At 67.0% G+C, this 99,615-nt stretch carries 103 protein-coding genes and 3 tRNA genes (1 of these 106 only partly in view); 53 read left to right on the forward strand and 53 right to left on the reverse strand.

The window, feature by feature from the left end:
- From asd to LPA46_RS12960, 10 genes are all read right to left on the reverse strand, one after another.
- Positions 1 to 1,030, reverse strand: partial view of an aspartate-semialdehyde dehydrogenase gene (asd, locus tag LPA46_RS12915; protein WP_230892827.1) — the 5' portion only. Its footprint begins 2 nt before the window's first position; only the first 1,030 of its 1,032 coding nucleotides appear in the window; the start codon lies at positions 1,028 to 1,030; only part of the stop codon is in view: it crosses the left edge, with 1 base visible at position 1.
- Positions 1,031 to 1,112: 82 nt separating this feature from the next.
- The gene (locus tag LPA46_RS12920) at positions 1,113 to 1,292 is read right to left on the reverse strand and encodes a 30S ribosomal protein S17e (protein WP_059057270.1); all 180 of its coding nucleotides are present in this window, start codon (positions 1,290 to 1,292) and stop codon (positions 1,113 to 1,115) included.
- A 309-nt stretch (positions 1,293 to 1,601) separates the two neighbouring features.
- Positions 1,602 to 2,585, reverse strand: coding sequence for a deoxyhypusine synthase (locus LPA46_RS12925; protein ID WP_230892828.1), 984 nt, complete (start codon positions 2,583 to 2,585; stop codon positions 1,602 to 1,604).
- A 79-nt stretch (positions 2,586 to 2,664) separates the two neighbouring features.
- Entirely contained in the window at positions 2,665 to 2,916 is a 252-nt protein-coding gene (locus LPA46_RS12930) for a type II toxin-antitoxin system HicA family toxin (RefSeq protein ID WP_230892829.1), read from the reverse strand.
- Position 2,917: 1 nt separating this feature from the next.
- The gene (locus LPA46_RS12935) at positions 2,918 to 3,187 is read right to left on the reverse strand and encodes a type II toxin-antitoxin system HicB family antitoxin (protein ID WP_230892830.1); all 270 of its coding nucleotides are present in this window, start codon (positions 3,185 to 3,187) and stop codon (positions 2,918 to 2,920) included.
- 73 nt (positions 3,188 to 3,260) lie between these two features.
- Complete coding sequence (locus tag LPA46_RS12940; RefSeq protein WP_230892831.1) at positions 3,261 to 3,839, reverse strand: DUF447 domain-containing protein; 579 nt, start codon at positions 3,837 to 3,839, stop codon at positions 3,261 to 3,263.
- The gene (locus LPA46_RS12945) at positions 3,832 to 4,668 is read right to left on the reverse strand and encodes a triphosphoribosyl-dephospho-CoA synthase (protein WP_230892832.1); all 837 of its coding nucleotides are present in this window, start codon (positions 4,666 to 4,668) and stop codon (positions 3,832 to 3,834) included. The genes LPA46_RS12940 and LPA46_RS12945 overlap by 8 nt, the downstream gene beginning before the upstream one ends.
- Complete coding sequence (locus LPA46_RS12950) at positions 4,665 to 5,396, reverse strand: tRNA-dihydrouridine synthase (protein ID WP_230892833.1); 732 nt, start codon at positions 5,394 to 5,396, stop codon at positions 4,665 to 4,667. Before LPA46_RS12950 ends, LPA46_RS12945 begins: the two co-directional genes overlap by 4 nt.
- Positions 5,396 to 6,403 (reverse strand): 2-phospho-L-lactate transferase, encoded by a 1,008-nt coding sequence (gene cofD / locus LPA46_RS12955; RefSeq protein ID WP_230892834.1) that lies wholly within the window; start codon positions 6,401 to 6,403, stop codon positions 5,396 to 5,398. The genes LPA46_RS12950 and cofD overlap by 1 nt, the downstream gene beginning before the upstream one ends.
- A 74-nt stretch (positions 6,404 to 6,477) precedes the next feature.
- Positions 6,478 to 7,248: a DUF7537 family lipoprotein gene (locus tag LPA46_RS12960; protein WP_230892835.1), complete on the reverse strand. Its 771-nt coding sequence runs from the start codon at positions 7,246 to 7,248 to the stop codon at positions 6,478 to 6,480.
- Between the two features lie 123 nt (positions 7,249 to 7,371).
- Here LPA46_RS12960 and LPA46_RS12965 point away from each other — a divergent pair, with 123 nt between their 5' ends.
- The 3 genes from LPA46_RS12965 to LPA46_RS12975 all read left to right on the forward strand — a co-directional run bounded on the left by LPA46_RS12965 (position 7,372) and on the right by LPA46_RS12975 (position 10,310).
- Positions 7,372 to 8,598: an HD domain-containing protein gene (locus tag LPA46_RS12965; protein WP_230892836.1), complete on the forward strand. Its 1,227-nt coding sequence runs from the start codon at positions 7,372 to 7,374 to the stop codon at positions 8,596 to 8,598.
- A 175-nt stretch (positions 8,599 to 8,773) separates the two neighbouring features.
- A complete protein-coding gene (locus LPA46_RS12970; RefSeq protein ID WP_230892837.1) occupies positions 8,774 to 9,805 on the forward strand; it encodes an amidohydrolase family protein in 1,032 nt (343 codons plus the stop codon).
- 58 nt (positions 9,806 to 9,863) lie between these two features.
- Positions 9,864 to 10,310 (forward strand): universal stress protein, encoded by a 447-nt coding sequence (locus LPA46_RS12975; protein ID WP_230892838.1) that lies wholly within the window; start codon positions 9,864 to 9,866, stop codon positions 10,308 to 10,310.
- On the opposite strand, the gene LPA46_RS12980 is transcribed toward LPA46_RS12975, so the two are convergent.
- Entirely contained in the window at positions 10,307 to 11,257 is a 951-nt protein-coding gene (locus LPA46_RS12980; RefSeq protein WP_230892839.1) for a biotin--[acetyl-CoA-carboxylase] ligase, read from the reverse strand. The genes LPA46_RS12975 and LPA46_RS12980 overlap by 4 nt on opposite strands.
- Positions 11,258 to 11,457: 200 nt before the next feature.
- On the opposite strand from LPA46_RS12980, the gene LPA46_RS18860 reads away from it, so the two are divergent.
- Complete coding sequence (locus tag LPA46_RS18860) at positions 11,458 to 11,592, forward strand: DUF7503 family protein (RefSeq protein WP_269073682.1); 135 nt, start codon at positions 11,458 to 11,460, stop codon at positions 11,590 to 11,592.
- Here the strand turns inward: LPA46_RS18860 and LPA46_RS12985 are convergent.
- From LPA46_RS12985 to LPA46_RS13015, 7 genes are all read right to left on the reverse strand, one after another.
- Entirely contained in the window at positions 11,589 to 13,670 is a 2,082-nt protein-coding gene (locus LPA46_RS12985; RefSeq protein ID WP_230892840.1) for a hypothetical protein, read from the reverse strand. The two genes, LPA46_RS18860 and LPA46_RS12985, sit on opposite strands and share 4 nt — an antisense overlap.
- Positions 13,671 to 14,014: 344 nt before the next feature.
- On the reverse strand, positions 14,015 to 15,844 hold the full coding sequence (locus tag LPA46_RS12990) for an acetyl-CoA carboxylase biotin carboxylase subunit (RefSeq protein ID WP_230892841.1): 1,830 nt from the start codon (positions 15,842 to 15,844) through the stop codon (positions 14,015 to 14,017).
- 112 nt (positions 15,845 to 15,956) lie between these two features.
- Positions 15,957 to 16,214 carry an acc operon protein gene (locus tag LPA46_RS12995; protein ID WP_230892842.1) on the reverse strand — a complete coding sequence of 86 codons (258 nt, stop codon included), beginning with the start codon at positions 16,212 to 16,214 and terminating at the stop codon, positions 15,957 to 15,959.
- Positions 16,214 to 17,758, reverse strand: coding sequence for an acyl-CoA carboxylase subunit beta (locus tag LPA46_RS13000; RefSeq protein ID WP_442908254.1), 1,545 nt, complete (start codon positions 17,756 to 17,758; stop codon positions 16,214 to 16,216). The genes LPA46_RS12995 and LPA46_RS13000 overlap by 1 nt, the downstream gene beginning before the upstream one ends.
- 81 nt (positions 17,759 to 17,839) lie before the next feature.
- The gene (locus tag LPA46_RS13005) at positions 17,840 to 19,273 is read right to left on the reverse strand and encodes a sodium-dependent transporter (RefSeq protein ID WP_230889115.1); all 1,434 of its coding nucleotides are present in this window, start codon (positions 19,271 to 19,273) and stop codon (positions 17,840 to 17,842) included.
- A 140-nt stretch (positions 19,274 to 19,413) separates the two neighbouring features.
- Positions 19,414 to 20,757, reverse strand: coding sequence for a sodium-dependent transporter (locus LPA46_RS13010; protein ID WP_230889116.1), 1,344 nt, complete (start codon positions 20,755 to 20,757; stop codon positions 19,414 to 19,416).
- Between the two features lie 84 nt (positions 20,758 to 20,841).
- Positions 20,842 to 21,219: a hypothetical protein gene (locus tag LPA46_RS13015; protein ID WP_230889117.1), complete on the reverse strand. Its 378-nt coding sequence runs from the start codon at positions 21,217 to 21,219 to the stop codon at positions 20,842 to 20,844.
- A 115-nt stretch (positions 21,220 to 21,334) separates the two neighbouring features.
- Here LPA46_RS13015 and LPA46_RS13020 point away from each other — a divergent pair, with 115 nt between their 5' ends.
- The 5 genes from LPA46_RS13020 (at position 21,335) to LPA46_RS13040 (ending at position 25,682) form a co-directional block, all read left to right on the forward strand.
- A complete protein-coding gene (locus LPA46_RS13020) occupies positions 21,335 to 21,973 on the forward strand; it encodes an SdpI family protein (RefSeq protein WP_230892844.1) in 639 nt (212 codons plus the stop codon).
- Between the two features lie 128 nt (positions 21,974 to 22,101).
- The gene (gene sucC, locus LPA46_RS13025; RefSeq protein WP_230892845.1) at positions 22,102 to 23,250 is read left to right on the forward strand and encodes an ADP-forming succinate--CoA ligase subunit beta; all 1,149 of its coding nucleotides are present in this window, start codon (positions 22,102 to 22,104) and stop codon (positions 23,248 to 23,250) included.
- Positions 23,247 to 24,116 carry a succinate--CoA ligase subunit alpha gene (sucD, locus tag LPA46_RS13030; RefSeq protein WP_230889120.1) on the forward strand — a complete coding sequence of 290 codons (870 nt, stop codon included), beginning with the start codon at positions 23,247 to 23,249 and terminating at the stop codon, positions 24,114 to 24,116. Before sucC ends, sucD begins: the two co-directional genes overlap by 4 nt.
- Positions 24,117 to 24,414: 298 nt before the next feature.
- The gene (locus LPA46_RS13035) at positions 24,415 to 24,612 is read left to right on the forward strand and encodes a DUF7835 family putative zinc beta-ribbon protein (RefSeq protein WP_230889121.1); all 198 of its coding nucleotides are present in this window, start codon (positions 24,415 to 24,417) and stop codon (positions 24,610 to 24,612) included.
- Positions 24,613 to 24,656: 44 nt separating this feature from the next.
- Positions 24,657 to 25,682 carry a DNA-methyltransferase gene (locus tag LPA46_RS13040; protein WP_230892846.1) on the forward strand — a complete coding sequence of 342 codons (1,026 nt, stop codon included), beginning with the start codon at positions 24,657 to 24,659 and terminating at the stop codon, positions 25,680 to 25,682.
- A gap of 196 nt (positions 25,683 to 25,878) precedes the next feature.
- Here LPA46_RS13040 and LPA46_RS13045 read toward each other — a convergent pair.
- The 3 genes from LPA46_RS13045 to LPA46_RS13055 all read right to left on the reverse strand — a co-directional run bounded on the left by LPA46_RS13045 (position 25,879) and on the right by LPA46_RS13055 (position 26,962).
- A tRNA-Val gene (locus tag LPA46_RS13045) sits at positions 25,879 to 25,953 on the reverse strand.
- 236 nt (positions 25,954 to 26,189) lie between these two features.
- On the reverse strand, positions 26,190 to 26,726 hold the full coding sequence (locus tag LPA46_RS13050; protein WP_230892847.1) for a cob(I)yrinic acid a,c-diamide adenosyltransferase: 537 nt from the start codon (positions 26,724 to 26,726) through the stop codon (positions 26,190 to 26,192).
- Positions 26,723 to 26,962 (reverse strand): glutaredoxin family protein, encoded by a 240-nt coding sequence (locus LPA46_RS13055; protein ID WP_230892848.1) that lies wholly within the window; start codon positions 26,960 to 26,962, stop codon positions 26,723 to 26,725. Before LPA46_RS13055 ends, LPA46_RS13050 begins: the two co-directional genes overlap by 4 nt.
- A gap of 74 nt (positions 26,963 to 27,036) precedes the next feature.
- On the opposite strand from LPA46_RS13055, the gene LPA46_RS13060 reads away from it, so the two are divergent.
- Entirely contained in the window at positions 27,037 to 27,360 is a 324-nt protein-coding gene (locus tag LPA46_RS13060) for a tRNA-binding protein (protein WP_230892849.1), read from the forward strand.
- A 3-nt stretch (positions 27,361 to 27,363) separates the two neighbouring features.
- Here LPA46_RS13060 and LPA46_RS13065 read toward each other — a convergent pair whose 3' ends face one another.
- Positions 27,364 to 28,173 carry a DUF7839 domain-containing protein gene (locus LPA46_RS13065; RefSeq protein ID WP_230889126.1) on the reverse strand — a complete coding sequence of 270 codons (810 nt, stop codon included), beginning with the start codon at positions 28,171 to 28,173 and terminating at the stop codon, positions 27,364 to 27,366.
- Positions 28,174 to 28,324: 151 nt separating this feature from the next.
- Here LPA46_RS13065 and cbiT point away from each other — a divergent pair, with 151 nt between their 5' ends.
- From cbiT to LPA46_RS13120, 11 genes are read left to right on the forward strand one after another with little or no spacing between them, the layout of a single operon-like run.
- Complete coding sequence (gene cbiT, locus LPA46_RS13070; RefSeq protein ID WP_230892850.1) at positions 28,325 to 28,891, forward strand: precorrin-6Y C5,15-methyltransferase (decarboxylating) subunit CbiT; 567 nt, start codon at positions 28,325 to 28,327, stop codon at positions 28,889 to 28,891.
- On the forward strand, positions 28,888 to 29,616 hold the full coding sequence (locus LPA46_RS13075) for a cobalt-factor II C(20)-methyltransferase (protein WP_230892851.1): 729 nt from the start codon (positions 28,888 to 28,890) through the stop codon (positions 29,614 to 29,616). Before cbiT ends, LPA46_RS13075 begins: the two co-directional genes overlap by 4 nt.
- Entirely contained in the window at positions 29,594 to 30,484 is an 891-nt protein-coding gene (locus LPA46_RS13080) for a cobalt-precorrin-4/precorrin-4 C(11)-methyltransferase (protein WP_230892909.1), read from the forward strand. The genes LPA46_RS13075 and LPA46_RS13080 overlap by 23 nt, the downstream gene beginning before the upstream one ends.
- A gap of 2 nt (positions 30,485 to 30,486) precedes the next feature.
- A complete protein-coding gene (gene cbiG, locus LPA46_RS13085; protein ID WP_230889129.1) occupies positions 30,487 to 31,461 on the forward strand; it encodes a cobalt-precorrin 5A hydrolase in 975 nt (324 codons plus the stop codon).
- Positions 31,458 to 32,318 (forward strand): precorrin-3B C(17)-methyltransferase, encoded by an 861-nt coding sequence (locus LPA46_RS13090; RefSeq protein ID WP_230892852.1) that lies wholly within the window; start codon positions 31,458 to 31,460, stop codon positions 32,316 to 32,318. Before cbiG ends, LPA46_RS13090 begins: the two co-directional genes overlap by 4 nt.
- Positions 32,318 to 33,280, forward strand: a complete 963-nt coding sequence (gene cobJ / locus LPA46_RS13095; RefSeq protein ID WP_230892853.1) for a precorrin-3B C(17)-methyltransferase — start codon at positions 32,318 to 32,320, stop codon at positions 33,278 to 33,280. The genes LPA46_RS13090 and cobJ overlap by 1 nt, the downstream gene beginning before the upstream one ends.
- Complete coding sequence (locus tag LPA46_RS13100) at positions 33,280 to 33,555, forward strand: ferredoxin (protein WP_230892854.1); 276 nt, start codon at positions 33,280 to 33,282, stop codon at positions 33,553 to 33,555. The genes cobJ and LPA46_RS13100 overlap by 1 nt, the downstream gene beginning before the upstream one ends.
- The gene (locus LPA46_RS13105; RefSeq protein WP_230892855.1) at positions 33,552 to 34,250 is read left to right on the forward strand and encodes a cobalamin biosynthesis protein; all 699 of its coding nucleotides are present in this window, start codon (positions 33,552 to 33,554) and stop codon (positions 34,248 to 34,250) included. The genes LPA46_RS13100 and LPA46_RS13105 overlap by 4 nt, the downstream gene beginning before the upstream one ends.
- A complete protein-coding gene (locus LPA46_RS13110) occupies positions 34,247 to 35,470 on the forward strand; it encodes a CbiX/SirB N-terminal domain-containing protein (protein ID WP_230892856.1) in 1,224 nt (407 codons plus the stop codon). The genes LPA46_RS13105 and LPA46_RS13110 overlap by 4 nt, the downstream gene beginning before the upstream one ends.
- Positions 35,467 to 35,838, forward strand: a complete 372-nt coding sequence (locus tag LPA46_RS13115) for a DUF3209 family protein (protein ID WP_230892857.1) — start codon at positions 35,467 to 35,469, stop codon at positions 35,836 to 35,838. Before LPA46_RS13110 ends, LPA46_RS13115 begins: the two co-directional genes overlap by 4 nt.
- Positions 35,816 to 37,042: an outer membrane protein assembly factor BamB family protein gene (locus LPA46_RS13120; RefSeq protein WP_230892858.1), complete on the forward strand. Its 1,227-nt coding sequence runs from the start codon at positions 35,816 to 35,818 to the stop codon at positions 37,040 to 37,042. Before LPA46_RS13115 ends, LPA46_RS13120 begins: the two co-directional genes overlap by 23 nt.
- Before the next feature lie 8 nt (positions 37,043 to 37,050).
- Here LPA46_RS13120 and LPA46_RS13125 read toward each other — a convergent pair whose 3' ends face one another.
- Both LPA46_RS13125 and LPA46_RS13130 read right to left on the reverse strand, forming a co-directional pair.
- Entirely contained in the window at positions 37,051 to 37,767 is a 717-nt protein-coding gene (locus LPA46_RS13125) for a HoxN/HupN/NixA family nickel/cobalt transporter (RefSeq protein WP_230892859.1), read from the reverse strand.
- Positions 37,767 to 39,836: a VWA domain-containing protein gene (locus LPA46_RS13130; protein ID WP_230892860.1), complete on the reverse strand. Its 2,070-nt coding sequence runs from the start codon at positions 39,834 to 39,836 to the stop codon at positions 37,767 to 37,769. The genes LPA46_RS13125 and LPA46_RS13130 overlap by 1 nt, the downstream gene beginning before the upstream one ends.
- Before the next feature lie 34 nt (positions 39,837 to 39,870).
- Here LPA46_RS13130 and cobN point away from each other — a divergent pair, with 34 nt between their 5' ends.
- The 3 genes from cobN to LPA46_RS13145 are packed head-to-tail and all read left to right on the forward strand — an operon-like array spanning position 39,871 to position 45,186.
- Positions 39,871 to 43,755: a cobaltochelatase subunit CobN gene (gene cobN, locus LPA46_RS13135; protein WP_230892861.1), complete on the forward strand. Its 3,885-nt coding sequence runs from the start codon at positions 39,871 to 39,873 to the stop codon at positions 43,753 to 43,755.
- Complete coding sequence (locus LPA46_RS13140; protein ID WP_230892862.1) at positions 43,745 to 44,440, forward strand: precorrin-8X methylmutase; 696 nt, start codon at positions 43,745 to 43,747, stop codon at positions 44,438 to 44,440. The genes cobN and LPA46_RS13140 overlap by 11 nt, the downstream gene beginning before the upstream one ends.
- A complete protein-coding gene (locus LPA46_RS13145; protein ID WP_230892863.1) occupies positions 44,437 to 45,186 on the forward strand; it encodes a cobalt-precorrin-7 (C(5))-methyltransferase in 750 nt (249 codons plus the stop codon). The genes LPA46_RS13140 and LPA46_RS13145 overlap by 4 nt, the downstream gene beginning before the upstream one ends.
- Before the next feature lie 3 nt (positions 45,187 to 45,189).
- Here LPA46_RS13145 and LPA46_RS13150 read toward each other — a convergent pair whose 3' ends face one another.
- Positions 45,190 to 45,387 (reverse strand): hypothetical protein, encoded by a 198-nt coding sequence (locus LPA46_RS13150; protein WP_230892864.1) that lies wholly within the window; start codon positions 45,385 to 45,387, stop codon positions 45,190 to 45,192.
- A 90-nt stretch (positions 45,388 to 45,477) separates the two neighbouring features.
- Positions 45,478 to 46,251: a sirohydrochlorin chelatase gene (locus tag LPA46_RS13155; RefSeq protein ID WP_230892865.1), complete on the reverse strand. Its 774-nt coding sequence runs from the start codon at positions 46,249 to 46,251 to the stop codon at positions 45,478 to 45,480.
- Between the two features lie 150 nt (positions 46,252 to 46,401).
- Between LPA46_RS13155 and LPA46_RS13160 the strand changes: the two genes are divergently transcribed.
- The 14 genes from LPA46_RS13160 to LPA46_RS13225 all read left to right on the forward strand — a co-directional run bounded on the left by LPA46_RS13160 (position 46,402) and on the right by LPA46_RS13225 (position 58,316).
- Positions 46,402 to 47,424, forward strand: a complete 1,023-nt coding sequence (locus LPA46_RS13160) for a nicotinate-nucleotide--dimethylbenzimidazole phosphoribosyltransferase (protein WP_230892866.1) — start codon at positions 46,402 to 46,404, stop codon at positions 47,422 to 47,424.
- Complete coding sequence (locus tag LPA46_RS13165) at positions 47,421 to 48,719, forward strand: cobyrinic acid a,c-diamide synthase (protein ID WP_230892867.1); 1,299 nt, start codon at positions 47,421 to 47,423, stop codon at positions 48,717 to 48,719. The genes LPA46_RS13160 and LPA46_RS13165 overlap by 4 nt, the downstream gene beginning before the upstream one ends.
- Complete coding sequence (locus LPA46_RS13170; protein WP_230892868.1) at positions 48,716 to 49,411, forward strand: cob(I)yrinic acid a,c-diamide adenosyltransferase; 696 nt, start codon at positions 48,716 to 48,718, stop codon at positions 49,409 to 49,411. Before LPA46_RS13165 ends, LPA46_RS13170 begins: the two co-directional genes overlap by 4 nt.
- The gene (locus LPA46_RS13175) at positions 49,411 to 50,913 is read left to right on the forward strand and encodes a cobyric acid synthase (protein ID WP_230892869.1); all 1,503 of its coding nucleotides are present in this window, start codon (positions 49,411 to 49,413) and stop codon (positions 50,911 to 50,913) included. Before LPA46_RS13170 ends, LPA46_RS13175 begins: the two co-directional genes overlap by 1 nt.
- 44 nt (positions 50,914 to 50,957) lie before the next feature.
- Complete coding sequence (locus tag LPA46_RS13180; protein WP_230892870.1) at positions 50,958 to 51,578, forward strand: HAD family hydrolase; 621 nt, start codon at positions 50,958 to 50,960, stop codon at positions 51,576 to 51,578.
- On the forward strand, positions 51,569 to 52,474 hold the full coding sequence (gene cbiB, locus LPA46_RS13185) for an adenosylcobinamide-phosphate synthase CbiB (protein ID WP_230892871.1): 906 nt from the start codon (positions 51,569 to 51,571) through the stop codon (positions 52,472 to 52,474). Before LPA46_RS13180 ends, cbiB begins: the two co-directional genes overlap by 10 nt.
- Entirely contained in the window at positions 52,465 to 53,214 is a 750-nt protein-coding gene (cobS, locus tag LPA46_RS13190; protein ID WP_230892872.1) for an adenosylcobinamide-GDP ribazoletransferase, read from the forward strand. The genes cbiB and cobS overlap by 10 nt, the downstream gene beginning before the upstream one ends.
- Entirely contained in the window at positions 53,214 to 53,792 is a 579-nt protein-coding gene (locus LPA46_RS13195; RefSeq protein WP_230892910.1) for an NTP transferase domain-containing protein, read from the forward strand. The genes cobS and LPA46_RS13195 overlap by 1 nt, the downstream gene beginning before the upstream one ends.
- On the forward strand, positions 53,782 to 54,792 hold the full coding sequence (cobD, locus tag LPA46_RS13200) for a threonine-phosphate decarboxylase CobD (RefSeq protein ID WP_230892873.1): 1,011 nt from the start codon (positions 53,782 to 53,784) through the stop codon (positions 54,790 to 54,792). Before LPA46_RS13195 ends, cobD begins: the two co-directional genes overlap by 11 nt.
- Positions 54,785 to 55,492: an adenosylcobinamide amidohydrolase gene (locus LPA46_RS13205; protein WP_230892874.1), complete on the forward strand. Its 708-nt coding sequence runs from the start codon at positions 54,785 to 54,787 to the stop codon at positions 55,490 to 55,492. Before cobD ends, LPA46_RS13205 begins: the two co-directional genes overlap by 8 nt.
- A gap of 95 nt (positions 55,493 to 55,587) precedes the next feature.
- A complete protein-coding gene (locus tag LPA46_RS13210) occupies positions 55,588 to 55,758 on the forward strand; it encodes a DUF7838 family putative zinc beta-ribbon protein (RefSeq protein ID WP_230889153.1) in 171 nt (56 codons plus the stop codon).
- 753 nt (positions 55,759 to 56,511) lie between these two features.
- Positions 56,512 to 56,886 carry a DUF5805 domain-containing protein gene (locus LPA46_RS13215; protein ID WP_230892875.1) on the forward strand — a complete coding sequence of 125 codons (375 nt, stop codon included), beginning with the start codon at positions 56,512 to 56,514 and terminating at the stop codon, positions 56,884 to 56,886.
- A gap of 2 nt (positions 56,887 to 56,888) precedes the next feature.
- Positions 56,889 to 57,947, forward strand: a complete 1,059-nt coding sequence (locus LPA46_RS13220) for a tyrosine-type recombinase/integrase (RefSeq protein WP_230892876.1) — start codon at positions 56,889 to 56,891, stop codon at positions 57,945 to 57,947.
- A gap of 105 nt (positions 57,948 to 58,052) precedes the next feature.
- Positions 58,053 to 58,316 (forward strand): ArsR family transcriptional regulator, encoded by a 264-nt coding sequence (locus tag LPA46_RS13225; protein ID WP_230892877.1) that lies wholly within the window; start codon positions 58,053 to 58,055, stop codon positions 58,314 to 58,316.
- Here the strand turns inward: LPA46_RS13225 and LPA46_RS13230 are convergent.
- The 6 genes from LPA46_RS13230 to gcvT all read right to left on the reverse strand — a co-directional run bounded on the left by LPA46_RS13230 (position 58,313) and on the right by gcvT (position 63,748).
- Positions 58,313 to 58,738 (reverse strand): CopG family ribbon-helix-helix protein, encoded by a 426-nt coding sequence (locus LPA46_RS13230; RefSeq protein ID WP_230889157.1) that lies wholly within the window; start codon positions 58,736 to 58,738, stop codon positions 58,313 to 58,315. The two genes, LPA46_RS13225 and LPA46_RS13230, sit on opposite strands and share 4 nt — an antisense overlap.
- Positions 58,739 to 58,802: 64 nt before the next feature.
- Positions 58,803 to 60,224: an aminomethyl-transferring glycine dehydrogenase subunit GcvPB gene (gcvPB, locus tag LPA46_RS13235; protein WP_230892878.1), complete on the reverse strand. Its 1,422-nt coding sequence runs from the start codon at positions 60,222 to 60,224 to the stop codon at positions 58,803 to 58,805.
- On the reverse strand, positions 60,224 to 61,558 hold the full coding sequence (gcvPA, locus tag LPA46_RS13240; RefSeq protein ID WP_230892879.1) for an aminomethyl-transferring glycine dehydrogenase subunit GcvPA: 1,335 nt from the start codon (positions 61,556 to 61,558) through the stop codon (positions 60,224 to 60,226). The genes gcvPB and gcvPA overlap by 1 nt, the downstream gene beginning before the upstream one ends.
- A gap of 189 nt (positions 61,559 to 61,747) precedes the next feature.
- Positions 61,748 to 62,026 (reverse strand): hypothetical protein, encoded by a 279-nt coding sequence (locus LPA46_RS13245; protein ID WP_230892880.1) that lies wholly within the window; start codon positions 62,024 to 62,026, stop codon positions 61,748 to 61,750.
- Positions 62,027 to 62,282: 256 nt separating this feature from the next.
- Positions 62,283 to 62,657 (reverse strand): glycine cleavage system protein GcvH, encoded by a 375-nt coding sequence (gene gcvH / locus LPA46_RS13250; RefSeq protein WP_230892881.1) that lies wholly within the window; start codon positions 62,655 to 62,657, stop codon positions 62,283 to 62,285.
- Positions 62,654 to 63,748 carry a glycine cleavage system aminomethyltransferase GcvT gene (gene gcvT, locus LPA46_RS13255; protein ID WP_230892882.1) on the reverse strand — a complete coding sequence of 365 codons (1,095 nt, stop codon included), beginning with the start codon at positions 63,746 to 63,748 and terminating at the stop codon, positions 62,654 to 62,656. Before gcvT ends, gcvH begins: the two co-directional genes overlap by 4 nt.
- Before the next feature lie 104 nt (positions 63,749 to 63,852).
- Between gcvT and LPA46_RS13260 the strand changes: the two genes are divergently transcribed.
- From LPA46_RS13260 to hmgB, 5 genes are all read left to right on the forward strand, one after another.
- Entirely contained in the window at positions 63,853 to 64,302 is a 450-nt protein-coding gene (locus tag LPA46_RS13260) for an NYN domain-containing protein (protein WP_230892883.1), read from the forward strand.
- Positions 64,303 to 64,341: 39 nt separating this feature from the next.
- Positions 64,342 to 65,187, forward strand: coding sequence for a TatD family hydrolase (locus LPA46_RS13265; protein WP_230892884.1), 846 nt, complete (start codon positions 64,342 to 64,344; stop codon positions 65,185 to 65,187).
- 101 nt (positions 65,188 to 65,288) lie between these two features.
- Positions 65,289 to 65,867 (forward strand): DUF2150 family protein, encoded by a 579-nt coding sequence (locus tag LPA46_RS13270; RefSeq protein ID WP_230892885.1) that lies wholly within the window; start codon positions 65,289 to 65,291, stop codon positions 65,865 to 65,867.
- A gap of 90 nt (positions 65,868 to 65,957) precedes the next feature.
- Positions 65,958 to 67,436: a hypothetical protein gene (locus LPA46_RS13275; protein WP_230892886.1), complete on the forward strand. Its 1,479-nt coding sequence runs from the start codon at positions 65,958 to 65,960 to the stop codon at positions 67,434 to 67,436.
- A 90-nt stretch (positions 67,437 to 67,526) separates the two neighbouring features.
- Positions 67,527 to 68,864 (forward strand): hydroxymethylglutaryl-CoA synthase, encoded by a 1,338-nt coding sequence (gene hmgB, locus LPA46_RS13280; protein WP_230892887.1) that lies wholly within the window; start codon positions 67,527 to 67,529, stop codon positions 68,862 to 68,864.
- A 29-nt stretch (positions 68,865 to 68,893) separates the two neighbouring features.
- Here hmgB and LPA46_RS13285 read toward each other — a convergent pair whose 3' ends face one another.
- On the reverse strand, positions 68,894 to 69,601 hold the full coding sequence (locus LPA46_RS13285; protein WP_230889169.1) for a helix-turn-helix domain-containing protein: 708 nt from the start codon (positions 69,599 to 69,601) through the stop codon (positions 68,894 to 68,896).
- Positions 69,602 to 69,698: 97 nt separating this feature from the next.
- Between LPA46_RS13285 and LPA46_RS13290 the strand changes: the two genes are divergently transcribed.
- Positions 69,699 to 70,331, forward strand: coding sequence for a metal-dependent hydrolase (locus LPA46_RS13290; RefSeq protein WP_230892888.1), 633 nt, complete (start codon positions 69,699 to 69,701; stop codon positions 70,329 to 70,331).
- Between the two features lie 24 nt (positions 70,332 to 70,355).
- Positions 70,356 to 70,838, forward strand: coding sequence for a GNAT family N-acetyltransferase (locus LPA46_RS13295; protein ID WP_230892889.1), 483 nt, complete (start codon positions 70,356 to 70,358; stop codon positions 70,836 to 70,838).
- Here LPA46_RS13295 and LPA46_RS13300 read toward each other — a convergent pair.
- The 3 genes from LPA46_RS13300 to LPA46_RS13310 all read right to left on the reverse strand — a co-directional run bounded on the left by LPA46_RS13300 (position 70,835) and on the right by LPA46_RS13310 (position 73,880).
- Entirely contained in the window at positions 70,835 to 71,410 is a 576-nt protein-coding gene (locus LPA46_RS13300) for a transporter (protein ID WP_230892890.1), read from the reverse strand. The genes LPA46_RS13295 and LPA46_RS13300 overlap by 4 nt on opposite strands.
- A gap of 90 nt (positions 71,411 to 71,500) precedes the next feature.
- Positions 71,501 to 73,195 (reverse strand): potassium transporter TrkG, encoded by a 1,695-nt coding sequence (locus LPA46_RS13305; protein WP_230892891.1) that lies wholly within the window; start codon positions 73,193 to 73,195, stop codon positions 71,501 to 71,503.
- 1 nt (position 73,196) lies between these two features.
- Positions 73,197 to 73,880: a potassium channel family protein gene (locus LPA46_RS13310; RefSeq protein ID WP_230892892.1), complete on the reverse strand. Its 684-nt coding sequence runs from the start codon at positions 73,878 to 73,880 to the stop codon at positions 73,197 to 73,199.
- Between the two features lie 279 nt (positions 73,881 to 74,159).
- On the opposite strand from LPA46_RS13310, the gene LPA46_RS13315 reads away from it, so the two are divergent.
- Positions 74,160 to 75,590, forward strand: a complete 1,431-nt coding sequence (locus LPA46_RS13315; protein ID WP_230892893.1) for a replication factor C large subunit — start codon at positions 74,160 to 74,162, stop codon at positions 75,588 to 75,590.
- Here the strand turns inward: LPA46_RS13315 and LPA46_RS13320 are convergent, their stop codons facing one another.
- Genes LPA46_RS13320 through LPA46_RS13340 form a run of 5 tightly spaced genes read right to left on the reverse strand, consistent with a single transcriptional unit; the run spans position 75,591 to position 79,706 of the window.
- Positions 75,591 to 76,535, reverse strand: coding sequence for an amino acid ABC transporter permease (locus LPA46_RS13320; protein ID WP_230892894.1), 945 nt, complete (start codon positions 76,533 to 76,535; stop codon positions 75,591 to 75,593). It abuts the gene before it with no gap.
- Complete coding sequence (locus tag LPA46_RS13325; RefSeq protein ID WP_230892895.1) at positions 76,532 to 77,278, reverse strand: amino acid ABC transporter ATP-binding protein; 747 nt, start codon at positions 77,276 to 77,278, stop codon at positions 76,532 to 76,534. Before LPA46_RS13325 ends, LPA46_RS13320 begins: the two co-directional genes overlap by 4 nt.
- Positions 77,278 to 77,964, reverse strand: a complete 687-nt coding sequence (locus LPA46_RS13330; RefSeq protein WP_230889481.1) for an amino acid ABC transporter permease — start codon at positions 77,962 to 77,964, stop codon at positions 77,278 to 77,280. The genes LPA46_RS13325 and LPA46_RS13330 overlap by 1 nt, the downstream gene beginning before the upstream one ends.
- A 5-nt stretch (positions 77,965 to 77,969) precedes the next feature.
- Positions 77,970 to 78,821 (reverse strand): transporter substrate-binding domain-containing protein, encoded by an 852-nt coding sequence (locus tag LPA46_RS13335; RefSeq protein WP_230889482.1) that lies wholly within the window; start codon positions 78,819 to 78,821, stop codon positions 77,970 to 77,972.
- 57 nt (positions 78,822 to 78,878) lie between these two features.
- Positions 78,879 to 79,706, reverse strand: coding sequence for a COX15/CtaA family protein (locus LPA46_RS13340; protein ID WP_230889483.1), 828 nt, complete (start codon positions 79,704 to 79,706; stop codon positions 78,879 to 78,881).
- Positions 79,707 to 79,977: 271 nt separating this feature from the next.
- Here LPA46_RS13340 and LPA46_RS13345 point away from each other — a divergent pair, with 271 nt between their 5' ends.
- Positions 79,978 to 82,227 carry an NADP-dependent malic enzyme gene (locus LPA46_RS13345; RefSeq protein WP_230892896.1) on the forward strand — a complete coding sequence of 750 codons (2,250 nt, stop codon included), beginning with the start codon at positions 79,978 to 79,980 and terminating at the stop codon, positions 82,225 to 82,227.
- Between the two features lie 26 nt (positions 82,228 to 82,253).
- Here LPA46_RS13345 and LPA46_RS13350 read toward each other — a convergent pair whose 3' ends face one another.
- Together LPA46_RS13350 and LPA46_RS13355 are read right to left on the reverse strand one after the other, a co-directional pair.
- Positions 82,254 to 83,507, reverse strand: coding sequence for a hypothetical protein (locus tag LPA46_RS13350; protein WP_230892897.1), 1,254 nt, complete (start codon positions 83,505 to 83,507; stop codon positions 82,254 to 82,256).
- 112 nt (positions 83,508 to 83,619) lie between these two features.
- A complete protein-coding gene (locus LPA46_RS13355; protein ID WP_230892898.1) occupies positions 83,620 to 84,240 on the reverse strand; it encodes a ribonuclease H in 621 nt (206 codons plus the stop codon).
- A 90-nt stretch (positions 84,241 to 84,330) separates the two neighbouring features.
- On the opposite strand from LPA46_RS13355, the gene LPA46_RS13360 reads away from it, so the two are divergent.
- Both LPA46_RS13360 and LPA46_RS13365 read left to right on the forward strand, forming a co-directional pair.
- Positions 84,331 to 84,822 (forward strand): CBS domain-containing protein, encoded by a 492-nt coding sequence (locus LPA46_RS13360; protein WP_230889487.1) that lies wholly within the window; start codon positions 84,331 to 84,333, stop codon positions 84,820 to 84,822.
- A gap of 63 nt (positions 84,823 to 84,885) precedes the next feature.
- The gene (locus LPA46_RS13365) at positions 84,886 to 85,803 is read left to right on the forward strand and encodes a DMT family transporter (protein WP_230892899.1); all 918 of its coding nucleotides are present in this window, start codon (positions 84,886 to 84,888) and stop codon (positions 85,801 to 85,803) included.
- Here the strand turns inward: LPA46_RS13365 and LPA46_RS13370 are convergent, their stop codons facing one another.
- The 3 genes from LPA46_RS13370 to LPA46_RS13380 form a co-directional block, all read right to left on the reverse strand.
- A complete protein-coding gene (locus tag LPA46_RS13370) occupies positions 85,804 to 86,772 on the reverse strand; it encodes an aldo/keto reductase (protein ID WP_230892900.1) in 969 nt (322 codons plus the stop codon).
- A 48-nt stretch (positions 86,773 to 86,820) separates the two neighbouring features.
- Positions 86,821 to 87,066 carry a hypothetical protein gene (locus tag LPA46_RS13375; protein ID WP_230889490.1) on the reverse strand — a complete coding sequence of 82 codons (246 nt, stop codon included), beginning with the start codon at positions 87,064 to 87,066 and terminating at the stop codon, positions 86,821 to 86,823.
- A 316-nt stretch (positions 87,067 to 87,382) separates the two neighbouring features.
- Positions 87,383 to 87,541 (reverse strand) — tRNA-Met (locus LPA46_RS13380).
- Positions 87,542 to 87,634: 93 nt separating this feature from the next.
- Between LPA46_RS13380 and LPA46_RS13385 the strand changes: the two genes are divergently transcribed.
- Entirely contained in the window at positions 87,635 to 88,717 is a 1,083-nt protein-coding gene (locus tag LPA46_RS13385; RefSeq protein WP_230892901.1) for a DUF7115 domain-containing protein, read from the forward strand.
- On the opposite strand, the gene LPA46_RS13390 is transcribed toward LPA46_RS13385, so the two are convergent.
- On the reverse strand, positions 88,718 to 89,095 hold the full coding sequence (locus LPA46_RS13390; protein ID WP_230889492.1) for a DUF5830 family protein: 378 nt from the start codon (positions 89,093 to 89,095) through the stop codon (positions 88,718 to 88,720). It abuts the gene before it with no gap.
- An 86-nt stretch (positions 89,096 to 89,181) separates the two neighbouring features.
- Here LPA46_RS13390 and LPA46_RS13395 point away from each other — a divergent pair, with 86 nt between their 5' ends.
- The gene (locus tag LPA46_RS13395) at positions 89,182 to 89,808 is read left to right on the forward strand and encodes a TVP38/TMEM64 family protein (protein WP_230892902.1); all 627 of its coding nucleotides are present in this window, start codon (positions 89,182 to 89,184) and stop codon (positions 89,806 to 89,808) included.
- On the opposite strand, the gene LPA46_RS13400 is transcribed toward LPA46_RS13395, so the two are convergent.
- Positions 89,809 to 89,949, reverse strand: a complete 141-nt coding sequence (locus tag LPA46_RS13400; RefSeq protein ID WP_230889601.1) for an HVO_2523 family zinc finger protein — start codon at positions 89,947 to 89,949, stop codon at positions 89,809 to 89,811.
- Positions 89,950 to 90,039: 90 nt separating this feature from the next.
- Positions 90,040 to 93,180, reverse strand: a complete 3,141-nt coding sequence (locus LPA46_RS13405) for an adenosylcobalamin-dependent ribonucleoside-diphosphate reductase (protein WP_230892903.1) — start codon at positions 93,178 to 93,180, stop codon at positions 90,040 to 90,042.
- Positions 93,181 to 93,531: 351 nt separating this feature from the next.
- On the opposite strand from LPA46_RS13405, the gene LPA46_RS13410 reads away from it, so the two are divergent.
- Positions 93,532 to 93,723, forward strand: a complete 192-nt coding sequence (locus tag LPA46_RS13410) for a hypothetical protein (RefSeq protein ID WP_230892904.1) — start codon at positions 93,532 to 93,534, stop codon at positions 93,721 to 93,723.
- On the opposite strand, the gene trpG is transcribed toward LPA46_RS13410, so the two are convergent.
- The 4 genes from trpG to trpD are packed head-to-tail and all read right to left on the reverse strand — an operon-like array spanning position 93,720 to position 97,565.
- Complete coding sequence (trpG, locus tag LPA46_RS13415; protein ID WP_230892905.1) at positions 93,720 to 94,313, reverse strand: anthranilate synthase component II; 594 nt, start codon at positions 94,311 to 94,313, stop codon at positions 93,720 to 93,722. The genes LPA46_RS13410 and trpG overlap by 4 nt on opposite strands.
- A complete protein-coding gene (trpE, locus tag LPA46_RS13420; protein ID WP_230892911.1) occupies positions 94,310 to 95,887 on the reverse strand; it encodes an anthranilate synthase component I in 1,578 nt (525 codons plus the stop codon). Before trpE ends, trpG begins: the two co-directional genes overlap by 4 nt.
- Before the next feature lie 26 nt (positions 95,888 to 95,913).
- Complete coding sequence (locus tag LPA46_RS13425; protein WP_230892906.1) at positions 95,914 to 96,558, reverse strand: phosphoribosylanthranilate isomerase; 645 nt, start codon at positions 96,556 to 96,558, stop codon at positions 95,914 to 95,916.
- On the reverse strand, positions 96,555 to 97,565 hold the full coding sequence (gene trpD, locus LPA46_RS13430; protein WP_230892907.1) for an anthranilate phosphoribosyltransferase: 1,011 nt from the start codon (positions 97,563 to 97,565) through the stop codon (positions 96,555 to 96,557). The genes LPA46_RS13425 and trpD overlap by 4 nt, the downstream gene beginning before the upstream one ends.
- A 149-nt stretch (positions 97,566 to 97,714) precedes the next feature.
- On the opposite strand from trpD, the gene LPA46_RS13435 reads away from it, so the two are divergent.
- A tRNA-Val gene (locus LPA46_RS13435) sits at positions 97,715 to 97,789 on the forward strand.
- The last annotated feature ends 1,826 nt before the right edge of the window (positions 97,790 to 99,615 follow it).

A 99,615-nucleotide genomic window follows, 5' to 3' on the forward strand; every position in this document is an offset into this window, starting at 1 on the left:
AGACCCAGCCTTCGCTGGCGAGCAGTTCGCCGTTGAGGAGGCTGGCGCCCGCAGCGCCACGGATGGTGTTGTGCGCGAGGCAGTTGTACTGGATGCCCGTGTCGGTCTCCTGGATGCCGCCGGCCGCGACCGCCATCCCGCCGCCGAGCATGCGGTCGAGGCGCGGCTGCGGGCGGTCGGGCTCCTCGAAGACGTGCACGAGCTGGTCGGGCGCGCTCGGCAGGTCCAGCGTCGGCGCGTTCTCGAACGCGTCGGCGACTTCCGCGGGCGTCGGCTCGTCGCGGGTTTCTACGAAGACGTTCTCTAGGTGGCCGTCGAGCGTCGGGATGCGGTTGCAGGACGCGGAGACGCTGGCGTCGTGCCAGGAGACGTCGGTGTCCGTGAATTCGCCAAGGAGTTTGCGGGACTCGGTCTCCATCTTCGCTTCCTCGCCGCCGATGTGCGGGACCGCGTTGTCGATGATTTCCATCGATGTCACGCCCGAGTAGCCCGCACCCGACACTGCCTGTAGCGTCGAGACGTGGACGCGTTCGAGGCCGAACTGGCGCAGCGCGGCGAGCGTCGGCACCATCGTAATCGTCGAACAGTTCGGGTTCTTCACGAGCGCGCCGTCCCACCCGCGCTCGTCGCGCTGGACGTCGATGAGGTCGAGGTGGTCGGCGTTCACTTCGGGAATTACGAGTGGCACGTCGTCGGCCGCCCGGTCGTTACTGGAGTTCGAGGAGACGACGAACCCGGCCTCGCAGAGCGCGGGTTCGACACGCTCGCCGACGCTGGAGGGCAGTGCTGAGAACAGGAGGTCGGTGTCGTCGGGAATCTCTTCGGGGTCGGTGTCGTGGACCTCGACGTCCGCCACGTCCTCGGGAATCGGCGTGTCGAGACGCCACTTCGCTGCTTCGCGATATCGTTTCCCTGCGCTCTCCGGGCTCGCGGTGAGTACTGAGAGTTCGAACTCCGGGTGGCCGTCCAGCAACTGAATGAATCGCTGGCCGACCGCGCCAGTCGCACCGAGTACGCCGACAGATGTCATACCCCACTCTCAGAACCGGGTAGTGAAACCCCTTCGGGTCGTGGAAAATTCGGCACGTTCCCCGGCGCACGCCGCAGGAAAACTACTCGCGCTTGTGCGTGATGTAGCCCGCGATGCGGTTGCGGACCGGCTTCGACTCGACGTTCGTGAGCTCGGTGACGGCTTCCTTGTTGTGCTCGAAGTCTTCGCGGCTGAACGCGTCGGGGTATCGCTCCATGAGGATGTTCCCCGTCTTCTTGACGTAGTCGGGCTTGATGGCCATACGGTCAGGTTCATTCGCCGTGCGTTAAAAGGATTCGTTTCACGAGCACGACTCGGCTTCTGGAGGTGAAGCCTGAGTGAGGGACGTTACCGTCTTCGACACCTCGAAAGCCCCCGTGCTGCCGACTCCCGGCACTCGCTGTGCTCCTCAGTCGCTTCGCTCCCTGCGGTGCTTGCGTCGTCCGGGTTCGTCGGCAGCACGGCCCCTTTCAATCCGCCCGCTACCGGCTGTCCAACCGGCTACGGGAGGACTGAGCGAACGCGGGGCTTTCGAGGAGACAATAGAAACGACAGCGAGAGATGCGTCGCGCTACTCCGAGTCGCGCTCGAACGCGCCGGCGACGAGCAGCGGGAAGACGAGCGTCGCTTCGGCTTCGATTTGGGTGTAGTTGGTCTCGGTCTCGTCCTTGATTTTCCCCCAGGAGACGGCTTCCTCCGGCGGTGCGCCCGACAGCGAGCCGTCGCCCTCCATGCCGGTGGAGATGTAGACCGCGTACTCGGCGCCGCCGCGGAAGAGGTTCGTCATGATGGCGTGGTGTTTCGGGACGCCGTCGCCGACAGCGATGAGGCCCGTGGTGTCCGCGAGCAGGCCCTCCTCGATGAGGGAGTCGTAGTCGTCGACGATTTCGATGCCGACGTCGGAGTCGTAGCCCTGCCGGTAGTAGTAGAGGAAGTTCCCGATTTCGGCGTCCGTGAGCGCCGGACAGAACACGGGGACGTCCTGGTCGGCGGCGTTCTTGAGGACGGAGTCCTCGTCGTCGAGAGTCTCGCCGAGTTCCTTCGCGAACTCGGTGGGCGTGCGCACCTTCTCCTCGGCGAAGAAGTCCTCGAAGAAGTCGTAGAGGTACTCCTCGAGCCAGACGTAGCGGTCCGAGGGCACGAAGATGTTGCCGAGGCGGTTGATGCCTTCCTCGCGGAGCGCGGCCTCGTCGGCGTCCCACTCGCCCATCTTGAACGGCTTCGCGGTCTTGATAACGTCCTCCGTCAGGGAGCCGGAGGTGGTGATGATAACGTCGACGTGCCCCTCGCGGACGAGGTGCGCGACGGCCTCCCGGAGCCCGGAGGAGATGATGTTCGACGTGAACGTCAGGTAGACGGTGGCGTCGTCGTCCTGCATGTCGCGCACGATGTCGACGCCCTCCGCGAGGTGCGTCGCCTGGAAGCCCGTGGTCGCGTACGCGTCCAGCATCTCGAAGAAGTCGAAATCACCGCGGAAGTCGTAGCCGCGGACGTCCTCGGTTTCCAGCTCGCCGTCCGAGCCCGGGAGGACGTTGTCGCGTGTCTCGTCGGTCATGCCACCGGCTAGTGGCCGCGCGAATTTGAACGTCCCGACATGCGACGAAGTCCACGAACGTGGTGGTCTTTGACCCAAACTACGCGTTGCGGTCGACCCACTCACAGAACGCGTCGAAATTACGTGCGCCCGCGCTCTCCGCGATGCCGCGGAGCGTCCCCGTTCGAAGTTCGTCGTGCAGCGGGACGGTTACCTGTCGCTGGTCGTCGTCGTTCGTCGGATGCTCGTAGTACAGTTGTGCGTGGTCGCCGGTCGTTCGACGCCACTCGAAGCCGCCGTGGTTGACGAGAACGCGCACGACTTCAGCACCGGAGAACGTTCGACGCCCCATCTCAGTCGAGTACGTCCGGCGGTTCGTCGTCGCCGGTTTCGTTGTCAGCGGGGTCGACGCCGAGTTCTCGGAGTTCCTCGGGAGTGGGTTCCCGACCGACGTCGCCCTCGTGGAGCGAGACGGCGTCGTCGAGGTTCGCCAGCGCGTCCTCCCGAGTCTCGCCCTGCGTCGTGACGCCGGTTTCGACGTCCTCGGCGACCCACCAGCCGTCCTCGCGCCAGAGGCGAATTTCGTCCTCGTGGGTCTCGCCGTTCCGCGTGGAACTCGCCATCACGACAAGGTTGGCCGACCAACCGTATAAGGATTCGGCGGGGAGACGGTGCGCTACGCAGTTCCACCGGTAGCTACCACTCGCCGTCGACGCACTCGCGCACTCGCTGGATGGCCTCGCGTTCGCGCTCGCCGCCGCACTTGCGCGCGACGTCCGCGAAGAACCGCAGGCGCTCGCGCAGCGTCTCGGTGTCGTAAGCGGGCACGTCCAGGCGCGACGCCGCGACCGTCGCCTCCACGACCGCGTTGAACCCGCGGTTTATCGTGGCCGGCGATGCCCGGACGACCTCACTCTCGACGGGGCGGAGTTCCCAGTTCTCGCGCCGCGTGCCGTCGTCATCGTCTGTGCCGACGTGTTCGACCTCGACCTCCGCCCACGCGTCCGCGGCGTCGAGCACGCGCTCGTGCTCCTCACGAATCGAGAGCGCAGCGTCCACGAACACGACGGGGTCGGAAACGAACTGGACGTAGCCGCCACCCTCGCGGTGGAAGTTGCGGCGCGTGCGTGTGTTCCCCCACGTCGTCGCCGTCGCCGCACCTCCGTCCTCGGGCGCTCGGATTCCTAGTGCGGCGACGTTCCACAGGTCGTTGGGCCCGCGCGTCGTCACGACCGTCTCCGTCGTCCCGCGCAGCGCGACCGGCCACTCAGCCATGGACGGACACCCCGCGTTCGAGCGCGACGAACATCGCGGCGGCGGTGAGGTCCGCGGTCGTTCCGGGGTTGATGCCGCGCTCCACGAGGTCGTCGGCGAACTCCTGGACTTCCTCGGTGTCGGCGCGTTGCAGGGAGAGCGCGCGCTCCTGGACCTCGCGGGCGACGCCCTCGCCCTGCTCCGTGACGACGAGCGTGTCGGGTTCCTCGGCGAGCAGCGTGAGGAACGCCGAGGCAGCGCGGTCGGTAAGCGGTCCACGCTCCGCCTCGATGCGGGCGGCCGCACGGAACACGCGCGGGAACCCCTGTAGCCACTCGCGGGCGTTCGCGTCGTGGTCGGTGCTGAGTTCCATCACGCCCTCGAGCGTGAGGTCACGCTCGCGGAGCGCGGGAATCGCGGCCGCGCCGCGGCGTGCGTCCAGCGCGTCGATTCCCTCGGGCGGGTCGGGGACTGCGACTTCGGCGTGCTCGAACGCGCGGTAGAACGCCTCGGCGTCTGCGACGGTCGTGTCCTCGACGACCTCGGTGACACCTTCGGGCGAGAGGTCACCACGAGAAGCGGCGCGCACGAGTGGCGTCAACAACAGCAGGCAGCCGAACTGCGTGTTCGTCCCGCTGCCGTCGGCCATCCCTGCGACGGCCGTCTCGAAGGCGTCACCGACCGGGCCGTCCTCGGCGGCTTCGAGACCGTCGCGCGCGCCGACCGCGCCGGCGAGGAACTGCTCGAAGTGGAGGTCCGCGAGGTCGCGCTCGCGGTCGACGTTCCCGGGTTTCGGCGTGCCCGCGACCTCCACGAGCAACGCGAGTTCGGCGTGCTCGGCTGGCGTCACAGGAACCACTCCTTGACCGCGGCGTACACCGACTCGACTTTTTCGGGGTCGCGGCTCGACCGCCCGACGCTGACCGCGTCCGCGCCGTACGCGAGGTACTCGAAAACGTCCTCTCGGTCCCGCACACCGTTGTTCGCGACGACGAAGCAGTCCGTGGCTTCGGCGACGTCGCGGACGACGCGCCGCGAGTCCATCGCGTCCACGTGAATCGCGTCGGCACCCGCGCGCTCGATGGCTTTCGCGAGCGTCGGCAAGTGGATGCCGTCGACTTCCGCGCGGACTTTCACGGAGACCGCCGCTCCCGCGTCGCTGGCCGTTTCGACCTGCTCGCAGAGCCGGTCGGTGTCCCCCAGCAGCGCCTCGCCAGCGCCGACGTCGCACATCTCGTCCTGCCGACAGTGCGCGTTCACTTCGAGTATCGCGTCGTGGTCCGCGCAGACGGCCGCGGCCTCCCGTAGCGGGTCGAGTTCGACCGCGCGAACGTTCATGCCCGCGCGCAGGAACGTGTCGTCGAGTTCGGCGAGCTGGTCGTCGACGAACGCGATTGGGTCCACGGGGAGGAACTCCTCGCGGTCGCGTTCAACCATCGCACGGGCGGCGTCGCGGGTCGGTTCGTCGACGGCGATGCCGCCGAGGAAGGCTGCGCCCGCGGGGCGCGCGCAGGCTTCCGCCCACTCGGCGTCGGACTCGCCGCTGAGGCTCGCGAGCGCGACGCGCGGCGCGAACATCAGGCCACCTCCCCGCTCGCGCGCTCGACGGCCCGCTGGCACGCACGTGCGACGCGCTCGGCGTCCGCGTCGTCGTTCATCTCGGTGTCGGTGCGCACGACCGTCCGGTCGAGGCTCGTACCGTCGGTGTCGTCGAGCACGAACGCGTCCGCGAACGGGTAGGCGTCCGCGACGCCGGCCGTCGATGGGTCGTAGCCGACTGCGTCCATCAGTTTCGCCGCGGGTCCCGAGAACACCTCGTCCTCGACGAACGGCGAGACGGCGACCACTGTGGACTCGTGGATCGCCTCACGTACGCCGTCGAGGGCGAGCATCGGGCCGATGCTCGTGACGGGATTCGAGGGGCCGATAATCACGGGGCCGTCGCGGAGCGCGTCGAGGGCAGCGTCCGCGGGTGCGGCGTCCGCCGCGCTCCGGAACTCCACGTCCTCGACGGCGGGCTCGCCGTTCTCAGCGACCCAGAACGCCTGGAAGTGCAGTTCGCGGTCGGGCGTGTGGACGATGGTCGCGACGGGGTCGTCGCTCATCGGCACGACGTCGGCCGTGAGGTCGAACGCGTCCGCGAGCGTCCGCGTGACCTCCGTGAGTGAGCTGCCTTCGTCGAGGAGGCTGGTGCGGAGGACGTGGACTGCGCGATCGCGGTCGCCGATGAACATGAACTCCGAGGCTGCCGAAAAGCGCCGCCATCGCGCGATGTCGCGGCCCGAGGTCTGCCGGTCGTCGGGGAGGTAGCGCGGGCCCGGTTCGATGCCGGCGTTCCGCGAGAGGTCAGTGAGGTAGTCGTGGGTCGTCGCGTCGTCGCCTTCGATGCCCCACCACGTCTCGCGGTCCAGTACGTCGCCGCCCTCAAAGAGCACGGTGTCGACGTCGGGGCAGACGAGCAGGCCGCCAATTTCCACGTCGTCGCCGGTGTTGGCGACGACCGTGAGTTCGGCGGGGTCGAAGACCTCGCGGCCGCCCGCGAGGAGTTTGGGGGTGCCCGTCCCCCCGGCGAGGAACGTCGTCATGGCTCGTCGTCGGGGCGCAGTCCGGTAAACCCTTGCGTCACTGGCGTACGAGCGCAGAAGGAGACCGGAGCGAATCAGGCGGAGGTGTTCGCGCGCGCCTCGTCGAGCCACGCGGGCTCGGAGACGGTCGTCGAGCCGACGTCGACGTACTGCTGCTCGGTGGCGACGCTGGCCTCACCGTTGTTCGTGGACACCGTCAGCGAGTAGCCGAACTGCTTCACGAGGCCGTCGTCGGTGACGTAGACCTGCGCGCCCATGCTCGTGACGTTCTCCGTGTCGAGGCTGGAGAAGCCGGGCGCGGACTGGTTGAGGTCCTCGACGCCGCTGGCCTCGTAGACGTACGTCTCGGTGCCGTCGATGGACTCAGTACCCGTGTGGGAGAACGAGAACGCCCCGACGAACGAGGCGAGTTGGCTACCGGCCAACTGGGACGTGTTCGGGCTCTGCTGGGGGACCGTGTACTGGGTCTGGCCGGACGCCATCGAGACGCGCTGGTACGCCGTGCCGTTCCCGAAGCCGTACTGCTCGATGGTCTGCCCGCTGGCTTCCTGTCGGGAGAAGTACGCGCCGGTGGCGAGGTCGACCGCGGTCGAGGACTCGACGCCGAACGACTGGTTGCCCTGCGTCTGGTTCGACGTCGAGACGAGCGTGAATGAGCCGGCGTCGCGGACGACCGACTCGTGGGCCTGTGCGACCGTCTGGGCGTCCAGCGGCGAGTCGTACACCGGGTCGCCGCCGGCTGCTGTCGTCTCGGGCGCGGTCGTCGCGCCGCCGTTCCCGCCGGCGCTACAGCCGGCGAACACGAGGAGGGCTGCGACGGCGACAGCCGCAATCTGTTTTCGCATGCCACCGGATTCGGCGGGCGAGCGGAAAACCCCTCCGAACGCGGCCACAGTAGCGGACGCGACAGTCAGCCCGCAGACGGCCGGGCCACGGGTTTTTAGGCGAGAACGCCGAACCCCCGCCTAATGACGACCATCAAGGACAGCGTCCACGACCACATCGAGGTCGGGGGCGTCGCCGCGGACCTCCTCGACACGCCGCCGGTCCAGCGGCTCCGCCGCATCAAGCAGTTGGGCACCGTCGCGCTCGTCTATCCCTCCGCGAACCACACGCGCTTCGAGCACTCGCTTGGCGTCTTCCACCTCGCCGACCGCGCGCTCAACCACCTCGACATCGCCGGCCAGCGCGCGGACCGCGTGCGCGCCGCCGCCATCCTCCACGACGTCGGCCACAGCCCGTACAGCCACAACATCGAGGGCGTCGTCGCCCGCCGCACCGGGAAAGAACACGACGACGTCGACGAACTCGTCACCGAGGGACGCGTCGCTGCCGTCCTCGACGACCACGGCATCGACCCCGAAGAGGTCGCGGCACTGATTCGCGGCGACGGCGAACTCGCCCAGTTGGTCGCTGGTGAATTGGACGTCGACCGGATGGACTACCTCGTGCGAGACGCCCACCACACCGGCGTCCCCTACGGCACTATCGACCACGGCCGCCTCGTCCGTGAATTGACGTTCATCGACGGCGACCTCGTCCTCGACGAGGGCAACGTCCAGACCGCCGAATCCCTGCTGTTGGCGCGTGCGCTGATGAACCCGACCGTCTACAGCCACCACGTCGCCCGCATCAGCAAGTCGATGCTTCGCCGGGGTACCGAAGCCCTCCTCGACACCGCGGAAATCGACGCCGAACAGCTCCGGCGCATGGACGACCACGAACTCTCCGTCGCGCTGCGCAGCCACGAGCAGAGCCAAAAATTCGGCCGCCGGCTCACCGAGCGCGACCTCTACAAGCGCGCCGTCTGGGCGGAGATGGGCGACGTCAGCGACGCCCTCCTCGACGCCGACCACGACGAAGTCCGCAACTTCGAGGAACAGGTCGCGGCGGACGCCAACGTCGACCCTGACGCCGTCGTCCTCGACGTGCCCGGGAGGCCGTCGATGCGCGAATCCACGACAGGCGTGCTCGTCGGCGGCGAAGTCCGCCGGCTGGACGAACAGTCTACGCTCGTCCGCGCGCTCCAGGTGGCCCAGCGCGAACAGTGGCGCCTCGGCGTCTACGCCCCCGAATCGCACGTCGAAGCCGTCGGGCAGGCCGCCGAGCGCGTGCTCGGCCTCGAAACCGACGGCGCGCTCATCAGCGACGTGAACACGCCCGGGCGGTACGCGTCGCTGGCAGAGTTCGAGTAGCGTGGCGAGCGAAGCGAGCCACGTTAACGCGAGCGGGGAGCGCGTGCTCGACACAGGGAGAGCACGGAATGACGAACGGTGAACGCAGTAAACCGTGAGCGTAGCGACCCGTGAGCAGCGTGCCCGACCCGCCGCGTCGAGTAACCTTCACGGTACCAGAGGTGTACCTCCCGGTATGGAACTCTCCGGTACCGTCCTCTGGGGCGAGGACTACGAGCCCGTAGAGGGCACGCTCGTCGTCGAGGACGGCGAAGTCGTCCGACTGGACGAGGAGTTGACGGACTCCGAGGACATCGTGTTGCCGGCGTTCGTGAACGCGCACACGCACCTCGGCGACTCCATCGCGAAGGAGGCGGGGCGCGGGCTCACGCTCGAAGAGCTCGTCGCGCCGCCGGACGGCCTGAAACACCAGTTGCTCCGCGAGGCGAGCCGCGAGGAACTCGTCGAGGGAATGCGCCGCAGCCTCCAATTCATGCACCAGACGGGCACGACGCGCACGCTCGAATTCCGGGAGGGTGGCGTCGAGGGCGTGCACGCGCTCCGCGAGGCCGCCGAAGGGACTGGCGTCGACCCGTTCGTCTTCGGCCGGGAAACCCCTGAAGTCCTCGACGTCGCGGACGGGTTCGGCGCGAGCGGCGCGGCGGACGGCGAGTTCGGGCGCGAGCGCAACGCTGCCCGGGACGCCGGGAAGCCGTTCGCCATCCACGCCGGCGAGGTGGACTCGCGGGATATCAACCCCGCCATCGACCTCGACCCGGACCTACTCGTGCACATGGTGCACGCCGAGGCGCTGCACCTCGACCGCGTGGAGGACAACCAGATTCCGGTCGCGGTGTGCCCGCGCTCGAATCTCGTGACGGACGTCGGCCTGCCGCCCGTCAGCGACCTGCTCGACCGCACGACGGTCGCGCTCGGTACGGACAACGTGATGACGAACAGCCCGTCGATGTTCCGCGAGATGGCGTTCGCGTCGAAGCTCTTCGACGTCTCCGCCCCCGACGTGCTGCGGATGGCGACCCGCGCGGGCGCCGAAGCAATCGGGGAGAACCACGGCGTCCTCGAAGCCGGCCGCGAAGCCCGATTACTCGTGCTCGACGGCGATTCGGACAACCTCACCGGCGTCCGCGACCCGGTGCGGGCGGTCGTGCGCCGCGCCGGCGCCAGCGACGTGAAGCGCGTCGTCACACCCGACTCGCTGGCGGAGTAGCCGCAAGTCGGGAATCCGCCCCGAAAGTTAAGCCACTCCCCGACAATCGATAACACACATGGGCCGCTACGAGCGCATCCTCGTCCCGACCGACGGCAGCGAGGAGACACGGGAGGCGGTCGAGCACGCCATCGACCTCGCCGCCGAACACGACGCGACCATCCACGCGTTGTACGTCGTCAACTCCGCGAGCTTCTCCGGACTCCCGATGGAGTCCTCGTGGGAGAGCGTCGCCGCGATGATGAACGAAGAGGGACTCGCCGCGCTCGACGAAGTCGAGGGTATCGCCACGGACCGCGGCGTCCCGGTCGAGCGCGCGCTCGTCGACGGCAACCCCAGTCGGGAAATCGTCCGGTACGCCGAGGACGAGGACTGCGACCTCGTCGTGATGGGGACGCACGGCCGTGGCGGCATCGACCGACTGCTACTCGGGAGCGTCACGGAGAAGGTCGTCCGGTCGTCGTCGGTGCCGGTGTTGACGGTGCGCGTCGACAGCGAGGACTAACCGCCGTCCGCGGGCCGGAGGTGCTGGCAGTCCCCGGCGTGGACGACTGTTCTGCCGTCCGCAGTTTCGACGACGAGCGCGCCGTGTTCGGTCACGTCCACGGCGTCGCCGACGACGTCGCCATTCGCGGTTTCGACACGCACGCGCTGCCCGAGCGTCGCGGCGCGGTCCCGCCACGCGTCGAGGACCGCGTCGGGGTCGTCGCGGACTTCGTGGAACCGTTCGAGGACACGCTGGACGAACACGCGACGCTCCACGTCGCCTGCTTCGGCGCGCACGCTCGTCGCATCTGGTCCTAGTTCCTCGGGGTCGACGTTGACGTTCACGCCGACGCCGACGACCACCCACGAGACGCGGCTGGCCTCGCCCTCCATCTCCGTGAGCACGCCAGCGAGCTTGTCGCCACCCCGCTCGGTTCCGTCGCGGGGCACGATGCAGTCGTTGGGCCACTTGATAGCCGCGTCCACGCCGGCCTCGCGAGCGGCGTCAGTGACAGAGACTGCGGCTGCGAGCGTCACCAGCGGGACGCGCGCGGGCGGTACGTCCGGCCGGAGCACGAGGCTCATCCAGACGCCGCCCGGGGGCGACGACCACTCGCGGCCGCGCCGACCGCGCCCGCCGGTCTGCCGGTCCGCGAGCACCACGACGTCGCTGGTACCCGATGCGGCGAGTTCCCGGGCGCGGTCGTTCGTGCTCGGGAGCGCGTCGTGGTACTCGACGTCGAACGGCGCGTCTAGCCCGAATTCGACGGCTTCCGCGCCGTACTCGGGGACGCCCGCGAGCGTGTACCCCTCGGGCGCGCTCTCGACCTCGAAGCCGGCTTCGCGGAGCGCTTCGACGTGCTTCCAGACCGCGGTCCGCGAGATGCCGAGGTCGTCGGCGAGCGCGGGTCCCGCGATTGGACCGCCCGCGAGCGCGTCCAGAACCGCGCGGCGCGTCTCGTTCATCGCGCCGATGTTCCTGCTACGCCAGCAAAAGTCCCGCCATTCGCGGGAAAGACTGAAGAGACCGGCTGTCCTTGCGAAAACGACTCGCTCGCAGTTCTTGGCGACCGTGAGCGGCTTTTCTGCGAGTAATTTAGGGATTTTTTATCTCTGTTATCTTCAAATAGATTGAATATATCACCGCGGAATGGTGTAGGTAGACGATGACCGACAGCAAGTTCACGCAGTTCCTCGAGAACAACCCGCGAATGATCGGCGTGCTGTTCAGCCTGATGGTGTTCCTGTCGAGCACGGGCGCCGCGGCGGCGAGCCTCTCAGCTTCGAACTCCGGCCCTTAACTCAGTCGACCTTCCAGTAACTGGTCGCTCCAGACGAGTTCTCCGTCCCAGAGCACAGGGGCGACACCTCGACTAAAGAAGTCACGAAGACCGGCTTCTCGAACACAGAACGTGTCAACTTTTCCCGAGTTGAGATAGCGCGTCGTGTTCTCTCCGATGTGCGGCGTCACCAGCGAACCGATGGAAGTACGGGATGTCGGATAGCCGTACAGTGTGAGTTCGAATCGGTCGGCGGCCGTATCGACTTCTACTAGATGTGGCGTACCGTTCCTACTTTGTACGAGTTGCAGCGTCCCGTCTCCGATAGTGATGTACTGATTACCGAACAGCGTCACGTTCCGGGCCACCGACAGCCCAGCCTGCAGCGAGAAGCCGTTGTTCAGCAGACGAGCGAGCGCACGGCCGATTCTAACCGCAGGGTCGTTACTGATGTTCGCGAGGGTGACGATGCCGCCGTAGCTCCCGCGCTCGACGAGTGCGTCACCTTGCTCGTACGACTTACACGCGTTCAACAGGAACGCGTCGACGTTCACCTCGTCGAGCGTGCGCGCGTCGAACATTCCGTCCGCGCACTGGAAGCCCCCCTTGTCGACGTGGCCGATGTAGTGCAGGAAGTCAGTGTCTTTCCGCAGGACGTCCGCGAGTTCGTCGCACGTCAGCTTGTAGTGAACCGTGATGTCGAACTCGAAGATGTCCCGCGTCCCGTAGAACTCCTCGACGATGTCTTCCTCGCTCATCTCGTCCTCGTTGCAGACGATGTCGATACTGATGGAGTTCTGCTCGCGGGCGGGCCGGTCCAGTCGACGGAGGTACGACTCCACCCGCGTCTTGCTCGCACCGAGCGGGAACCCCTCCGCAATCCACGCGTGCTCGATGGCGTCCGTCTCGTCGGGCTTGACGACGTTCGACCAGTCGGCCACCGATTCCTCCCTAGAGGTACTCCGGACAGTCGCGCCGTTCGTGCGGTAGAACTCCGTCAGCGCCTCGGGTTCGTCGTGGACGTCCGGCTCCTCGTCGTCCTCGGGGATGCGGACCGTCGCGAGTTCGTTCGCGACGAACGGAATCGCCTCGACGTGGTCCGGGTCGGGTTCGATGTCCGCGGTGAGCTTCCACTGCGGGAGGTGAGGTTCCGTGACCTCGTAGGGGACGTCGAGGTAGGCGCGGAGGCGTTCCGCCGGCGACGCGTCGTAGGTTGCTGCCAGGTCGAACGTGAGAGCGTCCTCGACGACGTTGCGCTCGTAGAGGTTCACCGGATAGAATCCCTCCGTTCGGGTGACGCAGTCGAGGAAGAATACGTGCTTGAGCAGTGTCGAGACTTCCGCCTCGAAGCCGCGCGCTGTGTCGAGGACGTAACGCTCATCACCGACGTCGAGCACGCGTTCGTTACCGGGGACGACGTCCGCACCGAGGTAGTACGCCAGTGAACTCACGCGAAAGAGGTCGCCGTAGTCGCGTGGAATCTCGATGGTGATGTTGGTTTCGGGGCGCTCGAAGGCGTCTGGCGCGTCGAACGCCTCGCCGCGCTCGACGAGCGGTGGGTGGCCGCGCAGCGACGGGAACGACCGTTCCGGCGACGTGGTCTTGAGCGCGGAGCCGCTGAGCGCGACCGCACGCATCGCGTCCTCGACGTCGTCGCCGATGGTAATCGTGCCAGCAGGGGACTCGTGGAGCGAACGCGCACCGAGCGCGACATCCTCGCTACCCTCGAAGCGCACGAAGGTCGTGTTCTCGGCGCGACGCACGGTGACGGCGCTGTCGACGACGGCCTGCAGTTTCATCGGCCCGATGTCGATGTCCAGCGAGTACCAGTTTTCGTCGTAGGTCGCGACCTGCTGGTTGGCGGACTCTCCGACCATCGTCCCTGTGTCGTCCCACAGAAATACGTTCACCAGGCGCGGAATCTTCAGTTTCCCGGCCGTGACGGTGACGGCGTTGTCCACCGGGAGGACGAACTGGTCGGTGTCCGTCTCGACGGGGTCGACCACCCGGTCGGTGTACAGCTCGAACTGCGCGTTCTCGATGGGGTCGCGCACGAGGAGGCCGTCCGGGTCGATCAACTGCTCGAACTCTGGTCTCATCGCTGCACCTGCTCGGAGCACAGCCGAAGTGACCCGGTCGCGCGCTCGCTACACGAGCGCGCGGTCCGAGACGCCGACCGAATCGGTTCGCGGCTGGGGGTGTCGTCTGCCATGGCACTAGTATCGCGTCGCAGTACCGGACAGTCGCAGGCGCGACGGTTAGTCTGACCGGTGGCGCGAATCGTCGCCGCCGCGACGAACGGTACCGTGGCTCGGGGGCTTCGCCAACGATAGGCTGCTGACAAATCAACGAGCGTCCACGGCTCGTCGCACGACGACGCCGCCACCCTCGGCATTATGTCACAGAGGGATAGAACAAGTAATAAAAATTCGGGCGTCGGTAGTCAGTCGATGACGACGAGCACGTCGCCCATGTCGACGCTGTCGCCCTCCTCGACGGCCACCTGCGTGACGGTGCCGCCGTGGGAGGCCACCACGTCGTTCTCCATCTTCATCGCTTCCAGCACCACCAGCACGTCGCCGGGTTCGACCTCGTCGCCCTCCTCGACGTCTACCGAGAGAATCGTCCCCTGCATCTCGGACTCGACGGTCTCGCCGCCGCCCTCGACGACCGTCTCGGACTCCTCGTCGCCACCGGCTGGCTCTGGCGGTCCGCCGGCACCGCTCTCGGCCCCGCCGACGGCGAGTTGGGCTGCGCCGCGCTCCTCGAGTTCGACCTCGAAGCGCTTGCCGTTGACCTCGACGGTGAAGTCGCGCTCGACGACGTCCTCCTCGCTCTCGGCCCCCACTGGCTCCGTGCCCCACTTCTCCTGGGCCTCGTCGATGCGCTCGGGGTCGAGGTGCTCGTCGAGGTACTTCGTCGTGTGCGTGCCGCCGACGAACGCGTCGTCGGTGAGCATCAGCCGGTGGAACGGCACGATGGTCGGGATGCCCTCGATGTCGTATTCGGCGAGCGCGCGCTGCGAACGCGCGATGGTCTCCTCCCGGTCGCTGCCGTGCACGATGAGTTTTGCGACCATCGAGTCGTAGTCGGTGACCAGCTCGTCTCCCTGTCGGAGCGCGTCGTCGACGCGCACGCCGATGCCGCCCGGCGGGTCGTACGTCTCCAGGCTCCCGCCGGTCGCGGGCGCGAAGTCGTCGGCGGCGTTCTCGGCGTTGATACGGTACTCGACGGCGTGCCCGTCCAGTTCGACGTCGGACTGCGCGAAGTCCAGCTCCTCGCCGGCCGCGACCCGGAGCTGGTACTTCACGATGTCGATGCCCGTCAACGCTTCCGTGACGGTGTGTTCGACCTGAATCCGGGTGTTGACTTCGAGGAAGTAGAAGCCCGCGTCGGCGTCGAGCAGTTCGCCCACCTCCCGGTCGGGGTCGTCCTCGACGAGGAACTCGAACGTCCCTGCGTTCGTGTAGCCCGCAGCGTCCGCGCCGCGGCGCGCGGCCTCCCCGATTTCCTCGCGGAGGTCGTCGGTGAGCGCGGGGCTGGGGCCCTCCTCGATGACCTTCTGGTGGCGGCGCTGCAGCGAGCAGTCCCGTTCCCCGAGGTGGCGGACGTTGCCCTGCTCGTCGGCGACGATTTGTACCTCGATGTGGCGCGGGTTCTGCAGGTAGCGTTCGAGATAGACGTTGTCGTTGTCGAAGTACGCCTCACCCTCGCGCTTCGCGGACTCGAACTGCTCGTCGGCCTCGTCGGCGCTGTGGACGATTTTCATGCCACGGCCGCCGCCGCCGCCCTCCGCCTTGATGGCAACGGGATAGCCGTGCTCGTCACCGAACGCCTCGACCTCCTCGGCGGACTCGGCAGGCTCGGTCGTACCGGGAACGATGGGAACGTCGGCTGCGCGCATCGTCTGTCGGGCCTTCGTCTTCTCGCCGAGTTGTTCCATCGAGTCGGCCGACGGGCCGACCCACGTCACGCCGTCGGTGTCCTCGACTTTCCCGGCGAAGTCGGCGTTCTCCGCGAGGAAGCCGTAGCCGGGGTGGATGGCGTCCGCGTCGGCCTGCTGGGCGGCGTCGATGATGGCCTCGTGGTCGAGGTACGAGTCCGCCGCGCGAGCGGGGCCGACGTTGTAGGCTTCGTCCGCGTACCGGACGTGACCCGAGTGCTTGTCGGCGTCGCTGTAGACGGCGACCGTCTCGATACCGAGTTCCTCGCACGCCCGCATCACGCGGACGGCGATTTCGCCGCGGTTCGCGACGAGAACCTTCTCGAACATTCTTGGGAAACCGTTCTGCGGACGCCCTACTGATACCTTCGGTTCCGAACTGTCCACCGCACGCCGCGGTCCGGTTGACAGACGGTCGCACTCGGAGAACGAGAACCTTGCCTCAGAACCGGTCGCTGCGGCCCGCTGCCGTCCACGGGTCCGTCGGCGCGCCGTCGGGCACGCGGTCGGCGTGCCCGTCGACGGCTTCGAGGCGGCCCGCGAACGTCCACTTCTCGCCGTCCCACGACTCCTCGCCGTCTTCGGCGGCCGCGGATTCGGCTTCGAGGCGCGCGAGGTGCGCGCTCACAGCGGCCGCGATGGCGGCGGCCTCCGCCTCGGTCGCGTCGTCGGGGACGGAGATGTCGTAGTCAGCGGCCATTACAGCGGGATGTTGCCGTGTTTCTTGTCGGGCGACTCCTCGCGCTTGCTCGCCAGCATCTCCAAGTCCTGAATCAGGCGCGGGCGCGTCTCAGTGGGTTCGATGACGGCGTCGAGGTAGCCGCGGTCCGCGGCCGTGTACGGGTTGGCGAACTCCTCGCGGTACTCGTCGATGAGCTGGTCGCGGAGCTCGTCCGGATTCTCCGCGTCGTCGAGCTCCTCCCGGTAGAGGACGTTCACCGCGCCCTTCGGCCCCATCACCGCGATTTCGGCGGTCGGCCACGCGTAGTTGACGTCCGCGCCGAGGTGCTTGGACGCCATTACGTCGTAGGCGCCGCCGTAGGCCTTCCGCGTGATCACCGTCAAGAGGGGGACGCTGGCCTCTGAGTACGCGTAGAGGAGTTTCGCGCCGTGGCGGATGATGCCGTTGTGCTCCTGGTCGGTGCCCGGCATGAACCCGGGGACGTCGACGAACGTGACGATGGGGATGTTGAACGAGTCGCAGAATCGGACGAACCGGCTGGCCTTCTCGGAGGCCTGGATGTCGAGGGTGCCCGCGCTCACGCGGGGCTGGTTAGCGACCACGCCTACCGAGCGGCCGTCGAGGCGCGCGAACCCGACGACCATGTTCTTCGCGTAGTTCTCCTGCACCTCGAAGAAGGAGTTCTCGTCGACGACGCTGCCCACCACGTCGGTCATGTCGTAGGGCTTGCGGGGCTCGTCGGGGACGATGGTTTCGAGGGCGCCGTCGCGGCGCTCGGGGTCGTCGTAGGGTTCGACGCGTGGTGGGTCCTCGACGTTGTTCTGGGGGAGATAGGAGAGTAGGCGCTTGATGTTGTCGAGGGCTTCCTCCTCGCTGTCGCAGGCGAAGTGCGCGACGCCGGACTCCGAGGAGTGGGTGGTCGCGCCGCCGAGTTCCTCGAAGCCGACCTGTTCGCCGGTGACCGTCTCGATGACGTCGGGGCCGGTGATGAACATGTGGCTGGTGTCTTTCACCATGAAGATGAAGTCCGTAATCGCGGGACTGTAGACCGCGCCGCCCGCGCACGGCCCCATAATGGCCGAAATCTGGGGGACGACACCACTGGCTTTCTCGTTTCGCGTGAAGATTTCCGCGAACCCGCCGAGGGCGTCGACGCCCTCCTGGATGCGGGCGCCGGCGGAGTCGTTGAGCCCGATGACGGGCGCGCCGACCTCCACGGCCTTGTCCATGACCTTCGTCACTTTCTCGGCGAACACCTCGCCGAGGCTGCCGCCGAAGACGGTGAAGTCGTGGGCGAACACGAAGACGGTGCGGCCGTTCACCTCGCCGTAGCCCGTGACCACGCCGTCCCCGGGGAGCTGTTTCTCCTCCATGCCGAAGTTGTGGCTGCGGTGGGTGCGCAGCTGGTCGAACTCGTTGAACGTGTCGTCGTCGAGGAAGTAGTCGATGCGCTCCCGGGCGGTCATCTTCCCCTTGTCGTGTTGGGACTCGATTCGGTCCTCGCCGCCGCCGAGGAGTGCGCGTTCGGTCTTCTCGCGCAGTTCCTCGATGCGCTCTTCCATCGTCATCTGATTGTGCCTTCGTTTCCCCACCGGCGGCAAAAGGATTCCGAGACGACCGCAACCCGCAGCGGCGGCGCTTGTTTACAGGACCGAGCGCGAGCGCCGCAGTCCGAGGAACGACGCGACGGCGACCGCCGCGGTGATTACGAGGAACACGCGCGTCTGGTCGAAGGTGACCCCGAGCAGCGAGAGCGGGCCGACAGCGACGCCCAGCGCGCCCGCGAGCCCGGAGACGAACGTGAAGATGAGGAACACGGGGATGACGACGCCGACCGCGTACAGCCACGGCGTCGCCAGCGACCGCGCGAGCGAGCCAGCGCCGCGCTGGAGTTCGTCGACTGCGTCCGTGCCGAGCACCCAGCCCGCGAACAGCAGGAAGCCGACGAGTCCACCGGCCAATAGGAGGTCGACGACCGGGCCGGCGACGACGCCGAATATCTCGGCGTCGAGCGCGCAGACGCTCCCGGTGACGGCGAACAGGCCGGTGAGCGCGCCGACGGCGCGACGCCGCGAGACGCCGTACTCGTCGACGAGGAACGAGACCGGAATCTCCAGCATCGAAATCGACGAGGAGAGCGCGGCCAGCAACACGACGCCGAAGAACACGACGCCGACGACCTGTCCGTAGGGGAGCGCGCCGAACGCGCCCGCGAGGCTGATGAACAGCGCGCCCGGACCGCCGCCGCCCGCGCCAGCGCCCAGCGCGAACAGGATGGGGAAGACGACGACGCCCGCGAGCACGCCGACGACCGTGTTGAGCACGGCGATGGCGGTGCCGTCAGTGACCAGCGAGCGGTCCTCGCCGAGGTAGGAGGCGTACGTCAGCATCGTGCCCGCGCCCAGCGAGAGCGTGAACAGCGCCTGGCCGGCGGCCTGCGGGAGGATGTCGAAGAAGTTCGCGCGCAGGAAGCCGATGTCCGGGGAGAGGAAGAACGCGACGCCCTCGGCTGCGCCGTCGAGTGTGACGCCCCACGCCGCGAGCGCGACGAGCAACACGACGATGGCCGGCATCATCAGTTTCGTCGCTCGCTCGATGCCACGTCGGACGCCACGGAGCACGACGAGCGCGGTGATGCCGAGGAAGAGGAGGTGGAACGCGACGGCGTCGAACCCGTAGCTGATTGCGCCGAAGTGTGCGCCGGGGTCGGCGAAGTACGCGCCCGTGAAGCTCTCCGCGAAGTAGCGCAGAATCCACCCGCCGACGACGCTGTAGAAGGAGAGGAGGACGATACCAGTGACGACGAAGACGTGGCCGAACCCCGACCAGTACTTCGAGTCGGAGAGGTCGGAGAGCGCGCCGACGGGGTTGCGTCGGGAGCGGCGGCCAATGACGAACTCCGCGAGCAACCCGGGGACGCCGACGAGCAGGACGATGCCGAGGTAGACGAGGAGGAACGCCGCGCCGCCGTTCTCGCTGGTCATCCACGGGAACCGCCAGAGGTTCCCGAGCCCCACGGCCGAGCCGACGGCCGCGAGGATGAAGCCGATTCGTGTCTGCCAGGACTCGCGTGTCATTAGGTACGCCGTAGCAACCCCCCGCATTTGAGGGTTGCGACTGACGAACCGTCAAACCGTAGAAAACACCACGTAACGACGCTAAAAGACCGTTATAGAACTGTGGGTCCGCGCCATAATCGCCACGGCGGTGACGGTTCCTAGAGTCCCGGAATCGGCGGCGCAGCGTAGATGTCCGTGACGCCGAGGTAGAGGGTCACGAACACGCCCACGAGCACGTACGTCCGAATCGACCAGAGCCACGCGGTGGCGAACGTCTCACCGCCGCTGGTGCCCTTCTTGATTTCGTCGACGGCCTCGGGGCCGTACACCCAGCCGACGAAGATGACGCCGAGCAGCACCGACAGCGGGAGCAACACGCTGTACGCGAGCGTGTCGAACCAGCCGAGCCACGCGGTGTTCCACGCGGAGAGCGTGCCGAGGACGAACAGGCCGCCGGCGAACGCGAACGCGGTGCCGGGGCGGCTGTAGCTGTAGTTGTCCACGACGTAGGAGGTGACGACCTCCAGCAGGCTGATTGCCGAGGAGAGCGCGGCGATGAGCACGACGAGGAAGAACACCGCGCCGAGCGCCTGCCCCGCGGCGCCGAGGTCGGCGAACACCTGCGCGACGGCGACGAACAGCGCACCGGGGCCGCCGCCCGCTGCGGCGTCCGGCACGCCGCCGAACTGCACGAACAGCAGCGGGATGACGACGAGGCCGGCGAGCAGGCCGACCGCGGTGTTCAGCACGACGACGAGGCTACCGTCCGCGGGGAGACTGTCGTCGTCACCGAGATAGGACGCGTACGTAATCATCGCGCCCATCCCCAGGGACAGCGAGAAGAACGCCTGGCTCACCGCGAACGGGACGATGCTGCCGAGGTTGTTCGCGAGGTAGCCGAAGTCCGGGGAGAGGTAGTAGCTGTACGCGGCCGCGGAGCCGTCGAGGGTGAACGCGTAGACGGCGAGCGCGACGAGCATGACGACGATGGACGGCACCATCAGCTTCGTCGCCTTCTCGATGCCTTCCTCGACGCCGAACGCGACGATGCCCGCGGTGATGGCCATGAAGACGGCGTGGAAGGCGATGGCCTCCCAGCCTGCGGAGACGGACGCGAAGTAGCCGGCGGCGTCACCGAAGTACGCGCCGGTCGCGCTCCCGAAGACGTACCGGATGACCCAGCCGCCGACGACGCTGTAGTAGGAGAGAATCCACAGACCCGTGAGCAGGCCGATGGCGCCCACGACCGTCCACGCGGGGTGTTTCAGTCGGTCGAACGCTTCGACGGCGTTGATGTTCGCGCGCCGCCCGACGACGAACTCCCCGAGGATGGCGGGGAGCCCGATGAGCAGGGCGGCGAGCAGGTAGACGAAGACGAACGCCGCACCGCCGTTCGTCCCGGTCTTGAACGGGAACTGCCAGATGTTTCCGAGGCCGACCGCCGACCCGACGGCCGCGAGGATGAAGCCGAGTCTCGTGGCCCAGGTTTCTCGTTCTGTCATGTTGTACCACGCCGTACCCGCGCCGTCAGTTAAAAAGCGTACGGTTTGCGAGCGAAGCCCACGCCACAGCCCCGCGAACGAGCGTCAGCCCTCGTGGGTGGCCGCGCGGTACGTCAAGTCGGCCATCGCGAGGAAGAGGAGCGTGCCCGCGACGAACGCCAGCAAGTGCAGCGGCGGCATCGAGAGCCCTTCCGCGGCGACGACGCTCCCGGGGACAACCCACTGCCCGACGACGTAGAACCACTGGACGAGCGAGCGCTCCCGGCCCTGCAGGTCGTAGTGGTCGACGGCGAAGCCGACGACGACCGCGAGAATCGAGAGCACGCCGAGGTGGGCGTGCGCGCCGACCATCCATCCCGGGAGGTTCGGCCCGCCGGGCATGACGAGGTAGGCGTTCTGCATCCCGTACAGCATCTGGACCGCGAGGCCGAGGAACCCCGACGTCTTCAGCACGCGTGTCATGGTTGTCGCATTTCAAGTAAGACAGATTAACCTTATTATCCGTTGTCATCACGTACACAAAACCACCGTGCGAGCGCCGCCCGCGTTTAAGTGGGAGAGCAGTCAACACCCGCTCATGCCCTCCGACAGACGCCTGGTCGCGGGCGGCGTAGCGCTGGTCGCTCTCACCGCCGTCGTCAGCGCGCTCGCGTACCCCGAGATGCCCGCGGAGATGGCGACCCACTGGAACGCCAGCGGCGACGTCAACGACACGATGCCGCGGGCGCTCGGACTCGTGCTGTTCCCAGTGCTGAACGCCGGCCTGTTCGCGCTGTTCGTCGCGCTCCCGCGCGTGGATCCACGAACCGACTACGAGTCGTTCCGGCCCGCGTACGACGCGCTCGCGCTCACGACGCTCGGCTTGTTCGCGTACCTCGACGTCGTGGTCGTGCTCGCGAACCTCGGCTACGCATTCGAACTCCTCCAAGCGCTGGCACCCGCAATCGGCGCGGTTTACGCCGTCGCCGGCACCGTCACCCGCCACGCCGAACAGAACTGGTTCGTCGGCGTGCGCACGCCGTGGACGCTCGAAGACGAAGCCGTCTGGGAGCAGACCAACCGCGTCGTCGGCCGCCTCTTCCAGGTGGGTGGCGTCGTCGCGGCACTCGGGGTCTTCGTTCCCGCGTACGCGCTTGCGTTCGTCCTTGCTCCCGCGCTCGTCATCGCGGTCGTCTCGTTTGGCTACTCGTACTATCTGTACCGCCAGGGCGACTGAACAGACCAGCAAAATCGCGGGGCAGCGTCCGTTCCGAACTGTGTCCACGACCCGACCGCCGGAAAGCGGCAGGGGTGAGTGAGAAGGGTTGGCTTTATGCGAACCCGCGACAGCCTTCCGAGTGCAAAATGAAGCTCCACGAGTATCAGGCGAAGCAGGTCTTCGCCGAGGCGGGCATCCCGACCCCCGGGTCGACGCTCGCCACGTCCGTCGACGAGGTCGTCGAGGCCGCGAGTGACCTCGGCTACCCCGTCGCGGTGAAGGCCCAGGTACACGTCGGCGGCCGCGGGAAGGCCGGCGGCATCAAACTCGCCGAGAACGAAACCGAAGCCCGCGAGGCCGCCGAGTCCATCCTCGGCATGGACCTCAAGGGGTACACGGTCGACAAGGTTCTCGTCGAGGAAGCAGTCGACTTCACGAACGAACTGTACGTCGGCGTCACCATGGACCGCGGCGAGGGCAAGCCCGTCGTGATGGTCTCCGAGAAAGGTGGCGTCAACATCGAGGAAGTCGCGGAGGAAGACCCCGAGGCCATCGCCCGGGAGCACGTCGACCCCGCGTTCGGCCTCCACCCCTTCCAGGCGCGGAAGGTCGTCTACGACGCCGGCATCCCCCGCGAGGTCGCGGGCGACGTCGCGTCCATCCTGACGACCCTCTACGACCTCTACGAGGACCGCGACGGCAGCGACGTCGAGGTCAACCCGCTGATGGTCACCAGCGACGACGAAGTCATCGCGGCCGACGCCGTGATGAACATCGACGAGGACGCGCTGTTCCGTCAGCCGGAACTCGCGGAAATGGAAGACGAGGCCGCCGAGGACGAACTCGAAGCCAAGGCCAACGAGTACGGCTTCGACTACGTGCGCCTCGACGGCAACGTCGGCATCATCGGCAACGGCGCCGGACTCGTGATGACGACGCTGGACCTCGTGGACTACTACGGCGGCAAGCCCGCGAATTTCCTGGACATCGGTGGCGGCGCGAAAGCCGAACGCGTCGCGAACGCCCTCGACATGGTGTTCAGCGACGAGAACGTCGACAGCGTCGTGTTCAACATCTTCGGCGGCATCACGCGCGGCGACGAGGTCGCGAAGGGCATCAACAGCGCGCTCGAACAGTTCGACGAGATTCCCAAGCGCGTCGTGGTGCGCCTCGCCGGCACGAACGCCGAGGAGGGCCGCGAGATTCTCAACGACGAGCTGGTGACCGTCGAGGAAACGCTCGAAGGCGCCGTGCAGCGCGCCGTCGAATACGCTGACACGGAGGCAGAACAATGAGCATTCTAGTCGACGACGACACCCGCGTCGTGGTACAGGGTATCACCGGCGGGGAAGGAAAGTTCCACGCCGAACAGATGATCGATTACGGCACGAACGTCGTCGCGGGCGCGGTGCCGGGCAAGGGCGGCCAGGAGGTCGCCGGCGTCCCGGTGTACGACACCGTCCACGACGCCGTCGACGAGGAGGACGCCGACGCCTCGGTCATCTTCGTGCCGCCGGCGTTCGCCGCGGACGCAATCTTCGAGGCCCTCGACACGGACCTCGACCTCGCCGTCGCCATCACCGAGGGCATCCCCACCCAGGACATGGCGAAGGTGAACAAGCGCCTGCAGGAGACCGACACGCGCCTGCAGGGGCCGAACTGCCCGGGTATCATCACGCCTGGCGAGGCGAAACTCGGCATCCTCCCCGGGAACATCTTCTCGGAGGGGAAGGTCGGGCTCGTCTCCCGCTCCGGCACGCTGACCTACCAGGTCGTGGACTCGCTCACCCAGCGCGGCATCGGCCAGACCACCGCCATCGGCATCGGGGGCGACCCCATCATCGGGACGGACTTCATCGACGCCCTCGAACTGTTCGAGGCCGACGAGGAGACCGAGGCCGTCGTGATGTGCGGCGAAATCGGCGGCGAGGACGAGGAGGAAGCCGCCGAGTACATCGCGCAGAACATGGACACGCCGGTTGCCGGCTTCATCGCGGGCCGCACCGCGCCGCCGGGCAAGCGCATGGGCCACGCGGGTGCCATTGTCTCCGGCAGCGGCACCGGTACTGCCGAGTCCAAAATCAACGCGCTCAACGAGGCAGGCGTCCCCGTCGGCGACACCCCGGAGGAAGTCGCGGACGACATCGAAGACCTGCTGTAGTCGGCACGCGCCGCTTTTCTTTCGGAAACGAGCAGCCGCGAGCCGTGGCTGTGCGGTGAGAAACGTGAGGACGGAGCGCAGGTCGCTGCGGGCTCGGACACCCCTGGCCGAGCCACGCGACCGGCGTGTGAATACACACCACGCTGGTAGTTAGGTCCAACGGCCGCGGCCAGCAGTTCTGGTTCTCCCCCTCGTGCCGCAGCAGCCCGTAAATCGTCGTTAATTCGGCTTAACCGTCCCAAAACGGCGGCCACTGTATCCCCGGTTTATACTCTAGCCGATTGACCAATCGGACACGATGACTACTACCGCCCCCGACTCGAACCTCCGGGAGTTCTGCCAGGACTGCGACCGAGCGACCCGCCACGCGGTCCGCATCGAGCTCCGCGTGGAGAACCACGCCGTGGATAACCCCGGCTGCTCGCGGGAGCCCTACCGCGTGAGCCGGTGTCTGGTCTGCGACGCCACTGACGCGCGCCGCATGAGCGACGCCTGACGCCAGCGAAACGCCTACGTGTGGGCGTGCGGACAACTGAGTGAATGGAGACCACCCACCGCGTCCACGTCGGCGACGCCCGCGACCTCCCGCTCGCCGACGACTCCGTGGACCTCGTGGTCACGTCGCCGCCGTACCCGATGATCGAGATGTGGGACGACGTCTTCGCCGCCCTCGACTCCGCCGTCGGCGACGCGCTTGACGCCGGCCACGGCGACCGCGCCCACGACCTGATGCTCTCCGTGCTCGACGACGCGTGGACGGAACTCGCGCGCGTGCTCGCCCCGGGTGGCATCGCCGTCGTCAACGTCGGTGACGCCACCCGCAACCTCGGCCGGTTCCGCGTCTACGACAACCACGCGCGCGTCACCGACGCCTTCCAGTCGCTGGGCTTCGACCCGCTCCCGGGCGTGCTCTGGCGCAAACCCACCAACTCCGCCGCGAAGTTCATGGGCAGCGGGATGGTGCCGCCGAACGCGTACGTCACGCTTGAACGCGAGCACGTCCTCGTCTTTCGGAACGGCCAGCGCCGCGAGTTCGAACCGCGCGCCGACCGCCGCTACGAGGCCGCGTACTTCTGGGAGGAGCGCAACCGCTGGTTCTCGGACGTCTGGGACGACCTCAACGGTGAGCACCAGACGCTCGCCGACCACGAGTTGCGGGAGCGCTCGGCGGCGTTCCCGCTGGAACTCCCCTACCGCCTCGTGAACATGTACTCCGTCTACGGCGACACTGTCCTCGACCCGTTCTGGGGGACCGGCACCACGAGCCTCGCCGCCGCAATCGCCGGCCGCCACTCCGTCGGCGTCGAACGCGACGACGGCCTCGCCGACGCCTTCGACGACCGCATCCGCGACGCCCCCGCGCTCTCTCGGGAGTTCGCCACCAGCCGCCTCGACGACCACCGCGCGTTCGTCGACGACTCTGGAGACGACTTCGAGTATGCCGCCGACCACTACGACACGCGCGTCCGAACAAAACAAGAACAGGCGATTCGCTTCCACGAAGTCACGGACGTCGAACCGACGCTGGACGGCTGGGAAGCAACGCACGAACCGTACGAGGAGTAGGTGGATTCGAACCGGAAGAAGTCAGTCGAGGCGAATGGAAGCGGAGCGAGACGGCCGGGCGGAGTTGAACCAGAGTAAGCCGTGCCCGCCCCGCTGCGCGCGACTTGCAGGGTTCAACCCCTTCCGACGTCATTCACGCAGTCACGACGCGGCCAGGGACACACGCGTCGCTGGCTGGCGTCGGTTCAAGGAGAAGTGGGTCGGGGCGGAGTTGAACCGCCGACCTGCTCCGTGTGAAGGAGCCGTCATAACCGGACTAGACCACCGACCCGCGCACCAGATAATACCCGCAGGCCGCCATTAAGGCTTGCGTTTAGTCGACGCGCGGAGTGATGCACCGAACCACGCCCCGATGCCCGCCACCGATAGATTTTAGTCGTTTTGGGCAAACCTAAAAGTCGTGCGGCGGACGCCGCCGGCCGTCCGTCCGCGTCTGTCCCAGCCTGTCACCCGTCGGCACCAACCGCGTCCCACACGGGACGAAGGCATCATCTCGTCCGCGCGCCGTCAGTACGACGGCGACTCCTCGCGGACACCTGCTTCCAGATTCGCCAGCCGCGCGAACACGAACAGCGCGTCGGAGAGCCGGTTCAGGTACGCGATTGCGGTCTCGTTGACCTCGTCCTCGTGGTCGGCGAGCGCGACCGCGCGACGCTCGGCGCGCCGGCAGACCGCTCGCGCGTGGTGGAGGCTCGCGCCCGATTCGTCGCCGCCCGGCAGGATGAACGACTCCAGCGGTTCCAATTGTTCCTCGCAGGCGTCTATCCACGCCTCGACCTGGTTGACGTGCTCCTCGGTGACGACTGGGTCGCCTTCCTCTGGTTCCGGGTTGGCGAGGTCCGCCTGCACGACGTGGAGGTGATTCTGGGCGGCCTCCAGGTACTCGTCGAGTTCGTCGACGCCAGTCGGCCGCACCGTCCCGAGGAGCGCGTTCACCTCGTCGACGGTGCCGTACGCTTCGATGCGCGGGCTGGTCTTCGACACCCGCGTCATGTCCCGGAGGTCCGTCTTCCCAGTGTCGCCGCGGCGCGTGTAGATTTTCATGTGAGAGTGCGTTCGACGTACGTCAGGATGTTCTCGCTCTCGGCCATCGTCACGCCGTGGTCGTCGTCCACGAGCACGGGGACGCCGCGCTGGCCGCTCACGCGCTTGACCTCGTTGCGTTCGGAGTGCATCGCGTCCACCCAGACCGTCTCGTAGTCGACGCCCGCGTCGTCGAGCGCGTCCGCGGCCTTCTCGCAGTACGGGCAGCCGTCCAGTTCGTAGAGTATCAGACTCATACCGTCCCTTTGCGGGGCGGCGGCAAAGTAGTTGGTCCCGAACCGTTTTGCCCCCGCACGCCGTCGCCTCGTGCGTGCCATCGAACCTCTTCGAGACGACGTTCGCCGTCGGCGAAGTCGTCGCCGCAGAACCGTTCCCGGAAGCCCGCAAGCCCGAACTCGCGAAACTTGACGTCGACCTCGGCGAGGAGGTCGTCCAGTCGGCCGCGCAGACCGGCTACAACTACGACCCCGACGACCTCGTCGGCCGGCAGGTGTTGTGCGCGACGAACCTCGGCACGGTCAACATCGCGGGCTACGAGTCGGAAGTGCTCACCGTCGGCGTCCCGGACGAAAATGGCAACCCCGTGCTCGTCGGCCCGGACGAGGACGTACCGCTGGGCGGCGAACTCTACTAGTTACTAGTCGCCGGCTTCGACGACCTCGTAGCCGACGTTGCGCTCGCGCAACGGGTCGGTGTGCTCGGAGAGCCGGTCAGTCGTCGCCACGAGCAACACGGACAGTCCCTTGCTCGCGGCTTCCGGGACGGCTTCGGCGGTCCCGAAGCGGATGTCGGGCTCGACGCCAGCGTCCCGCACGGCGACGAGTGCTTCGACGCCCGCAGCAGCCACGCGGTCGTGTTCCGCAAGCCGGTCTTCGACGACGTCCTTGGCGAGCGCGCGACTCCCGCCCTCTCGAACAGTCGGAACCGAGAGCACGGTAACTTCGCCGGGCTGGTAGTCGAGCATTCCCTCGAACTCCGCGGCACCAACGTCCTGGCCGGGTTCGGCCGACGTGACTGCGACGGCTGTGGCGCTGCCGACATCGCCGGGCGTGGCGTGCATCACGCCGTCCTGCATCGCGAGCGTGACGCGCTGGCCCTCCTGGATTTCCGCGGTGGCGATGGCGGTGTCGACCTCGACCTCTTCGATGACGTTCTCGGAGACGTACTCCACGAACGACCGGAGGTCGTCGGTCTGGGAAATGAGCCAGTCGACCCCCTCCTTGGTGACCTCGTAGCGGCCGCGGCCGTGCTTGCGCACGTGGCCGTCCTCGACGAGGTCGCCGAGGTAGTCGCTGACCGCTTGCGCGGTGACGCCGATGGCTTCCGCGATTTCGCGCTGGCTGACCGCGGGCTGGCGTTCGGCGATTTCGACGAGTATCTGGTAGCGTGTGGCGTTGCGCTTGCTCCGGAGAACCCCCAGCTCCCCGACGGTGCTCGAATCGCTCATTCACCACGACCTGACGCGTCCCTAATTCAAGTATCTTTGTACAAACTCCGTCCTCGGTTGCGCTACTGGCCGTTTCGCCGGCCGTAACAAAAATACACTTTCTCTAATACAACCAAAATTGTTTTAGGCGCTACTGCTGTTGTGTTCGGTGATGGCTCAGACCCGACTCCCCCACGACGCCAAAGCCGGACCGACCAAATCGGAGGTGCGAGCAGTCCTCCGGGCCAAGCTCGCGCTCGGACCCGACGACCACTTCGCCGAAGTCGGCTCCTGCACGGGCGCAGTCACAGCCGACGCAGCCCGCGACGCTGGCCGCGTCACCGCCGTCGAGCGCAAGCGCGAGCGCGTCGAGACCACCGAACGCAACCTCGCAGCGAACGGCCTCGCGGACGCCGTCGACGTCCGCGAGGCCGAAGCTCCCAATGGCCTCCCCGAGGACGCCGACGCGCTGTTCCTCGGCGGCAGCCGGAACTACGAGGCCGTCCTCGACTACGCCGTCGACGCGAGCGTCGAGACGGTCGTGATGAATGTCTCCCGTCTGGAGGTCGCGGGCGCTGCCACCGAGGCGTTCCGCGAACGAGACCTCCTGGAGGAGGTCGTCCAGTTCCAGGTGAGCCACGGCTACGAGCTCGCGGGCGCGACCTCCTTCGACTCCCAGAACCCCGTCTACATGCTCGTCGGGAGCGCCACCGAGGACGCCGCGGAGGGCGACCGATGACCCTCTACGGTGTCGGCCTCGGTCCTGGCGAAGCCGACCTCGTGACCGTGCGCGGGAAGCGTGTCCTCGAAACCGTGGATGTCGTCTACTCGCCTGGCCGGCTCTCGCGGACGGTCGCCACCGAACACGTCCCCGAGTCGCGCATCGGCGACCTCGACTTCCCGATGACGCGGGACCCACAGGAACTCCGCGACGCGTGGCGGGACGCCGCCGCGGAAGTCGCACCGCGTGCCAGCGACGGGGACGCCGCGTTCGTGACGCTCGGCGACCCGAACGTCTACTCGACGTTCGGCCACCTCCGCCGCACGCTCGACGCTTTCCACCCCGACGTGGACGTGGAGGTAGTCCCGGGCGTCAGCGCGGTCACCGCGTTCGCCACCGCGCTCGGCGTGGAAATCGACGCTGGTGCAGGGCTCGCGCTCCGCGAGGCCGCCCAGGGGAAATCCCCGACTGGCCCGGACCGCATGGTCCTGTTCAAGGTCACGGACGCGCCCGCGACCCACGACGGCCTCGTGGACGCCGGCTACGACGTCACGTACGGCCGTCGGCTGTTCATGGAGCAGGGCGACGAGCGCGTGACGAGCGACCCCACCGAAATCGCCGAGCGGGACTACTACACGCTCGCGTACGCCGAACGCGCGGACTTACGGAAGGACCGCCCGACGGCCTTCGAGGACGCCCGCGACGGTGCAGACAGTCCTAATGGAGTGGTCGGCGGTGACTGACGCGACGGACCCGCAGGCCGCCATCGACGCCGCCAGCGAGCAGCGCGAACGCGGCCGCGACCCCCGCGTCTACGAGCACACCGCCGGCGATGTCCAAGAGGGCATCCCGTTCATCGGCGCTGGCCCGGGTGACCCCGGCCTGCTCACGGTGACCGGAAAGGAACTCGTCGAGGATGCAGACCTCGTCGTACACGCCGGCTCGCTCGTGAACAGCGAACTCCTAGACGAGTACTGCGCGGACGCCGAGACCGTCTCCTCCGTGGGGAAGGACCTCGAAGAACTGATACCGCTGATGCGGGACGCCCACGAGGACGGCCGCACCGTCGTCCGCCTGCACAGCGGCGACCCCGCAATCTACGGCGCGGCCCTGGAGCAGATGGACGCCCTCGAACAAGAAGGCGTCCCGACGTACATCGTTCCCGGCGTCACGTCGGCGTTCGCGGCGTCGGCGACGCTACGCACGCAACTCACGCTGAACGGCACCGCGAACCACGTCGCATTCACACGCCCGCAAGGACGCACGCTTGACCCGGAGGACGACCACGTCTCCGACTTCGTCGAGATGGGCGACGTGACGACCTGCATCTACCTCGGCACGCACGCCATCCCGGACGTGATGGACCGACTCCGCGACGACGGCCACGACCCCGACACCCCCGTTACCATCGTCTACCACGCGTCGTGGCCCGACGAGGACGTCATCGAAGGCACCGTCGAAACCATCGGCGAGAAAGTCGAGAACGCGGGGTACCGAGCCTCCGCGCTCGTCGTTATCGGCGACGCTGGGGCGGGCGCGAACTACGACCGCTCGTACCTCTACGGCGACTGGGCGAACCGTAGCGGCAGCGAGAGCGAGGCGGATGACTAACCATGAGCACCGACAGCAACGACAGCGACGGTTCTGGAGCGCACTGTTCGACGCCCGACTCCGACGGGGAGGTCGCCGAAGACATCGCCATCGTGGCGTTTGAGCGGAAGATGAGCACCGCCGAGGACATCGTGGCGGGCATCGGCGACCGCTACGACTCCATCGAGATTCTGGAGTACCACGGCGACGTCTTCGAGGAGCACTGGGGCGAGTACGACTGCTTCGTCGGACTGATGGCCTCCGGCATCGCGATGCGCAAGACCGCGGGCCTGCTCGACGACAAGTGGGACGACCCCGCGGTCGTCGTGGTCGACGAGGAACTCACGTGGGCGATTCCGCTCACCGGCGGCCACCACGGCGCGAACCAGGTCGCCGACGACCTCGCGTCGATGGGTGCGGTACCGGCCGTGACCACGGCCAGCGAGGCCGCGGGCAAGCAGGGCGTCGAAGAGCGCGCGCGAGCCCTCGACGCGCACGTCGTCAACGGCGACTCCACAGTCGCGACGAACCTCGCGGTCCTCGACGAGAATCTCGGCCCGGTCGCGCGCCTCGACGGCCCCGCGGCCGTGCTCGCCGACGACGACGTCACCGTCCTCAAGCGCAACGGCGACGACGGCGTCGTCCTCGGAACGGGCAGCGTCTCCGGCGCGAAGAAACAGCAATTCCTCGACGCGTGGGCGGCCAGCCTCGAACCCACGGACTACAACCTCGACGACGTGGAGTTCATCGCGACGGGCACCCGGAAAGCGGACGAAGACGGACTGCTCGCCGCTGCCGAGGAACTCGATTTGGGCGTCGTCTCCTTCGAGAAGGAGACCCTCGAAGACCACGAGGGCCCGACGCCCTCGCGCTCGAAGGAACTCATCGGCTGGCCCGGCATCGCGGAGGCGTCCGCAATCGCGGGCGGCCACGACCACGACCTGCTCGTTGAGAAGGAGCGCTACGACGAGGCCGTGACAGTGGCGGTGGGACGATGAGCGCTGATACATCTACCGACAGCGATGCCGCCACTGCTACCGACACCAGCGACTACGGCACGCTGTACGTCGTCGGCATCGGCCCCGGCCTTCCTGGCGGAATGACCCAGCGCGCGAAAGACGTCGTCCGAACCGCGGACTGCGTGGTCGCGTCGAACCTCTACCAGGAGTTCCTGCGGCGGGACGGCACCCTCCCACCAGAGGACGCCGGCGAGCGTCCCGACCAGGAAATCGTGCGGTCGACGATGGGCCGGCAGGTCGAACTCGCTCGCGAGGCGTTCGAACGCGTGCGCGACGGCGACGACGTCGCGCACGTCTCCGGCGGCGACCCGAACGTCTACGGGAAGTCCGACTTGGTCTACCTGATGGCAGAGGAGGACGAGGCGTACGACGTCCCCATCGAAATCGTGCCAGGCGTGACGGCGGCGCTGGGCGGCGCGGCGAACCTCGGCGCGCCGCTGTCGAACGACTTCTGCACCATCTCCCTCTCGGAGAAGTGGCGCGGCTGGGAGGAAATCGAGGAGAAACTCCGCGCGGCTGCCATCAGCGGGTTCGTCGTCGTCCTCTACAACTGCTGGCGGGACTACGAGCGCGCCGTCCGGGTGCTCCGCGAGGAGCGCGCGGACGACGTGCCCGTCGCCATCGTCAACGACGCAGGGCGCGGCGACGCCGGCCGGAACACCGAGGGCGAGACGCACACCGTGACGACGCTCGGCGAGGTCGCCGACCACGACGAGAAGGTCGGCGGCATGGGCACCTCGATTCTCGTCGGGAACCACGAGACGGAGGTATGGACCAACGACCACCGCGAACACCTCGTCACCCCGCGCGGCGGGCGTGACGTCGAGGACTTCTGATGAGCACTGACGACACCACCACCGAGACCGACGCATCGACTTCCAACTGTGGCGCAGCGAGCACGACGGACTCGTCCAGCGAGTCGACGTGCGGCGCGTCCAGCAGCACCGACTCGTCGTCTTCGTCGTGTGGCGCGTCCGAGAGCACCGAGGAGAAGGTTGGCTCGACCGCCGACGACTTCGACGCTGACCCCGGCAAACTCACCGCAGTGGGTCTCGGGCCCGGTCAGCCCGAGGGGATGACCGAGCGCGCGAAGGCCGCGCTCGCGGACGCCGAGCACATCGTCGGGTACACGACGTACATCGACCTCATCCCCGACGACATCACCGACGACGCGGAGGACATCTACGACACGCCGATGTGCGGCGAGGTCTCCCGCACGGAGGAGGCTATCGACCGCGCGCTCGCGGGCAACGACGTCGCCATCGTCGGGAGCGGCGACCCGAACGTCTACGCGCTGGCGGGGCTCGCGCTCGAAATCGTGGAGTCGAAGGGCGCGACCGCGTCCGCACTGGACTTCGAGGTCGTGCCGGGCGTCCCCGCGGCGCAGTCCTGTGGGGCACGGCTCGGCGCGCCGCTCGTGAACGACTCCGTGAGCGTCTCGCTGTCGGACCACCTCACGCCGATGCCGGAAATCGAGTCGCGGCTGCACGCCGTCGCCGGCGAGGGGTTCACCATCTCCATCTACAACCCGTGGAGCCGCAAGCGCCGCGAGAACTTCCAGAAGGCCTGCGAGATTCTGCTCGCGCACCGCGACGCGGACACCCCCGTGGGTATCGTCCACGGCGCGGGCCGCGAGGACGAGGAAATCGAACTCACGACGTTGGGCGAGCTGGAGTCGTACGGCGAGACCGACCTCGTGGACATGACTACGACCGTCGTCGTCGGCAACGAGGACACGTACGTCTTCGACGACCGGATGGTCACTCCGCGCGGCTACGAGACGAAGTACGACTACTGATGTACCGAGTGACAATCGACCGCGACGCCTGCGACGGCGTGTTCGCGTGCCTGACGCGCGACCCGCGGTTCGTCGAGGACGACGACGGCATCGCCACGCTTGACCCGGACGCGGACCCCGCGCCGCCCGACGACAGCGATGACGGAACTATCGAGCGAGACGACGAAACGGTGGTCGGAACGTTCGACGACGAGCGCGTCGCGGACGCTGAGGACGCCGCGGCGGCGTGCCCGTTCGACGCCATCACCGTCGAAGCCGTGGAGGGCGAGCCGTGAGCACCGACGAATCCGACGTGGCCGTGCCGGCGTCCGCGCTCGCCGCGCACCCCGAGACCGCGTACTTCTGGGGGTACGTCGCGGGCGCGGGGGAACTCGGCGACACTTGCGTGACTGTCGAGACGAGCGACGAGGCCGTCGCCGACAAACTCGCAGCCATCGCCGGCGGCGAGCGCACCGGCCACCGCGTTGAGGAACGCGAGTACGCCCACGACACGTCGATTACGCGCCGCGAGGACGAGTACACCGTGCAGGTGTTCGGCGGGCTCGCGGCCCGCGCGGCGGCCGCGTTCGGCCTGCCCATTTCGGGTGAGGCGGGCGGCTACCGGCTGGACGCGCTCGCCGACCACGACCGTCAACTCCTCCGCGGACTCGTCGAAGCCTGCGGCACGGTCTGCTTCAAGTCCTCGTCGGGCACCGTGGGGCTCTCGTTCGTCCACGACGACCGCGCGCTCCTCGACACGGTTCAGTCGCTCCTCGACGACGCGCCCGTGGACGCGCCGTACGGCGAATTGGCCGACGCCTCCTCGGGCTACTACTTCAGCGTCGAGGACGACGCCGTCCCGGAAGTCGGTGCGTGGCTCTACGAGGGCAGCGAGGCGTCTGGGCTGTTCGCGCCGTCGCGCCGCCGGAAGCTCCGGCGGAGCCTCGAACAGGCTGAAGACGTCGACGTCTCGCTGGAGGTGGGGCCGTGAGCCGCACCGACGAGGCGACGGCCAGCCTGAACGACGAAGCCGTCCTGCTGGTCGGCCACGGCTCGCGCCGCGAAGAGTCCAACGAGCAAGTGCGCACGCTCGCTGCGGACCTCGAAGCGCGGCTGGGCGTACCCGTGGACGCGGGGTTCCTCGAACTCGCGGAGCCGTCGATTGCGGACGCCATCGACGCGCTCGCGCCCGCCGTCTCCAGCATCTCCGTGGTCCACCTGTCGCTGTTCGCCGCCAGCCACGTCAAGAACGACGTGCCCGCGGCGCTCCGGCAGGCGCGCGCCGACCACCCCGACGTGGCCTTCGACAACGGCTCGCATCTTGGCGTCCACCCGGCCATCGTCGACCTGCTGGACGACCGCGCCGCGAGCGTCGAGGCCGACCTCGGCGTCGACCGCGCGAGCGACGACGTGGCGGTCGTGCTGTGCGCTCGCGGGTCCAGCGATCCGGATGCGAACGCCGACGTCCACAAACTCGCTCGCCTGCTCTACGAAGGCCGCGAGTTCTCCCGCGTGGACGCGACGTTTATCGGCGTCACGGAGCCGACACTCGCGGACACGCTCCACGACGTCGCCAAACACCGCCCGGACGCCGTGGTCGTCCTGCCGTACATGCTCGGCGATGGCGTGCTCACGGGCCGCATCCGGGACGGAGCCGCCGACTTTGACGCCGAATACCCCTACGTGGAAGCGGCCTGTGGCGACCCGCTGGGCACGGACCCCCGGCTGCTGGACGTGCTCGGCGACCGCTGGCAGGAAGCCCGCACGGGCAGCGTCGAGATGTCCTGTGACACCTGCAAGTACAAGGTCGAGTTGGACGGCTACGAGGAGGACGTCGGCGGCGCGAAGGCGATGCTGCGCGCGCTCGACCACCGCGAAGCCCACGCCGACCGCGAGAACGTCGCCGACGACCCCCACGCCCACGACGCGCCCGACAAGCACGTCGCCGTCTGCACGAACCAGACGTGCGCGGCGGACGGCGCGCCCGCAGTCCTCGAACGCCTCCGGCAAGCCGCCCAAGACGCCGACGACGGGAACGTGCGCGTCACGCGCTCGTCGTGCCTCGGCCAGTGCGGGGACGGTCCGAACGTCGCCGTCTACCCGGACGGCGTCTGGTACCAGCGCGTCGCCCCCGACGACGCCGACCGCATCGTCGCCTCGCACCTCGACCGCGAGCGCATCGTCGCCGACCTCGACTCACAGCTACTATGACCTGCCACGAACTCGAAGCCCTGCGACTCGGCCTCATGAACGTCCTCGGCACTACCGACCGGAGCGCCCGCGAGCACGCCGAGAAGGAACTAGAGGGACACCTCGACGGCCCCATCGAGGGGCTGGCGAACGCCGACTCCCTCTCGGAACTCCAGCGCCACCTCGACGCCGCGCTCGTCGACCTCGAAGAGGAGGTCGCCGCGACCGACGAGAGCGACCCCGAGTACGACTACCTCCGTGGCCGCCTCGTCGCGGTGCGAGACGCCGAGCGCTCGCTGGCCCGCCTCGCGGACCACGGCGACTCGTTCCTCGACGACCTCGGCGAGACCCACCACTCACTGCACGATGCCTTCCCGGCAGACGAGTAGTCGCGCGGTCGAGTTAGGGGGCGTCCAACCGAACGGCTCCCGGCAACTCGGCCGCCGGTCGAGCGTCTGTCTCACCGACGACGGCGCCGTCGCCGGCCTCGCTGACGGGACGGTCGCGGCGTACGACGGCGACCCGACCGAACGGTGGCGAAACGAGGCCGACGACCGAGGGAGCGTCGTCGCGCTCGCACCCTTCGCGGACGGCGTGCTCGCCGGTGAGCGCGGCGTTGACGGCGAGATACGCCTCCACGACGCCGACACTGGCAACGTGCGCTGGCGGTACCGGACCGCAGACGACGTCGGCGACCCGGAACGGGAGACGCGGTTCTACCTGCCGTTCGTCGCCGACGTGGCGGTTAGCGACGGCGGGGAGCGCGCGTTCGTCGCTGCGCGCCGCTACGAGCGCGGCCCGGACGGCGGCCGGAACTTCCGGAGCGCGGTCTACGCGTTCGAGGCGGACGGGAGCGTCGCGTGGCGGTTCGCGGCCGACGCGTCGCCGATTAGCCTCGCCGCGGACGGCGACCGCGTGGCCGTCGCGTACAACCGCTGTCCCGGCCACCACGGCGCTGGGCTGGTCGTTCTGGACGCCTACACGGGCGAGGAGCGACGGCGCTGGGACCCGCCGGGAGGCGGCGACCGGCGCGTCGGCGACGTCGCGCTCGCGCCGGACGGGTTCGTCGCCGCGAGCCACGCGGACTACCGCGGCTACCGCATCGACGGCGACGGCGTCCGGTGGGCCGTCGACCTCGGGCGGCCGGTCGACCGCGGCCACGAGACGGTGTACACGTACCCGAACCACGTCCACGCGACCGCTGCCGGAGCGCTGTTCGTCACCGGGAACACCTACCCCGAGGAGGGCCGCGAGACCGACGCGCGTCACCCCAGCGAGCACACCGCGGTCGGCGTGGCGGCGGATGGCGAACAGAGGTTCGCCGACCATGTCGGTGGCTTCGCGCACGAGACGGCGATTCACGGTGACCGGCTCGCAGTGCCAGTCGCCCAGCACTTCCGAGAGCGCGACCCCGCGCGCCACGGCGTCCGCGTCTACGACGTCGAGGGAGGACGCACGGAGTCGTGGAGCGCAGCGGGCGTCGTCACGGCGGCAGCAGTCGACGCTGACCGCGTCACGGGCGTCGAAGAACCAGTCACGTACCACGACGACGGCGAACAGCGGGGCGCGTACCGGCTCCGGCTGTTCGACTGACCCTGTTTTCAGGCGAGTAACTGCACCGCGAACGCGAGCACGACGACGCTCGCGCAGAGTTCGACCGCGGCGTGGGCGTGTTGGCCGCGCTCGCGCGCTGCCGTGAACACGCCGCCGAGGCCGGTGCCGACGCCGACCATCGTGACGGTCAGCGCGACGCCGTACACCCCGACACTCGCGGCGGTCGCGGGGAGTCCGGCGGTCGGCAGGACGGCGGAGACGAGCGCGAGCATGCTCACCGGCGGCGACAGCGCGAACAGCGAACCGACGAGGCCCGTGCGGAGGTAGTCGCGGCGCGTCTCGTGGCTGTGACTGTGGAGGTGGGCGTGTGCCCGCGACAGGACGCGTCCGACCAGATTCGAGGCGTCCTCGGGCGACGGCCGCGCGGACCGCCCGCGGAGCCGGCGCGCGCCGGTGACGGCGAGCAGCGCGGCAACGGCGACGAGAATCCCGCCCGCGACCAGCGTCCCGAATTTGTCGACGACCGCGGGCACGGTGCTGGCGGCGGTGCCGAGCAGCGTGAGCACGGCGACCCACGCGACCACGACGAGGACGTGCCCGACGGCGAAACTCCCGCCGACGAACGCGGCGTGGGTCCACCGGTCGGTGTCGCTGGTGAGCGCGGAGATGCCGGCCGCGTGGTCGGGTTCGAGCGCGTGCGTCACGCCCAGCACGGCCGCCGCGCCGAGCACGCCGAGGCCGGTACCAACGCCGAGGCCAGCCATCAGTGCTCACCCCCGGCGGCGCGGACGGCGCCGTCGATTCGCTCGGGCGTCAGCGCGTCCAAGGGAACGCGCTCGCCGCCAGCAGCGCGTACCACGTCGTCCACGAGGCTCGTGCGACCGCCGTCCCCGGCGTCCACGACTAGCACTTCCGCGCCGCGGTCGGCGAGCGCGCTCGCGGCCTCTCGCGTGTCCGCGGTTGGCGCGTCCGTGCCGGCGTTCGCGCGACCGTCCGTGACGACCACCACGACTGCGGCGTCCGGGTTCGCGCGCGCCAGCACGTCGTCGGCGGCGCGCAAGCCCGCGGGCAGCGGCGTGCGGTCGCCTGTCGGCAGCGACTTGAGGTGGCGCGCCGCCAGCGTCACGCTGTCTGTCGGCGGCAGGACGACGTCCGCGTCGTCGCCCGCGAACGTCACGACGGCGACCTCGTCGCGGCGCTCGTAGGCGTCCCGCAGCACGTCCAGCGCGACGCCCTTCGCGGCGCGCATCGGCCCGCGCATCGACGCGCTGGCGTCCACCGCGAACACGACGAGCGCGGACGCCGACCCCGCACGCACGGACTGCCGGAGGTCGCGCTGCTTGACCCGCTCCGCGCCGCGCGCCGCGGCCGCTCGCACCGACGCCGCGGCGTCCACGCTGTCCGTCGCGGACGCACGCTCGGTCCGCACGCGCGGCCCACGACTGTCCGTGCTCGGCGTCGCGGTCGCGCCACCAGTTCCGGCAGGTCGCTCCGCGCTCGCGGCTGCCGTCTCCGGCGCGGCACCCGCACCCGGCTCGACTGTCTCCGAGTGCGACTGCCCGGGAACGAGCGGCGCGGCGTCTTCGGCGTCGTCGCCCTCGTCGACCGATTCGTTCTCGGACTGCTCGGCCTCCGCGGCGTTCCCGTCGCCTCCGTGTTCGTCCCCCGAACCACTGGATTCGGGGTTTGTCGGGGACTTGCTACTGTGCTCGTCGTCCGGCTCGGAGTCCGCCCCCGGGTCGGCTGGCTCGTCGCCCGTGTCGGCGTCTGATTCCTCGCTCTCTTCCTCGTGCTCCGCGTCGTCCGTTCCGTCCTCGAAGTGGTCGTCGACAACGTCCTCGGGGTCGGGCGCGTCCTCGAACGGTCGAGACTGGAGGCGGTGCGGGAGCGCGAACTCCGCGGCGCGCTGGACATCGGCCTCCGTGACCGTGGGTCGGCCGTCGAGCGCGGCGAACGTGCGCGCGGCGCGTGCGGTGGCGACGTCGGCGCGGTGGCCGTCGACGCCTGCGTCCCGGCAGAGTTCGGCAATCTCGTGGACGAGCGAGTCCGGGAGGTCCACTTCAGGGAGCAGTTCGCGCGCACCGAGCAGGCGCTCGCGGACCTGCTCGGTCGCCTCGACGTAGTCGCCGTCGAAGCCGTCGAGCGCGCGCGAGACGATTGTCGCGCGGTCGTCGAGGTCGTCGCTGCCCGCAACGCGCACCTGGAGCGCGAAGCGGTCGCGGAACTGCGGGCGGAGGTCGCCCTCCTCGGGGTTCATCGTCCCAATCAGGGTGAACTCCGCGGGGTGGGCGACGCTGACGCCGTCGCGCTCGACGCGGTTGACGCCCGCGGCGGCGGCGTCGAGGAGGACGTCGACGAGGTGGTCGTCGAGAAGGTTCACTTCGTCAACGTAGAGGACGCCGCGGTTCGCCCGTGCGAGTAAACCAGGGTTGAACTCAGCGTCACCGTCGAGGGCGTCCGGCACGGACAGCGACCCGACGACGCGGTCGCGTGACGCACCGAGCGGGAGCGTGACGAACGGGACTGGTCGCGTCTCGACGGGTGGGTCGTCTCGGGTCCGGCAGTCCGCGCACTGGCGCTTCGGGTCGTCGGGCGGGCAGCCGTAGGGACAGTCGGCGACGGCGCGCTGGTCGGGGAGGAGGTCGGTGAGCGCCCGCGCCGCCGTGGATTTCGCGGTCCCCTTCTCGCCGGCAGCGAGGAGGCCGTCGAGGGCGTCGTTGGCGGCGACCGCGAGGAGCGCGTTCTTGAGGTCGCGCTGGCCGACGACGGCCGGGAACGGCACCGCGGTGCGGCTCGCCTGCGACAGCTTTTTGCCGCTTCCTAATTCAACCATAGTTGTAATACCACAACGTGGGTTTAACAGACTTATGCCTGAGATTGCACTCTACACCGCGACCGAGAACGAACTCGGCTCCATCCAGGCGGCCGCCGAGCGCGTCGAGGCCGACCTCCTCGCGCGCTCGGAGAGCGACCTCGACGACGACACCGACGTCGAGGCGTTCGTCGACGCCGCCGCGGACGCCGACGCCGCCGTGTTCTGGCTACACGGTGCCGAGGACAGCATGCCCGGCTACGACCGCGCGACCCGACGGCTCGCCGACGAGGGCGTCCCGCTCGTCGTCAAGTCCACGGGCGACGCCTACGCCGTCGAAGACACCACTATCGCCGCGGAGGACCGCGACACCGTCTACGAGTACCTCGACCGAGGTGGCACAGCGAACGTTGCCAACTGCCTGCGCTACCTCGTCGACCGCTACTCGCCGGCCGACCGCGCGTACGATGACCCCGTCGCGCTCCCCACGGAGGGCGTCTATCACCCCGACCACCCGGGCGTCGCGTACGACGAACTCCGCGGGACCTTCGATCCCGACACGCCGACCGTCGCGGTCTGGTTCTACGAGTCCCACTGGACGCACGAGAACACGCGCTACGTCGACAGCGTCGTCCGAGCGTTAGAGGAGCAGGGCGCGAACGCGCTCCCCATCTTCTGCAACCCCGCGACCGACACGGACGAGCAACAGGACGCGGAGTGGGTGACCGACGAGTGGCTCTTGGAGGATGGCAAGCCGGTCGTCGACGCCGTGCTCTCCTCGTTCATGTTCTCGCTGTCGATGGACGAGCGCGGCCGCTCGGCCTCCGACGAGGGCGACTCCGCGGAGGACATCTTCCTCGACCGCCTCGGCGTCCCCGTGCTCCAGACCGTCACGACGATGCGCTCGCGCTCTCGCTACGAGTCTGCGGACACGGGCGTGATGGGGTTCGAACTCGCGCTCTCGGTCGCACTCCCAGAGTTCGACGGCAACGTCATCACGCATCCGATTTCGGGGAAGGAGCGCACCGACGACGACGCGGACATCGGCACCGCTCCCAAGCAGCACTTCCCCATCGAGGACCGCGTCGACCACGCCGCCAGCCTCGCGGTGAACTGGGCGCGCCTGCGCCACCTCGACAACGACGAGAAGCGCGTCGCCGTCGTGCTCCACAACTACCCGCCCAGCGACGACGGCATCGGCACCGCGTTCGGCCTTGACACGCCCAAGAGCACGGTCAATCTGCTCGACGAACTGGACGCACGCGGGTACGAATTGGGTGGAGCGAGCCCACCGGAGGGACAGGCGCTCATCGAGCAGTTGACGAGCCAGCTCACGCTGGATGACCGCTGGGTCGCGCCCGAGGACGTCCGTGAACACAGCGTCGACGTAGTTTCGACCGACGAGTACGCCGAGTGGTGGGCAGACGCCGACTCCGAGTTCCGCGAGAACGTGGTCGCGGAGTGGGGCGAGCGGCCCGAGCGCCCGTTCGCGATTCCGGGCGTCGAGTACGGGAACGTGCTCGTGACCGTCCAGCCGCCGCGCGGGTTCGGGATGGACCCACAGAAGGTCTACCACGACAGCGACCTCCAGCCGCCCCACGACTACTACGCATTCTATGCGTGGCTACGCGAGGACTTCGACGCGGACGCAGTCGTCCACCTCGGCACGCACGGGAGTCTGGAGTGGCTACCCGGGAAGACTGTCGGCCTCGACTCGGCGAGCGCGCCGGACGCGCTGCTCGGCGACCTCCCGAACGTCTACCCGTACATCGTCAACAACCCCGGCGAGGGCACGCAGGCCAAGCGCCGATCGTACGCCGCGGTCGTGGACTACCTCACGCCCGTGATGAGCAACGCGGGCACGTACGACGAACTCGCGGAACTCGAAGAACTGGCGTCGCGCTACCGGGAAGCCGGCACGGGCACCGGCGCGGACGCCGAAGACCACCTCGCCGACCGCATCCGCGAGCACGTCGACGACCTCGACCTCGCGGTCGAACTCGGGATTGCGGGCGAGATTTCGGAGCAGGCGGACGTTCGCGGTCCCGACGAAGCAGGCACGTCGCTGGCAGAAGGTAGCGTATCGGGCGATGACATCGGCATCGAGGAACTGGTCGAGCGCGTCCACGAGTATGTGACGGACGTGAAGACCACCCAGATTCGGCTGGGGCTCCACACGATGGGCGAACCCCCGGAAGACGACCGGCTCGTGGAGTACCTGGTGGCGCTCACGCGCCTCGAGAACCCGGGCGCGCCGTCGCTCCGCGAGAGCGTCGCGGGCGTGCTCGGCGTGGACTACGAGACGATGCTCGAATCCCCGGGCGAGTACAGCGACGAGTTGGGAATGACGTACGCGGAGGCCGCCGACGCGGTGTACGAGACGAGCGTCGACCTCGTGGAGACGCTGGCCGCCGAGGACTTCGACGTGCCCGCGTCGAACGTCAAAGGCGAAGCCGACGACGAGGTGAACATGAATCTGCTCGTCGTGGACATCGACACCATCGGCGACGCGCGGGCAAAGTCGGGCGCGCACGACGACCTCCGCGACGTACTGGAGTTCATCTGCGAGGAGGCCGCGCCGCGAGTGTTCGGCGCGGAGACCGAGATTCCCCAGACGGCGGACGCGCTGAACGGCGAGTACGTCGAACCGGGCGGGAGCGGCGCACCCACGCGGGGCGGCGTCGACCTGCTGCCGACGGGCCGGAACTTCTACACGCTGGACCCGCGGAAGGTGCCCGCGAAGACCGCCTGGGACGTGGGGAAGGAAGTCGCAGACGGCATCGCCCAGCGCCACAGAGAAGACGAAGGCGAGTACCCCGAGGAGGTCGGGGTCGTCGCGTGGGGGACGCCGACCGTGCGGACGCGCGGGGAGACCATCGCGCAGGTGCTCGGTCTGATGGGCGTCCGGCCGGTGTGGACCGACGCCGGCCGCGTCGACAGCGTGGAGCCGATTCCGCTGGAGGAACTCGGCCGCCCCCGAATCGACGTGACGACGCGCGTCTCCGGGCTGTTCCGGGACGCGTTCCCGCAGGCGGCGGGCGTGATTCACGACGCCGTCGAGGCGGTCGTGGACCTCGACGAGTCCCACGACCAGAACTACGTGAAGAAGCACGTCGAGGCGGACGCCGCGGAACTCGAAGCGGAGGGCGTCGAGAACCCCGAGCAAGCGGCCAAGCACCGCGTGTTCACGACCCGGCCGGGCGGCTACGGTGCGGGGACGAACAAGGCCGTCGACGAGGGCGAGTGGGAGGACCGCTCGGACCTCGCGGACGTGTACGTCCAGTGGGGCGGCTACGCGATGGGGTCGCGGGGCCGCGTCTCGGAAGCCCACGACGCCTTCGAGCGCCGCCTCGGGAACGTCGACGCCACCGCGAAAATCGAGGATACGATGGAGCAAGACGAGTTCGACTCCTCGGACTGGTACGCGTTCCACGGTGGGTTCATCACTGCCGTCGCGGAGGAGTCCGGCGAGGAGCCCGCCTCTTACGTGGGGGACTCCAGCGACCCCGACAACGTGGACGTCTACACGAACGAGGAGAAGGTCCGGAAGGCGATGCGCGCTCGCGTGCTCAATCCCGAGTGGCTGGACTCGATGGAGGAGCACGGCTACAAGGGCGCAGGCGACCTCTCGTCGACGGTCGACGTGACACTCGGGTGGGACGCCACGACGGGCGTCGTCTCCGACCGTCTCTGGGAAGACGTCGCCGAGCAGTACGCCTTCAACGAGGACCGACAGGAGTGGCTGCGGGACGTGAACCCGTGGGCGCTAGACTCCATCACGGACACGCTCCTGGAGGCCATCGAGCGCGGGCTCTGGGACGCCGACGACGAGACCGCCGAGCGCCTGCGCGACCTGAACCTCCAGGTGGAGGGCGACCTCGAAGCCAAAGCCAGCGAGTCCCCTGCTGCGAGCGCGGAGGTGTCCTCGGATGACGACTGACGGCGACTTCGAGTCGTATGCGGACCTCGGCGCGACGACGGAGAACGCGATGGACATCGCGGAGACGAGCATGGACCGCGTACGCGAACTCGTGCCCGACGAGACGCTCGCGGACCGCGTGCGCCAGAAGTCCGTGCACGCGACCGGCGACCCCGAGTTCCAGCACCTCGTGCGGTTCACGGGGAGCGACGACTCCGAGCCGGTCCGCGCCGGAGCGCGCGCGGTGCTCGACGAGGCCCCCATCGTGACGGACATCACGATGGTGAAGGCGGGTATCACGGGCCGCGGCCACGACTGCGCGGTGCGGAAGGCAATCGGGAACGGCGCCGAATTGGCGGCCGAGACGGGGATGACCCGCACCGCCGCCTCCGTGCTCGAACTCGACAAGGAGGGCGTCTACGACGGCGCGATAGCCGTGGTCGGGAACGCGCCGACGGCGGCGCTCGCGCTTGCGGACTGCATCGAGGACGGCACCCGGCCCGCGGTCGTCGTCGCGACGCCCGTCGGCTTCGTGAAGGCCGCGGAGAGCCGACAGCGCCTCCGCGAGGCCGCCGGCGAGCACAGCGTGCCCGCGATTACGAACGTCGGGCGGCGCGGCGGCAGCGGGCTCGCCGCCGGCCTGACGAACGAACTGGTGCACGTCGCCAGCGACGCCCGCGACGGAGACCTCGACCTCGAACAGTGAGCGACGACTACGACCTCGACGCGGGGCCGGACCCGGCGGCGTTCGCGGCCAGCGACCCGGAACCGGCCCGCGAGAACGGAGCCGTCGTGCACGCGGTCGGCGTCGGCCCCGGGAACCCCGAGTTCCTGACGCCGCGCGGCGAGCGTGCGATACGCGAAGCCGACGTCGTCGTCGGGTTCGAGACGGTCGTGGACTTCGTCGCGGACCACACGGACGCCGACCTGCTGACGTGTGGCTACCGCGACGAAGAGGAAACGCTGGCGGCGTTCGCGGAGCGCGTCGCGGCCGGCGAGCGCGGGACGGCGGTGCTGATGGGCGACCCGAACCACTCGGGCTACCAGTTCCTCGGGAAGGTCGAGCGCGCGGTAAAGGTGCCCGTGCGAGTGATTCCGGGCATCTCGTCGCTCCAGATGGCGGCGAGCCGTGCACGTACGCCGATGGAGGACACCGAGTTCGTCACGCTGCACAAGAGCGGCGACCTCGCGCCCGACCTCGCACGACTCCGCGAGGCCGTCGGCGAGCGCCACCTGCTCGTGCTGCCGAGGCCGTTCGACCTGATGCCCGGGGACGTCGCCGCGGACCTGCTGGATGCGGGCGCGGCTCCCGACTTGCGGGCGCTCGTGCTCGAGCGGCTCACGCACGACGACGAGACGATTACGCGGACGACGCTCGGCGACCTCGCCGAGCACGCCGGCGAGGAGACGCCGTTCTCTGATTTGTCGGTGCTGGCCGTCCGGCGGGCGTAGCCGTCAGTCCCGGCCGGCAATCGCTTCGAGCGCGGCGAGCAGCCGCCACGCGAAGTAGCCGACGCCGACGACGAGCGCGGGGAGCAAGCCGAGCAGCGGCTGGTGAGCAATCAGCACCGAGTACGCGAACACGGCCACGAGGAGGGCGACGATGGCGACGGTCCACGAGCGAGGGAGGGACGGGGGCGAGTAGTCGGACACAGGCCGAGTATCGGGAGAAGCGATATAATAGTTACCGCAGGGGCCACGAACGATTCTCGGACGGTCCGTAATTCGAGCGGAAGCCGCTTGCTACCGGCCGTCGCCGTCGGCGGCGAACGCGGCAGCGTCGGCGGTCAGCGACGCCTCGAACGTCGTGCCGGCGTCGTGGCTGGCGAGCACGCGTTGCTGGGCAAGTTGGGCTTCGACGGCGTCCGTCAGGCGCGGATGAGCACCGAGCGGGTCGGCGTACGCGAGGCCGCCGCGGTCGAGTTCGAGGCGGTCGGGGATGTCGCGGTCGGTGGCGTCGCCGCCGGCGACGAACAGCGGGACGGCGACCGCGTCGTCGGCGTCGAGGTTGTAGCGCAGGCACTCCGCGGCGGGGTTCTGGACGAGGTAGCTGGTGGCGACGTCGTCGTAGTCGCCGTTCGCGCGCAGGCGGGCAGCGTGGTACTCCGCGACCTGCCGGTGGTAGGGCCGGGAACTCGCGCCGAGCGCGACGAGACCGAGCGCGTCCGGGGTGCCGTCGGCGGCGTCGACGGCGCGGTCGCGGAGCGCGTCGGTGACCACGGGACTGCGACAGACCGGTTCGCAGTAGTGGACGGCGGCGTCGAGGCGGTCGAGCGCGGCGGGGACGCCGACAGTCGTTTCGCGGCCGTGCGCGGCCGTCATCGGGACGGCGAACGCGCGGTCGGCGTCGACGGCCGCGAGCTGGTCACGCAGGTCCCGCCGCGGCTCGTGGCGGAAGTGGCAGGCGTGGACCGCGTCCGCGACGCCGCGGTCGCGCAGGCGGCTGGCGTGGATGGCGAGCGTTTCGCGGGCGTGGGGCGTGTCCCGGCCGAGCAGGACGAGAGCGTCGCGTGTCATGGTAGTAAAGTTGGATTGTTCTAATCCAACTGGGGTTGCATAACGTCGCGGGCGCGCTCCCCTAATAGTTTGCGCTGGCCGTTCCGAACGAAGCCATCGCTGACGAACCCGACCGCTGAATTAAAGTTCGCTTGTGTTCTCTCGGGGAACGTGACTGACACGCCCGAGACGCTGTTCGCGCTCGTGGCCGGTGCCACCGAGACGGCGGCCATCGACGGCATCAGCGCTGCCGGCGCGGACCCCGCGCTGATGGCGCACACGCCCAGCGCGGACGTCGAAATCCTCGCGTACGGCCGGCCCGTGCGCGCGCCGGTCGTCCCCGTCAGCCCCTCCGGCTGCCCGACGCCCGCGGTCGTCACGCGCGCCGTCCGCGAGCGCGTCGACTTCGAGAGCGTGGTCGTCGACGCCGGCCTCGCGGAACCCACAGGCACACCCACCGTCGATGTGGGCGCGGCGCGCGGCGGCGACGTGCGCGACCCCGAACCCGTCCCCGACGCCGGCTCGATTTTCGCGGACGCGCGGCGCTTCGGCGCCAACCTCCCCACGGAGCGTCTGGTGCTCGCGGAGACGATTCCCGGCGGCACCACCACCGCGATGGGCGTCCTCGCCGCGCTCGGTGAGCGCCGCGCGGTCTCCTCGTCGCTCCCCGAGAACCCCCTCGAACTCAAACGCGAGGTCGTCGACGCGGGCCTTGACGCCAGCGGCCTCGACCGCGGCGACCTCGCCGGCCAACCCACAGAAGCCGTCCGGCAGATGGGCGACCCCGTGCTCGCCGCCGTCGCCGGTCTCGCGGTCGGTGCGCTCGAAGCCGACACCGAGGTCGTGCTCGCGGGCGGCACCCAACTCGCCACCGCGGGCGCGCTCGTCCGACACGCTGGTATCACGGACGCCCTCGAACTCGCGACCACGTCGTTCGTCGCGGCCGATGACTCCGCAGACATCCGTACACTCGCCGCCGACAACGACCTCGCGCTCACCGTCACCGACCCCGGCTTCGAGCGACGCGACGACCACCCCGCGATGGCCGCGTACCTCGCTGGCGAAGCCAAGGAGGGCGTCGGGATGGGCGGCGCGCTCGCGCTCGCCGACGAGGCGGGCGTCGGCATGGACTCGGTCCGGGACGCAATCGCAACGGTATACGACCGTGTCACCGAGCGGGAGGCCGCGCCGTGAGGGGCGTCGTCCTCGGCGGCACGGCCTCCGGCGTCGGGAAGACCGTCGCGACGCTGGCGGTCCTGCGCGCGCTCGAAATCGCGGGCTACGACCCGCAACCGGCGAAGGCCGGCCCGGACTTCATCGACCCGAGCCACCACGAGCCACTCGCGGGCAAGCCCTCGCGTTCGCTGGACCCGTGGCTCTCCGGCGACGAGGGCGTGCGCCGGAACTACTACCGCGGCGACGGCGACGTCTGCGTCGTCGAGGGGATGATGGGCCTCTACGACGGCAGCGTCGCCAGCACCGCGACCGTCGCCGAAGTCCTCGACCTCCCGGTCGTGCTCGTCGTGGACGCGAGCGCGGGGATGCAGAGCGTCGGCGCGACGGCGCTCGGGTTCCGCGAGTACGCCGCCGAAGCCGGCTACGACGTGGACGTCGTCGGCGTGCTCGCCCAGCGCGCGCACGGCGGCCGCCACGCCGACGGCATCCGGGACGCGCTCCCCGACGGCCTCGCGTACCTCGGCCGCATCCCGCCGACGGAGAACCTCGACATCCCGGACCGCCACCTCGGCCTCCACATGGGCGACGAAGCGCCCGTCGACCCCGATGCGGTCGACGCGGCAGCCGAGCACGTCGACGCCGAACAGATAGTCGAACTCGCGCGCGAACCACCGCAACCCGAACCCGTGGAGTCGAAACCAGAGAGCGGCAAACGCGTCGCCGTGGCTTCCGACGCGGCGTTCTGCTTCGAGTATCCGGTGACCCGGGAGCGCATCCGCGAGCGTGCTGAGGTGGTACCGTTCTCGCCGGTCGCGGGCGACGACTTGCCGGAGTGCGACGGCGTTTACCTACCCGGCGGGTATCCCGAACTCCACGCCGAGGCGCTCGCCGAGTCTCCTGCGCTCGATTCGCTCTCCGAGCAGGCGGCGGACGGCCTCCCCGTGCTCGGCGAGTGCGGCGGCCTGATGGCGCTCGCGGAGTCGCTGACGACGACGGACGGCGAGACGTACGAGATGGCGGGCGTGCTCCCCGCGGACGTGACGATGCGGGAGCGCTATCAGGCGCTCGACCACGTGGAACTCCGCGCTCGGGACGACGCGCTCACTGCGAGCGCAGGCGAGACGCTTCGCGGTCACGAGTTCCACTACTCCGAAGCGACGGTCGCGAGCGACGCGCGGTTCGCGTTCGACGTCGAGCGCGGGACGGGCATCACGGACGAGCACGACGGACTGACCGAGTACCAGACGCTGGGCACGTACGCCCACGTACACGCCGACAGCGGCGCGTTCGACGCATTCATCGAGAACCTATGACCGACGAATCAGACGCGACTGACGAGCAGGCCGACCAGCACGCACGAACACCCGGCAAGGGACGAACGCCGACAGCGCGCGAAATTACGCCGACCGCGCCCGAGGAGTTCGGCCTCGTGCAGGTCTGGTGGGGCGACGGCAAGGGCAAGACCACCGCGGCGCTCGGGATGGGGTTCCGGGCGGCCGGCCACGGCCACCGCGTCCACCTCCTCCAATTCATGAAGGGCGGCACCGCCAGCGTCGAGGACGTCCGCGGCGAGTACAACGCCATCGCGGAGGTGCCAGGGTTCACGTACGAGAACTCCGGAAACTACGGCTGGCACGGCTTCCTCGACGGCAGCGATGACGACGAGCACCGAGCACGCGCGCAGGGTGGGCTCTCCCGCGCCCGCGACCTCGTCGACGCCGCCCGCGACGCGGACGGTGAACTCCCGCTCGATGGGCCGGCCGACGACGGCGTCCACATGCTAATTCTGGACGAGATTCTATACGCCGCGAACCGTGGGCTCGTCGACCCCGAGGACGTAATCGGACTAATCGAGGACAAGCCCACGAACCTCGAACTCGTGCTGACGGGCGGCCACGACGAACCCGCCTACGCTACCGAGCGCGCGGACCTCGTGACCGAAGTCCGCAAGCAGACCCACCCAATCGACGCGGGCCAGCGCGCCCGCAAGGGCACTGAGTACTGATGGCCGACGCCCCGACGCTGCTCGTCGCGGGGACCGCCTCCCACGTCGGGAAGAGCACCGTTGCGGCCGGGCTCTGTCGCCACCTCGCCGACGCGGGCGTGTCGGTCGCGCCGTTCAAGGGCCAGAACATGAGCAACAACGCGCGCGCCGTCCCTGCATCAGACGCCGCACCCGAGGCCGCGTGGGGCGAAATCGGCGTCTCCCAGTACGTGCAGGCACGAGCAGCGCGCGTCCCCGCGACCACGGACCACAACCCAGTCCTTCTGAAGCCGCGCGGGGACGCCGAGAGTCAACTCGTCCTCGACGGCCAGGCAGTCGGCCACTACGCCGCCGGCGACTACTACGACGAGCACTGGGACGAGGCGCGCGAAACCGCCGAAGCGGCCCACGCGCGTCTCGCCGCTGAACACGACGTAATCGTCGCGGAGGGCGCGGGCAGCATCGCGGAGGTCAATCTCCACGACCGCGACCTCGCGAACGTCGAAACGACGAGATTCGCCGACTCGGACGTGCTCGTCGTCGTGGACATCGAGCGCGGCGGCGCGTTCGCCAGTCTCTACGGCACGTTGGAACTGCTCCCCGCGGACGTCCGCGAGCGCGTGGTTGGCGCGATAATCACGAAGTTCCGCGGCGACCCCACGCTCCTCGACGCCGGCATCGAAGAAATCGAGGAGCGAACTGGCGTCCCAATCTTGGGCGTGCTCCCGTACGACGACCCCGGGCTCCCCGCGGAGGACAGCCTCTCGCTCCCCGACGGCGACGAGCGCGTACTGTTGGGCGACGACGAGGTGCCCGCCGAACACGCCGTCACGGTCGCGGTCCCGCGCCTGCCGCGCATCTCGAACTTCACCGACCTCGAACCACTCGCGCGCGTCCCCGGCGTCCGCGTCGCGTACGTGCCGCCCGAAACCGGGCTCGACGACGCGGATGCGGTCGTGCTCCCGGGCACGAAGAACACCGTCGACGACCTCCGCGACCTCCGTGCGGCCGGGTTCGGCGACGCGCTCGCGGACTTCGATGGTCCGGTCGTCGGGCTCTGTGGCGGCTACCAGTTGCTCGGCGAGCGCATCGTGAACGCGGGCGTCGAGTCTACCGACGACCTCGATGCTGTCGCGGGCTTCGGACTACTCCCCGTCGAGACGACGTTCCGCGAGGACAAACGCGTCGAAGCGGTCACTCGAACGCTGGCCGGCGCGGGTCCGCTCGCGGGCGTGACGGGTGAGGTGTCGGGCTACGAGATTCACATGGGCCGGACCGAGGTCCCCGAGGCGCTGCCGAACCCAGTCGGGCCGACGAGCGCCGCGAGCGAGCGCGTGCTCGGCACGTATCTCCACGGACTCTTCGAGAACGAGAGCGCGCGGGCGGCGTTCGTCGACGCCGTGTACGAGCACGCGGGGTGTGAGCGGCCGAGTGCGGCCAGAGACCAGCAGTCGCCGTACGACGCGGCCGCCGCCCTCGTGCGCGAGCACGTCGACCTCGCCGCGCTGGACCTCCCGCCGTAGCGCTCACCGAGCGATTCAAGTTCACTTGCAGTAAGTAAAGCACAGTGCCTACGACGTTCGACTTCTTCGGGACGCTGGTCGCCGCCGAGCGTCCCGAGCGCCCCGCGAACGCCGTCGCGGACGCGCTCGCAACGCGCGGCGTTTCCGCCCCCGAGGACTGGACGGACGCCTACCGGGAGCCTCACGAGTCGGTGCCCGAGGGTGCCGAACAGCCGCTCCCGGACCACGTCGCGGCCGCCCTGGAGAGCCGCGGCGTCGACGCCGATGCAGACGTCGTCCGCGCAGCGACGCTCGCCGCGTTCGCCCGACCCGTCGAAGTGCGGGACGGCGCGCGGGAAGCGCTCGACGCCGCACGCGAACGCGGACCGGTCGCCGTGCTCTCGAACTGCAGCGTCCCCGGCCTCGTCGAATGCGCGCTCGACCGCGTCGACCTAAACGTCGAAACTGTCGTCACGAGCGTCGGCTGCGGCTGGCGGAAGCCCGACCAGCGAGCGTTCGCGGCGGTCGCGGACGTCCTCCGCACAGAGCCCGAGTCGCTCGTCCACGTTGGCGACGACCCCGCGACGGACGGCGGCGTCGAAGACGTCGGCGGGCGGGCGATTATCCTCGGCGAGACGCCGCTCCGTGCGGTTCCGGCGGAACTGGAGGGGGGAGCGTGTCGCTGACTGCGGTCGCGGCGGTCGGGTTCGCGTTCGCGCTCGAAGTCGTGCTCGCGGAACCACCCGCGAGCGTCCACCCCGTCGCGTGGCTCGGGCGCGTTATCGCACCGTTTGACCGCGAGTGGGCGCATCCCAACGTCGTCGGCGCGCTCGTCGCCCTCGTGCTTCCGCTGGCGGCCGCCGCTCTCGTTGCCTCGTTGGTCGTGTTGGCGGGGCGCGTGGATGCGCTGCTCGCCGCCGCTATCGCAGGGCTCGTCCTGTTCACGACGACCAGTCTGCGAATGCTGCTGGGCGAGGCACGCGCCGTCGTCACGGCGACCGATAGCGATCTGGATGCCGCGCGCGAACGTCTCGAGTCGCTCGCTGGGCGTGATGCGAGCAAGCTCTCCGCAGGCGAAGTGCGGAGCGCGGCCGTCGAGAGCGCCGCGGAGAATCTCGCGGACGGCCTCGTCGCGCCGCTGCTCACGTTTGCGGTCGGCGCGCTCGTCTCGCTGCCAGTCGCGGCGGGCGCGGCAGCCTGGGTGAAAGCCGTGAACACGCTCGACTCGATGCTCGGCTACCGCTCGAAGCCGGTCGGAACCGCGAGCGCGCGCCTCGACGACGTCGTGATGTGGCTGCCCGCGCGCCTGAGCGCGGTGTTCGTCGCGGTCGCCGGACTGGACCTGGGTTCGCTGACCTGCGCCCGCGAGCACGCCGACGCGTCACCGTCCCCGAACTCCGGGTGGCCGATGGCGACGCTCGCCGCGGTGCTCGGCGTCCGTCTCGAAAAGCCGGGCGTCTACGACCTGCCGCTCGGCGAGGAGTTCCCGACCGTCGCCGAGAGCGAGCGCGGCGTCCGCGTCGTCGGCGTCGCTGGCGTGCTCTCGTACGCGCTCGCCGCGGGGGTGGTCGCGTGGTCGTGACCGTGCTCCGTGGCGCGCTCGGGTTCCTGACGCGGCTCCGCGTCGGCCACAGCGAGCGTGCGTGGGCGGCGTTCCGCGAATCACCTTGGGCGTTCCCGCTGGCGGGCTACGTCGTCGGCGCGCTGCTCGCGGTTCCGTTCGTGTTCGACGCGCTTCCACCCGGAACCGTCGCGCTCGCGTACCTCGCAGCTGTCCTCGTCGTCACCGGCATCAACCACCTCGACGGCGTCGCGGACGTCGGCGACGCGCTGGTCGTCCACGGCGACAGTGAGGAGCGCACACGCGTGCTCAAGGACACGACGGTCGGCGTCGGAGCGGTTGCAGCTATCGCAGTCGCAGTCGCCGGCCTCGCGCTCGGCGCGCTCGGCGTTGCAGGGCTACCGACCCGCGCCGCGATTGCAGTCGTCGTCGCTACGGAAATCGGCGCAAAAGTTGGGATGGCAGCCGTGGCCTGTCTCGGGACCGCCGCGCACGAGGGACTGGGCTCGCAATTCACGGAGCGCGCGAATAGCCGAGACTTGCTCCCCGCCGTCCTCGTCGCAATCCCCGCCGTCGTGCTCTCGTGGCCGACGCCGGCAGCTGCGGTCGCAATAGTCGGCGCTGCTCTCGCCGGATTGCTCGTGCTCTGGCGGCTCGAATCGCTGCTGGACGGCGTGAACGGTGACGTCTTCGGCGCGGTCAACGAGGTCGGCCGCGTCGTCGGCCTCCATTTGGGGGTGGTCGTGTGGACGCTCTACTGATGTGCGGTGGCCGCGGGACGCGCCTCGACAGCGACGTCGAGAAGCCGCTGTTCGAGATTTCGAGCAGGCCGATGGTCGACTACGTGCGCGACGCACTTGCCGAGAGCCGCGTCGACGCCACGTACGCCGTCGTCTCCCCCAATGCTCCCGAGACACACGCGCATCTCCAGGGAGAGATTCCTGTCATCGAGACGGCGGGCGAAGGCTACGTTGCGGACTTGACGACCGCGCTCGATGCCGTAGAGACGCCCGTTTTGACCGTCGCCGCGGACCTCCCGCTGCTCGACGGCGAGGTCGTGAACACCGTACTGGACGCGGCCGACGGCTCCACGAGCGTGCGCGTCCCGGCCGCGCTGAAGGACGCGCTCGGCGCGAGCACGGACGAGGAAGGCGAGTGGGTTCCGACGGGCGTGAACGTCGTCGCGGACGACGAGGATTCGGTGTTCCGGAGCTACGACGCGCGGCTCGCGGTGAACGTCAACCACCGGTCGGACGCCGCGCTCGCCGAACGGCTGCTCGCGCCGCGGACCGACGCATCAAAACCCGGCGGGAACGTGGAGGGAGACGATGGACCCTGACGCCGTTCGCAACGCCGGCCGCGTGCCCCACGGCGGCAGCGACGACCCCGACGTGCTGGACTTCTCCGCGAACGTCAACCCCCGGACGCCGCCCGGCGTGCGCGAGGTGTACGAGGCCGCGCTCGACGACGCCGCGCGCTACCCGAACGACGGCTATCCGGAGTTCCGGGCGGCTGCGGCGGAATATACTGACTGCGCGCCCGACCGCGTCGTCCCGACGCCGGGCGGACTCGCCGGGATTCGGCTCGCCATCGAGACGCGCGTCGAACCCGGCGACAGCGTACTCGTCCCGTACCCGAGTTTCGGCGAGTACGCGCGCGAGGTCGACCTCCAGGGCGCTGACTCCGCGTTCGTTCCGCACGACGAAGTCCTCGACGCGGACCCCAGCGAGCACGCGATGGCCGTCGTCTGCAATCCGAACAATCCCACGGGTGACCGCTACGACGCCGACGCGCTCCGCGAGTTCGCACGGCGATGCCGTGCATCCGACACGGAACTGCTCGTCGACGAGGCGTTCCTCGGCTTCACCGAGGCCGAATCGCTGTCTGGGACGCCCGGCGTCGTCGTCGCGCGCTCGCTCACAAAGCTGTTCGGGATGCCCGGGCTCCGCGCGGGCTTCCTCGTCGCGACCGGCAACCAGCTGGACGACCTACGGACGGCGCGACGCGCGTGGAACCTCGGTACGCCCGCAGCAGCCGTCGGCGCGCACGCGATGCGCCAGCACGAGTTCGTGGCCGAAACCCGCGCGCGCGTCGCCAGCGAGCGCCGACGAATGTCGCGCGAACTCGCCGACGACTTCACCGTCCACGATTCGGACGCGCCGTTTCTGTTGCTGGACGTCGGCGACCGCGACGTGGACACCGTCCTGACCGAGACTGAAGCGCGCGGCGTCGTAATCCGGGACGCGACGACGTTCCGCGGGCTCGCCAACCACGTGCGCGTCGCCGTCCGCACGCCCGAGGAGAACGACCAGCTACTGGCGGTGCTCGGCGATGTTTGACGCGTCGAAGCGGGACGGCGTGCTCGCGCTCGAACGCGAGCGAACGCGCTGGCTCTCGACCGGCTGGGACGGCGGCCTCGTCGACGCAGACCGTGCGTTCAACGTCACCGTCCCCGAGGGCTGGAATCCCGACGACCTCAGCGCGTACGCCGATGGCCGGCTCGCGGACGCGGAATTCTCTCGGACCAGCGACGACCCGGTGTTGCTCACTGGCGTCGCCCAGCGCCACGCCCGCGGCGCGCGCTGTGGCCCCGTCGAAGCCGTCGCGACTGTCGGCGTCTCGAACCCGGCGGCGCTCCCGATGGAGCCCGCGGGCGGGACGCTCCCCGAAGAACCCGTCGTCGCGGGGACGGTGAACGTGTTCGTCGGGACGACGCGCGCGCTCAACGACGCCGCGCTCGCGAACCTCGTCGCCGTCGCCGCCGAAGCGAAGACTGCGACGCTGCTCGATACAGTTGGTTTCCCCGGGACGACGACGGACGCAGTCGTGGCAGCCTGCGACCCAACGGGCGACAGCGCGGCGTTCTCCGGGAGCGCCACGCGCGTCGGTGCCGCGGCGCGCGCTTGCATCCGGGACGCGGTGCGCGCGAGCTACACTAGCCGGTACGGTGACGACGAGCCACCGGACTCCGTCGCTGACGCCAGACACGGCGTGCAGACGGACGTACGGGGCGACGTGTTCGTTCCCGACGACCAGTAGTTTCGTATCGCAGCATAGAGTTTACGAGTTTGATTCGTGGCGTCTCGGTCCCGGAAACCAGTACGTTGAATGGGGTGGCTCGCCGAACGCCGAGTATGGCTCGCGAACTCGACCACGAGTGTCCGAAGTGCGGCGAGGAACAGACGTTCTACCGCGCCGCGGCGACCCAGATTCACCTCGGGCAGAAGACGAAGTGGAACTGCCCCGAGTGCGGGTACGGGTTCATCCGCATCGACGGCGACATCGACTCCTCCGCCAGCGCCTGACGAGCACCGCTGCTTCTGGAGCCCGCTTCTCGACCCGCGAACCCGAGGGTATCACCCGGAGATACCGGTTCGATTCTCCCGTCGTTCGCGTTCCGCATCGTTCTCTTCACGCGCAGGCAGGTGACCGGAATCGCTGAGTGAAGCGAGTGCTGCCAATCACCGTCCAGCTCGGACTGCTGCGGCGGTCGAAGTCACATCGAGATAGGGTTTACAGTAGGCGATGGATACAGTAACCCCGTACCAGCACGAAGTGCTATTTTCCCGATGTGGCGGCCACACACCGCCGTCAGAACGGCCGACAAGAGTTGGGAGAGGAGAAGTAGTCGGGAACTCGAGCTGGCCGTCGTAGTGCCTGCACTCGAGAGCGACTTCGCCCTCCTCGATGTGTTTGAACCACCTTGCGGCCTCGTTCTCCGAGGCACGCTGTGCCGTGATGGAGAGAAGTGACGTTTGCGACGGAAATCCCGGTCGGGGAGACCAAACACTGAGGCCTGCTCCGACGAGGGCGTCCTGGAGAGGTTGCCGTAGCACCGAGAAAGTCGCGCTGGCGTCTCGATTCGACAGCGAAAACCCGGTCGTGACAGGGTCAGATTGTATGGTTCTTGTAGGCTGCTTACCGCAGTAACCCTGCTACAAACGCCAAAACAGGGTGGGGCGTGGGCGCTCTCCTGGTTCCTATGGCGGGCTTATCTCCCTAATCCGTCTATAGACACCAAAACCGTTAACCCCCCATCGCGAGACAGTCAGCACAACATGAACGAGGACGTGAAACTCAACGTCGCCGTCCCCGAGCACCAGCGCGACGTCTACGACGAGGAGGCCGAACAGATGGGGTTCGCCAGCCGGTCCGCCTACGTCCGCGCGATGGTGAATTCTGGACGGCGGGATTTCGGCCTCGACCCCCAGGGTCCAGGCGGCGAAGCCACCACTCTAGAGGACGTCATCGAACAGCGCATCGTCGACATCATCGACGACGCCGACGGCGCCAGTCGCGACGCAGTCGTCCAGGAAATCACTGGCGACATCGAGCAGACCATCACCGACTGCCTCTCCCGGCTCGACGATACCGGGAAGATCGACTACGACATCCAACAGGACGGCCTCGTCGTCCGCACGGAGGGAGACTGACCGTGGCACAGCGCGACACCACGACCGACTACGACCACCCCCCCGTGCAGACGTTCCTCGACGAGATGGAGCTGTACGGCCGGTCTACCAGCACCATCGGGGACTACCGGACGACACTCCGGCAGCTCCGTGCGTTCCTCGCCGCCCACGACACGCCAATCGAGGACGCGACTCGGGGGGACTGCCTCCAGTGGATTCAGTCCCTGCGCGAGGACGGCTACGCACCAGGGTCGATTCGAACGAAGGCCGTCCACGTCAACCGCTTCTACGGGTACATGGTACAGACGGGCAAATTCGACGAGAATCCGATGGTCGTCGTGATGGAGGAGATGAGCGAACGCGGCGACTCGTCACCGACTCGACGGCGCATCGCCGTCGAAGAGATGCGGGAGTTCGTCGGCTCGATTCGCAATCCGCTCCACCGCGCCATCGTACTGGTGCTGGCGAAGACCGGCATCCGCGTCGGCGAGCTGTGCAACCTCGATTTGCGGGACGTCAATCTCGAAAATCGGGAGATAGCGGAGTACTACGACAGCCAACCGCGAGCGGCCATCAGCGACCGCGAGAACACGCTGTTCGTGACCAGTGACATCGACGTCGGCGACACTGTGAACGGCGAGGAGCGAACGGAGGGGAACAAACGCCACCGCGACACGCGCATCCCCGTCGACGCCGAAGTGGAGCGCGCGCTCGTGGAGTGGCTGGCAATTCGTCCGGACGTAACCTCGTCGGCAGAGCCGCTGTTCGTGAACGTTTCAGAGAGCTACGGCGAGCGGCTGACGAGCGAGATGGTGCGGGCGTACGTCACCGACTTGGCACGGGAGAACGGGTGGTACACGACGGGTGCAGGCGTCGAAGAGAACGTCACGCCCCACTACTTCCGGCACTTCTTCACCACGGAGATGCGCCAGCGGACCGAGGACGGCTACCTCGTGAAGTACCTGCGCGGCGACGTCGGCGACGTGATGGACCGGTACACCCACAACTGGCAGGAATTGGTCGCCAGGCCCTACAGCCAGTCCGTGTACCACCTGACCACTCGTCCGAGACAGAACTCGTAAACTGCATATCGCTATATCAAAACCAGTCGGTCGCCGGCCGTTTCTGGGAGGAGCCAAACACCTAACTATCCGCCCGTCGTCGGCTGACGTGTATGGCAGAGACCAGTGGTCGTTTTTGCCGACGGTAACGAGGCACCGACGCCCGACCGGGACAGCTTAGCCGACCTGCCGCCGAGCGCGAAACTCGTGTTCAAGGTTCTGGAGTACGACTCGCCGCTCACGCAGGCCGAGTTGCGCGACCGGACGCGGCTCTCGAAGCGCACGACGCGCCACGGGCTCTCGCTTTTGAAAGAGGCCGACCTCGTCCAGGAGCGCGTCTACATCCCGGACGCGAGAAAACGCATCTACGAGCCGCGGGTGGTCGACTAGCGTTCCGAGAGCGGGGTGAAGCCGTCGACGGGAATCACCGAGTAGTCCACCGTAATCGTGTCCTTCGTGGCGCGCACGCGCCCGACGAACTCCGAGATTTCGTCGAGTTTGCCTTCGAGGATGAACAGCTCCATGCAGTAGTGGTCGCCGACGTGGTTGTGCACGTTGCTCGTCACGAGCCCCTCGTACTCGTGGCGGAGGTTCATCATGCGCTCCTCGACGGTGGAGTTCTCGTAACTGAACAGGACAGTGACGACGCCGATGAGCGGGCGGTCTTCCAGTTGTTTGTCCTCGAACTCGCCGAGGAGGTTGCGCGCGGCCTCCCGAACGACCTCGCTGCGGCCGGTGTAGCCGTGGTCCTCGGAGAACTCGTCGAGTCGTTCGAGGAGTTCGTCGGGCATCGAGACGCTGACGACGGTCATGTATTAACCGAGGCGGGTTCGAGTAATAAGGATTGGCTAACTACGCGCGCTCAGCGACGCCGAGTTATTCGAGGTCGTGCCACGAGAGGCGGGGATTCCGGGCCGCGCTCGTCTGGTCGATGCGCCGGGCCGTCGTCTGGTTCGGCGCGTTCTCGAGCGTCTCCGTGTCGTCGGCGGCGACGGCGTTGAACGCGTCCGCGAGGTCGTCGAGGTTGTCCTTCGTCTCGACCTCCGTGGGTTCGGTCATCAGCGCTTCGTCTACGAGTTCGGGCCACTTCGTCGTCGGAGGGTGCACGCCGTAGTCGAGCATGCGCTTGGCGACGTCGGCGGCGTCCTGGTCGCCCGCGCTCGCGACGAACTCGTGGTGGAACGGGCCGAGTGGAACGTCGTAGTCGACCTGTTCGGCGAGGTAGTTGGCGTTCAGGACGGCCTTCGCGGAGGCGTCGCTGAGGCCGTCGTCGCCGAGGCGGTCGATGTACGCGAACGCCTTTATCAGGACGAGCCAGTTCCCCGAGAAGCCGTGGACCTTCCCGACGGAGTGCTCGGGCGTGTAGCGCTCGTACTTCCCGGTCTCGGTCTGTCGGACGTGAGGTTTGGGGAGGAACTCCGCGAGGTCCTCGGTGACGCCGACCGGGCCTGCGCCCGGGCCGCCGCCGCCGTGGGGGGTGGCGAACGTCTTGTGGACGTTGAAGTGCATGATGTCGAAGCCCATGTCGCCGGGGCGCGCGCGGCCGAGCAGCGCGTTGAGGTTCGCGCCGTCGTAGTACAGCAGGCCGCCCGCGTCGTGGACCATGTCCGCGATTCGCTCGATGTCGCGCTCGAAGAGCCCGAGCGTGTTCGGGTTCGTGAGCATCAACGCGGCCGTGTTCTCGCCGAGCGCGGCGTCGAGGGCGTCGAGGTCGACGCGGCCGTCGTCGCCCGACGGGAGTTCGACGACGTCGTAGCCGCCCAGCGCGGCCGAGGCGAAGTTCGTACCGTGCGCGGAGTCAGGGATGAGCACTTCGTCGCGGTGGCCCTCGTCGTTGGCCTCGTGGTAGGCGTCCGCGAGCAGGATACCCGCGAACTCGCCCGCAGCGCCCGCGGGCGGCTGGAGCGTGACGGCGTCCATGCCGCCGATGCGCCCGAGGTAGTCCTGCAGGTCGTGCTGGAGTTCGAGCGTTCCCTGGACGCTCTCCGCGGAACGGTCCGGGTGGACGCTCGCGGCGTCGAGCGCGGCAACGTCCTCCGTGAAGCGGGGGTTGTACTTCATCGTGCACGAGCCCAGCGGGTACGGGCCGGAGTCGACGCCGTAGTTCTGCTGGCTGAGCCGAACGTAGTGGCGCGCGAGCTCGGGTTCGGCGAGGCTCGGCAGTTCGAGTTCGTCCCGCGTCAATTCGTCGGGGAGGGACGACTCGACCTCGGTGGTCGTCTCGTCTTTCTCGGCGAGCAGCGGCTCGTACTGGTCGTCGTCGGCCTGCCGGTAGGCGGCCTGGTCGTAGTGCTCCATCAGTGGGTCACCTCCTCGACAGCGGCGACGAGGCGGTCGGCGGCGTGCTCGTTGGCGTCCGTGACGCAGACCTGTAGCCGGTGGTCGCCGACCGCGTGGACGGCGAACCCGTCGGCTTCGAGGTCGCTGGCGATGGCGGGCGCGGGCTGGTCGGTGTGCGCGAGGAACTCCCGGAAGTGGTGGCGGTCGTGGACGGGCGCGCGGACGCCCGTGATGTCGTCGAGGTCCGCCGCGAGGTCGCGTGGGAGTTCGACCATGCGCTCGGCGAGATTCACGAGCCCCTCGGAGCCCAGCGACGCGGCGTGGATGGCGGCACGGAGCGCGACCCACGCCTGGTTCGTGCAGATGTTCGACGTCGCGCGCTCCTTGCGGATGTGCTGCTCGCGCGTCTGGAGCGTGAGCGTGTACGCGCGATTGTCGTCTGCGTCCTCGCTCGCGCCGACGAGCCGCCCCGGGACCTGCCGGAGGAAGTCCTCCCGGCACGCGAACACGCCCAGCCCCATCCCGTAGCTCGTGGGGAGGCCGAGGACGCTGGCGTCGCCGACGACGACGTCCGCGCCGACGTCGACGGGGCGCTGGAGGAGCGAGAGCGCGACCGGGTCGGAGCCCAGGCAGAACAGCGCGTCGTGGTCGTCGGCGAGGTCGCCGATTTCGTTCAGGTGCTCCTCGACTGCGCCGGTCGTCGTAGGGTTCTCGGCGAACACCATCACGACGTCGTCGTCGATGGCGTCGGCGAGCGCGTCGACGTCGACGTTGCCGGCGTCGGTGCCGTAGCGTTCGACGACGACCTCCGCGCCGTTCGTGTAGTTCTCGAGGACGCTGACATGGCCGTCGCGGACGTAGTCGGGGATGAGCACGCGGTCGCCGTCAGCGGCGCGCACGCGCTTGGCGAGCAGCGCGGCCTCCGCGAGCGCGGTCGCTTCGTCGTACATCGAGCAGTTCGCCACACCCAGCCCCGTGAGTTCGACGAGCATCGACTGGTACTCGAAGAGCGCTTGCAGGAACCCCTGCGTGACCTCGGGCTGGTACTGCGTGTACGACGTCAGGAACTCCGAGCGCTGGGCGAGGTGGTCGACCAGCGACGGCACGTAGTGCTCGTAGTGGCCGCGCCCGAGGAACTCCGTCAGGTCGTCGTTGCGCCGCAGGCGCTTCTTGGTCTCGACGACGGCTTCCTGCTCGGACTTGGCGTCGATACCGAAGTCGTCGTCGAAGCGCACCGAGTCGGGGATATCGAACAGCGCTTCAACGTCGGCCACGCCGACGGCGTCCAGCATCGCTTCGGTCTCGGCGTCGGTGTGTGGCGCGTACGGGCTCCCGCTCTCACGCCCGCTCATGGTCGTCCTCCCGGCGACGGACCGCCATCGAATCCAGACATACGCGGGACTTGCGGAGCGGACAACCAAGATACCCCCGGTTCCGGAACACCACCGACCGGAAAAGTGTGCGCGAACGTGCTACGATAGTCAGTGTCGAACGTCGAAATAGTCACGAACGAGGTGGTATCGTGGCAATCGTTGCGAGTGTCAGTCCTCGCGGAGTGCCTCGGCGATGGCTTCGAGGTCCGCCTTCCGGAACGCACCACCGGCGCTCTCGGGGTCCGCCTCGTCGGCCAGCCCGACGCGCGCCCGAATTTCCGCACGCATCACGGACTTCGACGGGAGACTCCCCTTCTGGACGTCGTACCCCAGCGCCCCGCAGATGGCCGCCAGCGCCTCCTTCGTGAATCCGGTGGACTCGACGCGCGTGTACCGCCCGACGGACTCTCGAATCTCGTTCCGCAGGTCGTCGACAGTCGGTGCCATTCGGGGACAATCACACCACCACTTCAAGAACGTTCGGCACGAAACAGCCAGCATCCGCGAGCCGAGCGGCGCGAGGCGCGAGGTACGAGCGCCTCGGCCTGCGCGAACGGGGAGCGTAGCGACCCGTGAGCGCAGCGAGCGAGCGCGGGCCGACGAGCGACTAAGCGCCGGAGGCGCGCTGGAGCGAGGAGTGCTTTTTCACCACGTTTTTGCAAGCGAGCGGCCGGGAGGGCTGCGAGCGCTGGAAAAAGTGGCTTCAGGCGATTTGCTCGGCGTACTCGTCGGCGTCCAGGAGTTCGTCGAGGTCGGATTCGTCGAAGTCGAGTTCGACGAGCCAGCCGTCACCGAAGGGGTCGTCGTTGACGAGTTCCGGCTGGTCTTCGAGAGCGTCGTTGACGTCCGTGACTTCGCCGGAGACGGGCGCGTAGATGTCCGAGACGGCTTTGATGGATTCGACGACGCCGAGCTCGGCCTCCTGCTGGAGGTCGTCGCCGACGGCGGGGAGTTCGACGAAGACGACGTCGCCGAGTTCGTCCTGCGCGAAGTCCGAGATGCCGACACGGCCGGTGTCGGGGTCTATCCATTCGTGCGATTCGAGATAGTACAGGTCTTGGGGAACGTCGAAGCTCATGAGTCGATGAAAGGTGTGGGGGTGATGGTTGCTCGTTTGCCGGTGCCGCGGACGACGACCTCCACGCTCGTGCCGTCGTCGGCGTAGTCGGTGTCGACGTAGCCGAGGCCGATGGGTTCGTCGAGCGTCGGGCTCATCGTCCCGCTCGTGACCTCGCCGATAGTGTCGCCGTCCGCCTGGATGTCGTAGCCGTGCCGGGGGACGCCGCGCTCCTCCAGAACGAAGCCGACGAACTCCTCGTCGACGCCCGACTCGTTCTGGGCGGCGAGGCGGTCGCGGCCGACGAAGTCGGTATCGAGGTCGACGACGAAGCCAATGCCGGCCTCGTAGGGCGTGCGCGGATTCTCCTCGTGGTGGAAGTCCTGCCCGGAGAGGAGGAGCCCGACCTCCAGCCGGAGCGTGTCACGCGCGCCGAGCCCGCAGGGCTGGCAGTCGTTGGCGAACGCGTCCCAGACCGCGCCCGCGCCGTCCGCCGGGAACACGACCTCGAAGCCGTCCTCGCCCGTGTAGCCGGTGTTGGCGACCCAGCACTCGACCCCCGCGATGTCGGCGTACTCGGCTTCGAAGCGACCGAGGTCGAGCACGGAGTCGTCGGCGCGCGCCGCGACGAGTTCCGGTGCGTCGGGGCCCTGCACGGCGACCATGCCGTACTCGCCGGTGACGTTGTCGACGGTCGCCGTGAGGTCGTGGTCGTCGCGGTAGTCGCTCCACCGCGCGTACATCTGCTCGTCGTGGCCGGCGTTCGGCACGAACAGGTACTCGGCGTCGTCGCCCTCGGGGAGCCGGTAGACGACGGTGTCGTCGAGGATGACGCCCTCGTCGTCCGTAATCGCCGAATACTGGGCGTCACCCGGGTCGAGCGCGGCGACGTCGTTGGTCGTGAGCCGCTGCATCAACCGCTCGGCGTCCGGACCGCCGACCTCGATTTCCCCCATGTGGGAGACGTCGAAGACGCCGGCCGACTCCCGGACGGCGTCGTGCTCGGTCCGGATGGAGTCGAACTCGACGGGCATCTCCCACCCGCCGAACTCCGTGAACTGCGCGCCGCGGTCGTCGTGGCGACCGTACAGCGGCGGCGTTCGGAGAGCCATACTCGTGGCGTCGGCGGCCGGCAAGTAATATTTTCGTATCCCGGGCGTTCGGGACGACCGCTCGCTTCCGGCACGCTCTTGTCGGGCCGCCCCCGAACGCGGGTATGCAGCGACTCAGCGGCCTGCTGGACGGAGACGGCGACGCGGCCGTCGCCCTGTTCGTGGACGGGCCGAACGTCCTCCGCGAGGAGTTCGACGTGGACCTGGACGACGTTCGAGAGACGGCCGAAGCCGCGGGCCGACTGGCCGTGACGCGGCTGTACGTCGACGAGCACGCGACGCCCGAACTGATGCAGGCCGCAGAGGCACGTGGCTACGACGTCCGCGTGACCAGCGGCGACGTGGACGTGAAACTCGCGGTGGACGCGACCGAACTCGTCGTGGAGGGCGGCGTGGACGTGCTCGCGGTTGCCTCCCGCGACACGGACTTCAAGCCCGTGTTGGAGACCGCCGGACGTCGCGGCATCCGTACGCTCGCCATCGCGCCCGGCGAGCACGGGCGGTCGGACGCGCTCCGGAACGCCGCCGACGACGCGGTCGTGCTCGGCGAGTAGACGAACAGATTTTCGAGGGCGACGCGCCAACCCCGGGCCATGACCGACCTCGGGACGCCCGTACTGGACAACCACCTCCACCTCGACGCGGACAACCGCGGCATCGACGCCGTCGAGGACTTCGCTCACCTCGGCGGAACACACCTGCTCGTCGTGAACAAGCCGTCGTGGCACCACGGCATCGAAGCCGACGAGGGCGCGGACTTCCGGCCCGTCTTCGAGGAGACCATCGACCTCGTCGAACGAGCGAGCGAGGTCCTGCCGGGGCGCGCGTGGCCCGTGCTCGGCGTCCACCCCGGCCTGATTTCGCGACTCGTGGACGACCGCGGCTTCGCGCCCGAAGAAGCGGGTGAACTGATGCGCGCGGGCATCGACGTCGCCGCAGAGTACGCGAGCGACGGCCACGCGGTCGCGTTGAAGTCCGGCCGTCCGCACTACGACGTTAGCGACGCCGTCTGGGAGGCATCGAACGAGGTCATCCGGCACGCCTGCACGCGCGCCGCCGAGACCGGGGTCGCGCTCCAACTCCACACCGAATCGACCGAGGACCTCACGGACGTCGCGGAGTGGGCCGAGGCCGCGGGGCTGCCGCCCGAGCGCGTCGTGAAACACTACGCGAGCGGCGAACTCGACGGCGTCACGAAGAGCGTGATGTGCGACAAAGAGTACCTGGAGACCGCCGTCGAAGTCGGCGAGCCGTTCCTGATGGAGACGGACTTCGTGGACGACGCCGACCGTCCGGGTGCGGTGATGGGGCCGAAGACGGTACCGCGACGCGTACGCTGGCTCCAAGAACAGGGCCACGACGACGCCGTCCGGCTCGCGCACGTCGAGACCCCCGAAGCCGTCTACGGCATCGACACCCGCGGCACGCTCGACGAGTAACGAGCAGGCGGTGGACTCGGGCTGTCACGGACCGTGCGGACGCGTGACTCGCCGCTCCGTTGAAGGAAAGGCCTTTGTCTCGGGCGGCCGGCGTACGGAGTATGAGTGCCCCCGAGGAGGAGTTCTACTCCGAGGAACGCTGGCAGAACTGGCTCGACCGGCTGCGCGACGAGGACATCGACCCGGAGGACGAGGACTCCGCGCGCCTGCTCCTGAACCTCCAGGACGACGTCGCAATCGCGGTCGCGAAAATCCTGAAGGCGTACGACAACGACGCCATCGACGACGAGGAAGCCCTCGAAGAGCTCACCGACATCCGCGAGGTCGTGCTCTCCGAGCCCGACTTCGAGGACGAGGACAAGCTCATGCTCGTCGACGGCGTCCAGACGAGCCTCGTCTGCGTGTTCTACAGCGCCGAGCAGTACATCGCCGACGGCGTCGCCGACGAGACTGACGTCACCGGGTACGTCCAGGCTGCCGTCGAAGCCGAACAGGAAGAGGACCTCGACCGCGCGCTCGGCCTGAGCGCCTGCGCCGGCACGCGCGTCATCGACGGCGACGACCTCGACATGGACATCCTCGACGACGTCGAGTACGGCCTCGTCACGGAGTGGGTCAACGGCCTCGACAGCCTCCAGAGCGCGCTCTCGGACCCGGAAGTCATCGAAGACGACGACTGACGACCGCGAGCCAGCCTGCCGCAGGCTACTGTCGGCGACGCCGCAGTAGGCGTCGCGTTTATGCCGCTGCCCGCACGAGTCCACACAACCGTGCGTTTCAGGGACGACAACAGGGCTGTCACGGTCCAGATCGGAGCCGTGTTGCTCTTCGCCACGCTCATCATCGCGCTCTCGCTCTACCAGGCGACAGTCGTCCCCTCGCAGAACGCCGACATCGAGTACAAGCACAGCCAGACCGTCCAGAATCAGATGACGGACGTGCGGAACGGACTGCTCCGTTCGGCTGCAACTGGGAACTCGCAGCCGGTCTCGGTCGCGCTCGGCACCCAGTACCCCTCTCGGGTCTTTCTGATGAACCCGCCGCCAGCGACGGGCACGCTGCGGACGGGAAGTTACGAGAACAGCACGATTCGCGTGTCGAATATTAACGCGACGAACGAGGAGACCAGACACTTCCTGAACGGGAGTTGGATGGCGTCCACGAAGTATCTCGAATACGAGCCGAATTACCACGAGTACGACAACGCGCCGAATCTCCTCTACGAGACGTCGATACTCTCGAACTTCTACCCGAACACGAACAACGGCACCGCGATTCCGCTCACCGAGCAGCTGCTCGTGGACAACGAGACGCGGACCATCACGCTCGTCACGCTCAACGGCTCGCTGAGCACGACGCGCGCGAGTTCGGTGACCGTCAGCCCCGAGACGCTGAGCGCACCCTACCAGCGCGTGCAGGTCCAGCCGAACGAGACCGGTGAACCAGTGAACGTCTCCGTACCGACGCGACTGTCGGCCAATCAGCTAGAGGACCGGACCGACCTCGGCAGTCACCCCGGCGTCATCGACGTCGTCGATGTGGCTGACGAGGACCGCGTGGTCGTCCAAGTAGAATGGACCGACCAGTTCACGCTCCAGACCGCGCGCGTCGGCGTCGGGAGCGGCACAGAGAATCCGCCAGCGCACTATCTCACGCTCGTGGAGAATCGCGGCGACCGCGTGACAGTGGAAGCTCGCGACCGGTTCAACAACGCGGAGAGCGGGGTAAAAGTGAGCGTGAACGGTTCGAATCCGTTCTACGAGACCACGGCAATTACGGGCACAAACGGACGTGCGACGTTTGAGGTGAACGCATTCAGTGAACAAAATACAACTCTACAGATTCTGAACGGTAGTGAACTCTACGAGCGTGTAAACGTCACAGTCCAGAAGGCCGGCCAAGGCCCTGTCGAGCGTGGCGACCCGCCAACAGTTACTATTGATTCGATTTCGACTTCGCAGGATTCCAAAGAAAACGACAGGACGCACGACGTAGACGTGACATTCACCGCAAGTGACCGGAACAACGATATCACGAACTACTCTGTGCGTCTGTACGACTCTTCGAGCAAGTCCTACCTCGCAGGCGAGGTGACCTCGAGCAGTTATACTGGCGGTCAGACGACGGTGACTGTTTCCGACACCGAACAGGGCGAAGAGAAGGGAGACGATCCGTACTACGTCGTCGTCATCGTGGGCGATGACCAGGGCAACACCGCTAGTGCAGAACAGGAAGGAAGTGCCGTCTGAAGCGAGATAGTTCACCCACACACATTTGTTCGACAAGTGTCGAACAACACCATCGACAAACCCATATGACCGTTTCGCGTAGACGAGTGCATGACTAGCGTCGGTATTGACGCCATTGAAGTGCGAACGGGGCGGCTAAAACTCGATCTCGCGGAGACGTTTGCGCCCGAGCAGGGCGACGACCCCGAGAAGTACACGAAGGGACTAGGGCTGTTCTCGTCGTCGTTCCCGGACGCCTACGAGGATATCGTGACGATGGGCGCGAACGCCGCGCACCGGCTGATGGATCGCAAGGGCCTCGAACCCGAGGATGTCGGCCGTATCGACGTCGCGACGGAGTCCTCGTTCGATAACTCAAAGCCGGTGTCGACGTACATCGCCGGGTGTCTTGAGCAGGTCTATGACGGGGACTTCCACCACGCGAACAAGGGCGAGCGAAAGTTCGCGTGCATCGCCGGCACCCAGTCGCTGGACGACGCGGTGAATTGGATTCTCGCGGGGCGGAACCGCGGGCGCGGCGCACTCGTCATCGCGACCGACACCGCGCTGTACGCCCGGGACTCCTCCGGCGAAGCGACGCAGGGCGCTGGCGCGGTCGCCATGTACATCACTGAAGACCCGGACCTCGTGAAACTCTCCACCGAGCAGGGGTACGGCTCCGCGGACGAGACGGACTTCCTGAAGCCGAACCAGCAGTTCCCGAGCGTGGACGGCAAGCGCTCGGTGCAGGTGTACCTCGCACGGATGCGCGAAGCCCTCGAGGACTTCGAGCGCGCCGCGGGCGACACCCACCCCGACGACTACGCGTTCATCCCGTTCCACACGCCGTTCCCCGGGATGGTGCGGAAGGCCGCGGTGCTGGGCTATCGGCACATGATTCGCGGGACGGACGTCGAGGAGGAACTCGCCGAGGACATCGGCCGGCAACCGCGCCGCGACGACTTCGACTCCCGCGAGGCGTTCGAAGACGCCATCCGGGAGTACGTCGACGACCTCAAGGAGACCGACGCGTACCGCGAGTGGTACGGTGAGGCCATCGACCCGACGCTGGACATCTCCAGTCAGGTCGGGAATTGGTACACGGGCTCGGTCCACATCGCACGTGTGAGCGCGCTCAAGCACGCCGTCGAGCAAGGCCGCGACCTCGCCGGTCAGAAGCTCCTCGTGGCGTCGTACGGTTCCGGCGCGCAGGCCGAGATTCACGAGGAGACCGTCCAGCCCGGCTTCGAGGACGAGGTCGCCGAACTGAACGTCGACGCGGAGGTTGAGCGCCGTTATGACCTCTCGTTCTCGGAGTACGAGCAGATTCACGACCGGCACAACCACGAGAAATCCGTCGAGTTGGAGCCATTCACGCAGCCTGACAGTGAATTCGTCTTCGACGGCTGGGGCCCAATGAACGAGCGCCAATACACCTACATCGAGTAGTTAGCGGTCTTCAAGCACGAGCGCTCGCTTCAGGCGTGTTCTCGGAGTGCGTCCAGCATCTCCTCGATATCCATTTCTGTGACTGCCAGCGAATAGCCATCGCGTTGTGCGAGCGCGGGTGCGTGTTCCCAGAGGTCGTCTGTGGAGAGGCCGTGGAGGAGCACGGCGTTCGGCGTGGGGTTGACGACGCGTAGTGCGACCAGCGGGCTCTCTCCGCGGGAGACGTTCGTGAAGGAGAGCACGCGGCTCGTGGACTGGCCGTAGAGCCGGTAGAACTCGTCGGCGCGCAGTCGGCGGATGGCTTCGATGGAGTCGATGACGGTGTGGCCGGTGACGGTGTCGCGGTCGCCCTCGACGACTTCGGTGGCGTCGACGGCGTCGTACAGTTCGCCGGCGGGGAGCGCTGTTGGATACTCTTGGAGGTCGAGGACGACGTCGCTGTCGAAGCCTGCGGAGAGCACGCGGCCGTACTGGCGGATGTGGTCGCCGCCGCGGCGCTCGTCGATGTCCAGCAGCGCCTCGACGACGCGCGTGACGAGCGCGATGCCAGGGCTGGAGCGGCGGCCGCTCTCGTAGTCAGAGACGACAGACGACGAAACGTCGAGCTCCTCGGCGAGGGCGGTCTGGGAGACGTCGAAGTCCGTGCGCCACTTCCGGAGTGTGGCGCCAGGGTCGTCGCTAAGCGTGATGTCGCCGGCGATGCGCTCGGCGAGGTCCGCGCGCGGGTCGTCAGTCATGGCCGAAATTCGGGTGTCGCCGGCAAAAAGTCTGCCGGAGAACTTCGACACGTGCCGAAGAGAAAGACCCATTCTCACGTGAGACAGTGACACACGTATGCCTTCGACGGTCGTCCACGTGGCGTTCGGTGCGCTGGTGGCGACGGCGCTGCTCCGGGAGTTCGACGCGAAGACGCTCGCCGTGGTCTGCGCGGTCGCCGCGCTCCCGGACGTCGACACCTTCCTCGGCGTCTGGATCGCCGGCGGTCACCGCGCGCTCCTCCACACGGCGCTGTTGCCCGCCGTCCTCGGTGTGCTGGTCGTCTGGGACACGCGCCGCGCGGAGTCGTGGCTCCACGCGAAGTTCGGCCGCGACGGCCCGCACGTCGCGGTCGTGGGTGTCGTTGCGCTCCTGTTCGGCGGCATCCTCCCAGACTTAATGACCAACGGCGTGAACCTCCTCTACCCGCTGCACGACCGCTTCTACACGTTCGCGGGCTCGCTGGAACTCTCCAGCACGGAGGGCGTCGTCCAGACGTTCGTCGACTTCGGCGACGAGCCCGGAGGCGGCGGTACGGTCGGCGGGACGACCGAGAACACGCACTACTACACGGGCGTCGACCTCGAACGCGGCAGCGACCCCGCGAACGCCGAGCGCGTGTTCCCCGTCGTCGCCTCGGGCCTCCAGTTGGTCGTCGTGCTCACCGCCGTGGCGAGCGTCGTCGGGCGGTTCCGAGAAGCCAAACGCTAACGCCGCGACAGTCCAAGCCGAGGTATGGTCAGGCCGTACATGGACGCGGACAGCGACGACCTCTGGGAATTAAAGCGTGGCTTCGAGACGGGACTCGGCGAGAGGACGGGAGACGAGTCCAAGCAGGCAGCCTACGAGGCGAAACTCGACGAAGCGTACCGGAGCGACTGGCTCGGCTGGGTCGACCGCTGTGTCACCGAGAACGAGCGTTGCGTGCAGGTCGCCGAGCGCGAGGACGGACTCGCGGGCTACGTCTTCGTGCTCCCCGAATCGATGGCGTTCGTCTGGGACGCCGCCGTGCTCAACGAGATTTACGTCGCCCCCGATTTCCGCGGCACGAGCGTCGCGGACGACCTGATGGAGGCCGCGCTCAGCGTCGCGCGCGAGCAGTCGCTACCGCTGGACCGTATGGTGTTAGACGTTGACCGGCAGAACGAGCGCGCGAAGGCGTTCTACGAGCGGTACGGCTTCGAGCACTGGGGCGAGATGGTCGCCCGAGACCTCTAGGTCGACGTGACGGCACCGAGCGCGCCGCCGATGCCGCCGAAGACTGCGGGGTAGACGACGCCAGCGAGCAGCACGCCGAGCGCGTACTCGGGGTGAATCGCGCTCCCCCCCGCGGCGTACTCGAAGACGAACAGGCCAGCAATTGCGAGCACGACGTAGCCGAGCACGACGCGAGCGCCGATTTGTGCGCCCCCGGACGCGTCGGCGGCGTTCGCGCGGCGTGCGAGCACGAAGCCGGCGAGCACGACGACGACCGCGGGCACGAGGTACAGCAGCATCGGCGCGCTCCCGTCCGCGATGAGGTTCCGGGTGGCCTGCCCGCTGCCCAGCGACGGGACGGTGAACGAGACGCCATGGGCGTTGTAGAACAGCCAGCCGACGGCTTTCCACGTCGGAATCGGGTCGCCGCCGAGAAGTTCCACGATAGCGTTGTAGCCTTCGAGTTGCTCCTGGACGGACGACCCCTGCCAGAGGTACGTGAGGAGGTAGCCGAGCACGTACGCGACGGCACCGGCGGCGGCACCGATGCCGAGGTCGGTGCTACGGGAGTTGCTGGGGACTCGTTCGGACATGGTTGTGATGCTCGCTGTGGAGTGAAAAGGCTTTGTGGCGACTGAACCAGGCCGAATCTCCGAGCGGCGCGGCGACGCGACGACGTCCGGTTACGGGTTCAGGCCCGAGAGCCCGGCGCGGACGAACACGAGCACGGGGATGATTTCGAGGCGGCCGACCCACATGTTGAGCGTGAACATCGCTTCCGCGAGCGGCGACATCGTCGGGCCCGTGATGCCCGAGGAGAGCCCGACGTTGCCCTGTGCGCTAGCGACCTCGAAGAGCGCGTCGGCGTACCCGAACTCGGGGCCGGCGAGGTTCACGAGGACGATGCTGGTGGCGGCGAGCACGAGGAGCCACAGCAGCGAGACGATGGCCGCCTCGCTGAACTCGCGCTCCATCGACTCGCGGTCGAGCGTCCGGTCGCCGATGCGCGCGGTGACGACGGCGTTCTTCGGCAGGAACACGCGGGAGAACTGCCAGATGATGCCGCGGGCAATCGTGTACGCGCGGATGATTTTAATGCCGCCGACGGTCGACCCGGCAGCGCCGCCGACGACCATCGCGCCGACGACCATCACTTTCGCGCCGGCCAGCCAGCGGCCGATGGGTGCGGACTGGAACCCGGTGCAGCTCAGCGCGCTCACCCACTGGAACGTCGAGTCGCGGATGGCGTCCAGTTGCGCCGCGTCGAGCGACGGCACGGCGAACGGGAGGAACGACTGTGTCGCGAACGCTCCAGTGGTGGATGAGACGGACAGCACGTTCTGCGCGGAGAGGACGGCGATCCCGAGCGCCAGCAGGGCGAACAGCCAGCGGGTCTGGAGGTCCGTGAGGAGTTCGCTGACCTTCCGGTCCCGGAGCACGACGTAGTGGACCGGGAACGCGATGGCCCCAATAATCATAATCGGGAGGAGCGCGGTCTCGACGAGCGGCGAGTTGTAGGTCGCAATCGAGTTGTCGGTGACGGAGAACCCGCCCGTCGTGAGCCCGGTCATCGCGTGGTTGAGCGCCTGCCACGCGACCTCCCAGAGTTCCAGCGACTGGACGTACTCGCTGTCGCTGTAGCGAATCGCGCCGAACAGCAGGACGAACGATAGCACCGTGTAGCCGACGACGAGTTTCCAGACCGTACGGACGGTGGAGACGACGCTCGGGTGAATCTTCTCCTCGCGAGCCTCGCTCTGGTAGAGCGCGTAACTCCCGCTGCCGGGCCGAGAGAGAATCGAGACGGTGAGGACGATGACGCCGACACCGCCGACCCACTGGATGAACGACCGCCACCACTGCAACGCTCGCGGGAGCGACGGCTCGTGAATCGCCATCGTCAGCCCGCTGCCCGTCCACCCGCTCATACTCTCGAAGAACGCGTGCAGGGGGTCTCGGAAGTACGCGAGACTGGACAGCGTCGTCGTGCCGGCGACACCGATGGGCTCCCACGTGCTCGTGTCCGTGGCCGCCGGGACGAACGCCGCCATGGCGGCCGGCGGCGTCAGCCACGCCGTCAGGAAGAACGGGAGTGCGCCGAACGCCGCGACCATCAGCCACCCGCCGGCGGCGATGACCATCCCGTGTTTCATCTTCGGGTCCGGCGCGTCCGCGAACGCGCGGTTCGTCGCCCCGCCGATGGCGGCCGTCACGCCCGCCGCGAGGAAGATGGCGAGCGCGGCGTGGAATTCCCGGAACCCGAGCGCGACGAGCGACGTAATCACCATCAGGCCCGCCTCCATCAACACCAGCGACCCGACGTCGCGTGCGATGATTTGCAGGTCCGTCGGGAGCAGGTCGCCGTTCTGTCGAGTCATGCTACGAGCGGTCTTCCGTGTGGCCGAAGACGTCGGTCACCTCGGGCGTCGCGCCCTTGCTGGAGTAGACCGTGAGGAGGTCGCCAGCCTCGACGCGGGTGTTCCCGCGAGGCGTTATCGGTTCGCCCTCGCCGTCGCGCTCGATGGCGACGACGAGCAACTCGCCTTCGAGCAGCCCCTCCTCGTCGGCCTCCCGCAGTGTCTTCCCCGTAATCGGGGCGTCCCGTTCGACCGTAATCTCGAACACCTCGGCCTCCTCGCCGATGCGCATGAAGTCGACGATGGACGGCCGCTTGACCGCCCGATAGAGGTACTCCGCGATGAGGCGCTGGGGGTTCTGCATCGTGTTTACGCCAATCTGCCGGAACAGGTTCATGTGCTCGGGGTTGTGGACGACCGAGACGACGTCCGGGACCTCTAGTTCCTGCGCGAGCAGACACACCATCACGTTCGTGGCGTCCTGGTCGGTCGTCGAAATCAGCGCGTCCGCGCGGTCCGCGCCGGCGTCCTCCAGCGTCTCCTTCGACGTCGCGTCGTCGTTGATGACCAGGCAGTCGTATCGCTGCGACGCCCGCTCCGCGCGCTCCTCGTCGCGCTCGATGACCACGACCTCGTTGCCACCCTTCGTGGCAATCTCGGTGAGGGGGTCGCCGATGTCACCTGCGCCGACGATGACGATGTACATTAGCGACACGCTTCAGGGCCGACGACTGAAAGGCTATCGCTCTGCCCGAAACGCCGAAATACACCCCTATACAACGTCTAAGCGCTCTCTAGGTCGATTCAAGGGCGGGAGAATTCTCCGAGGGTCGTGTCCTGATTGCGTGCTACACGTCACGGAGACGGTAGCGTTCGGTCGCGCGGCTCGCGGTTCCCTACGGTCACCGCTCACGATAACGTGGCCTCGCGGTGCTCGGCCACGCTCTCCGCAACCACTAAACGCGGCTCGCGCCTTCTTCCGGTAATGACCGACTGGACGGAGAAGTACCGCCCGTCGTCGCTGTCGGAGGTCCGCGGGAACAACAAGGCCCGCGACGCGCTCCAGGAGTGGGCGGACACGTGGGAGGACCACCGGGAGGCCGTCATCCTCTACGGGAGTCCAGGCGTCGGGAAGACGTCGGCAGCGCACGCGCTGGCGGCCGACGAGGGCTGGGACGTCGTGGAGTTGAACGCCTCGGACCAGCGCACCGCCTCGGTCGTCGAGCGGGTCGCCGGCGAGGCCGCGAAGTCCGGGACGCTGGCAGGCGGGACGGGGGGCCGCAAACTCGTCGTGATGGACGAGGCGGACAACCTCCACGGGAACGTCGACCGCGGCGGCTCCGCGGCCATCACGGACCTCGTGAAGGAGTCCACGCAGCCCATCGTGCTCATCGCCAACGAGTACTACGACATGAGCAACAGCCTGCGGAACGCGTGTCAGGACATCGAATTCCGGGACGTCTCCAAGCGCTCCATCGTCCCCGTGCTCCGGGACATCTGCCGGCGCGAGGGCATCGACTACGACGAGGAGGCCCTGGAAGCCATCGCCGAGCAGAACTCCGGGGACCTGCGGTCGGCAGTCAACGACCTACAGGCGCTCGCGGAGACCGGGGAGACACTTACCACGGACGACGTGGTGATGGGCGAGCGCGACCGCACAGAGGGCGTCTTCGACTTCCTCGACGACCTCATCAAACACCTCGGCGCGCAGGACGCGCTGGAAGCCGCCTACGACGTCGACGAGACGCCCGACGACCTCATTAATTGGGTCGAGGACAACGTGCCCAAGGACTACTACGGGGACGAACTCGCTGACGCCTACGAGTTCCTCTCGAACGCGGACGTCTGGCTCGGGCGCGTGCGTGCGACGCAGAACTACTCGTACTGGCGGTACGCCACCGACAACATCGCGGCGGGCGTCGCGGCGTCGCGCCAGCACGACCACGGCGGGTGGACGCGCTACGGGCCGCCGTCGTACTGGCGGAAACTCGGGTCCTCGCGGGCGACCCGGAACAAGCGCGACTACGTCGCGCGCAAGGTCGCGGAGGTCAGCGGCTGCAGCATGTCGACGGCGCGCCGCAAAATCGTGCCGTTCCTCGCGACGATGACCCACCACTGCACGAACCGAGAGTTGACCGTGGCAATGACGGCAGCGTACGACCTTGACGCCGAACACGTCTCGTTCGTCACAGGGTCCGGAGAGACGACGAACAAGGTCCAGTCCATCGTCGAGGACGCCGAACAGCTGCGCTCAGAGCGCGCCGTCGAGCACTCCGGCGGCGCCTTCGAGGGTGAAGCAAGCTTCGACGAAGCAGACGAATCTAGCGAGGAAGCCACCGAGGACGAAGAGTATGAAGACAAATCCGGCGAGGAGGAGAGCGACGACGATCAGGCGGGTTTGGATGACTTCTTCTGACTACTCCGTTGAGGTGCGCCCACCTGCGGAGCCGCCAACGCCCGGAATCGCGACGCGCTTGCGAACCCACTCCATTGTAGTGGTCGCCGACAGCACGAGCAGGACGTAGACGACGGCTGCCAGCAGGAACAAGTCGAGGAAGCGATAGTTGTCGTAGGCGGCACTCTCGGCGGCGTGGTAGAGTTCGGCCACCGTGATGAACGACGCCAGCGAGGAGTACTTCACGAGGTAGACAAGTTCGTTGGTCCACGATGGAATCGCGAACCGGAGCGCCTGCGGCAACACGACGTAGCGAATGCCCTGCAGTTGGGAGAGGCCGATTGCGCGTGCAGCCGTTAGCTGGCCAGGGTCGACGCCCTCGATAGACCCACGGATGTACTCGGCCTGGTAGGCGGCACTGTTAATGGTGAACCCGATGATGGCGACCCATACCGCTTGCGCGGGGACGATGCCGCTGCCGACGAAGGGGATGGCATTGATCCACCCGGAGAGTGGGAGTGCGTAGTACAGCACGAACAGCTGCGCGAGCAGTGGCGTCCCGCGAATGAGTTCGATGAACCCAAGCGATATCCAGCGGGTAATGCGGCCGTACACGCGGGCGGCGGCCAGCGGCACCGCGAGCACAATCCCGAACACGATGCCCAGCGTCGTGAGCACAACGGTGAGCCACGCGCCAGCGGCGAGATCGGGGAGGTACGTCATCGCAAACGAAATGGAATCGAGCGCGCTTGCAACCCAGCCGACCGGCACGCCGACGATTCCCAGACTAGCCGCGGTGTCGCCGATGACGGAGGCGGCGTCTGCGACCGGTTGCGGGTCGAAGAACGGCTGGCCGGCGGGGACGAACACGCCGCCGAACCAGTCGTTGAGCAAGCGCGCAGAGAACCATATCCAGAAGGTGGCGAGGATTCCGTCCCGGACGAGCCGCTGCGTACTCCGGCTCATTGGCCGCCGTGGAGTTGGGTGAGGCGGCTGAGGAACGCCGCAGTGCGGTCGTGTTCGGGGTTCTCAAAGATCTGTTCGGGCGGGCCTTGTTCGACGAGTTTGCCCTCATCGAGGAACAACACGTCAGTCGCAGCCTGCTTCGCGAACCCCATCTCGTGGGTGACCACGAGCATCGTCATACCCTCCTCGGCGAGTTCACGCATCACGGACAACACCTCCCCGATAAGTTCGGGGTCAAGCGCAGATGTCGGCTCGTCGAACAGCATTAGCTTGGGGTCCATCGCGAGCGCGCGAGCAATGCCGACGCGTTGCTTCTGGCCGCCCGACAGTTCGGCAGGATAGGAGTTCGCTTGCTCGCGGAGGCCAACCTGTTCGAGTTGCCACGCGGCTTTCTCGACGGCCTTCCGCTCGCCCATATCAAGCACGCGCTTGAGACCGAGCGTGACGTTCTCGAGGGCGGTGAGGTGCGCGAACAGGTTGAAGTCCTGGAACACCATTCCGACCTGTCGGCGGAGATCGTTGGCGTCCATCTCGAAAATGGAGTTACCCTCGAGGCGGATGTCGCCGTCGTCGATGTCGGTGAGGCGGTTGATACAGCGGAGCATCGTGGACTTCCCGGAGCCGGAAGGGCCAACAAGCACCTTGACGTCCTGTCGCTCCATCTCGAAGGAAATCCCTTCGAGGACGCTTTCCTCACCGTAACTCTGGTAGACGTCGTCGACGTCGAGTAGTGGGTCTGTCATCAGTGGTTACCTCCGGGAATCGCGACGTAGTCATGGAGCTGCTCGATACCGCGGTTGACGGTGAACGTCAACACAAAGTAGATTAGCGACGCCGCCAAGAACACTTCGAGGGCAGCAGTCGTCTGGATGGAGAAGAGGTCGTAACTGCGCTTCAACAGCTCTGCGACGCCGATGGCGTACGCGATGCTGGTGTCCTTGAGAACGATAGTGAACTCATTCTGGAACCCGGGCACAGAGCGACGTAGCGCCTGCGGCAACACGACGTGGCGGATGGCGCCCAGCTTCGAGAGGCCGACCGCACGTGCAGCCTCCATTTGCCCGCTCTCGACGCTCTCGATGGCGCCACGGAAGATTTGGCTCTGGTAGGCCGCCGACCGTACACCGAGCGCGATAGTCGCGGCGGTAAATGCTGGTGAAATACCGCCCGCAAAGTACGTCAGCGAGATGATGACGAGGATAGGCGTACCGCGGACGACGACGCCAAGCGGCCGCACAACGCCCTTCGAGTACTTGCCGCCGTACGCCTCAACGACGCCCGCGGGCAGCCCGAGCGCAAACCCCAGCACCATGCTGAAGAACGTCAGTTTGACAGCGAGTATCGTCCCATTGACGAAGAACTGCCGCTGGCGCCAGACGAATTCCCAGTCGCCGAGCCCGGTCTGCAGCACGAGGGACGTCGGGTCCATCGCAGTTATTCGCTAGCGAACCACTCTTCGGTGAGGTCCGCGTACGTGCCGTTGTCCCGCACGGCCTGCAGCCCCTCGTTGAGGGCGCTCTGCAGGTCGCTGGCATTCTCGCGAACACCGAATCCGTACTGTTCACCGGTCTCGATGGTGAACGAGATGACGACGTTGCGGTTCGCGACGAACGTCTCTGCGACCGGCGTGTCGACGATCACGGCGTCGATGTTGCCGTTGGCGAGGTCCTGAACGGCGAGCACGTAATTCCCGTAGGTGTTTGCCTGCGAACTGCTGATGGTGCCGTTCTCGACGAGCGAGTCCATCTGGTCCTGGCCGGTCGTACCAGATTGCGCGCCAATGGGGCGGTCAGCGAGGTCGTCCTTGCTCCCGGGCCGGAAGCTACCGCCCTCACGAACGAGGACTGCCTGGTTGGCGTCGTAGTAGGGATTGCTGAAGTCGATGGTCTGGTCGCGTTCGTCGTTGATCGTCATCGCGGCGGCGGCGACGTCGATGTTGCCGTTGTCGAGCGCAACGATAAGCTGGTTGAACTCAAGGTCCTCCCAGCTTCCGAGTTCGTAGTTATCGGTCTGCTCGACGACCGCCGACAGCAGGTCGACGTCGAAGCCAACGAGGTCGCCGGAGTCGTTGACGAATTCGAACGGCGGGAAGCCGGAGGCGGTCCCAGGCGTGATGGTCGTGACTTCGTTGGCCGTCGTGGTGTCGGTGGTCGTGCCGTCACCGCTGGCGGTCGTCCCAGCGGTGGTCGAGCCGTCTCCGTCGCCGCCAGTGCAGCCAGCAACGGTCAGTGCAACGCCGGTACCGCCTACACTCTTCAGGAACGTACGCCGGTTGAATTCAGACATACAAAATCGATGCACGGGGAGGGACTTAAATACAACCGAACCTGACCGACGTCCACGCTACAGGGGGGCAGTCGTGCTCGTCTCAGTGGAACGTGCAGCAAGAATGAACAGCGCGACGACAACGGCGGTGAGCGCGTAGTACGTAAGTTGAACCGCAGCAGAGAAATGCACGACGCCAGTCCCGATGAGAATCTGGACGGTGACAACGGCAATCGTAGCCACCATCGCTTGCACGGCACGGCGGTTGTCACGGCGGTGCGCCCACACGAGCGCGGCGAGCGCGGCAGTGAACACGAGCAGTTCAAGCGCGTGGTGAATTAGTTGGACGCGCGTCCCGTACACCGCAAAGACGGTGTTCCGGGAGAACACCAGCGCCACCGGAATCACCGCAAGTCCAGCCAGCGAAGCAGTGCGAATGCTCCCGAGCCCGATACCAACGAGTTCACGCATTCTGAGTGTTGTGTAGACGAGCGTCCCGAAGATAGCGAGCGCGGCGAGGTGGTGGACGGCTTGTGTGATGGGCATGTACCCCCACGGAATGAGACCGCTGAACGTCACAGTTGTGCCGCCGAGAATCACCTGAATCGGCAGCAGGACAACGGCAAGCACGCCGCCGATTTTGACGTCGCGCTGGTCGAAGTTACGCCACGCGACGGCGCCGGTACCGAGGATGAAGAAACCGACAACCATCGCGAATCCGCGGTGGAACTGCTCGATGAAGTCATGAATCCGGAGGCCCAGCGGGAGGAGTTGGCCGTTACAGGTGGGCCACTGCAGCCCACAGGTTGCACCTGACCCGGAGACGGCGGTATACTCGCCGACGAGGATGAGCGCGAACGTCAACACACTCGTCACGGCCGCGAGCTGGTAGGAGCGGCGGTCCATACCTCGGATTTTTGGACGAGCGTACGTAGGCGTGTCGTATTGGGCGTGGGCACGGCCGACCGCGAGGACTCCAGGTGAATGCGAACGGGGAGCGCAGCGATCGACAAGAGAGCCTAGTACGACAAGCGGCGACCAGCGAGAGTCGCGAGCACAGCGACCGTCGAGCAGGGCGCCAATCGTGATTCTTCACACACACTTGCTTCGACGGATGACGTAACAACATTCGACGCATTGGGATAGGTTTTTGCCCGTCGGTGCGGCAGACAACGACATGGGATTAGACGAGGACTCTCTGGACTACCACGCCAGCGACCCGCCGGGAAAAATCGAGATTTCGACAACAAAGCCAACGAACACACAGCGGGATCTCTCGCTTGCGTACTCGCCGGGCGTCGCAGCGCCGTGCCGGCACATCGACGACGACCCCGAGGACGCGTTCAAGTACACCGCGAAGGGGAACATGGTCGGCGTCGTCTCGAACGGCTCCGCCGTGCTCGGGCTCGGTGACATCGGCGCACAGGCCTCCAAACCCGTCATGGAGGGGAAAGGCGTGCTGTTCAAACGCTTCGCCGACATCGACGTCTTCGACATCGAACTCGACCAAGAAAGCGCCGACGATATCATCGAGTCGGTGGCAGCAATGGAGCCGACGTTCGGTGGCATTAACCTTGAAGACATCAAGGCGCCGGAATGTTTCGAAATTGAGACACGGCTCCGCGAGGAGATGGACATCCCCGTATTCCACGACGACCAGCACGGCACCGCCATCATCTCCGGCGCGGCACTCCTGAACGCCGCCGAAATCGCGGGCAAGGACATCGAAGACCTCGAGGTTGTCTTCTCCGGAGCGGGCGCCTCAGCCATCGCCTCCGCGAAATTCTACGTCTCGCTGGGTGTCCAGCGCGAGAACATCACGATGTGTGACTCCTCGGGCATCATCACCGAGGACCGCGACGTCAACGAGTTCAAACAAGAGTTCGCCAGCCCCGGCGAAGGCGGCGATCTCGAAGACGCCATGGAGGGCGCGGACGTCTTCGTCGGCCTCTCCGTGGGCGGCATTGTCAGCCAAGATATGGTTCGGTCGATGGCGGACAACCCCATCGTGTTCGCGATGGCGAACCCGGACCCCGAAATCGGCTATGAGGAAGCCAAGGCCGCCCGCGAGGATACGGTCATCATGGCGACCGGGCGCTCAGACTACCCTAACCAGGTGAACAACGTTCTCGGGTTCCCGTTCATCTTCCGCGGCGCGCTCGACGTCCGTGCCACCGACATCAACGAGGAAATGAAGGTCGCGTGCGCGGAAGCACTTGCAGACCTCGCCAAGCAGGACGTCCCGGACGCTGTTGTGAAGGCGTACGGCGACCAGCCGCTGCAGTTCGGATCCGAGTACATCATCCCGAAGCCGCTGGACCCGCGCGTGCTCTTCGAGGTTGCGCCCACCATCGCGGAGGCCGCCATCGACTCCGGGGTCGCACGCCGCGACCTCGACCTCGAGGAGTACCGCGAGGAACTGGAAGCCCGCCTCGGGAAGAGCCGGGAGATGATGCGCATCATCCTCAACAAGGCCAAAAGCGATCCCAAGCGCATCGCGCTCGGCGAGGGTGACGACGAGAAGATGATTCGCGCGGCCTACCAGATGCAGGAGGAAGGCATCGCCGAACCCGTGCTCATCGGCGACCGCGACACCATCGACGGTGTCGTCTCCGCGCTCGGCCTGGACTTCGAACCCGAAATCGTCGACCCCGACGAAGGCAGCCACGAAGCGTACGCCGAACGCCTCTACGAACTCCGCCAGCGCAAGGGCGTCACACGCAGCGAGGCCAAGTCGCTCGTGAAACGCGACCCGAACTACCTCGGGTCAACGATGGTCGAAGCCGGCGACGCCGACGCGCTCCTCACCGGCCTCACCCACCACTACCCATCGGCGCTGAAGCCGCCGCTGCAGGTCGTCGGCACCGCACCGGACGCCGACTACGTCGCCGGCGTCTACATGCTGACGTTCAAGAACCGCGTCATCTTCTGCGCTGACACCACAGTCAACCAGAACCCCGACGCGGACGTGCTCGCGGAAGTCGCCGAACACACCGCCGAACTCGCACGCCGATTCAACGTCGACCCACGCGTCGCAATGCTATCGTACTCGAACTTCGGCAGCGTCGACAACGAGGGCACGCGCAAGCCCCGCGACGCCGCACGCATGCTCCGCGAGAACTCCGACGTCGAATTCCCCGTTGACGGCGAGATGCAGGCCGACAGCGCGGTCGTCGAGGACATCCTCGAAGGCACCTACGAGTTCTCCGAGCTAGACGACCCCGCGAACGTGCTTATCTTCCCGAATCTCGAAGCCGGGAACATCGGCTACAAGCTCCTCCAGCGCCTCGGCGGCGCCGACGCAATCGGCCCGATGCTAGTCGGAATGGACGAACCGGTTCACGTCCTCCAGCGCGGCGACGAAGTCAAAGACATCGTAAACCTCGCAGCCGTCGCAGTCGTCGACGCCCAACAGAACGGCGAGTAGCTGCTCGAAACAGACCGTTTTTCGGCTTAGGCGACTCCCGTCTCGGTACTCGCATTCACGTCCGCCACGACTGTTTCAACATTCCCGTCAAGCGTGACGTAGTGGATGTCGCCGTTGCCATCGACGAAGACGTGTTCGAGCCGCTCATCGCCAGTCAAATTAATGCCGGCAACCGGCTCATTCACTGCTTTGGTCTGAGAGGAGAGCTGGTCTACCGTGTTATCATAATCCACGAGAGCGGGATAACTGCTACGATCAGTGATTGGCGCTCGTGCGGGTGTCGTTCCGTCAAACTGTCGCGGAGCACCAAACCCGTATCCATGAGTTCCTGAATTCGCACTGTATCCCGTGTTTAGGACCTCACCGTTGTCATAGTACTTCACGGTAGCCGAACCCCCGAGGAAGACGAGGTCGGTATCACCGTCGCCGTTGAAGTCAGCAGGTCCACCAACTGCGTTCGACTTTATGTCGGCACTCAGCCGTGACGCAGTCGTTCCCGGTTGTACGCGGTAAATATACTTGTTGTCTGTACTGGAGTAGAACACGCTGGTGTCGCCATTCCATGTGCCGACACCAATCGTCGGCCCTTGTTTACGAGCGTTGTCAGCGAGTACTTGTTTTTCGTTCTGCGAGTCCACGAGTAGGAGGGTATTTGTGTCGTTCACATACGGAACTTCAAGGAGGCCGTCGCCGTCGAAGTCCACCTCTTTCGGACCGATTGCTGTTGCAGTCGCATCATAGTACGTAATCGATTCGTTAGCATCGACGGACCGCAACGCATTGTTCTGTGTGGCGAATACGAGCTCCGAACGACTCGAGGACTCTGCGGGCGTCCGGAAGAGGAACACGTCGCGAGCGCCGGTTGGCGTGACGACAATGCGGGTGTCTGCGCGTGGCTGTAGCGAGATGTCCGTGCGTATGCGCAGGAGATTTCCGGTGCCCCATGAATCGGCGTCGAGGACAGTTGTCTCGATGTCGGTCTGGTAGTTGCCATTCACGAGCACTGAGATGGTGTCTGGGTCGGTGGATAGTGTTGACCCGCCGACGTTCTTCACGTAGAGTGTGAGTGTCTCGGAACTGTGATCGTAGATGGACTGGGGACTGCCGGCGTCGCTGACGATTTTGATTTCGGCGTCAATATCTTCGGCGTGTTGCTGGCTCTGGTCACCGAGCGCGCCGCCGAGTCGGGTTGCGCCTTCGGTAACGGTCCCCGCGACGGATGCGGCGACGAGGATGGCGGCGATGAACAACACGAGATGGGTGGACGAGACGGACGCCACTCACGCGTCCCCCCGGCACCGTACGGACATACGACGGTGTCGTCGATAACCGTGGTTGAGTATTGTGGCCGTCTATTAACAATTAGTACGCCGACAAGAACCGAGAAGGGGGTCAGTCGCTGGCGCGGCGGTCGCTACGCGAGGGTGGCGGCACCTGGGTGTCACCAGTGTTGCGTTCGGGGAGCAGACAGCGCGCGGGCTCGTCGTTGACGTGCCCGTACTGCTCGGGTTCGTTCGCGAGCACGTGTGCGGGATTGGAATTGCTATCTAACTGCGCCGCACGGACCGCCTCAAACCCGACGACGCGAGCGCGGATACCGCGCCAGTGGTGGTCGGCGGTCGCGGGCGGCGAGAATTCCTTGATCGGGCGATAGTCGTGGGCGCGCGCGGCGAGGGCCGCGGTATTGACGTCGCCCGCGAGATCGTTGTGGTCGACGAGCACGCCGATGCGCGCATCGCGTGGGGCGCGCGACGCGAGCACATCCAAGCCGAGATGGAGTGCGCGGTACTCGGCGACGTTGTTATTCGGGGCTTCATCAGGCACCGCGAAGCGGGCAACCCGCTCGCCGTCCCGGGTTTCGACGATGACGCCGAGCCCGCTCCCGTCGCGCGAGTACGAGCCGTCGGTCGCGACATAGAAGTCCCGTCGGTGAGACTGGGGAGGGTGGGCGATGTGTGGCGTCGGCGAGTCGTCGAACAGGTCTCGGAGTTTCGACCGGCCCACGATGGCCATATGCTAGGTAGCGAGCGCTGGAACTTAAGCGGTCCGCCGGTCGCGGCCCGCATCCAAAGCGATACGTGGCGTGGCCGCGACGACTCCCATATGCAGGCACGCGACCTGATGACCGAAGACGTCGAAACCGTCCACGAGGACGACGAGGTCAGCGACGTCCTCCAGCAGCTCGCCCGGCGCGAATTCACGGGGTTCCCCGTCGTGGACGACGACGACCGACTCGTCGGCGTCATCACCCAGCGCGATTTCGTGGAGCTGTTCCAACCCAAAGACCACACCGTCTGGATTCCCATCGGGCTGCCGCCATTCCTCGAGACCCTCGATTACGGCATTGACCTCTCGTGGAACGAACTGGAGACCGAACTGGACCTCGCGAAGAACGCCGGGAAGCCGGTGAAGAAAATCATGACGACAAATGTGCTCACGGTCGGCCCCGACGCGGACGTCGACGACGTGCTCGCCATCCTTGCGGCCGACGAGCGCGACGTCAACCGCGTCCCCGTCGTCAAGGACGACGTCGTAGTCGGCATCATCACCCGACAGGACATGCTGCGCGCACTCCACGAGGAGCGCAACCTGTAGCCAGCGGCGGCAAAACGGGTATGTCTCCGAAAGCGTAAACGTCACCCCGCTCGGAGATTCGACGTGACCAACTACCGGAATGCCGTACTGTTTCTGGCGCTTGCAGCGGTCTGGGGGTCGGCGTTCGCCGCCATCAAGGCTGGCCTTGACGCCGGGTTCGAGCCCGTGCTGTTCGCGGCCATTCGCTACGACGTCGCGGGCGTACTGATGCTCGCGTACGCGGCGTACGCCGCCGATAACTGGCTGCCGCAGTCGCGCGCTGACTGGACCGTCGTTGGCATCGCTGCAGTCTTCCTTATCGCTGCCTATCATGCCTTCCTCTTCGTTGGCGAACAGCAGACCACGAGCGCCGTCGCCGCCGTCGTTGTCAGCCTCAGCCCCGTGCTCACAACGGGGTTTGCGCGAGCGTTCCTTCCCTCCGAGCGCCTCTCGCTTGGCGGTATCGCAGGCCTGCTGCTCGGCCTCGTCGGTGTCGTCGTGCTCTCGAACCCCGACCCGTCGAACCTCCTCGGCGGGAGCACCGTCGGGATCCTCCTGGTGCTCGCGGCGTCGACGTGTTTCGCGCTTGGGAGCGTGCTCACCCAGCGCGTCGACGACGACCTCGACATCGAAACAATGGAAGCGTGGGCGATGCTGCTCGGCGCACTCCTCATGCACGTCGCCAGTCTCGCCCGCGGCGAGACGCAGACAATTCCCCAAAATACGGACGCATTGTTCGCCATCGCATACCTCTCGCTGGCCGCCAGCGCTGCCGGCTTCCTCGTCTACTTCGAACTGCTTGAACGACTCGGCCCCATCGAAATCAACCTCGTGAGCTACGTCGCGCCCGTCTTCGCCGCGATCGTCGGACTGGTCGTGCTCGCCGAACCAATCACCGCACACACAGTTGTCGGCTTCGCCATCATCTTCGCGGGATTCTGCCTGCTGAAGCGACGCGCGCTCGCCGCCGAACTGCGGAACGTCCGCGCCGCCTGGGGCTAACTACTTCACGCGGGCGATGCGGTCAAATTGGTCGGTACTCAGCGTGAGGTCTGCAGCGGCGAGGTTCTCGCCGAGCTGGTCGGGCGTGCGAGCACCGGTAATCGGCGCGACGACCTGCTCATGGTGAAGCAACCATGCCAACGACACCTGCGCAGGCGTCGCACCGACTTCCTCGGCGACAGCCTCGACTTCCTCAAGCGCGTCAAAGTTCTCCGGTGTGAGATACGAATCCACGAACTGCTGGTCGGTCGCGCCTCGCGTTCCCTCCGGTGGCGCCTCCCCGCGCGTGTACTTCCCCGTGAGGAACCCACCAGCCAGCGGCGACCACGGTACGACGCCGAGATCGTAGTCCCGGCACATGTCGAGGTACGTCGCCTCGATCTCGCGGTTGACAGCGTTATACCGCGGCTGAACGACCGTAAACGGCTCGTATCCCTCGCGGCGCGCGATTTCGTTGGCCTTCGCGACCTTCCACGCGTTCGGCTCGAACGTCGACGCACCGAGGTAGTGGACCTTGCCGTCGCGGACGAACTCATCGAGCGTACGCATAAACTCGCGGGCGGGCGTCCGATCATCCCACCGATGGATGTAGAGGACGTCGAGATAGTCGGTATTGAGGCGGTCAAGAATCGCGTCGACGTTGTTCCGGAGGTGTTTGCGATTGAGCCCGCGGCCGTTTGGGCCCTCGCGAGTCGGCCAGTAGATCTTGGAGGCGATGACATACTCGTCGCGGTCGCGGCTGTCGAGCCACTCGCCAATGTACTGTTCGGCGCGGCCGCTGCCGTACATATCTGCAGTGTCGATGAAACGGCCGCCAGCGTCGGCGTACGTGTCAAGAAGTTCAAGTGCGCGCTCGCGACCAACTTCAATCTCGCCAGCGTCGTTCTCGCGGCCGAACCGCCACGTCCCGAACGCGACTTCGGAGACGCGGAGGCCGGTGCGGCCGAGCGAAACAGCGTCGAGACCCATGTGGGGACCGAGATGGGCGGCGGTGTTAAGCGGCGCGTCTTCGAGCCGTTAGTTCGTGTTGTGGCGGTGACCGAGCACGAGCGCGACGACGTGGAGGGCGACCATCGCGGCGAGCGCGGTCTGTTGGGCCGTCGTGTCGGGACCAGCGAGCACGAGCGGCGTGTACAGGAACGGAAGGGCGACCGCCGCCCAGAAGCCAGCGACCTCGAAGGGCTTCAGGAGGGTGGCGGACGCGGGCGTGTTCACGGCGTCCGATGCGACCTCGGCCAGTGCGGAGCGGGAGGGGGTAGACATTGGGTCTCACCTCGTCTACTCCACCCTACTGGCGCCGACCCCATATAGGGGGTCGACCGTTGCCCGGATTTCAGTACGTTTCACCGCGAGTCACCCCGATTTCGGGACGTTTTACGATGATCTTAGAATCGGCAAGACAGTTTATAACCAATTCTAAGGGCGTTTCGGGGAATCAGTGATTCGGCCAGCCATAACCGTTATTGGCGGCGATTCGACGACTCGTGAGTCCTCCCGAGCGCTCCGGAGCCGTCATTCGGAATTCGGAGGCTTCGTTGGGCGTCCAATACCGCCACTTGACGGTCGAAGTTGTAGAAAGTGCCCGGGGAGGGTTTTGAACCCTCGATCTCCGCATGTCCCAGGTTCGAGGCTCGGCGGGCCTCGCGGACATGCTGAGCATCCACGTGGCGAGTGGGATGCCGCACCGAAGCTCGGAACCCTATGAGTGCGGCGCTATGACCAGCTAAGCCACCCGGGCTCGCTTCCGGCTAGGGGGAGGTTGCTCTTGAAGGTTCTCATCTCAATCGACGGACCCGCCGGGTTTAAGCCGAGGCGGTTGCTTCGAGCGTATATGAACGTACCTGCGCTTGTCCAGTCCTCACTTGGGGACGAGGACGTCGCCGCGCACGTGCCGCTGAAGGGGGAGGACGCGGTGTTCGTCACGCCGACGCGGACGCTTGTCTACACAGCCGACGGCCTGCTAAGCGACGAGACCGTTGATGAATTCCCACACGACGCAGAAGGCATCAAAGTTAGCGAAGGACGACGAAAATCAAAGATCACGCTGGACTACGGGCTGGACGGCGAGGAATCGTTCTCGGTACCATCGGGGAAACTCGACGACGTACTCCACCCGATTATCGCGGGCGTGCTGAACGCCGCTGACGTCACCCAGCCTGGGGAGACGGTCAAGCGTACGTACCAGTTCAGCGAACTCACACTCGTTGTGACCAGCGATCGCGTCGTGAAACACGTCGGCGCGGCCATCTGGGGCCCCGACTACGAAGAAATCGACTACGACTCGGTGACTGGCATCGACATCGAGGAAGGAAACGTCTCCAGCCAGCTCGTCCTCGAGACAACCGCTCGTACCCAGCGCATCAAAGCACCCAACGAGCAATTTCGGGACGTCCGCGAAACAGTCGAAAACGCGGTCTACGCATTCCATAACGCGGCTAACGCCGACGAATTCGAGCGCATGAACGTCAACGAGGACGCAGGCACAGCCACGAAGGAAGTGTCGTTCGAAAGTGGCGTCGAACCAATCGACACGAGCGGCGTCGGCGAAGACGACGAAGCGGCCACGAACAAGCCCGAGGCGAATACGGAAGTAAGGGCCGAGACAGGCAGGGGAGCAGGTAGCGCGGCAAGTGCAACCCAGGAACCAGCCGAGCGCCCCGACGTGGACGACGACGAGTTCGCGTCCAGTGGCTTCCAGACGGCTGCAACGCAGGTTGAACCGCCAGTCGACCCCGAAGAACTCAACGCGGAGCTCGCCGATCTCGAAGACACCATCGAGGAGTTAGCTGACGTGCTGGCCGAACAGCGCGAACTCGCCGAGCGCCAACGCGAAGCGCTCGATGCCCAACAGACGGTTATCGAAGCCCAACGCGACCGGCTCGCAGCGCTACGCGACCTTGTTGACGAAGAGTAGTTACTCGCGGCCGGTGACTTTCCGGATACACGACGACCCGAACGCGCCGAGTTCCCCGTGCTCGAAGTTGATGAAGTAGCCCGTCTCGATGGACGCACCACAGCGCCGACACGAGAATTCGCCTTCTTTCGTAATGACGTCGGATTGGAAGGAGACATAGCTGCCGCCCTGCGGCTGAACCTCCCCGCCCTCGCGTTCAACGACACCGCGGCGCTCAGCCGCTTCAAGAATCTCGCGAGTGGTCCGCGGATGCGTCGTCACAGTTTCGAGGCGGTCGATGGCGGCCGCGACGGACAACGACTCGAATTCGAGGTTCGCGAGTAGCTCCACCCCGAGTTCAACCGGGTCCTCAACGTCCCCAGCGTCGCCGTCAGTCATGTGTCGTCGTGGGGCGAGCGCGCGCTTAACGCTTGCGCGACGCCGAAGGGACAACGCTAAACCCGCCGCTCGGGTAGCAGGCGGCGATGAAACGGTACGCGGCCGGCGCCGCGCTCACGGCGGTGCTCGTGCTCGCCGTCGTGGCGCGACCGGCTGACGCGCTTGACGCGCTTCGAACCGCGCTCGCGAGCCCGTGGTTCCCCGTCTTGCTGGTCGGCCTGTACGTGGTCCGCCCGCTGCTCGGCTGGCCCATCAGCGTACTCTCCGCGCTCGTGGGCTTCCAGTACGGGCTCGTCGTGGGCGTGCCGGTCGCGCTCGCGGGCGCGGTCGTCACAAGCCTCCCGGCGTACACCGCGGGCCGCTATGCGCCCGCCGACGGCCGGCTATTCGGCCGGTTCTCGGACGGCAGCCAGCGCTTCTTCGCCGCCACGGGCGACGTCCGCGGCCTCGTCGCCGCGCGGTTCGCCCCGACACCAGCAGAACCGATTTCGGCCGCGGCAGGTGCAGGCAACGTCAGCCTCCGGTCGTTCGCGGCCGGCACGCTCGTCGGTGAACTCCCGTGGGTCTTCGCGACCGTTGCACTCGGCAGCGGCCTCGACGCGTTCACGATGGCCGCGACTGACGTGAATCCGATTGTCGTCGCAGGCGGCGTGCTCGCGGCGGCTGTGCTGTTGAGCCCCGTCGCGTACCGTGCGTGGCAGCAGCGCGCGTAGTCAGAATTTGAAGGGGTCGGCGCAGTCAGCGATGACGCCGTGCTGCGGGCAGACGTACTTGCAGTGGCGCTTGAACATCGCCGCGTCGCACATCGGACAGCGGCTGCCGCCGCGTTCGGCGTCCATCGACTGCTCGCTCATACTCACGGCTGCGTGCGCGACGAGCATAGGCGTATCCCTCGCGTGTCGGGAACGGGAGAAAACCGTAGAAGTGTGCGTTAGTCGCTCAGTTCAGCACTCGCTCCAGCCACAGGACTCGCAGGTTTTGCAGCCTTCGCTGTAGTACAGCGTCATCGAGCCACAGTCCGGGCATTCGGGGCTCTCGCCCGCGTCGATGAGCGACTGCGTGGCGTCCTCAGTCTGTTGGCCGTCGCCACCAGCGCCGGAGGGACCCTGCGGGCCGCCGACAGCCGGCTCGGAGGCAGCGCCGCCGTCAGTCTCGGGCGTCGCCGCGTCGTCGGTAACTTCGCCGAGACGCTGCTGCTGGGGGTAGGCGGCGCGGTCGACGTCACCGTCGAGGTAACGCCGCAGCGCGGTGCCGAACGCGTCCGGGATGGAGTTGACCTGTTCGCCCTTGTCCCAGGCGACCTTCGGCGAGCGGATGCCCTGCAGTTTGTCCGCGATTTCCTCGGGGTCGACGCCCGATCGCAGCGCCACGGAGATGGTCTTCGCGAGCGCTTCCGTGAACGAGCCCGTGAAGCCGCCACTGTTCCCAGTGTTCGCGAACAGCTCGAACGGCCGCTCGCGCTCGGGGTCCTCGTTGATGGTGACGTAGAGCTTCCCGTAGCCCGTATCGATGCGCTGGGTGACGCCGTGGAGGAGGTCGGGGCGAGCCTGTTTCTCGGCGAACTCGCCGTCGAAGGCGTCCTCCTCGCCCGCGAAGATGTCGCGGAGGTCCTCGCCGAATGCGGCCTGGACGTCCTCGTTGTCGAGGAAGCCCTCGATGCCGCCGAATGTCTCCTGGATGGTCTCGACGATGGCCTCGGCGGCCTCGTCCTCGTCCATCTGGGAGAATTCGGTGTTGTCCGCGCGCGTCGTCAACACCTGCTTGCTGCGGGTGCCGTCGCGGTAGACGGTGACGCCCTTCCCGCCGTTGTCGTAGATGTAGCGGTAGACCTCGTCCATGTCCTCGACGGACGCGTCGTTCGGGAAGTTACACGTCTTCGAGATGGCGGAGTCGACGCCCTGCTGGCAGGCCGTCTGGACCGCCGCGTGGTCCTTCCCGGAGAGGTCGGAGGTCACGACGAACAGTTCGCCGATGGGGTCCGGAACCGTCTCCAGCCCTTCGACGCCGTCGAATTCGTTGTTCGACATCTGCTCCTGGGCTTCCTCCTTGACGGCCTCGACGTCGATGCCGTTCTCCTCCAGCGTGCGGAGGAAGTAGTCGTCGAACTCCACGAGCATCTCGTCGCCCTGCACGTCGTCGCTGACGTTCTTGTAGTAGGCGACGTTGTAGATGGGCTCACAGCCGCCCGTGGTGTTCCCGACCATCGACGTGGTGCCGGTCGGTGCGATGGTCGTCGTGTTGTGGTTGCGAATCGGGAAGCCGTCCGCCCAGTCCGCGGGGTCCTCGCCCGTGTGGTGCTCGAACCACTCGGGGTAGTCGGTCGGGTTCGCGTACTTGGACTTGTCCCACTCGTCGAAGCTCCCGCGCTCCGTGGCGAGGTCGTGAGAGGCGGCCTTCGACCCGTGGTCGATGTGGCGCATTACCTGCCGGGCAATCTCGTTGCCCTCCTCGCTGCCGTACTTCACGCCGAGCTGGATGTACAGCTGCGCGAGACCCATGACGCCGAGGCCGACCTTCCGCATCTCGGCGACCTTCTCTTCGATCTCTTCGACCGGGAAGTCCGACATGGTGACGACGTTCTCGAGGAAGCGCGTCCCCATCTCGATGCGGTGGTCGAACTCCTCGTTGTCGAGTGCGTCCTCGAGGAAGCGGTCGACGCCCTCTTCGAGGGTGTCGAAGTCGTGCTCCTCGCTCCAGACGCGCCAGTCGGGGGCGTCCTGAGCGGCGAGCGTCGAGAGGTTGATGTGCCCGAGGTTACACGCCTCGTACTCTTCGAGGGGCTGTTCGCCGCAGGGGTTCGTCGCGAGAATGCGGTGGTCGGGGTGTTCCTCGACGTCGAAGGAGTGCTGCTTGTTGACGCGTTCGAGGTAGATGACGCCGGGTTCGCCGTTCTCGTGGGCGCCCTCGACGATGCGCTCCCAGACCAGTTCCGCGGGCAGCGTGAGCTCCTCGCCGGGCGTGACGTACTCGCCGAGCCCGTACCGGGAGTACATCTCCTTGGTCTCCTCGGTGGCGATGTGGGGCTCCTCGGTGCGCGGGTTCGTGAACGTGTACTCCTCGCCGTTCTCGAGGGCCTCCATGAAGCCGTCCGTGACGCCCACGGAGATGTTGAAGTTCGAGAGGTGGCCCTCCACGGCGTTGCGGAGGTGTTCGGGGACGCGGCCGTCCTCGTCGATGAGTTCGCGGGCCTCTTCGAGGGCTTCCGAGAACTCCGTGTACGTGTAGTCGTCGGGGTCGTTGAGTTTGAGCGTCTGCGCGAGGCTGACGTCCTTGTTCTTCGCGTGGATGAACTCGATGACGTCCGGGTGGCTGATGCGCATCACGGCCATCTGTGCGCCGCGGCGCGCGCCGCCCTGCGCGATGGTCTCGCACATCTGGTCGAACGTCTCCATGAACGTCAGCGGACCGGAGGCGATACCACCGGTGGAGCCGACGGTGTCGCCGTACGGCCGGAGCTTCCAGAACGCGTACCCCATGCCGCCGCCGGACTGGAAGACTTCCGCGGCTTCCTTGGCGGTCTGGTGGATGTCTGTGATGTCGTCGTCCGGGGAGTCGACGAAGCACGCCGAGAGCTGCTGGAGCTCGTCGCCGGCGTTCATCAGCGTCGGCGAGTTCGGCATGAAGGAGAGCTTCCCCATGAGCCGCTGGAACTCGTCGCGCTGGGCTTCGACGTGGCTGCGCACGTCGTCGTCGTCGAGTTCGGGGACGACCGTGTCGTACGCGAATTTGTTGACGTTGCTCTCGGTGAGCTCGACCTCGACGTCGTCCTCGGGGGAGACGCCCTCACCGAAGACCTCCGTGGTGAGTTCGTCGCGGCGCGGGTGGTCGGGCTTGAGCTGGTCGGGCGTGACCGTGACCGGCTCGTCGCTCTCGTAGACGACTTCCGCGAGCGCGATGTTCTTCGCGACGCGCTCGAAGAGGTCCTCCTGTTCTTCGACGTGTTCGCCGTCGGCGTTCTTGCGGAGATAGCGCGCCGGCAGGATGTTGTGGTAGGCGTTCGCAGTGAGGCGCTCCTCGAGCGAGTCGCCGGTGGTCCGCTTGATGGGCAGGTCGACTTCGTCCGCGGAGACGTTCGGCGTGCTCATTGACACTCACTCCTCAGTACAGTCCGTGTGGTGGGTTGTTGGTGTATCATGTATGGTCTACTTCCGGGTGTCGATGGGGACGACAAGGTACCGGGCACGGGAGGTTAGTAGTTGCGTTTCCGGCCCCCCGTGCTGGCGGTCCCCAAAGCGGCCCGAATCTGCGTGGCTGAACCGTTGGGCTGGGACCGATATAATGGTACCCAAAGCGCGGTGAAAGTGGTCGGCTGTGACCGGCCGAAACCCCCGACGTGGACCCGGTTTCAGTTTCGGCCGTCCAGTGGAACCGAAGGGGGCACGCGACCCGGCCCGACTGCCCCCTCGCTTAAGTCGGTGGTCTGCGTGGACCCGAGCATGCTCGCTGCACTCGTGCTCGCGCTCGGCGGCCTGACGTCCTCCCCGCTGGGCACACTACTGGTCGCGCTCGTCGCCATCACAGTCATCGTCCTCGTTGGTCGCTTCGTGCTCAGCGTCGCGTGGAAACTGCTCGTGATTGCGACCGTGCTGGTCGGCGCGGCGTGGGTCGTGACGACGCTGCTGGGCTAGACGGACGCCAAGAAATTCTCCACGAGGTCGTGCCCGGCAGCGGTGAGCACGCTCTCCGGGTGGAACTGCACGCACGTAATCGGATGTTCTTCGTGGCGCACCGCCATCGCGAGTTCGGTGCCGTCGTGGTCGGTGCGCGCCGAGACCTCGAAGCAGTCCGGAATCTCGCCGCAGGCCAGCGAGTGGTAGCGCGCCGCCGGGAACCCCTGCTCGATGCCGTCGAAGACGCCGCGGCCGTCGTGCTCGACGGGACTGGTCTTCCCGTGCATCGGCTCGGGCGCGCGGTCGACCATTCCGCCGTATTCGTAGACCGCGGCCTCCATGCCGAGGCAGACGCCGAGTGTCGGCACCTCCGTACTGACCTCGCGGAGCACGGGCGCGGTGACGCCGACGTCGCGCTCGTTCTTCGGGTGGCCGGGACCGGGACTGATGACGATGGCGTCCGGGTCAACGTCGCGCACGTCCTCGATGCTCGCGGTGTTCTTCAGCACGGTCGTCTCGGGACGCTCGCCGTCGACGCGCTGCTCGGAGACGTACTCTACGAGGTTGTACGTGAACGAGTCGAAGTTGTCCACGAAGAGGACGTTCATCCCTCCACCTCCGGCGTCTCCGGTTCCTCGTCGGCGTCCTCGCGGATGCGTTCGACGGCCGCGAGCACGCCGTTCATCTTCGCCTCCGTCTCGTCGAACTCCGCCGCGGGGTCGCTGTCTGCGACGATGCCCGCGCCAGCGCGCACGCGGAGGGTGTCCTGCTCGCCAGCATGACCGATTGTCGCGGACCGAATCGTGATGGCGAACTCGGCGTCGCCGTTCCACGAGAAGTAGCCGACGCCGCCACCGTAGATGCCGCGGGGCGACGCTTCGAGCGCGTGGATGTGCTCCATCGCACGGACCTTCGGCGCGCCGGAGAGCGTGCCCGCGGGGAAGGACGCGCGGGTCGCGTCGAAGGCGTCCCGGCCGTTCTGGAGCGTGCCGGTCACCGTGGACTCGATGTGCTGGACGTGGCTGTACTTGAGCACGCGCATGAACTCGGGGACGCGTACGCTCCCGGGCTCGCTGACGCGGCGCACGTCGTTGCGCGCGAGGTCCACGAGCATCGTGTGCTCGGCGCGCTCCTTCTCGTCGGCGAGCATCTCGCCCGCGAGCCGGCGGTCCTCAACGGGACTCGACCCACGGGGGCAGGTGCCCGCGATGGGGTTGTTGAGCACGGTGTCGTCGTGGACCGCGACCAGCGTCTCCGGACTGGCGCCGACGACCGTGCGGTCGTCGTGCGACAGCAGGAACATGTACGGCGAGGGGTTGACGTCCCGGAGCGCAGCGTAGAGACCGCGCGGGTCGACGTCGCCGTCGAGTTCCCGCGTGCGGGAGACGACCGCCTGGTACACTTCGCCGTCGAGGACTGCTTCCTTCGCCTTCGCGACGCTGTCCTCGTACTCGTCGCGGGGACCGGCGCGCTCGTCGGTGACGCGGAAGCCACCGAACTCCGGCTCGTCCGCGTCCCCGAGTTCGCGCTGCACGCGCTCGGCTTCGGCGACGAGGCTGTCGTAGACGGCGTCGGGGTCGTCCGCCTCGCTCACGAGCGGCGTGAACACCAGCGAAACGGTGTCCGTCGCGCGGTCGAAGACGAGCGTGCGCGTCGTGAGCACGAACTCGGCGTCGGGCAGCGGCGTGTCGGGGCGCTCGACGCCGACCTCTTCGAGCCAGAGGTCGTAGACCGCGTCGTACGCGAGGAAGCCGACGAGCCCGCCGTCGAGCAACTGGCGGTCCTCGTCGGGGAAGCCGCGGCGTTCGACGTCCGGGAGCGCGCCCCGGAGCTGGTCGAGCACGTCGCCGTCGCCGGCGTCCAGGGATTCCGTGACGCGGTCGTCGCGGAGCGCCTGTACTTCGGTCCCGTCGGGGTGGGCGGTGACGACGGCGGCGGGGTCGTAGCCGACGAACGAGTAGCGCGCGTGGCGGTCCTCGGTCGCGTCCGACGGCCGGAACGCGCCGTCCGGGTCGCTCGCCGACGTCTTCTCGGCGCTCTCCAGCAGGAAGCCATAATCTCCCTCCGTGAGCGTGGCGTACGCCGACAGCGGCGAGACGCCGACGTCGAGTTCGGCGGCGACGCGGACCACGGCGGGACCGTCGGCCGCGAGGTCGGCGAACTCGTCACGGGTGGTGTCCAGTCCCGCGGCGGCCTCGTCGTCGTCGGTCACGCTTCCACCTCCCGGTGTCCGGTCGCGTTCGCGACGAACCGCCGGACTGCGTCGTGGTCCTTCTCGCCGCCAGTGCGCTCGACGCCGGACGCGACGTCCACCGCGAACGGCTCGACTGTCTCGACGGCTTCCGCGACGTTCTCGGGCGTGAGCCCGCCCGCGAGCACGACCGGCGAGTCCACGCTGTCGGCGAACTCGCGGGTCGCGTCCCAGTCGTGCGTGCGGCCCGTGCCGCCCGCGCCTTCCTCGTCCATGGAATCTACGAGGAGCGCGTCGGCGACGTCGTCGTAGCGCGCGCCCTCAGGGTCGGCAGCGTCGACGGTCTTCAGCACGGCTGCCGAGGTGTTCGCCGCGACGTACGCGACATCACTCACGGGGCCGTCGCCGTGGAGTTGGACGGCGTCCGGGTTCACGCGGTCGACGAGTTCGACCGCGCGCTCCGGAGATTCGGGCATCGTCACGAGCGCGGTGGTGACGAACGGCGGCGCGGCGGCGACGAGGTCGGCTGCTCGCTCGACGCTCACCTCGCGGGGCGTATCCACGGGCACGTCGACGATGAACCCGAGCGCGTCCGCGCCGGCGTCGACGGCCGCACGGCGGTCGCGGTCGTTCGTGAGCCCGCAGATTTTCGCGCGCGTCATCGCGTCGCCGTCGCGGGGTCGCGGAGCGTCTCCAGCGTCTCCCCGGCGGCACCGGAGTCGATGGCTTCGGCGGCGCGCTCCGCGCCTTCCTCCAGCGAGTCGGCTTCGCCGGCGACGTAGATGGCCGCGCCCGCGTTCGCGAGAATGATGTCGCGCTTCGGGCCGGTCACGTCGCCAGTGACGATGCCGCGGAGGTCGCGGGCGTTCTCCTCGGGCGTGCCGCCCGAGACTTCCTCGATGGGCGCCTCTTCCAGCCCGAAGTCCGCGGGCGTGACCGTGTACTCCTCGATGTCGCCGTCGTCGAGTTCGGCGACGACGGACTCGCCGTGGAGCGCGAACTCGTCGAGGCCGTCGCCGTGGACGACGAGCGCGCGGTCGACGCCCATGTGCGAGAGCGCGCGAGCGAGCACGGGCACGAGGTCGGGGTCGTAGACGCCCACGACCTGTGCGTCCGCGCCCGCGGGGTTCGTGAGCGGGCCGAGCACGTTGAAGATGGTGCGGATGCCGAGCTCGCGGCGCGGCCCGATGACCGCCTTCATCGCGGGGTGGAACGCGGGCGCGTGCATGTAGCCGATGCCGTGCTCCTCGATGGTCTCCTCGACCGCCTCCGGGCTGGCGTCGAGGTCGACGCCCACCTCTTCGAGCACGTCCGAACTCCCCGACGACGAGGAGACGGAGTAGTTGCCGTGTTTCGCGACCGGAACGCCGGCGCCAGCGACCACCATCGTCGACGTCGTGGAGACGTTGATAGTGTCGTAGTCGTCGCCGCCGGTCCCGCACGTGTCGACGAGCGGTTCGCGGTCCGGGTCGATGGTGTGGGCAGCGTCGCGCATCCCCTGCGCGAACCCCGCGATTTCGGTCTCGGTCTCGCCTTTCGCGCGGAGCGCGGCGAGCAGCGCGCCGATTTCAGCGTCTGTCGCGTCCTCGAACAGTCGGGTGACGGCGTCACGCGCTTCGTCGAGGGTGAGGTCCTCGCCGGCGGTGACGCGCTCGATGTATTCCTCCATTATGGACACCAGTGTACTTCTTCGCGTTATAGTGTACAACTCTGTACAGCGACTTAACTCTGCCGGGGCACACACCCCCACGCAGGTACCGATTCGAAACCTTCAACTATACCCCCGGACTACGCTGGAATGCGTTCGAAGACCGCCGCGGGTTGGTGGTCTAGTCAGGCTATGACACCTCCTTGACATGGAGGAGGTCGGCGGTTCAAATCCGCCCCAACCCACTACACTCCCTCCGGTCGTGTTAACCGCACGACGGCGGGAACTTTTCCACAACTTTTGGCGCTGAGAACGACGTTTATCGCTCTCAATTCATTCCGCTTCGCAACGGCCCACTACGATGTCCGGGGATTAGGACCTAATTCATGGCAGGTATGCGTTCCATGTAAGTTTAGGGGAGGATGGAAGCGACGGGAAGGCGCCTAAGTGGATGTGAGTTGGAACAATAATTGGAACAAGACTGTTTGGAGATAGTGTAGCCCGCTCGCAAAATATGGGGATTGACCGAACTTGTAGTGGGATATCTTCAACCAAAAGGTTTAAATTGATGCATAGTCTTGGTAAGAGAGGCGAGATAGGTTCTGCAACTGTTTTTCTGTTGCACAACCGTGGGTAAGTAGTTTCCTGTCAACGCTTCCCGATTATTATGAGCACCCATAGCCAGCAGCAATCAGATCGTACCAAACCCAGAAGCAAAGACCGATTTCGGGATTGGTCCCAGATAAAACTGCGAGTGCAGCCCACACTTCGTGATTTTGTCCGCGACTCAGGAAAGCCATATGATGAGCCAGATGCAAATAATGCTACTAAACTGTATCATCCAAGTGATTATCCAGATAGTGGACTGTCCGAGGAACGGTGGAAGAGACTGGATGGATACAATTCTGGTATTACAAACCTCAAATGGAGTAATAGCCCCTATATTACATATCAGTTAAATCGCCATCATATCCTCGCCCTTACAAGTCAATTGGAGTTAAGTAGAAGACAGCGAAGAAGAGTCTATAACCGATTTATGCAGTTAGAATTGGGGAAATGGGGTGTATCTGCCAATCTTATCGCCTTCTGTGTCTGTGCTGTTACAATCCATACGGACAGCACTTATCGAGAATACCATCCAAATCAAGATAGCGAAAACAAGGACGAGATATTTGTCCGAGTAAGGGACAGCCTCGGTTTACGGAAAGGATCGGTCCGTAAGTTCTACTCAAAGTATGAAAACTACATCAGCAACAGTTCTAATGGCAATTTCAACTATTTAGAGTTTCAGAAGCGATTGACCAACAAGGAGGGTATTTAAACCCTATTCCATTCTTTTAGATGAGGAGATTGAGGACGTAATGTTATGAGATAACTCAAATATAAATGTTAACGTATAGATTGGTAATAGCGAGAAGGAAGGACCCTCATTACAAATCCCGAATTAGGACTAGTCCAGACTCGGGGAAAGATTCAGAAAATGCGGCCCCTTCTCGTCGTTAAGGTTTAGACGGAAAAAGACCAATTCTGTGCGATCACCTCAATTCAATCCTCATACTTGTCTATCGTGGTCGCACCTTCAGCAAACCCCTTCTATGACGTTTAGATTGGTGACTAATTTTTCCCCGTCTTAACAACTGTTGATGTATTTCGCACCGTGTAATTGGATTATTTGTCAATACGCTAAGTTTGGATAGATACCTATAAACAGCAAACTTCTGCTCTTCCCGCCTTCCAGACCATTAATATATTATTCATGGTAATTTATGTTTGATATGTTCTGCACACTATGGGTTTTGCGCAAATATCTACAGGAAATTTGATGCAATAGAATCCCAACGTTCGATCCGAAATCTGGTTTAGATCACGAATTATGAATTGAAGTACCAAACCGCACTAGTGCAACTTCTCCCACTATTTATAATATCGGCTTGAGTAGATAGATTCAGTACATCACAAAGCCGCTTAGTTAGAACGTCTGCTTGCTGAAGGTGTGTCTACGACCCAGCAAGCAGACAGTGAGATTCACGAGGACCAGCTCCTTAACTTCCTCGTCAACTGCCTTGACGAG

Source organism: Halobacterium sp. KA-6 (genome assembly GCF_021029015.1).
Taxonomy (GTDB): domain Archaea; phylum Halobacteriota; class Halobacteria; order Halobacteriales; family Halobacteriaceae; genus Halobacterium.

Coding starts and splice junctions, on each gene's coding strand:
- LPA46_RS13340 (WP_230889483.1), bottom strand. CDS start 79,706: ATGGACCGCCGCTCCTACCAGCTCGCGGCCGTGACGAGTGTGTTGACG.
- LPA46_RS13400 (WP_230889601.1), bottom strand. CDS start 89,949: ATGAGCGAGCAGTCGATGGACGCCGAACGCGGCGGCAGCCGCTGTCCG.
- LPA46_RS12960 (WP_230892835.1), bottom strand. CDS start 7,248: ATGCGAAAACAGATTGCGGCTGTCGCCGTCGCAGCCCTCCTCGTGTTC.
- LPA46_RS13245 (WP_230892880.1), bottom strand. CDS start 62,026: ATGGCACCGACTGTCGACGACCTGCGGAACGAGATTCGAGAGTCCGTC.
- LPA46_RS13320 (WP_230892894.1), bottom strand. CDS start 76,535: ATGAGCCGGAGTACGCAGCGGCTCGTCCGGGACGGAATCCTCGCCACC.
- LPA46_RS13410 (WP_230892904.1), top strand. CDS start 93,532: ATGCTCGCTGCACTCGTGCTCGCGCTCGGCGGCCTGACGTCCTCCCCG.
- LPA46_RS13310 (WP_230892892.1), bottom strand. CDS start 73,880: ATGTACATCGTCATCGTCGGCGCAGGTGACATCGGCGACCCCCTCACC.
- LPA46_RS13405 (WP_230892903.1), bottom strand. CDS start 93,180: ATGAGCACGCCGAACGTCTCCGCGGACGAAGTCGACCTGCCCATCAAG.
- LPA46_RS13140 (WP_230892862.1), top strand. CDS start 43,745: ATGACGACTGACGGCGACTTCGAGTCGTATGCGGACCTCGGCGCGACG.
- LPA46_RS13330 (WP_230889481.1), bottom strand. CDS start 77,964: ATGGACCCGACGTCCCTCGTGCTGCAGACCGGGCTCGGCGACTGGGAA.
- LPA46_RS13040 (WP_230892846.1), top strand. CDS start 24,657: ATGGAGACCACCCACCGCGTCCACGTCGGCGACGCCCGCGACCTCCCG.
- LPA46_RS12935 (WP_230892830.1), bottom strand. CDS start 3,187: ATGGCGAGTTCCACGCGGAACGGCGAGACCCACGAGGACGAAATTCGC.
- LPA46_RS12985 (WP_230892840.1), bottom strand. CDS start 13,670: ATGAGACCAGAGTTCGAGCAGTTGATCGACCCGGACGGCCTCCTCGTG.
- trpG (WP_230892905.1), bottom strand. CDS start 94,313: ATGAACGTCCTCTTCGTGGACAACTTCGACTCGTTCACGTACAACCTC.
- LPA46_RS12920 (WP_059057270.1), bottom strand. CDS start 1,292: ATGGCCATCAAGCCCGACTACGTCAAGAAGACGGGGAACATCCTCATG.
- gcvH (WP_230892881.1), bottom strand. CDS start 62,657: ATGAGCTTCGACGTTCCCCAAGACCTGTACTATCTCGAATCGCACGAA.
- gcvPA (WP_230892879.1), bottom strand. CDS start 61,558: ATGAGCGGGCGTGAGAGCGGGAGCCCGTACGCGCCACACACCGACGCC.
- LPA46_RS13115 (WP_230892857.1), top strand. CDS start 35,467: ATGACCTGCCACGAACTCGAAGCCCTGCGACTCGGCCTCATGAACGTC.
- LPA46_RS13360 (WP_230889487.1), top strand. CDS start 84,331: ATGCAGGCACGCGACCTGATGACCGAAGACGTCGAAACCGTCCACGAG.
- LPA46_RS12925 (WP_230892828.1), bottom strand. CDS start 2,585: ATGACCGACGAGACACGCGACAACGTCCTCCCGGGCTCGGACGGCGAG.
- LPA46_RS13295 (WP_230892889.1), top strand. CDS start 70,356: ATGGTCAGGCCGTACATGGACGCGGACAGCGACGACCTCTGGGAATTA.
- LPA46_RS12995 (WP_230892842.1), bottom strand. CDS start 16,214: ATGGCCGCTGACTACGACATCTCCGTCCCCGACGACGCGACCGAGGCG.
- hmgB (WP_230892887.1), top strand. CDS start 67,527: ATGACTAGCGTCGGTATTGACGCCATTGAAGTGCGAACGGGGCGGCTA.
- LPA46_RS13385 (WP_230892901.1), top strand. CDS start 87,635: ATGAACGTACCTGCGCTTGTCCAGTCCTCACTTGGGGACGAGGACGTC.
- LPA46_RS12975 (WP_230892838.1), top strand. CDS start 9,864: ATGGGCCGCTACGAGCGCATCCTCGTCCCGACCGACGGCAGCGAGGAG.
- LPA46_RS13395 (WP_230892902.1), top strand. CDS start 89,182: ATGAAACGGTACGCGGCCGGCGCCGCGCTCACGGCGGTGCTCGTGCTC.
- LPA46_RS13035 (WP_230889121.1), top strand. CDS start 24,415: ATGACTACTACCGCCCCCGACTCGAACCTCCGGGAGTTCTGCCAGGAC.
- LPA46_RS13170 (WP_230892868.1), top strand. CDS start 48,716: ATGACCGACGAATCAGACGCGACTGACGAGCAGGCCGACCAGCACGCA.
- LPA46_RS13355 (WP_230892898.1), bottom strand. CDS start 84,240: ATGGCCATCGTGGGCCGGTCGAAACTCCGAGACCTGTTCGACGACTCG.
- LPA46_RS12950 (WP_230892833.1), bottom strand. CDS start 5,396: ATGTTCGCGCCGCGCGTCGCGCTCGCGAGCCTCAGCGGCGAGTCCGAC.
- LPA46_RS13230 (WP_230889157.1), bottom strand. CDS start 58,738: ATGACCGTCGTCAGCGTCTCGATGCCCGACGAACTCCTCGAACGACTC.
- LPA46_RS13100 (WP_230892854.1), top strand. CDS start 33,280: ATGTACCGAGTGACAATCGACCGCGACGCCTGCGACGGCGTGTTCGCG.
- LPA46_RS18860 (WP_269073682.1), top strand. CDS start 11,458: ATGACCGACAGCAAGTTCACGCAGTTCCTCGAGAACAACCCGCGAATG.
- LPA46_RS12990 (WP_230892841.1), bottom strand. CDS start 15,844: ATGTTCGAGAAGGTTCTCGTCGCGAACCGCGGCGAAATCGCCGTCCGC.
- LPA46_RS13370 (WP_230892900.1), bottom strand. CDS start 86,772: ATGGGTCTCGACGCTGTTTCGCTCGGCCGCACCGGCCTCCGCGTCTCC.
- LPA46_RS13090 (WP_230892852.1), top strand. CDS start 31,458: ATGAGCGCTGATACATCTACCGACAGCGATGCCGCCACTGCTACCGAC.
- cofD (WP_230892834.1), bottom strand. CDS start 6,403: ATGACGACGTTCCTCGCCGGGGGGACGGGCACCCCCAAACTCCTCGCG.
- LPA46_RS13130 (WP_230892860.1), bottom strand. CDS start 39,836: ATGGTTGAATTAGGAAGCGGCAAAAAGCTGTCGCAGGCGAGCCGCACC.
- LPA46_RS13290 (WP_230892888.1), top strand. CDS start 69,699: ATGCCTTCGACGGTCGTCCACGTGGCGTTCGGTGCGCTGGTGGCGACG.
- LPA46_RS13125 (WP_230892859.1), bottom strand. CDS start 37,767: ATGGCTGGCCTCGGCGTTGGTACCGGCCTCGGCGTGCTCGGCGCGGCG.
- LPA46_RS13390 (WP_230889492.1), bottom strand. CDS start 89,095: ATGACTGACGGCGACGCTGGGGACGTTGAGGACCCGGTTGAACTCGGG.
- gcvPB (WP_230892878.1), bottom strand. CDS start 60,224: ATGGAGCACTACGACCAGGCCGCCTACCGGCAGGCCGACGACGACCAG.
- LPA46_RS13000 (WP_442908254.1), bottom strand. CDS start 17,758: ATGGAAGAGCGCATCGAGGAACTGCGCGAGAAGACCGAACGCGCACTC.
- LPA46_RS13315 (WP_230892893.1), top strand. CDS start 74,160: ATGACCGACTGGACGGAGAAGTACCGCCCGTCGTCGCTGTCGGAGGTC.
- LPA46_RS12970 (WP_230892837.1), top strand. CDS start 8,774: ATGGAACTCTCCGGTACCGTCCTCTGGGGCGAGGACTACGAGCCCGTA.
- sucD (WP_230889120.1), top strand. CDS start 23,247: ATGAGCATTCTAGTCGACGACGACACCCGCGTCGTGGTACAGGGTATC.
- LPA46_RS13050 (WP_230892847.1), bottom strand. CDS start 26,726: ATGAAAATCTACACGCGCCGCGGCGACACTGGGAAGACGGACCTCCGG.
- LPA46_RS13270 (WP_230892885.1), top strand. CDS start 65,289: ATGAGTGCCCCCGAGGAGGAGTTCTACTCCGAGGAACGCTGGCAGAAC.
- LPA46_RS12940 (WP_230892831.1), bottom strand. CDS start 3,839: ATGGCTGAGTGGCCGGTCGCGCTGCGCGGGACGACGGAGACGGTCGTG.
- LPA46_RS13325 (WP_230892895.1), bottom strand. CDS start 77,278: ATGACAGACCCACTACTCGACGTCGACGACGTCTACCAGAGTTACGGT.
- LPA46_RS13285 (WP_230889169.1), bottom strand. CDS start 69,601: ATGACTGACGACCCGCGCGCGGACCTCGCCGAGCGCATCGCCGGCGAC.
- LPA46_RS13155 (WP_230892865.1), bottom strand. CDS start 46,251: ATGACACGCGACGCTCTCGTCCTGCTCGGCCGGGACACGCCCCACGCC.
- cbiG (WP_230889129.1), top strand. CDS start 30,487: ATGAGCACCGACAGCAACGACAGCGACGGTTCTGGAGCGCACTGTTCG.
- LPA46_RS13055 (WP_230892848.1), bottom strand. CDS start 26,962: ATGAGTCTGATACTCTACGAACTGGACGGCTGCCCGTACTGCGAGAAG.
- LPA46_RS13265 (WP_230892884.1), top strand. CDS start 64,342: ATGACCGACCTCGGGACGCCCGTACTGGACAACCACCTCCACCTCGAC.
- LPA46_RS13345 (WP_230892896.1), top strand. CDS start 79,978: ATGGGATTAGACGAGGACTCTCTGGACTACCACGCCAGCGACCCGCCG.
- LPA46_RS13080 (WP_230892909.1), top strand. CDS start 29,594: ATGGAGTGGTCGGCGGTGACTGACGCGACGGACCCGCAGGCCGCCATC.
- sucC (WP_230892845.1), top strand. CDS start 22,102: ATGAAGCTCCACGAGTATCAGGCGAAGCAGGTCTTCGCCGAGGCGGGC.
- LPA46_RS13020 (WP_230892844.1), top strand. CDS start 21,335: ATGCCCTCCGACAGACGCCTGGTCGCGGGCGGCGTAGCGCTGGTCGCT.
- LPA46_RS13120 (WP_230892858.1), top strand. CDS start 35,816: ATGCCTTCCCGGCAGACGAGTAGTCGCGCGGTCGAGTTAGGGGGCGTC.
- LPA46_RS13215 (WP_230892875.1), top strand. CDS start 56,512: ATGAACGAGGACGTGAAACTCAACGTCGCCGTCCCCGAGCACCAGCGC.
- cbiT (WP_230892850.1), top strand. CDS start 28,325: ATGGCTCAGACCCGACTCCCCCACGACGCCAAAGCCGGACCGACCAAA.
- LPA46_RS13335 (WP_230889482.1), bottom strand. CDS start 78,821: ATGTCTGAATTCAACCGGCGTACGTTCCTGAAGAGTGTAGGCGGTACC.
- LPA46_RS13300 (WP_230892890.1), bottom strand. CDS start 71,410: ATGTCCGAACGAGTCCCCAGCAACTCCCGTAGCACCGACCTCGGCATC.
- LPA46_RS13175 (WP_230892869.1), top strand. CDS start 49,411: ATGGCCGACGCCCCGACGCTGCTCGTCGCGGGGACCGCCTCCCACGTC.
- trpD (WP_230892907.1), bottom strand. CDS start 97,565: ATGGAGGAATACATCGAGCGCGTCACCGCCGGCGAGGACCTCACCCTC.
- cobJ (WP_230892853.1), top strand. CDS start 32,318: ATGAGCACTGACGACACCACCACCGAGACCGACGCATCGACTTCCAAC.
- LPA46_RS13195 (WP_230892910.1), top strand. CDS start 53,214: ATGTGCGGTGGCCGCGGGACGCGCCTCGACAGCGACGTCGAGAAGCCG.
- LPA46_RS13015 (WP_230889117.1), bottom strand. CDS start 21,219: ATGACACGCGTGCTGAAGACGTCGGGGTTCCTCGGCCTCGCGGTCCAG.
- cobN (WP_230892861.1), top strand. CDS start 39,871: ATGCCTGAGATTGCACTCTACACCGCGACCGAGAACGAACTCGGCTCC.
- LPA46_RS13205 (WP_230892874.1), top strand. CDS start 54,785: ATGTTTGACGCGTCGAAGCGGGACGGCGTGCTCGCGCTCGAACGCGAG.
- LPA46_RS13425 (WP_230892906.1), bottom strand. CDS start 96,558: ATGACGCGCGCGAAAATCTGCGGGCTCACGAACGACCGCGACCGCCGT.
- gcvT (WP_230892882.1), bottom strand. CDS start 63,748: ATGGCTCTCCGAACGCCGCCGCTGTACGGTCGCCACGACGACCGCGGC.
- LPA46_RS13375 (WP_230889490.1), bottom strand. CDS start 87,066: ATGTCTACCCCCTCCCGCTCCGCACTGGCCGAGGTCGCATCGGACGCC.
- LPA46_RS13065 (WP_230889126.1), bottom strand. CDS start 28,173: ATGAGCGATTCGAGCACCGTCGGGGAGCTGGGGGTTCTCCGGAGCAAG.
- LPA46_RS13010 (WP_230889116.1), bottom strand. CDS start 20,757: ATGACAGAACGAGAAACCTGGGCCACGAGACTCGGCTTCATCCTCGCG.
- LPA46_RS13260 (WP_230892883.1), top strand. CDS start 63,853: ATGCAGCGACTCAGCGGCCTGCTGGACGGAGACGGCGACGCGGCCGTC.
- LPA46_RS13005 (WP_230889115.1), bottom strand. CDS start 19,273: ATGACACGCGAGTCCTGGCAGACACGAATCGGCTTCATCCTCGCGGCC.
- LPA46_RS13075 (WP_230892851.1), top strand. CDS start 28,888: ATGACCCTCTACGGTGTCGGCCTCGGTCCTGGCGAAGCCGACCTCGTG.
- cobD (WP_230892873.1), top strand. CDS start 53,782: ATGGACCCTGACGCCGTTCGCAACGCCGGCCGCGTGCCCCACGGCGGC.
- LPA46_RS12930 (WP_230892829.1), bottom strand. CDS start 2,916: ATGGGGCGTCGAACGTTCTCCGGTGCTGAAGTCGTGCGCGTTCTCGTC.
- LPA46_RS13210 (WP_230889153.1), top strand. CDS start 55,588: ATGGCTCGCGAACTCGACCACGAGTGTCCGAAGTGCGGCGAGGAACAG.
- LPA46_RS13305 (WP_230892891.1), bottom strand. CDS start 73,195: ATGACTCGACAGAACGGCGACCTGCTCCCGACGGACCTGCAAATCATC.
- LPA46_RS12980 (WP_230892839.1), bottom strand. CDS start 11,257: ATGAACGAGACGCGCCGCGCGGTTCTGGACGCGCTCGCGGGCGGTCCA.
- LPA46_RS12965 (WP_230892836.1), top strand. CDS start 7,372: ATGACGACCATCAAGGACAGCGTCCACGACCACATCGAGGTCGGGGGC.